Below are 105,802 nucleotides of genomic sequence, written 5' to 3'. Positions count from 1 at the left end.
GTGGTGGCCCAGCTCGGCACCAAGGGCTCGCTCGATCAAGGCCTTTTTGAACGCCATCGACGCATCCTGAATGGCTTCGGCACTCATCGGGCCGCTGACGAACTGGTCGATCAGCTCTTTTGGAATGGCTGGAAGGTCACGCTGGGCCCTGCGGGCCGGTTTCTTTGTGGTTGGCATACATGCACCTCTTCAACATGTTATGCCCGAACACAAAATTTATGACAGTCCCAATATAAGGGCGCCCATGGGCGCCCTTATGCTTACTCTCAGCCTTACGCCGCACTGAACAACTTATGCGGATCAATCACAAACTTCTTCGGCACGCCCGCATCAAACTCGCCGTACCCACGCGGCGCGTCATCCAGGCTGATGACTTCGACGCCGACGATATCGGCAATATGAATGCGGTCCCACATGATCGCCTGCATCAGCTGGCGGTTGTACTTCATCACCGGCGTCTGCCCGGTGTGGAAGCTGTGGGATTTAGCCCAGCCCAGACCAAAACGAATGCTCAGGCTGCCCATTTTCGCGGCGGCATCGACCGCGCCTGGGTCTTCGGTGACGTACAGGCCAGGAATACCGATTTTGCCTGCCACACGCACCACGCCCATCAGCGAGTTAAGCACGGTGGCCGGGGCTTCGGCCTTGGCGCCGTCATGCCCGTGGCCACGCGCTTCGAAGCCCACGCAGTCAACGGCGCAGTCCACTTCTGGCTCGCCCAGCAACGCGGCGATCTGTTCGTGCAGCGGGGTGTCGGTGGACAGGTCAACCACTTCAAACCCTTGCGCCTTGGCGTGGGCCAGGCGGATAGAATTGACGTCGCCGATGATCACCACCGCCGCACCGAGCAGGCGTGCGGACGCGGCAGCGGCCAGGCCGACCGGGCCAGCACCGGCAATGTAAACCGTGCTGCCTGGGCCAACGCCAGCGGTGACGGCGCCGTGGTAGCCGGTGGGCAGGATGTCGGAGAGGCAGGTCAGGTCGCGGATTTTCTCCATAGCCTTGTCGCGGTCCGGCAGTTTCAGCAGGTTGAAGTCGGCGTACGGCACCAGTACGTATTCGGCCTGGCCACCGGTCCAGTCGCCCATGTCGACATAGCCATAAGCACCACCGGCACGCGCCGGGTTAACGGTCAGGCACACGCCGGTGTGTTGTTCTTTGCAGGAGCGGCAGCGGCCGCACGCGACGTTGAACGGCACCGAGACCAAGTCGCCGATTTTCAGGTTCTCTACGTCGCTGCCCTTCTCGATCACTTCGCCGGTGATTTCGTGACCGAGCACCAGGCCGGTCTGGGCAGTGGTGCGGCCGCGCACCATGTGTTGATCGGAGCCGCAGATGTTGGTGGAGACCACGCGCAGGATGACGCCGTGTTCAATCTTCCTGCCACGGGGGTCCTGCATTTTGGGATAGTCGATTTTCTGTACTTCGACCTTGCCGTTGCCGAGATACACGACACCACGATTACCAGACATGCTTTCACCTCGCTGTTGTTTTTATGGAACCGCGTTGCCCAGGCAGGCCGCGCGTAAAATGCTCGGGTACAGATGCTGTTTGTGCGTTGTTGCTGATGGCCTCATCGCGGGCAAGCCCACTCCCACCTTTTGATTTGTGAACACATTCAAATGTGGGAGCTAGCTTGCCTGCGATAGCGATCTAAAGAACGACCGTGCGATTGGCGTTCAAAAACACCCGCCGCTCAATGTGATACCCCACCGCCCGGGCCAATGTCAGCCCTTCGATATCCCGGCCCTTGGCAATCAAATCCTCGGGATAGTGGCTGTGATCGACCACCTCCACGCCCTGGGCGATGATCGGGCCTTCGTCCAGGTCGTTGTTGATGTAATGCGCGGTGGCGCCGACCAACTTCACACCCTTGTTGTACGCCTGGTGGTAGGGCTTGGCGCCCTTGAACCCCGGCAGCAACGAGTGGTGGATATTGATGGCCTTGCCATCGAGCTTGCGGCACAGCTCCGGCGACAGCACTTGCATGTAGCGCGCAAGAATCACCAGTTCGGCGCCGGTGTTTTCAATCACTTGCCACACCTGACGCTCCTGGGACGGTTTGTCGTTGGGGTCAAGGGGGAAATGGTAGTAGGGAATCTGGTGCCAGTCGGCCAACGGCTTGAGATCCGGGTGGTTGGACACCACCGCAACCACGTCCATCGACAGCTGACCAATGCGCTGGCGGTACAGCAGGTCGTTGAGGCAGTGATCGGCCTTGGAAACCATGATCACCACTTTTGGCCGGTAGTTCGGCGCCGTCAGCTCGAAGATCATGCCGAAGGCTTCGCCGCGCGTGGCCAGGCCATCGCGAAACGCCTGCTCGTCGAAACCATCGGGCTGACGGAATTCCACGCGGATAAAAAAGCGGCCCGAGAGGCGATCATCGAACGAGTGGTGTTCGGTGACGTAGCAGCCCTGCTCGAACAGGTAGCGGGTGACCGCGTCCACTGTGCCGAGCACGCTGGGGCAGTCGGCGGTCAAAATCCATGTATCAGGTGCGCGGCTCATAGTGAATCCTCAGGCCTTCGTTGATCGTTCCCACGCTCTGCGTGGGAACGATCGTTATGCGACGACATTCAGGCCGAACTCGGCCGAGGCGTCCTGCAACCACAACCACCAGTAATCCGAAAAGCTGCGACGGATCACCAGTTCCCAGGTGTCTTCAGCGGTATGGCGGATCACCAGTTGCGACTTGGCGAACACCGTGCCCACCGCCTTGCCCACCGGGAAGTTATTGGGGTGCACGTCGTAGCTGGTGGACTTCATCAGCACATCACGTACGTTCGGGCCGCTGAGTTCAAGGATCTGCTGGCCGCCGCTGACGTTGACGATCTGGATATGCAGGTCGCCCAGGGCGGCACGCAGGTTTTGTTCGGCGGCGAATTCTTCACCGCTTGGCACGATCAATAGCCACTCGTCCGGGCCGAGCCATTGCAGGCTGGTTTCGCCGTTGACGATGACTTGCAGGGCGCCAGGCAGTTCGATGCCCAGGGCTTTGTGCACGCCGGCAGCGAAGGCCGCGTCATGGCCATCGCCACGAATCGTCAGGTGGCCGAGGAGTTTCTTTTCGCGCACGGTCACGCCGGCGTTTTTGCGGCCCTTGCCGACCAGGCTGGCGAGGTCGGCGTGGTGCAGCGACGACTCGGCCTTGGCGCCGGTGGTGGGGCGTTGTTGGTATACGTTGGCTGCTGTCATAAAGCACCTTTCCTAATTTGATCGTTCCCACGCTCTGCGTGGGAATGCCGCCATGGACGCTCTGCGTCCGCTCTTGGGACGCAGAGCGTCCCGGGATGCATTCCCACACGGAGCATGGGAACGATCAGGTGTCAGATGTTCTGCCGCTCACCTTTCGGATCAAAGAACACCGAAGACACAATCTGCGCCTCGATCACGCTGCCATCCGCCTGGGGCGAGAACACGCGCTCGCCGATGCGCTTCAAGCCGCCCTTGACCACCGCCATCGCAAACGAATAGCCGAGGGAGTTGTGGGCATAGCTGGAAGTGACATGGCCGACCATCTTCATCGGGATCGTCTGCTTCGGATCGAACACCAACTGCGCGCCTTCCGGCAGCCATACGTTCGGATCAATCGGCTTGAGCCCGACAAGCTGCTTACGCTCTTCGCGCACGCAGTCTTCACGGTTCATGCCGCGCCAGCCGATCCACGAGAACGGTTTGGTGCGCCCTACACACCAACCCATGTTCAAGTCGTCCGGGGTCATCGAGCCGTCGGTGTCTTGGCCGACGATGATGAAGCCCTTCTCGGCCCGCAGTACGTGCATGGTTTCGGTGCCGTACGGGGTCAGGTTGTACTTCTTGCCGGCCTCGACAATCTGTTCCAGAACGCCCATGGCGTAGTCGGCCTGCACGTTGACTTCGTACGACAGCTCACCGGTAAACGAGATACGGAACACCCGCGCCGGTACGCCGCCGACCAAGCCTTCTTTCCAGGTCATGAACGGGAAGCCGTCCTTGTCCAGGTCGATGTCAGTAACTTCGGCCAACAGCTTGCGGCTGTTGGGGCCGGACAAGGTCATGGTCGCCCAGTGGTCGGTGACCGAGGTGAAGTACACCTTGAGGTCCGGCCATTCGGTCTGTTGGTAGATTTCCAGCCACTGGAGTACACGCGCCGCGCCGCCGGTGGTGGTGGTCATCAGGAAGTGGTTGTCGGCGAGGCAGGCGGTAACGCCGTCGTCGAAGACCATGCCGTCTTCCTTGCACATCAGGCCGTAGCGCGCCTTGCCCACGTCGAGCTTGGTCCAGGCGTTGCTGTAGATGCGGTTGAGGAACTCACGGGCATCCGGGCCTTGAATGTCGATCTTGCCAAGGGTGGACGCATCCAGCAGGCCGACGCTGTCGCGCACGGCCAGGCATTCGCGTTTCACCGCGGCGTGCAGGTCTTCACCGTTGCGCGGGAAGTACCACGGGCGTTTCCACTGGCCGACGTCTTCAAACTCGGCGCCGTTTTTCACGTGCCAGGCTTGCAGCGCGGTGTAGCGCACCGGCTCGAAGATGTGCCCACAGTGCCGGCCCGCTACCGCGCCGAAGGTCACCGGCGTGTAGTTGGGGCGGAACATGGTGGTGCCCATCTGCGGGATGGTCACGTTCAGCGAGCGGGCCGCGATGGCCAGGCCGTTGACGTTACCGAGCTTGCCCTGGTCGGTGCCGAAGCCCAACGCGGTGTAACGTTTGACGTGTTCGACCGACTCGAAACCTTCGCGGGTCGCCAGTTCGATGGCGGCGGCGGTCACGTCGTTTTGCAGGTCGACAAATTGCTTCGGCGCCCGTGCGGTCGCTTTCTCGTGAGGCACTTGGAACAGCGCCAACGTCGGCTCTTCCAGACGGCTCAAGGCTTTGGGCAGCGTACCTTCCACCGGCGTGAAACCAGCTTCGCTGGCCGCGCGCACGCCGCCTTCAAAACCATCCGCCAGGGAATCGCCAAGGCCGTAGACGCCGTTGATACCACCGACGCACACGCGTTTCTGCGGTGCTTCGCCCGGTACGAAACCGAGGATGTCTTCACGCCAGGTCGGCTTGCCGCCCAAGTGCGAAGCCAAGTGAACCACCGGGCTGTAGCCGCCGGAGCTGGCGACCAAGTCGCACTCCAGCCACTCGCCGGGGCTGGTGACTTTATGCGCGTTGACGTCGATGGCCGCCACGCGGGCGCCGGTCACGTGCTTGCTGCCACGGGCTTCGATCACGGCGCTGCCGGTGAGGATACGAATGCCTTTGGCGCGCGCTTCTTCCACCAGCGCGCCACGTGGGTTGTGGCGCGCATCGGCCACAGCGACCACGCTGAGGCCAGCGTCGAACCAGTCCAGCGCCACGCGGTAGGCGTGGTCGTTGTTGGTCGACAGCACCAGCTTTTTGCCCGGCGCCACGCCGTAGCGGCGCACGTAAGTGGAAACTGCACCGGCCAGCATATTGCCCGGCACGTCGTTGTTGCCGTACACCAGCGGGCGCTCGCACGCACCGGTCGCCAGCACCACACGCTTGGCGCGTACACGGTGAATACGCTGACGCACCACGCCAATCGGCGCACGGTCACCGAGGTGATCGGTGAGGCGCTCGTGAATGGTCAGGAAGTTATGGTCGTGGTAACCGTTGACGGTGGCGCGGGGCAGCAGCACCACGTCCGGCAGGGCGTTGAGTTCAGCGATCACACTGGCGACCCATTCGGTGGCCGGTTTGCCGTCGAGGCTTTCGCGGGAATCCAGCAAAGAGCCGCCGAATTCTTCCTGCTCGTCCGCGATGATCACCCGCGCGCCGCTACGCGCAGCGGCCAAGGCCGCCGACAGCCCGGCAGGGCCGGCGCCGACGATCAGCACGTCGCAGTGACGGTTGAAGTTGTCGTAGGTGTCCGGGTCGTTCTCGGTCGGCGAGCGGCCAAGGCCTGCGGCCTTACGGATGTACTTCTCGTAGGTCATCCAGAACGATTGCGGGTACATGAAGGTTTTGTAGTAGAAACCCGGCGGCATCAGCTTGCCGCCGACCTTGCCGAGAATGCCCATCATGTCGTTGTTCACGCTCGGCCAGCCGTTGGTGCTGGTGGCGACCAAGCCTTGGTATAGCGCCTGTTGCGTGGCGCGCACGTTGGGAATCTGGGTGGCTTCGGTGGCGCCGATCTGCAGCACCGCGTTCGGCTCTTCGGCACCGGCGGCAAAGATGCCGCGTGGGCGCGAATACTTGAAGCTACGGCCGATGATGTCGACGCCGTTGGCCAGCAAGGCAGCGGCAAGCGTGTCGCCCTCAAAGCCTTTGTAGCTCTGGCCGTTGAAGGTAAACGTCAGGGCTTTATTACGGTCGATGCGGCCACCGTTGGACAGGCGATTGATCTGGCTCATACCTTCTCTCCAGAAGCCTTGGCGGTGAATTGCGGCTTGGTGCCTATCTTGTAGGTTTCAAGAATTTCGTAGGTCAGTGTGTCGCGGGTCGCATTGAAGTACTGACGGCAACCGGCGGCGTGAATCCACAGCTCGTGGTGCAGGCCGCGTGGGTTATCGCGAAAGAACATATAGTCGCCCCACTGTTCGTCGGTGCAGGCGTTTGGGTCCAACGGGCGCGGGATATGCGCTTGGCCGGACGCGTGGAATTCCTCTTCGGAGCGCAGTTCGCCACAGTGAGGACAGAAGATATGCAACATGAGGTGTTTCTCCTGTTAGTGGGCGACGGCCGCAGCGCCGTGTTCGTCGATCAGCGCACCGTTGTGGAAACGGTCGATGGAGAAAGGTGCAGCCAACGGGTGCATTTCACCCTTGGCGAGGCTGGCGGCAAACACGTTGCCTGAGCCTGGCGTGGCCTTGAAGCCACCGGTCCCCCAGCCGCAGTTGAAGAACATGTTCGGCACCGGGGTTTTGGAGATGATCGGGCAGGCGTCCGGCGTGGTGTCGACGATGCCGCCCCACTGGCGGTTCATGCGCACGCGCGACAGCACCGGGAACATCTCGACGATGGCCTGAATGGTGTGCTCGATTACCGGGTACGAGCCGCGCTGGCCGTAGCCGTTGTAACCGTCGATACCGGCACCGATCACCAGGTCGCCCTTGTCGGACTGGCTGATGTAGCCGTGCACGGCGTTGGACATGATCACGCTGTCGATGATTGGCTTGATCGGCTCCGACACCAACGCTTGCAGCGGGTGGGATTCAATCGGCAGGCGGAAACCGGCCAGCGAAGCCATGTGGCCGGAGTTACCCGCCGTCACCACACCGACGCGCTTGGCGCCGATAAAGCCTTTGTTGGTTTCGACGCCGATGCACACGCCGTTTTCTTTGCGAAAGCCGATCACTTCGGTCTGCTGGATCAAGTCCACACCGAGTGCGTCAGCCGCGCGGGCAAAGCCCCAGGCCACGGCATCGTGACGGGCCACGCCGCCGCGCCGTTGCACGGTGGCGCCGAGCACCGGGTAACGGGTGTTTTTCGAGCAGTCGAGGTACGGGATCTCGTCGGCCACTTGTTTGGCGTTGAGCAGTTCACCGTCCACGCCGTTGAGGCGGTTGGCGCTGACGCGGCGCTCGGAGTCACGGATGTCTTGCAGGGTGTGGCACAGGTTGTAGACGCCACGCTGAGAGAACATCACGTTGTAGTTCAGGTCCTGGGACAGGCCTTCCCACAGTTTCATCGCGTGTTCATACAGGTGCGCCGACTCGTCCCACAGGTAGTTGGAGCGCACGATGGTGGTGTTGCGCGCGGTGTTACCGCCGCCCAGCCAGCCTTTCTCGACCACGGCCACGTTGGTGATGCCGTGCTCTTTGGCCAGGTAATAGGCGGTCGCCAGACCATGCCCGCCGCCGCCGACGATGACCACGTCGTAGACCTTTTTCGGGGTCGGCGTGCGCCACATCTTCTGCCAGTTTTCGTGGTGGCTGAGTGAGTGCTTGAAGAGGCCGAAGCCCGAGTAGCGTTGCATAGTCATTACTCCAAAACCGCGCTCAGCGATAAACCGGGAAATCAGCGCACAGGGCAGACACGTGCTTGGCCACGTTGGCCTCGACATCGGCGTCGCCGAGGTTGTCGAGGATGTCGCAGATCCAGCCCGCCAGCTCAATGCACTGCGGTACTTTGAAGCCACGCGTGGTCACCGCCGGGGTGCCGATGCGCAGGCCCGAGGTCACGAACGGCGACTGCGGGTCATTCGGCACGGCATTCTTGTTGACGGTGATGTGGGCGCGACCGAGGGCGGCGTCCGCCTCTTTGCCGGTGAGTCCTTGGCGAATCAGGCTGACCAGGAACAGGTGGTTATCGGTGCCGCCGGACACTACATCGTAGCCGCGCTTGATAAACACGCTGGCCATGGCCTGGGCGTTGTCGATCACTTGTTGCTGGTAGACCTTGAAACCTGGCTCCGCCGCTTCCTTGAAGCACACGGCCTTGCCGGCGATCACGTGCATCAGCGGGCCGCCCTGAGCACCGGGGAATACCGCAGAGTTGAGTTTCTTTTCAATTTCTTCGTTGGCCTTGGCCAGGATCAAACCGCCACGTGGACCGCGCAGGGTCTTGTGGGTGGTGGTGGTGACCACATCAGCGTAAGGCAGCGGGTTCGGGTACAAACCAGCAGCCACCAGGCCGGCGACGTGGGCCATGTCGACGAACAGCAGCGCGCCGACCTTGTCGGCAATTGCGCGAAACCTTGGAAAGTCCAGGGTTTTGGAGTAAGCGGAGAAACCGGCCACGACCATCTTTGGCTTGTGCTCCACCGCCAGGCGCTCGACTTCGTCGTAGTCGATCAGGCCGGTGTCGGTGTTGATGCCGTATTGCACCGCGTTGTACAGCTTGCCCGAGGACGACACTTTGGCGCCGTGGGTCAGGTGGCCACCGTGGGCCAGGCTCATGCCGAGGATGGTGTCGCCGGCATTGATCAGCGCCAGGTACACCGCGCTGTTGGCGGACGAACCGGAGTGTGGCTGCACGTTGGCGTAATCGGCACCGAACAGCTGCTTGGCGCGTTCGATGGCCAGGGCTTCAACCTTGTCCACGTGCTCGCAGCCACCGTAGTAGCGCTTGCCCGGGTAGCCTTCGGCGTATTTGTTGGTCAGGCCACTGCCTTGGGCTTCCATCACGCGTTTGCTGGTGTAGTTCTCTGACGCGATCAGCTCGATATGATCTTCTTGACGCTGCTCCTCGGCATTCATCGCCGCCAGCAAGGCGTCGTCATATCCCTGGATCTGGTCTTTTTTGCTGAACATCGCGTCTCTCCCAGCCTTTCGTATTGTTAAGGCCCGTGCAGGGCCCTTTGATGCGATGGTAGGGCTGGCGCAGACAGGTCAAATGCCTACGGACGCCACGCAAAGGTGCGTTTACGACATGGCCTGACGCTCCGGCAAATAAAGCACTGAGATTGCTCGCGTCACACGGGCAGCGGGAAACCAAAAACGCGGCCCTGGGGCACAAAACAGCAAAAGGTTGCGACGCTTGCCCCTATCTCGACCAAATACGTATCAAACTGACCGAGACTTTTACCCACTTGGTCTGGCCGAACGTTATCTTGCGCCAGCACGGTATTAAACCTTGGCAACGCGTTTAGGGAGATCAAGGCCAGACTCAATGAATAAGTATGACGTCATCATCCTAGGCGCCGGCCCGGCGGGTTGCGCGGCCGCGATTGCTTGCGCTCAACAGGGCCTGAAAGTGGCCCTTGTCGAGCGCCTGTTGTTTCCACGCCAGCGCCCAGGTGAAACATTGCACCCAGGTATAGAACCACTGCTCCAGCAACTGGGCGTGGCTGAAAAAGTGCGCGGCGATGCCTTCATCCGCCCCACCGGAACGTGGGTGAAGTGGGATAAAGACCGACACTTTGTGCCCTTCGGGAAAGATACCAATGGGCCTTGGCGTGGGTTTCAGATTCCACGGGCAACGCTTGATGGGTTTCTGCTGGATAGAGCGATCGCGCTGGGCGTCCATGCCCTGCAACCCTGCCAGGCAAAAGAGGTGCTGGTAGAAAAGGATCGCGTCGTTGGCATTCGAACCCAGACAGGGTCGTTGTTTTGCCACCACCTGGTTGATGCCAGTGGTGCTCATGCTTGGCTGGCACGCCAACTGGGGCTGATGACGCATCGCTACTCGCCGCCACTGACGGCTGCGTACGGCTATAAGCGCGGAACGGTCGACGAAAGTGCCCTGGGGATCTTTGCAGAAGAGCCGGGCTGGTACTGGACGGCTCACATAGGTCAGGGGCTTTATCACTGGACGCGGCTGCGCTTTGACCAAGAGAAAGGCGCCAAGGCCTCGGCGATTCCCGCTTGCTTCGAACACCTGACATGCGAGGGCGCAATCCAGGGTGCCGATGTCACCTGGAGAATCTGCGCACACGCGGCCGGTAATGGGTACTTCATCATAGGCGACGCGGCTGCCGTGCTGGACCCGGGGGCTTCTCACGGGGTACTCAAGGCCTTGATGTCGGGAATGATGGCCGCGCGCTGCATTGTCGATGAACATGCCACCCCAGCGCATAGGCAGGCTATCTCACTGCAATATTGCCAATGGCTACGGGAATGGTTCGAACGCGACGTACAAAAAATGCGCGCGTTTTACGCGGCTCACCCGTTTCCTCCTCGCTGGCTTCACGCGTGCTCAGCCAATGGCTTTGCGCACCCACAACAGCAGTAAAAAATGCAGCGGGTACAGCGCATAGGCCCAGCGGTGCATGGCGGGTGCAGAGGCGTGTTTGGCGTGTCGCAAAAGCAGCAATCCCGCCAATGGCGCAATCAGGCAAGCCGCCAGCCCAAGTATCGCGACCAGCGTGCCGCTATTGAGCAGAATCTGCCATTGGTTGGCAGCCACACAGACCAAACCCGGCAACACGCTGAAATACCATCGGCGGCTGAACACCAGCAGCATGGCCAGCGGCAGCAAGACGCCGAAAAAACCGAACATCAGGTGCGTGGAAAAAACCCCCGCGACAATGAGGGCGATCAGCGCCGATCCTCGATCAACAAGCGCTTTATGCTGCCATCCTCGGGCAACCAGCAAGCCCAGCGCCAAGGTCGGTAACACGTTCAACGTATCGGCATCGTCGATGAACATCCGGTACGGCACTTCACTGATCACACTGAACAGCAGCAACCAGCCCAGGTATCGCCATTCGCCGGTTACGGGCGCATGCCTGACTCGGTGCAAATTGGCCGCAATCGCCAGGCAAAACCAGGGAAACGCCAGGCGGCCGGGTACGTACAGGCCATCAAGGCTCAAACCGACATAACGCAAATGGTCGAGCACCATGCTCAACAGCGCCAGCCACTTGAGCAAATCCAGGGCGCCATCGCGGACGCGTCCGACAGGCAACGTTTGTGTACCGTGCATAATGCCCCAGTGACTTTGCATTTACAGTGCGTGCGCACCTCAGACAATCTTGGGTACAGTGCGCACCAACATCGACCACAGGAATGGGCCATGACCGACAAGAGCCAACAATTCGCCAGCGACAATTATTCCGGCATCTGCCCGGAAGCCTGGGCCGCCATGGAACTCGCCAACCAAGGCCATCAACGCGCCTACGGCGATGATGAATGGACCCACCGCGCCGCCGACGGTTTCCGTAACCTGTTCGAAACCGACTGCGAAGTGTTCTTCGCCTTCAACGGCACCGCCGCCAACTCCTTGGCATTGTCCTCGCTGTGCCAGAGCTACCATAGCGTGATTTGCTCGGAAACCGCCCACGTCGAAACCGACGAATGTGGCGCACCGGAGTTTTTCTCCAACGGTTCCAAGCTGCTCACCGCGCGCACCGAAAACGGCAAGTTGACCCCGGAGTCGATCCGCGAGATCGCCCTCAAGCGCCAAGACATTCACTACCCCAAACCACGCGTGGTCACCCTGACCCAAGCCACCGAAGTCGGCAGCGTGTACACCCCAGAAGAAATCCGCGCGATCAGCGTCACCTGCAAGGAACTGGGGCTGAACCTGCACATGGACGGCGCGCGCTTCTCCAACGCCTGCGCGTTCCTCGGCTGCTCCCCAGCCGACCTGACCTGGAAAGCCGGCGTGGACGTGCTGTGCTTCGGCGGCACCAAAAACGGCATGGCGGTGGGTGAAGCGATCCTGTTCTTCAACCACAAACTGGCCGAAGACTTCGACTACCGCTGTAAACAGGCCGGCCAGCTGGCGTCGAAAATGCGCTTTCTCTCGGCGCCGTGGGTGGGCTTGCTGGAAAACGACGCCTGGCTCAAACACGCCCGCCACGCCAACCATTGCGCACAACTGCTCAGCAGCCTGGTGGCGGATATTCCCGGCGTGGAATTAATGTTCCCGGTACAGGCCAACGGCGTGTTCCTGCAGCTCTCGGAAGCGGCCATCGAGGCACTGACGGCCAAGGGCTGGCGCTTCTACACCTTCATCGGCAAGGGTGGCGCGCGGTTCATGTGCGCGTGGGATACAGAGGAAGAGCGTGTAAGAGAACTAGCCGCGGATATTCGGACAGTGATGGGCGTCTAGGCGAGACGAATACTGGCGGATTGCCGAGACTGTCATTTGATATTTCTGACAGTAACGTTCTGCGCTTTCATTGACTAGCCTCTTGGAACCCGGAAGGAAAAGGCCGCTGCAGCGGCCACCTTTCGGGCACAACTGCCTGCCGAATAATCGGCCGGAAACGGAAATCCAGCAGAGGGTTAGACCATGGAAAATCAATGCTACGCCATGAACGCACGACAAGACGGCAGCCTGAGCGACACGTTCGTAAGTTGGGACGAGTTCAGGAAACTGGCGAAAGTCGGTGACACCATCAGGGAGCCATCGAGAACCCTGACCATCTATGAAAAAGCCTTCGAATTGACAGCTTCCGGCGATCAATTCTCCATCCAGATCTACACCCGCTAACGACGACCCCAAGTGATCGTTCCCACGCTCCGCGTGGGAACGATCTTTCAACGATCTTTCAGAATTCGATGCGCACGTCGCCCTTCGGCACGCTGCAGCACGACAGGATGTAGCCTTCGGCCTCGTCTTCTTCCGTAATCCCGCCGTTGTGCTCCATCTCCACCTCGCCACCCAGTTTCATCACCTTACACGTCCCGCAGATGCCCATGCCGCAGGCCTTGGGGATCAGCAGGCCAAGCTTGGCCGCAGCGGCGTGGACGGTTTCGCCCGGGGCCACACGGATGCTTTTGCCCGAGGCAATGAATTCCACTTGGTGCAGGTCCGCCAGGTCGATTTCAGGTGCGTCGGCGGCTTGCTCGGCTTGCTCCACCGCGTCTGCACGCGCTTCGGGAGGCGTGGCGCCGAAGGATTCCTCGTGATACCGCGCCATGTCGAAGCCCGCCGCTTCCAGCAGGCGCTTCACCGCGTTCATGTACGGCGTAGGGCCGCAGCAGAACACTTCGCGCTCCAGAAAGTCCGGCACCATCAATTCGAGCATCTTGTGGTTCAGGTAACCGCGATAACCGGCCCACGGCTCGCCCAAGCCGTGTTTTTCGCAGATCAAGTGCAGGCTGAAGTTATCGATCCGCGACGCCATGTGTTCCAGCTCGCGGTGATAAATGATGTCTTTGGGCGAGCGGGCGCTGTGGATAAACGTCATGTCGACATTGGCGTTAGTGTCGTAATACCAACGCGCCATGGACATGACGGGCGTGATGCCGACACCGCCACTGAGGTAAAGCACTTTGGTATTGCTGAAGTCGATCGCATTAAACAGCCCCACCGGCCCGTGCACGGCCAACTCCTGCCCTTCATGCAGCGTGTCGTGCAGCCAGTTGGAGACCTTGCCGCCCGGCACACGCTTGATCGTCACCGAAAAGCTGTACGGCACCGACGGTGAGCTGGAAATGGTGTAGGAGCGCATGATCGGCTGGCCGTCGATTTCCAGCTCCAGGGTGACGAATTGCCCCGGCTTGAAAAAGAACAGAATCGGCTGGTCGGCCATAAAGCAGAAGGTGCGCACGTCCCAGGTTTCCTGGATGACTTTGACGCAACGGACGATGTGACGACCATTGGCCCAGGTCTGGGTAGTGACCGGATTCAGGAAGCTGTTGGACATGCTGTTCTCCGTAGCCGTATGTCGGCCTGATGATGGCGATTCTGCGTAACGCGAGAACCTCCCATTTACCTATCTGCGACATTCACATACTTATCGCGACCAGCCCCCATACCACGGGGGTTGCGCGTCGGGATCAGAGTGGGCCATGTCGCTAATGGACAAGGTTCTGGCCTTTGCCGGGCCCACACTCGCTTCCAACAAAGACGCTTTCTTTACGCCTTGCAAAGTACCAACCGTAGCCACTATTCGCCGGCCACACAGAATGGCCCTGAGGACACACACGATGGACGTCACCGCAACTTTAAGCTTGGGCGATCCGCTGGAACCCGCACGCAAGGCCACCGCGCACATGCTGCAAGAGCGCGAGCGCACCTTTTCGCTGCCGCAGCCGTTTTACTCTGACGAGCGGCTGTTTGACATCGACATGCAGGAGATCTTCCAGAAAGAGTGGTTGATCGCCGGCATGACCTGCGAGATCCCCGCCAAGGGCAACTACCTGACCCTGCAAGTGGGCAAAAACCCGATCATCGTGATCCGCGGCGCCGAGGGCGTGGTGCATGCGTTCCATAACGTGTGCCGCCACCGGGGTTCGCGCTTGTGCACCAGCGACAAGGGCAAGGTCGCCAAACTCGTGTGCCATTACCACCAATGGACCTACGAGCTGGACGGACGTCTGCTGTTCGCCGGCACCGAGATGGGCGCTGACTTCGACATGAAGCAGTACGGCCTCAAACCCGTGAACGTGAAGACCGCCGGCGGCTACATCTTCATCAGCCTGGCCGAGAACCCGCCAGCCATCGATGACTTCCTGTCGACACTGACCCACTACATGGAACCCTACGACATGGAAAACACCAAGGTGGCGATCCAGACCACCTTGTTTGAAAAAGCCAACTGGAAACTGGTGCTGGAAAACAACCGCGAGTGCTACCACTGCAATGCGTCGCACCCGGAACTGTTGAAAACCCTGCTGGAATGGGACGACGTCACCGACCCGCGCGCCGACCAGGCCTTCAAGGACCACGTCGCGGCGTCGGCCGCCGCCTGGGACGCGGAAAAAATCCCTTACGCCCACGCCAGCTTCGGCCTGCGTAACCGTATCGTGCGCATGCCGCTGCTCAAGGGCACCGTGTCGATGACCCTCGACGGCAAGCAAGGCTGCAACAAGCTGATGGGCCGTATCAAGAATCCGGACCTGGGCTCGATGCGCATCCTGCACCTGCCGCACTCCTGGAACCACTGCATGGGCGATCACATCATCGTGTTCACCGTGTGGCCGATCAGCGCCCAGGAGACCATGGTCACCACCAAGTGGATCGTGCACAAGGATGCCGTCGAAGGCGTGGACTATGACGTGGAGCGCATGCGCAAAGTGTGGGATGCCACCAACGACCAGGACCGTCGCCTGGCCGAAGAAAACCAGCGAGGGATCAACTCCACCGCTTACCAGCCAGGGCCGTACTCCAAGACGTATGAGTTTGGTGTGGTGAATTTTGTGGATTGGTACAGCGAACGGATGCTGAGCAATTTGGGCGCGGCGCCAGCGCCGTATCTCAAGGGTGTGGCCGTACACGAGTAACCCCCACCCCCATCAAAATGTGGGAATGAGCCAGTTCCCACATGGTCTATCACCATTGTTCAAATTTTGATCAAACCTTTTACAGCCCCCTAACAACCTGGCCTCCAGCCTTCGCCCAACAACTTATCCACAAAGCCACCCACAGTAATTGTGGGCAAGTACACCTTCCTGCCGAAATTAAATGAAGAAAATCCGTGACTTATTCAAAGCTTACGGCTTTTACTGCGACTGTTCATTTATTAACCAAGTCTCTGAAAGCCTCTATTCACGTGTCCTGTAGCAGTACACAAACACCTTATCCACAGAAGCACCAACAGACTTTGGGGGCAACTTTGCCAACGCTGTGGAAAACCGCGTCAACGCTTCATAAATCGGGGCATTCAGGGTTTTTCTTCGGCAAACAAGACGAATTGATCATATTTTGATCAAACCAGTGAAAGCCTTTATTTATAGGAGCTGCAGACGATAGCGAACATCTTATCCACAGAAGCGCCAACAGACTTTGGGGGCAAGTCTGAACGCGGAGATGGCTTGGGATGTGGAAAAACCCAAGCAAAAACCGTCAGTTAGCCTGGTTGTTTTTCGTACAGAGGGCTGCAGGGCTTGATTTACCGGGGTTGTGGACAACCGCGAACAGGTTATCCACAGACGGGTCAACAGGGATTGTGGGTAAGCCTACACGCGCGCCGCAAAAACAGTCTGGCTGCGGGCTTTCCTGTGGGAGCTGGCCTCCTCCCACCTTGGGTTAGCGCACCACACCTTCTTCGATGAGCAGCTTAAGGATTGCTTCGGCGCCCGCCTCGGGGCTGAGGCCCTTGAGCACTTGCCCACCGCCGCCGCTGGCCTTGGCCGTGGCGGCCTTCATGCGGTCGGCACCGCTCTTGGCCTTGATTACCTTGAGACGCTTGGGCCGTGGCTTGGCGGGTTGCAGCAGCGCACCTGTGAATAACTCGTCTTGCTCAATCTCGACCTCATGGGCGGCCAGCTCGCCTCGTTGCGCAGGGCCGTAGGCGCTTTGACGTGGCTTGGGCGCGGCGTTATCCACCGTAGCCAGAAACGGCAAGCGCACCTTCAAGCGCCGCCGCTGCCCGCGTGGCAAGGCTTGCAGCACGTGGGCCACACCGCCTTCGATAGACTCCACCTGCGCCAGCCCGACAACCAGCGGCCAGCCCAGTTGCTCGGCCAGCAGGAACGGCAACATGCCCGAGCCCTCGCCGGTTTCCGCCTGGCTACCGGTGAGCACCACCTGGGCGCCAGCGTCCCGCAGGTATTCACTGAGCACCGGCAAGGCGTCAGAACCTGCCGGCTGCTCCAGCACGTGCAACTGCGTCAAGCCCATGCCCAGGTAGCTGCGTAGCGTAGGCTCGTGAATGTTGCCGGCATGCAGCACCTGCAACTTATCCCCAGCCATTTGCAGGCCCAACTCGACAGCGCGAGCATCTTGCTCGGCGCGGCGTGGGCGGCCTGAAGTCGGGTGGGCGCCGATGGACACCAAGCTGATTACATGTGTCGTCATGGTCATGTCCTTAAGCCGCATCGCGCTTGGCGCCGTTGCGGTGGGCCTCGACCGCAGCGATCAAGGCTTGCAGTATCGCGGCGCTGTCGCCGATCACCGACAGGTCGGCACGTTTGATCATGTCGCAGCCCGGGTCGAGGTTGATTGCCACCACTTTGTCGCAGGCACCGATGCCTTGCAGGTGCTGGATCGCCCCGGAAATCCCCACGGCCATGTAAACCCGCGCCGTGACCCAGGTGCCGCTGGCGCCAACCTGGCGATCACGCGCCATAAAGCCATCATCCACCGCCACCCGCGAGGCGCCTTCGGTGGCGCCCAGGGCCGCGGCGGTCTGATGGAACAGGGCCCAGTCCTTCACGCCGTTGCCGCCGGAGAAAATAAACTCCGCCTCGGCCATCGGAATGGCGCCTGGGTCCACGGCCACCGCGCCGAGGTCTTCGATACGCGGCAAGCTGCGCGCCAACGCTGTGGATAACTCCACGGGCAATACTTCATGGCGTGTTTCGCTGACCGGTTCGGCGCATTCCACTGCCGCCAGGATCAGGCGCGGTAATGGCCGGGCCAAGTCTTCCTGGCCCGCACCGGCACGGCCGATGCACGCTTCACCCTTGATCTGCCAGACCCGCGTGGCCGGGCGCTCCTTGAGGCTCGCGGCAAAACGCCGACCCAACTCGCCACCACCGCTGCGGCTGTCGGGCAGCAGCCAATGGCGCGGGTTGAACTGGTTATCCACAGCCCGCAGGCCTTGCACGCGTTGCTCCGGTGAATAACCGTCGAATTCATGGCCTTCCAACACCAGCAGGCGATCAACGCCCGCCGTGGCAAACGTAATTTCTTTGTGTTCGCCAAACACCACCGCCAACACCGCGCCGTCGCTGCCGGCGAGTTGCCGCGCCAAACCGAGCAAGTCGCGGTCGTGGCTGCTCAGGCGGCCGCCGACCATGTCCGGCACCACGTTGATGTAGAACGCCGGCGCAGGCACCTGATGCAGCGGCAACTGCACGTGCACCGCCGCTGTGCGTTTGGCCGCGCCGCCCTGCTGGGCGCCGCTGCGGTCGATACGCTTGATGCCGTTGGGGCCGATAAAACCGACGCCATGCACGTTTTTGCGAATGATGCCGTTCGGTCCCATCCAGCTGTGGAGCGCCGGTTGCATCGCCGCATGCAGCGGGTGCAGGCGGTTACGGGCGATCCATTCGGCCCGTGGGTCGCGGCGAATAATGTCGCTCATTACTGCACCTCCGCAGGTTCACGCGTGACTGGAGCTTTCACGGGCGTGGCGTCTTCAAGCAAAGCGTCAGCCACCAGTTCGGCGATGTCTTTGATCAATGGGCGCGGTTCAACCACACCCTCAAGCATCGCTGTGCACTGTGGACAACCCACAGCCACCAGCTCGGCGCCGGTTTCGCGGATGTCTTCCATGCGCATATCGGGAATACGTTGCTTGCCGGGCATGTCAGTGATCGGCGCACCGCCACCGCCACCGCAGCAGCGAGAACGGAAGCCCGAGCGTTGCATCTCCTTGACCTCGATGCCCAGCGCGCGCAGCACTTGGCGCGGGGCCTCGTACTCGCCGTTGTAGCGGCCGAGGTAACAAGGGTCGTGATAGGTCACGCTATTGCCTTTGTGCTGGCCCAGGTTCAGCGCGCCATCGCCGATCAGCTCGGCCATAAAGGTGCTGTGGTGCTGCACCAGGTAGTTGCCGTTGAAGGCGCTGTACTCGTTTTTCAGTACGTGGAAGCTGTGCGGGTCGCAGGTGACGATGCGCTTGAAGCTGTACTTGGCCAACGTCTGGATATTGCGCGTGGCCAGCAGTTGGAACGTGGCTTCATCGCCCAATCGGCGTGCGACGTCGCCGCTGTCGCGCTCTTCCAGGCCAAGTACGGCAAAGTCGACCTTGGCAGCCTTCAGCACTTTGACGAAGGCGCGCAGGGTGCGCTGGTTGCGCATGTCGAAGGCGCCGTCGCCGACCCAGAACAGCACATCGGCGCTGCTTTTTTCACTCAACAACGGCAGGTTCAAATCCGCCGCCCAGTTCAGGCGACCGCCCGGTGCGAAGCCGCCAGGGTTGTCGGTGGCGATCAGGTTTTCCAGGACTTCGGCGCCCTTGTTCGGGGTCGCGCCTTTTTCCAGGGTGAGGTAGCGGCGCATGTCGACGATGGCGTCAACGTGCTCAATCATCATCGGGCACTCTTCCACGCAGGCGCGGCAGGTGGTGCACGACCACAGGGTGTCGGCGTCCACCAGGCCGTTGACGATGGGTTGGTGCGGGTTGCCGCTGTGTTCGCCAATCGGCTTGCCTGGATACGGGCTGCCGGCAAAGTTGGCATCGGTGCCGCCAGCCAGGCCGACCACCATGTCCTGGATCAGCTTTTTCGGGTTCAGCGGCTGGCCGGCGGCGAACGCCGGGCACGCGGCTTCGCACTTGCCACACTGCACGCAGGCGTCAAAGCCGAGCAGTTGGTTCCAGGTGAAATCCTTGGGTTTTTCCACGCCCAGCGGCGCGTTTTTATCGCTCAAGTCCAGCGGCTTCAACCCGGTGGAACGGCCGCCACCAAAGCGTTCGGCGCGGCGGTGCCACGCCAGGTGCAGGGCACCGGCGAAGGCGTGTTTCATCGGGCCGCCCCAGGTCATGCCGAAGAACATTTCCGACACGCCCCACAGCACGCCCAGGCTCAACAAGGCGGCCAGCAGCCAGCCGCCGAAGTCGGCTGGCAGAACTCCGGCCACCGGCAAGGTCACCAGCAAGAAACTCACCGAGAACGCCATCAGGCTTTTCGGCAGGCGCATCCACGGGCCTTTCGACAGACGTGACGGCGGGTTACGCCGCCGCAGGTAAACGAACGTGGCGCCGACAAACATCAGCACCGAGGCCAGCAGCAAGGCATAGCCGAGGACGCGGTTCTGCAGGCCGAAACCGTGCACTAGAATCGCCAGCACGGCCGACAGCACAAAACCCAGCGCGGTGGCGACGTGGGTGTTGGCGATGTATTTGTCGCGGGCGACCACGTGGTGCAAATCGACCATGTAGCGCTTGGGCATGGCCAGCAGGCCGCCAAGCAGGTCGACGTTGGAAGCGCGGCCACGGCGCCACATGTTCACCCGGCGCAGGGCGCCGAGGACGGCAAGGCCCAGGGCGGCAAACAAGAGAATAGGCAGCAAGGTGTTCAACATGGTGAAGCTCCCGAAGACCACACAGGTCTTGCATGGGAATCGGTTCAATGTGAGAGCTGGCTTGTGTGGGAGCTGGCTTGCCTGCGATGGCATCAACGCGGTCTTCCTATAGACCGAGTTGCCTGCATCGCGGGCAAGCCCGGCTCCCACAGAAAAGCTGGCTCCCACATTGATCGCGTTCCTGTTGGGTCAGAAATCCTTGCACAGGCGCAGGGCGTCATAGATGGCGGCGTGGGTATTACGTTGCGCCACACAGTCACCAATGCGGAACAGCAAGTACCCCTCACCCGGCTCGCTCAGGCACGGCTGTGGCTTGATTGCGAACAGGGCTTCGATGTCCATCTGGCCCTTGTTACGCGAACCAGGCTTGAGGGCGTAGTAGATCTCTTCGTCCGGACGCACACCGTTTTCCACCACCACCTGGTCCACCACCCGCTCCTCTTTGGCGCCGGTGTATTCGTTCTCCAGCACCGCCACCAGCTTGTCGCCTTCGCGGTAGACCTTTTCCAGCATCATGTCGCCGGTCATGATCACTTCCTTGGGGTACATGCTGCGGTAGTAGGTCGGGAACGACGTACCGCCGACGGCCACACCCGGCTTGATATCGTCGGTGACGATTTCAACCTGGCTGCCCTTGTCCGCAAGGAAATCCGCCACCGACATGCCGGTGAATTCGCAGATGGTGTCGTACACCAGCACGTTCTTGCCCGGCGCGACTTTGCCGTCGAGCACGTCCCAACTGCTGACCACCAGGCCTTCGGCCGCGCCCCAGTGTTCGTTCTGCTCCAGGAATGGATGCCCGCCGACGGCCAGCACCACGACATCCGGGCGCAAGTCGAGGATCGCTTCGGCATTCGCCGCCACGCCCAGGCGCAAGTCGACGTTCAAGCGCGCCAGTTCCAGCTGGAACCAGCGCGTGATGCCGGCGATCTGGTCACGCTGCGGGGCTTTGGACGCGGTGGTGATTTGCCCACCGATAAAGTCTTTCTTCTCGAACAGTGTCACGTCATGGCCACGCTCGGCGGCGACGCGCGCCGCTTCCATCCCGGCGGGGCCTGCACCGACCACCACGACTTTGCGTTTGGGCCCGGTGGACTTTTCGATGATGTGCGGCACGCCCATGTATTCACGCGAGGTCGCGGCGTTCTGGATGCACAACACGTCCAGCCCTTGGTATTGGCGGTCGATGCAGTAGTTGGCACCCACGCACTGCTTGATCTGGTCGATCTGGCCCATCTTGATCTTGGCGATCAGGTGCGGGTCGGCAATGTGCGCACGGGTCATGCCGACCATGTCCACGTAGCCGCCTTCCAGAATGCGCGTGGCCTGGTTCGGGTCCTTGATGTTCTGCGCGTGCAGCACCGGCGCCTTGACCACTTCCTTGATACCGGCGGCCAAGTGCAGGAACGGCTCCGGTGGGTAACTCATGTTCGGGATCACGTTGGCCAGGGTGTTGTGGGTGTCGCAACCCGAGCCCACCACGCCGATAAAGTCCAACATGCCGGTGTCGTCGTAATATTTGGCGATCTGTTTCATGTCCTCGTGGGACAAACCGTCCGGGTGAAATTCATCGCCGCACAGGCGGATGCCGACGCAGAAATCCGGGCCGACTTCCTTGCGCACAGCCTTTAACACTTCCAGGCCGAAACGCATGCGGTTTTCAAAGCTGCCGCCCCATTCGTCGGTGCGTTTATTGACGCGTGGGCTCCAGAACTGGTCGATCATGTGCTGGTGCACCGCCGACAGTTCCACGCCATCCAGGCCACCGGCTTTGGCCCGCGCGGCGGCGCTGGCGTAGTTGCCGATCACGCGCCAGATTTCTTCCGGCTCGATGGTTTTGCAGGTCGCACGGTGCACCGGCTCACGGATGCCCGACGGCGACAGCAGGGTCGGCCAATGCTCGCCGTCCCAGCGCGAGCGACGGCCCATGTGGGTAATCTGGATCATGATCTTGGCGCCATGCTTGTGCATGGCATCGGCCAGGTTCTGGAAGTGCGGGATGATCCGGTCGTCGGCCAGGTTCACCGATTTCCACCAGCCTTGCGGGCTGTCGATGGCCACACTGGAAGACCCGCCGCAGATCGCCAGGCCGATCCCGCCCTTGGCTTTCTCTTCGTAGTACTTCACATAGCGGTCGGTGGTCATGCCGCCGTCGGTGGCATACACCTCGGCGTGGGCGGTACTGAGCACGCGGTTGCGGATGGTCAGTTTGCCGATCTGGATCGGCGCAAACATTGCTTCGAAAGCCATGGCAGGGTCCTCGACTTACAACGGCTTGACGGTGAACAGGCCATCGTCGTGGCCTTCTTCGGAGCCGCCGTAGACTTGCTCGGCCACCGTGCGGATCTTGCTGCCACGCGCCTGCAGAATCTGGTCCATGGCGCCGGCAAACCAGCCGGTGAACATGTAGTCGACCTTGCGCCCGACCTTGCCGTACACGTAGACAAACGCCGAGTGTTCGAGCTTGACGCTGGCGGTGCCTTTGTCGAGGTCGATGTCCTGGATCTTGAACAGGCCCCAGCCGCGCTGCGACAGGCGCTTCATGTAGTGCTCGAACACCGCAACGCCTTCCAGGCCGTGGCATTCAGCTTCTTTTTCACACCAGTGCCAGGCGGATTTATAGCCAGCCTTGTAGAGGATTTCGGCGTAGGCCTCGGCGCCCAATACTTCTTCAATCCCCATGTGGTTGTTGACGAAGAAATGGCGCGGCACGTACAGCATCGGCAGGGCGTCGGAGGTCCAGACACCGGTTTCGCTGTCGACTTCGATTGGCAATTGCGGGGCGATCTTGGCCATGGAAACTTAACTCCAGAAAATTCGTGTTGATGCCCCCGGCACGGATGGCCGGAGGAAAAGAGAGGTTGGCTTATTCGCCCCAGACGTCTTTCAGGACATTGACCCAGTTTTCACCCATGATTTTGCGCACCACGCGCTCGCTGTGGCCGCGCTTGAGCAGGGTCTCGGTGAGGTTGGGGAACTCGCCCACGGTGCGGATGCCCAGCGGGTTGATGATCTTGCCGAAGCTGGTCAGGCGGCGGGCATAACCCTTGTCGTGGGTCAGCATTTCGAAGAAATCCTGGCCATGGCCCTGGGTGAAGTCGGTGCCGATGCCGATGGCGTCTTCGCCAACGATGTTCATGGTGTATTCAATGGCTTCGGCGTAGTCGTCGATGGTCGAATCAATGCCCTTGGCCAGGAACGGCGCGAACATGGTCACGCCGACAAAACCGCCGTGGTCGGCAATGAACTTCAGTTCTTCATCGGACTTGTTGCGCGGATGCTCTTTAAGGCCTGAAGGCAGGCAGTGGGAGTAGCACACCGGCTTTTTCGATTCGAGGATGACTTCTTCGCTGGTCTTGGAGCCGACGTGGGACAGGTCGCACATGATGCCGACGCGGTTCATCTCACCGACGACTTCACGGCCAAAGCCCGACAGGCCGCCGTCACGCTCGTAGCAACCGGTGCCGACCAGGTTCTGGGTGTTGTAGCACATCTGCACCACGCCCACGCCGAGCTGCTTGAAGATCTCGACGTAGCCCAGCTGGTCTTCAAACGCATGGGCGTTCTGGAAGCCGAAGATAATGCCGGTCTTGCCCTGCTCCTTGGCTTTGCGGATGTCGGCGGTGGTTTTCACCGGGATCACCAGGTCGCTGTTCTCACGGATCAGGGTCTGGCTGGCCACGATGTTATTGATCGTGGCCTGGAACCCTTCCCACACCGACACAGTGCAGTTGGCAGCGGTGAGGCCGCCTTTGCGCATGTCCTCGAACAGCTCGCGGTTCCACTTGGCAATGATCAGCCCGTCGATAACGATGCTGTCGGCGTGCAATTGCGCTGGGCTCATCAGGCGCCCCCCTTATTGGCGATTCATGCGCCGAATCGTCTGCCGGCGCTTTGGGGCCAGCATATGCCCAGGGGCTGAACGAACCGGGTGCAAAAACGACAGGGGAATTGCCGAAAGCGTCAATCCGCGACAAAGGCCTACAGGACACGTCTGACTGACGACTGTTCTTTGTCTTACGCTTGAGCCAGAATTCCACATCACCTGATATGAGACGGCGCAATGAAATCGATTTTCCTGGCTTTGGCACTCATCGCAACCGGCGTCCACGCGGCCGAAGACACTGATAACACCCCATGCGATGGCATCGAGAACGACAAGCAAACCCTGGAATGCGCCACTTACAACAAAACCACCGCCGAGCAATTGCTCAAGGATAACTACCAAAGCCTGCTGGAACGCATGGGTTCGACCTATGCCAGCAACAAGTCGCAACTGGCCGACATTACCGCTCGTCTGAAGGATGCCCAGCAGAAGTGGGAAAAATTGCGCGACGCCGATTGCGCAGTGGACACCTTCCCGGCGGTGAACGGCAGCAAGGGCTATGCGATTCAACAGAATGACTGCCTGGCGCGGATGAGTGATGAGCGGTCGGAGTTTTTGGAGTCGATCGGGCAGGAATAAGCCAGATTCAAAGCTTCCAGGATTATTGAAAAGGAATTCACATGTATTACCCACGCGAAGCGCAGAGGGATTTCCTCTACACGCGCGCCGCCCTGCTGTTTTTGGCCATGCTGATACTGTCGCTGATGCTGAGCTTGTCAGTGAGCCGGGGTGCTCCTTTTGCACTGATAAAGGCGGCGCCCATCGAAACCACCGGGCACATCACCCAACTGGAAAGCCTCAGCGCCTGGGCCTCAAGCACCAACGTGTATTACGCCTTCGACCATGAAGGCCAACGCATCGAAGGCATGGTGAACAACAGCAGCTACATCGACGACCCTGGCTACGAAGTGGGCAGCCCGGTCCCCGTGGTGTACTCAAAATGGTTTCCAACGGTGCATAACATCAAGGCGAACCTTAAATCGAGTTCGCCTAACTTCTACATCATGAGCGTAAGCGTCGGCTTGATGATGGTGCTCGCGATACTGATGTTCTGGACGGCACATCAGATCTATCAACATCAAGAAGAAGACCGGCATTACTGATACTCGCCACTCAGCCTCCACTTTATTTAATAGGCCATTGCATGACTATCTGCGGCATCGAAATCAAAGGCAGCGAAGCCATCATCGCTGTCGCCTCGCTGGACAGCCAGGCGCTGGCCCACGTCGCCCTGGCCACCAAGAAAATCGCCTTGGAAGACGACGATGAGGCGGCCAACGTCAAAGCCTTCGCCGCCCAGGTAAAGGCTTTCGTACAGGCAAACGCCATCACCCGTATCGCGATCAAAAAGCGCAGCAAGAAAGGCGAGTTCGCCGGTGGCCCGACCACGTTCAAGATTGAAGGGGTGTTTCAGTTGCTGGAGGGGGTTGAGGTGACGTTGTTGTCGCCGCAGACCATTAATGCGCAGAGCAAGAAACACAACTTTGATTTGCCGGCCTCGCTGAACAAGTATCAGCATGAGGCCTACAAGGCGGCGTGTTCGGCCTTGGTAAAGAAATAAGCCACACCGAAGATCAATGTGGGAGCTGGCTTGCCTGCGATGGCATCAACTGTGTGTCACTGATACACCGAGGTGCCCGCATCGCAGGCAAGCCAGCTCCCACCTTTGAACCTTGTTGCCTTTAAATCCTTGTACGGCTTTTGTGCAGCAGCCAATCCCCGAAGGACTTGTCTTCCAAGGCATAGCCACCCCGGCTCGACTTCCACACCAGCTCTTTGTCGCGCAGGGCATCGATACAGGCCTGAATCGTTTGGGTGCCCGGCACCACGTCGCTGCCCATGTCCTCCAGCGCTTTGCTGACGGCCGTGAGGGTGCTGTCCGTGAACGGCGCGAAGGGCTCGTTGGCGCGCGATCGCTCCACCATCACTTCCAGCACGGCGCGTTGGGGAATGGTGAGATTGTTCCAGGCGCTTTCGAACTCAGTCCATATACCCGCACGCAATAGTTCGGCACGACTGTGCAGCAGTTGGCCCAAATTGCTGGCCTCGCCCAGTTCCAGCGCCACTTCACCGATGATGGTGCGCAGCATCTCGGGACGATGACCTGCCAACTCAAACGCCTCGTCAATGTCGGCAGCGCTGAATTGATTGGTTTCGGCCAGGTGCGCGTTGAGGTGTGCGGTATAAGCCTGGGTGAACGCTTTGCCGAGCAAGGGGAACGGCGTGATGCTGGAGCCGAAAAACGGCTGACTTTTGCCCAACACCAAATGCGCGAGCTTGTCGCGGTTGGAACCGGTGAACACCAGGTGCAAGCCACTGCCCTCCTCGTCACGACCTTGGTTGAGCTGATCCCGGGCGGCCTTTAACGCAAACATCGCGTTGACACCTGGCTCGGTGGTTAAGGCGTGCTGCGCTTCGTCAATCACCAGCACGACGGTTTTTTCCGCCGCGCTGTGGAGCAATTCCAAGGCTTGGGTCAGCGTGGCGCCGACGGGCAATTGTGGCTTGGTAAAGTCCCAGGAGAGGGTACGCAGAAAGCTGAGTTTCTCGATTCCAATATTCTTGGCCAGTTTGCGAATGCCCTTTTCATAAGGCACCAGCGCCGCGGCAATAGCGCTGGCGATCAACTCAGCCGGATCTTTCTCTTTGTCGGCCCAAAGATCCACGTACACCGCCAGCCACCCCCGCAGCTGACACTCCGGGATAAGGTCTTCGCGCAAAAAGGTGCTTTTGCCGGTACGACGCGGCGCCGCGAGAAACAGGCCAGAGGTAAAATCCTGAATACCAGCCCCCACCAAACCGTCAGCAATGCTGCTTGCCAGGGCGGGGCGGCGGAATACGAAGCCGCTGTTCTTCGACATGCTTTTATACTCAATTATTGAAAGGACTATAAATTATAGTGACGAGTATAATTGACTATAATTGCCCGTCACACCACCTCTCGTCGCCGATCCTCCCTCGGACATTTCGCAAACCGCACCCGATAGCTGCGTGTGAAATACGACGGCGACTCAAACCCGCACGCAATACTGACTTCCAGCACGCTCATGTCGCTCTGGCGCAATAACTGCCGGGCTTTTTCCAGGCGCAGGCCGAGGTAGAAGTTGCTCGGTGTGTCGTTCAAGTGCAGGCGAAACAGCCGTTCCAGCTGGCGCCGGGTGACTTTGATTGCATCGGCCAATGCCAAGGTGCTCAGCGGCGGCTCGGTGTGTTGCTCCATTTCACCGATCACCTGCACCAACTTCTTGTTGTTGATGCCGTAGCGCGTGGCGATCTGCATGCGCTGGTGGTCTTTGCGCGGGCGGATGCGCCCGAGTACGAATTGCTCGGAAACCTGGATCGCCAAGTCCGGGCCGTGGGCCTGGGCGATCAGGTCGAGCATCAGGTCGATGCAAGCCGTGCCGCCGGCGCAGGTGATGCGCCGGCGGTCGATCTCGAACAGCTCTTGGGTCACGGTGAGCTGTGGATAAGACTCCTTAAACGCGTCGATGGCTTCCCAGTGCAACGTCAGGCGGTGGCCGTCGAGCAGGCCTGCTTCGGCGAGCACGCAGGCGCCGGTGTCGATGGCGCCCAACGTCACGCCGTCATGATCGAGACGGCGCAACCAGTGTTCCAGCGCAGGCGTGGCGAACTGCAAGGGTTCGAAACCGGCGACCACCATCAGCGTCGCGCCTTTTTTCAGCGGCTCCAATGCGGCGTCGGCGTTGACCGACATGCCGTTGCTCGCCAGCACCGCACCGCCATCGGTGCTAAGTACATGCCAGCGGTACAGCTCGCCGCGAAAGCGATTGGCCACGCGCAGCGGTTCCAGCGCGGAGATAAAGCCGATGGCCGAGAAACCCGGCATCAGCAGAAAGTAGAAATCCTGGGACATGGTGGCGCTCTCGTAGGACGGGCAGCGTGGTCACTGTGATACGCCAGTTCAACCGGCCATTCAAGAGCACAGGTCGCTGTAGTGCAAGAGCGGGTCGCCGCCGTGCGCTTTGCCGCCGGTCAAGCTGCGTACCTTGATCCCACGGCGCACAAAGACGCCGGCCCCCACAATAACGACCTGCCGAGGGATCCACCATGAACCGACTGATCAGCCGCTGTGTGCTTGCACTCAGCGCCAGCGCCATTTTGAGCACCCACGTGATGGCAGCCGATGCGGCGTCTTGCCAAAACGTGCGCATGGGCGTGGTGAACTGGACCGACGTGATCGCCACCAGCGCCATGACCCAAGTGTTGCTCGACGGCCTCGGCTACAAGACCAAACAAACCAGCGCCTCCCAGCAAATCATCTTCGCTGGCATCCGTGACCAGCGCCTGGACCTGTTCCTGGGTTACTGGAACCCGCTGATGACCCAGACCATCACCCCCTTTGTTAACGCCAAACAGCTGAAGGTCCTTGAGAAACCGAGCCTGGAAGACGCGCGCGCGACCCTCGCCGTGCCGACTTACCTGGCGGACAAGGGCCTGAAAACCTTCGCCGACATCGCCAAGTTCGAGAAAGAACTGGGCGGCAAGATCTACGGCATCGAGCCGGGCTCGGGTGCCAACACCCAGATCAAGGCGATGATTGCCAAGAACCAGTTCGGCCTGGGCAAGTTCCAGCTGGTGGAGTCCAGTGAAGCCGGCATGCTCGCCGCCGTGGACCGCGCCGTGCGCCGCAAGGAAGCCGTGGTGTTCTTCGGCTGGGCGCCGCACCCGATGAACGTCAACGTCGCGATGACTTACCTCACCGGCAGCGACGATGCCCTGGGCCCGAACGAAGGCATGGCCACGGTGTGGAGCGTCACCTCGCCGACCTACGCCGAACAATGCCCGAACGTGCACAAGCTGCTGACCAACCTGACCTTCACCGCCGCCGACGAGAGCCGAATGATGCAGCCGTTGCTGGATCACAAAGACGCGCTCGAGTCCGCCAAGCAGTGGCTCAAGGACCACCCGCAAGACCAGCAGCGCTGGCTTGAAGGCGTGACCACCTTCGACGGCAAACCGGCCGCGGCCAACCTGCAATTGACCAGCAAATAACCGATCCGAATCACCGTGTCGCAGCCGTTTTTGGCTGCGCGCGGCATCACTACGCCCGCCTGTAAGGAACCGACTCATGAACCACGACGTCATCATCACCTGCGCACTCACCGGTGCTGGCGACACGACCGGCAGAAGCCCACACGTGCCGGTCACTCCCAAACAAATCGCCGCTGCCGCCGTGGAAGCCGCCAAGGCTGGCGCAACCGTGGTGCACTGCCACGTGCGTGACCCCGAAACCGGCAAGTTCAGCCGCGACGTTGCGTTGTACCGCGAAGTGATGGAGCGCATCCGCGAGGCCGACATCGACATCATCGTCAACCTCACCGCTGGCATGGGTGGCGACCTGGAAATCGGCGCTGGGGAGAACCCGATGGAGTTCGGCCCCAACACCGACCTGGTCGGCCCGCTGACCCGCCTGGCCCACGTGGAAGCGCTGCTGCCGGAAATCTGCACACTGGACTGCGGCACCCTGAACTTCGGCGATGGCGACACCATTTACGTGTCCACCCCAGCCCAACTGCGCGCTGGCGCCAAGCGCATTCAAGAGTTGGGCGTTAAGGCCGAGCTGGAAATTTTCGACACCGGCCACCTGTGGTTCGCCAAGCAGATGATCAAGGAGGGCCTGCTCGACAACCCGTTGTTCCAACTGTGCCTGGGCATCCCATGGGGCGCACCGGCTGACACCACCACCATGAAAGCCATGGTCGACAACCTGCCCGCCGATGCGGTGTGGGCCGGCTTCGGTATTGGTCGCATGCAAATGCCGATGGCCGCCCAAGCGGTGCTGCTGGGCGGCAACGTGCGGGTCGGCCTGGAAGACAACCTGTGGCTGGACAAAGGTGTGCTCGCCACCAACGGTCAACTGGTGGAGCGAGCGAGTGAAATCCTCAGCCGCCTGGGCGCGCGGGTCATGACCCCGGCGGAAGGTCGAATCAAGATGGGCCTGACCAAGCGCGGCTAACGCCCTGCCGAAACCGAATTAAAAATGTGGGAGCGGGCTTGCTCGCGAATGCGATGAATCAGTCACCGAATGCATCAACTGACATACCGCATTCGCGAGCAAGCCCGCTCCCACATTTTGCACCGGTTGCCAACACAGAATTTGCGAATACTTTAGGAATTTGCCATGCGCTTTATCACCGAAATCAAAACCTTCGCCGCCCTCGGCAGCGGCGTCATCGGCAGCGGCTGGGTATCCCGCGCCCTGGCCCACGGCCTGGATGTAGTCGCCTGGGACCCGGCGCCCGGCGCCGAAGCGGCCCTGCGCAAACGCGTCGCCAATGCCTGGGGCGCGTTGGAAAAACAAGGCTTGGCACCGGGAGCCTCCCAGGACCGCCTGCGCTTTGTCGCCACGATCGAAGCGTGCGTGAAAGACGCCGACTTCATCCAGGAAAGCGCCCCGGAACGCCTGGAGCTGAAACTGGAGTTGCACAGCAAGATCAGCGCGGCGGCCAAGCCGAATGCGCTGATTGGTTCGAGTACCTCGGGCCTGTTGCCAAGCGAGTTCTACGAGGGTTCCATCCACCCGGAACGCTGCGTGGTCGGCCACCCGTTTAACCCGGTTTACCTGTTGCCGCTGGTGGAAGTGGTGGGCGGCAAAAATACCGCGCCGGAGGCTGTTCAGGCGGCGATCAAGGTGTATGAATCACTCGGCATGCGCCCGTTGCATGTGCGTAAGGAAGTGCCGGGGTTTATCGCAGACCGCCTGCTTGAAGCGCTGTGGCGTGAGGCGCTGCACTTGGTTAACGACGGCGTGGCGACCACCGGCGAGATCGACGACGCCATCCGTTTTGGCGCCGGCTTGCGCTGGTCGTTCATGGGCACCTTCCTGACTTACACCCTGGCCGGCGGTGATGCCGGAATGCGGCATTTCATGGCGCAGTTCGGCCCGGCGCTGCAGTTGCCGTGGACGTACCTGCCGGCGCCGGAATTGACTGACAAGTTGATTGATGATGTGGTCGATGGCACCAGCGAGCAGTTGGGCAAGCACAGCATTTCGGCGCTGGAGCGCTATCGTGATGATTGCCTGTTGGCGGTGCTGGAGGCGGTGAAAACCACCAAAGCCAAACACGGTATGAGCTTCGCCGAATAGCCGCTGTTGATCTCTGTGGGAGCTGGCTTGCCTGCTCCCACAGTTGACCGAGTAATGACCCGGAACCCCAGACATGCCTGCACTGACGACTTACAGCACAAAAATCCTCCCCGACTGGGTGGATTACAACGGCCACCTGCGCGATGCGTTCTACCTGCTGATCTTCAGTTACGCCACCGACGCGCTGATGGACACGCTGGGCCTGGACAGCGACAACCGCGAAGCCAGCGGCACTTCACTGTTCACCCTGGAACTGCACCTCAACTACCTGCACGAAGTGAAGCTGGGCGCCGACGTCGAAGTGCACACCCAACTCATCGCCCACGACCGCAAGCGCCTGCACCTCTATCACAGCCTGCACCTGGTGGGCGACGAAAAGGAGCTGGCCGGCAACGAGCAAATGTTGCTCCACGTCGACCTCGCCGGCCCGCATTCGGCGCCGTTCACCGAGGCCGTGCTGGGCAAGCTTGCACGCATCAGCGCCGAACAAACCGACCTGCCGAAGCCCGCCCTGCTCGGCCGCGTGATTGGACTGCCACCCCAAAAATAGGGAATCGCCATGCAAACCGCCGCTGCTGTTGCCGACTTCCGTACCTACCCACTGATCAGCGACCTTGCCAATGTGCAGGTGCACAGCGATCAACTCAGCGTGCAGTGGGCTGATGGGCGGGTGAGCCCGTTTCATCATCAGTGGCTGCGGGACAACTGCCCCTGCGCGCAGTGCGTATACAGCGTGACCCGCGAGCAGGTGTTGGAGATTGTCGATGTGGACGATAATCTCACCGCCGTCAGCGCAGGTATTGATCAGGGTTTTCTGAGCGTGGAATGGCGCGGCGGCCATCACAGCCAGTACGACCCGGGCTGGTTGCGGGCCCATGCCTACGACGATGAGTCACGCGCCGAACGCCGTGCAGCCAAGCCAAAATCGCGGCTATGGAACAGCGACTTCGAGCTGCCCGTATTCGACTACGCAGCCGTGATGCAAGAGCCGAATATTCTGCTGCAATGGTTGCTGGCCTTGCGTGACGGCGGCCTCACGCAAATCCGTGGCGTACCCACTGAACCTGGCTCCCTGGCGCTGATCGCCAAGCGCATTTCGTTTATCCGCGAGAGCAACTTCGGCGTGCTGTTCAACGTGCAGTCCAAGGCCGATGCCGACAGTAATGCCTACACCGCTTTCAACCTGCCGTTGCACAGCGATTTGCCGACGCGAGAGCTGCAGCCAGGGCTGCAATTTCTGCATTGCCTGGTGAACGATGCCACCGGCGGCGAGAGCATTTTTGTCGATGGGTTTGCCATCGCCCATGCGCTGCGCAGCGAAGACCCCGAGGCATTTCAGGCGCTGTGTGAAATCCCCGTGGAGTTTCGCAACAAGGACCGTCACAGCGACTATCGCCGCCTCGCGCCGATCATTGCGCTGGATGCTTGGGGTGACGTGGCGGAGATTCGCATGGCCAACTTTTTGCGCGGGCCGTTCGAGGCGCCGGTGGCGCAGATGCCGTTGTTGTATCGCGCGTATCGGCGCTTTATTGCGATGACGCGGGAGGAGCGGTTTCGGTTGGTCAAGCGTTTGAATCCGGGCGAGTTGTGGTGCTTTGATAACCGCCGTACGTTGCATGCGCGCAATGCGTTTGACCCGGTTTCCGGAGCGCGGCACTTTCAGGGTTGTTACATCGACCGGGATGAGTTGCTCTCACGGATTCTGGTGTTGCAGCGGCAGACCGCAGCGCGCCCCTCGCAGGCAAGCCAGCTCGCATATTTGACCGCGTTCACAAGTCAAAATGTGGGCGCTGGCTTGCCTGCGAGGGGGCCTGTGAACTCACCACACATTCCAGGTAAAAAAAGCCCCGATCCAGCCGTGACTGGATCGGGGCGCAGTGCTTGGTGTGAGCGTGACATCCCGAGGGTGACCAAACCTTCAAGGTGCGTGCCTGGCGTTCAGTGTGCCTATTACTTGTGTCGGTAAATGACCCGAAAACGACCTGTTCATAGCCATCTGAGCCATTCTTCAATTCTGCCCTTGCCGACCGGCCGGGGGCCTACCAGAATCCAAGTCAGTCCCCGCTCCCTACACCAGGATGAACGTCATGATGCACGCGGATTTGATTGACCAGGATGACCTGCTGGGGCAACTGCGCTCACTGGGTTTTGAAGTGTCCAGCGGTGCTACCGCCGAGCAGGCTTGCGAGTGTGCGGTACGCGGTTTGAGCGCCGCGCGGGCCAAGGCGCTCAAGGGCATGGTGGAACAGATGTACACCGGCAGTGCGACGATCCTGCCGGCTGTACGCCAGGCGATCGACAAGCAGTTGTTGCCGGCGTTGGGGCAGTTCAAGCAGAACTCTGGCGTCTGATAGATCGCTATCGCAGGCAAGCCAGCTTCCACATTTGAATGTATTCACAGATCAAAATGTGAGAGCTGGCTTGCCTGCGATGAAGTACCTTCGGTCTAGAGCCTTACACTCGCGAAAGTCGACTCGTTCCGCGCCTGACTCAACGCCGACATTGGCCCCGCCAGCGGTGACAACACCAGCGCCTGCGGAATCGGCATCATCGCCACTTGCTGGGTGGTGTTGGAGCCTACACGCTCATCGCGCGGCGGAATGCCGAAGTACTCGCGATAGCACTTAGAGAAGTGCGGCGTGGACACAAACCCGCACACCGAGGCCACTTCGATGATCGACATCGGCGTTTGCTTGAGCAATTGCCGCGCACGAATCAGACGCAGCTTCAGGTAATAACGCGATGGCGAGCAGTGCAGGTATTTCTGGAACAGCCGCTCCAACTGGCGACGCGACACGGCGACGTACACCGCCAGCTCGTCCAGGTCGATGGGCTCTTCGAGGTTGGCTTCCATTAGCGCGACGATTTCCTGCAGCTTCGGCTGGTTGGTGCCGAGCATGTGCTTGAGCGGCACGCGCTGGTGATCCTGTTCGTTGCGGATGCGTTCGTAGACAAACATTTCGGAGATGGCGGCTGACAACTCACGGCCGTGGTCGCGGCTGATCAGGTGCAGCATCATGTCCAGCGGCGCAGTGCCGCCCGAACTGGTGAAGCGGTTGCGGTCGAGGGTGAACAGGCGTGTGCTCATGGCCACGCGCGGGAACGCTTCCTGCATCGACGCCAGGCATTCCCAGTGCACGCTGCAATCAAAGCCGTCGAGCAAACCGGCGCAGGCCAGGGCCCAACTGCCAGTGCACACGGCGCCAAGGCGACGCGACTGGCGCGCCTGGCTTTGCAGCCACGACACGTGTTCACGGGTAACGGTGCGCTGGATACCCACGCCGCCGCACACAATCACAGTGTCCAGGGCCGGGGCTTTGTGCATGGAAGCATCGGGGGTGATTTGCAGACCATCGCTGGCCCACACTTGGTTGCCGTCGACACTCAGGGTTGTCCAGCGATACAGCTCGCGACCGGACAGCTGGTTGGCCATGCGCAGGGGCTCCACTGCGGACGCCAGGGAAATCAGCGTGAAATTGTCCAGCAGCAAAAAGCCGATGGATTGAGGCGCACGGTTCTGGGGTTGAGCCCCTGAGTTGAACGACGTCATCGCGGTATCTCCTCACACAAAGCGGGTGATGGCCTCAGGCGAGGCTCTTGTTATTGCGCCCTGCTCTTGTGCAGAGAGAGGCTTTGAATTGATAGAGCAAATGCCATGCCTAAAATTGAATGGGCATTCAATAACTCCTGAAAACGACCTGATGATGCGTCTATATAAGCCCGCGTAAGGAGTGCGGGATATGACCCGAAAAGGACGTTGAAGTAAGCCTGCTCACGGGGTGTGAGCAGATCGGTAGCACTTGTGGGAAGGCGCTTTGAGGGCGTGGGAAAAGTCTGTCACCGCACGCACGGGTGACAGGTGGTCGAGCGGAAAATCGTTCTGGAGCTACTTATCTGTTTGCGACGCGCTAAAAGGTGGCGCTTTTGAATCCGGGTGTTCACTTTTTGAGCAGAGTTGCCAATCAATTGTGGCGAGCGGGCTTGCCACAACACGCCGCTCACCAGAAGAAAGCGGTCAACACTCCACCGCACTCACCGCCAACCCACCGCGCGAGGTTTCCTTGTATTTGTCATGCATGTCCGCGCCGGTATCGCGCATGGTGCGGATCACACGGTCCAACGAGATAAAGTGCTGGCCATCGCCACGCAGCGCCATTTGCGCCGCGTTGATCGCTTTCACCGCCGCAATCGCATTGCGCTCGATACACGGCACTTGCACCAGCCCACCCACCGGGTCGCAGGTCAGGCCGAGGTTATGCTCCAGGCCAATTTCGGCGGCGTTGCACACTTGCTCCGGCGTGGCGCCGAGGATCTCGGCCAGCCCGGCAGCGGCCATGGCGCACGCCGAACCCACCTCGCCCTGGCAGCCAACTTCGGCGCCGGAGATCGAGGCGTTCTTTTTACACAGAATCCCCACTGCCGCCGCGCCGAGCAGGTAATCAACGACGTTGGCTTCAGTGACCTCTTCGCTGAACTTCATAAAGTAGTGCAACACCGCCGGGATGATCCCCGCCGCGCCATTAGTCGGTGCGGTGACCATGCGCCCGCCAGCGGCGTTTTCCTCATTCACCGCCAGGGCGAACAGGTTGACCCACTCCATCGCGCTCAAGGTCGAGCCGATCACATTCGGCTTGCCCAGCTCCTGCAAGCTGCGGTGCAACTTGGCAGCGCGGCGACGCACGTTCAAACCGCCGGGCAGGATGCCCTCATGCTTGAGACCCTGCTCCACGCAATCCTGCATGGCCCGCCAAAGTTTCATCAGCCCAGTGCGGATTTCTTCTTCGGAGCGCCAGACCTTTTCGTTAGCCAGCATCAACTCGGCCACGCGCAGGTTGTGGGTTTTGCACAGCTGCAACAGCTCCACCGCGCTGGAAAAGTCATACGGCAGTTCGGTGCGGTCCATATCGGCCACACCGCTTTGCGCCTGGGCTTGATCCACCACAAAACCGCCACCGACTGAATAGTAAGTATCGCGGTGCAGCTCGCCGTCTTCACCGAACACCACCAGCGTCATGCCGTTGGGGTGGAACGGTAGGTTTTCGTCGAGCAGGCGCATGTCGCGCGCCCATATGAAAGGCACCGGCAAATACCCGTCGAGCAACAGCGTGTCGGTCTCGCGCAGGGTATGAATACGCTGGCCAATTTGCGCCGGGTCGATCGCGTCCGGCCACTCGCCCATCAGGCCCATGATGGTGGCGGTGTCGCTGCCGTGGCCGATGCCGGTGGCCGACAATGAACCATACAGCTGAACTTCGACGTGCCTGACTTGTTCCAACAGTTCACGTTCACGCAATGCTTGGACGAACAACGCCGCGGCGCGCATGGGGCCGACGGTGTGAGAACTCGAAGGCCCGATGCCGATCTTGAACAGGTCGAAAACGCTGATAGCCATTGCCGTGAAACTCCTCGGTGAGCAGGCTAGGCATGAACAAGCTGCTACGCTCAGATCGCCCAGATGGCGGCATCATCAAGCTTTTATCCGCCCTCACGGCGTCTCACACCGACGTAACCATGCTCACCAACGCCGCCCTCGTGCGATCAGGCGTTTTGGCCGTTTTTAGCGGTGCAGATCGGTAAAAACTGCGGTTTTGCCACTGGAAAAATCTGTAAGCGACGTTACCGACACTGGATGCGACCATCCCTGTACTGGATACGACGCCCCCTGTAGGCGTCAGATTTTCGCTGGTACATGATCAGTCTCGACTCGTTTGCAAGGCACCGTGCCTGCGCTTCATCGCACGCCCCAACCGCAACACTTATAAAGCGCGGCAAATGCCGCCAGAAAAAAGACACAGGAGTCTACCCCGATGAAAGGTTCACCCTCGTTGTTGTTGGCCGCCATGCTGAGTCTGCCAGTCTTGGCGAACGCTGCAGAACCGGAACAGTGCAAGACCGTTAACTTCTCCGATGTCGGCTGGACCGACATTACCGTCACCACCGCGACCACCAGCGAAATCCTCAAGGGCCTGGGCTACAAGCCGCGCACCACGATGATTTCGGTACCGGTGACTTACAAGTCGCTGGCCGATGGCAAGAACATGGACATCTTCCTCGGCAACTGGATGCCGACCATGGAAAACGACATCAAGCAGTACCGTGATGCCGGCACCGTGGAAACCGTGCGCGCCAACCTGGAAAACGCCAAGTACACCCTGGCGGTCCCCGAAGCGCTGTACAACAAGGGCCTTAAAGACTTCGCCGACATCGTCAAATTCAAGGATGAACTGGGCGGCAAGATCTACGGTATTGAGCCAGGTAACGATGGCAACCGCACCATCCAGACGCTCATCGACAAAGACGCCTTCGGCCTGAAAACCGCGGGTTTCAAAGTGGTTGAGTCCAGTGAAGCCGGAATGCTCTCGCAAGTGGAACGCGCCACCAGGCGGGACCAGGCCATCGTGTTCCTTGGCTGGGAACCGCACCCGATGAACACCCGCTTCAAGATGAAGTACCTGACTGGCGGTGACGATTCGTTCGGCCCCAACTACGGCCAGGCCACCATCTATACCAACGTGCGCAAGGGCTACACCCAGGAATGCAGCAACGTTGGCCAATTGCTGAAGAACCTGTCGTTCACCTTGAACATGGAAAGCACCCTGATGGGTAACGTGCTGGACGACAAGATGAAGCCTGACGCCGCGGCCAAAGCCTGGCTGAAGAAGAACCCGCAAGTGCTCGACACCTGGCTCGCCGGTGTGACCACGGTTGATGGCAAACCAGGCCTGGAGGCCGTCAAGGAATACCTCGCCAAGTAAGTGCTGACCCCGGGGCGGTGCGCTGCCCCGGGATGTTTTCCCCTTCGCATGTGGACATTCACTACCATGCTGACTGAACATAAAATCCCACTAGGCCAGTACATCGCTGCCTTCGTCGATTGGTTGACCCAACACGGTGCCAACTACTTCGACGCAATCGCATCGACCCTGGAAACGATGATCCACGGCGTGACGTTTGCGCTAACCTGGTTCAATCCACTGGCATTGATCGGTCTGGTTGCGCTACTCGCTCACTTTATTCAACGCAAATGGGGCCTGACGGTGTTTGTCATTGCCTCCTTCCTGCTGATCCTGAACCTGGGGTACTGGCAGGAAACCATGGAAACCCTCGCACAGGTGTTGTTCGCCACCCTGGTCTGCGTGGTTATTGGTGTGCCGCTGGGCATTGTTGCCGCGCACAAACCCATGTTCTACACCCTGATGCGACCGGTACTCGATCTGATGCAGACCGTACCGACCTTCGTCTACCTCATCCCTACCCTGACCCTCTTCGGGCTGGGTGTTGTGCCTGGTCTGATCTCCACGGTGGTGTTCGCGATCGCTGCGCCTATCCGTCTGACCTACCTGGGTATCCGTGATGTGCCGCAAGAGTTGATGGACGCCGGCAAGGCCTTTGGTTGCTCGCGTCGCCAGTTGCTCTCACGCATTGAACTGCCCCACGCCATGCCGAGCATTGCCGCCGGCATTACCCAATGCATCATGCTGTCGTTGTCGATGGTGGTGATTGCGGCCTTGGTGGGCGCCGACGGCCTCGGCAAACCGGTGGTCAACGCACTCAACACCGCCGACATCGCCCTGGGCTTTGAAGCTGGCCTGGCAATCGTATTGCTGGCGATCATGCTCGACCGCATCTGCAAACAACCCGACGCTAAAGTAGGGGGTGATGCATGAGCATTATCCGATTCGACAATGTCGACGTGATCTTCTCCAAAGACCCGCGCGAAGCACTCAAGCTGCTCGATCAAGGCATGCACCGCAATGAGATCCTGAAAAAGACCGGGCAGATTGTCGGCGTTGAAAAAGCCAGCCTGGACGTTGAGAAAGGCGAGATCTGCGTACTGATGGGCCTGTCGGGCTCCGGCAAGTCGAGCTTGCTGCGCTGCATCAACGGCCTTAACACCGTGAGCCGTGGCCAGCTGTTTGTGGAGCATGAAGGACGCCAGATCGACATCGCGTCCTGCACCCCTGCGGAGCTGAAAATGATGCGCACCAAGCGCATCGCCATGGTGTTCCAGAAGTTCGCCCTGATGCCCTGGCTGACGGTACGCGAGAACATCAGCTTTGGTCTTGAAATGCAGGGCCGCCCGGAAAAAGAACGGCGCGCGCTGGTGGATGAAAAACTCGAACTGGTGGGCTTGGCCCAGTGGCGCAACAAGAAGCCCGATGAGCTGTCGGGCGGCATGCAGCAGCGCGTCGGCCTGGCCCGCGCGCTGGCGATGGACGCCGATATCCTGCTGATGGATGAACCGTTCTCCGCCCTCGACCCGCTGATCCGCCAAGGCCTGCAAGATGAACTGCTGGAGCTGCAACGCAAGCTGAGCAAGACCATTGTGTTTGTGAGCCACGACCTGGATGAAGCGCTCAAATTAGGCAGCCGCATCGCGATCATGAAGGACGGCAAGATCGTCCAGTACAGCGTGCCGGAAGAGATCGTGCTGAACCCGGCGGACGACTATGTGCGCACCTTCGTCGCCCACACCAACCCGCTGAACGTACTGTGCGGTCGCAGCCTGATGCGCACCCTGGACGACTGCAAACGCATCAACGGTTCTGTGTGTTTGGACCCGGGCGACGATTCGTGGCTGGACCTGGCTGAAGGCAACACCATCAAGGGTGCCCGCCAGAATGGCGCGGTGATGAACCTGCAGAACTGGGCACCAGGGCAACCGGTAGAAGGTTTGGGCCGTGTGCCGACGTTGGTGGACTCCAATATCGGCATGCGCGATGCGCTGCAGATTCGTTATCACACCGGGAATAAGTTGGTGTTGCATGACAGCAATCACCAGGTGGTGGGGATCTTGGGGGACAGTGAGCTTTACCATGCCTTGCTGGGCAAGAACCTGGGCTAGTCGGCACCGCAAAACAAATGTGGGAGCGGGCTTGCTCGCGAATGCGGTGTGTCAGTCAGCACATCTGTCACTGATACACCGCATTCGCGAGCAAGCCCGCTCCCACATTTTGCTCTGTTTACACATAAAAAAAGCGGCACCCGTGAGGGCACCGCTCGGCTCAAGCATCAGCTATAGACACGGCCAAGGAGCTGCCGATGGCTTTCAAACTGATCGAGCACGTCCCGGGTAATCTGTTCCTGGGCAAAGCCCATCAGGTCGTATTCCTGAGGTCCGTTGTGCAGGTAGACCTCGGCCCGGTAGTAACGCCTGCGCTCTTCTTCGGGCACCTCGCTCGGTGCCGCCGAATAAGCATCCAGGCTCACTTCATAGACAAACGGGTTGCCCTCTTCCATCTCGATGCGCACACCAATGCAACGCTTGGATTTGCCCAACAAGGTCTGCACTTCCAGCCCTTGATCACGCAACGCAACCGCCGCTTCTTCCAGCGCCGGCGTGACGTGCTTGTCCATAAAGCGTTGCACAGTGCCCTGGCTTGGTTGCAGGTCCAGCGCGGTCAAACGCTCGCTGAATCCACGGCGGCCACGCTCGGCCAATTGCGCCTGCTCCTGTTCGACGGCCACGTCCTGGCGCATCGCCTTGTGCAAACCGAACATGAACAGAATCAGCACCACCGAGAACGGCAGCCCCGCCAACACCACCATGGTTTGCATGGCTTCAAAGTTGCCGGCAAACAGCAGGCCGATGGTCACCAGGGTGATCACGACCGACCAGAAGATTCGCAGCCAATGCGGCGCATCTTCGTCCACGTTGCCGCCTTTGCACGACAGGTTGGCCATCATCACCGCGCCGGAATCCGCCGGGGTCAGGAACAACACAAAGCCCACGAAGATCGACACGCCGATGACGATTTTCGACGCCGGGTAATGCTCCAGCAATTGGTAGATGGCCATCGACGGTTGTTCCAGCGCCGTCTTGCCCAACTCGACGGCACCGTGGTTGAGCACCAGGTCCAGCGCCGAGTTACCGAAGATCGACAGCCACGCCAAGGTAAAGCCCAGCGGGATCAGCAGCACGCCAGCCACCAGTTCACGCACGGTGCGGCCACGGGAAATACGCGCGATGAACATGCCTACGAATGGCGCCCAGGAAATCCACCAGGCCCAGTAGAACAGGGTCCACAGGCCCATCCAGCGCTCGGTCTTGTCGGCGTCGCCTTCGTACACGTACAGGTCGAAAGTCTTCAGCACGATGCCGTTGAGATAATCACCCGTGTTCTGCACCAAGCCATTGAGCAGGTGCAGGGTCGGGCCGAACAGCAGCACGAAAATCAGCAAGCCGCTGAACAACACGATGTTGAGGTTAGACAGGCGGCGAATGCCGTTTTCCACACCCGACACGGCGGCAATGGTCGCCACGGTGCTCATCACGATGATCACGATCAGCAGGTTGGTGTTGTTGTGCTCCATGCCGAACAGGTTTTCCAACCCGGACGACACTTGCATCGCACCAATCCCCAGGTTCGTCACCAGGCCCAGCAAGGTCACGAACATGCCGAAACCGTCCACCGCGTGGCCGGCCGCGCCTTTCACCCAACGCTCGCCTACCAGCGGGTACAGCGCCGAACGCAAGGCCAGCGGTTGGTTATGACGGTAGGCGAAATACGCCACAGCCAAGCCAACCAAGGCATAGATCGCCCAGCCGTGCAGGCCCCAGTGCAGGAAGGTCAGCTGCAACGCCTGGCGTGCCGCACCATTGCTGGCAGCCGCGCCTTCGGGCGGGTTGAAGTAGTGGTCCAACGGCTCGGAAGCACCGAAGTACAGCAGCGAGATGCCGATGCCCGACGAGAACAACATGCCGGCCCAGGCGCCGTAGCTGAAGTCCGGGGTGTCGTCCTTGTTGCCCAGTTTCAACTTGCCGTAGGACGAAAACGCCAGGCCGACCACAAACACCAGGTAAGCGGCGATGACCACCATGTAGTACCAGCCGAAGCTTTTCGACAGCCAGGCCTGTGCTACGCCGAGCATGCGCCCGGCCTCCTGCGGGGCGATGATCAGAATGACGGTCAACAACAGAATGAGCGCGGTGGAGGTGTAAAACACCCAACCGTTGACCCGTACCTTTTCCGGTGGGGTCTTTATAAGAGAGGCAGAACTCATGGCGCAGATGCTCCGGGCAGTGCGAGAGAGAAACACAAGGCAACGGTTATCCCGGGACATCGATTTTTCGGCAGTCGACGGACGGGTGTTATAAAGACACCCCGAAAATCCTTGAGCCCCGCCGACGCGGTGGCAGGCCCTGATATGGCCGGTTTCAAGGATTTATGCAGGTGTCAGAGGCTGCTGCTCACAGGTAGGAAATATCTGTAGGGAGCGACCATTTGTCGCAGATCTTATTCTTTGTTGATTGAACGTTCAATCAAAACAAAATAGACTGGCCTTCAAGCCGACGGACGTTTATCGCCCCTCGGCAGGCCTAAGGAGAGGTGCTACATGCCCAAGGTCGGTATGCAACCCATACGCCGCCAGCAGTTGATCGAAGCCACCTTGACGGCCATCGATCAGGTTGGGATGGGAGATGCCAGCATTGCGCTGATCGCCCGTTTGGCCGGTGTCTCGAACGGCATCATCAGTCACTACTTTCAGGACAAGAACGGCCTGATCGCCGCAACGATGCGGTACTTGATGAATGTGCTGATCGAGAACGTCCACGAACGCAGGCTTGCGCTGAAGGACGACAGCCCACGGGCGCACCTTCGGGTGATCATCGAGGGCAACTTCGACGCCAGCCAGGTCAACGGACCGGCAATGAAAACCTGGCTGGCCTTCTGGGCCACCAGCATGCATCACCCGTCATTGCACAGGTTGCAGCGGATCAACGATCAACGTCTGTATTCCAACCTGTGCTGCCAGTTCCGCCGAGTGCTACCGCTGCCGCACGCACGCAAAGCAGCCAGAGGCCTGGCGGCCCTGATCGACGGTTTGTGGTTGCGCGGCGCCCTGTCGGGAGATGCTTTCGACACGGAGCAGGCGCAACGGATCGCTTACGAATACATGGACTTCCAATTGGCCAAGCAGGTGAGTTAGAGCACACATAAACGCTCAACCCCTGAACGTCTGCCGCTCAGTGTTGCCAGAACACCATGGCCCACTGGCGGCGGGTAACGCCAACCACTTATGCACTTGCGAGGACTTTATGGCCCGTTTCGAACTGCAAAAACTCTACATTGACGGCGGCTACAGCGACGCTGGCAGCGATGCCACCTTCGAAGCCATCAACCCGGCTAACGGTGAAGTTCTCGCCCAAGTGCAACGCGCCACGAAGGAAGACGTTGAACGTGCCGTAGTCAGCGCTGAAAAAGGCCAGAAAATCTGGGCTGCGATGACCGCCATGGAGCGTTCGCGCATCCTGCGCCGTGCCGTCGACATCCTGCGCGAGCGCAACGACGAGCTGGCCGCGCTGGAGACCCTGGACACCGGTAAAGCCTTCTCCGAAACCCAATACGTCGACATCGTCACCGGTGCCGACGTGCTGGAATACTACGCAGGCCTGGTGCCGGCCATCGAAGGCGAGCAGATCCCACTGCGCGACACTTCGTTCGTCTACACCCGCCGCGAGCCGCTGGGCGTGGTTGCCGGTATCGGCGCGTGGAACTACCCAATCCAGATCGCCCTGTGGAAATCCGCACCGGCCCTGGCTGCCGGTAACGCGATGATCTTCAAGCCGAGCGAAGTCACCTCGCTGACCACCCTGAAACTGGCTGAAATCTACACCGCAGCCGGCGTTCCGGATGGTGTGTTCAACGTATTGACCGGCAGCGGCCGTGAAGTCGGCACTTGGCTGACCGAGCACCCGCGCATCGAGAAAGTCTCGTTCACCGGCGGCACCGACACCGGCAAGAAAGTCATGGCCAGCGCTTCGAGCTCTTCGCTCAAAGAAGTGACCATGGAACTGGGCGGCAAGTCGCCGCTGATCGTGTTCGAAGACGCAGACCTGGATCGTGCGGCCGACATCGCGATGATGGCCAACTTCTACAGCTCCGGTCAGGTTTGCACCAACGGCACTCGCGTATTCGTGCCTAAGCACCTGCAGGCGGCTTTCGAAGCCAAGATCGTTGAGCGTGTTGCGCGCATCCGCGTTGGCGACCCGCAAGACGAGAACACTAACTTCGGCCCGCTGGTCAGCTTCGCCCACATGGAAAGCGTGCTCGGCTACATCGCTAAAGGTAAAGAAGAAGGCGCTCGCATCCTGTGCGGCGGCGACCGTCTGACCGACGGTGCATTCGCCAAAGGCGCCTACGTGGCCCCGACCGTGTTCACCGATTGCACCGACGAGATGACCATCGTCCGTGAAGAAATCTTCGGCCCAGTGATGAGCATCCTCACTTACGAAACCGAAGAAGAAGTGATCCGCCGCGCCAACGATACAGACTTCGGCCTGGCCGCTGGCCTTGTGACCAAAGACCTGAACCGCGCTCACCGCGTGATTCATCAGCTGGAAGCGGGTATCTGCTGGATCAACGCCTGGGGCGAATCCGACGCCAAAATGCCGGTCGGTGGCTACAAGCAATCCGGTGTGGGCCGTGAGAACGGCATCAGCTCGCTGAACAACTTCACCCGCATCAAATCGGTACAGGTAGAGCTGGGCGACTACGCCTCGGTGTTCTAACCCCGAGCGTTGTATTGCCTGCGAGGCCGCCATCGCGGCGGTGCGACGATTCGACAAGCCCGGCTCCCACGTTTTGACCGTGTGAACCCGATCAAATGTGGGAGCTGGCTTGCCTGCGATGAGTGCGAAGCACTCGCCTGACCTGACCATCTCCAAAGAGGGCGCATTATGTCCCAAGAATACGATTACATCATTGTGGGTGCCGGCTCCGCCGGTAACACCCTGGCGACCCGTCTGACCGAAGACGAAGGCGTCACCGTTTTGCTGCTGGAAGCCGGTGGCCCAGACTACCGCTTCGACTTCCGTACCCAAATGCCGGCCGCGCTGGCGTTCCCGCTGCAAGGCCGCCGCTACAACTGGGCCTACGAAACCGATCCAGAGCCACATATGGACGGCCGCCGGATGGAATGCGGTCGCGGCAAGGGCCTCGGCGGTTCCTCGCTGATCAACGGCATGTGCTACATCCGTGGCAACGCGATGGACTACGACAACTGGTCGAAACTGCCAGGCCTGGAAAACTGGTCCTACCTCGACTGCCTGCCGTATTTCCGTAAGGCCGAAACCCGCGACATCGGCCCCAACGACTACCACGGTGGCGACGGCCCGGTCAGCGTGACCACGCCTAAAGCCGGCAACAACCCGCTGTTCCACGCGATGGTTGAAGCTGGCGTACAAGCCGGTTACCCGCGCACCGACGACTTGAACGGCTACCAGCAAGAAGGCTTCGGCCCGATGGACCGTACCGTCACGCCTAAAGGCCGTCGCGCCAGCACCGCTCGCGGTTACCTGGACACGGCTAAAAAGCGTTCGACCCTGACCATCGTCACCCACGCCCTGACCGACAAAGTGCTGTTCGAAGGCAAGCGTGCCGTTGGCGTGCGCTACCTGATCGGCGCCGCCGAAGAGCGCGTTGAAGCCCGTGCGCGTAAAGAAGTGCTGGTGTGCAGCGGCGCAATCGCCTCGCCGCAACTGCTGCAACGCTCCGGTGTGGGCCCGGCCAAACTGCTGGAAAGCCTCGATATCCCGGTGGTCCACGACCTGCCGGGCGTCGGCGAGAACCTGCAGGACCACCTTGAGTTGTACCTGCAATACGCCTGCACCCAGCCAGTGTCGCTGTACCCGTCGCTGCTCTGGTACAACCAACCGGCGATTGGTGCCGAATGGCTGTTCAACGGCACCGGCATCGGCGCCAGCAACCAGTTCGAAGCGGGCGGTTTTATCCGTACCCGTGAAGAATTCGATTGGCCGAACATTCAGTACCACTTCCTGCCGGTGGCAATTAACTACAACGGCAGCAACGGTGTGAAAGAGCACGGTTTCCAGGCGCACATGGGTTCCATGCGTTCGCCAAGCCGTGGCCGCGTGCAATTGAAGTCGAAGAACCCACGGGACTACCCGAGCATCCTCTTCAACTACATGGCCACCGAGCAAGACTGGCAGGAGTTTCGCGACGGCATCCGCCTGACCCGCGAAATCATGCAGCAGCCGGCACTGGACCAATACCGTGGCCGCGAGATCAGCCCGGGTATTGAAGTGCAAACCGATGAGCAACTCGACACGTTCATCCGCGAGCACGCCGAAACCGCGTTCCACCCGTCCTGCTCGTGCAAGATGGGCACCGACGAAATGGCGGTAGTGGATGGCGAAGGCCGTGTGCATGGCATGCAGGGTCTGCGTGTGGTTGATGCGTCGATCATGCCGATCATCACCACCGGCAACCTCAACGCGCCGACGATCATGATCGCCGAGAAAATCGCCGACAAGATCCGTGGCCGCCAGCCGCTGCCGCGCAGCACCGCCGACTACTACGTAGCAGGCGATGCGCCGGTGCGTGGCAAGCCGATGCGTGAAGTAGGCCCTACCGCGCAGTAACTGATACACCGCGGAGCCCCATTCGCGAGCAAGCCCGCTCCCACATTTTGACCGTGTTAACCCGATCAAGTGTGGGAGCGGGCTTGCTCCCGAAGAGGCCCGAACAAGCGCTGTAAATCCCCCGCCTACACTTTCCTTGATCAGCTCCCCGCCCCAGGCCTACTCTGTTGCCTGCCCGCGATGAGCCGCCCACAAGGAAGGCCCCATGTTCGACCACCACGCCACACTCAAAAAGCACTTCAGTGCCCTGCGCACCACTGCTGAATTTTTCTCGCTGCGTTACGTCCGCGAATCCGGCCAATACCTGTCGGTACGCAAGAACGTCGCCGAGCCGCCCTACCTGAACCACGACGAGGGCGCCATGCTCACCGTGCGTCTCAATGGCGTGGAAGCCTACGCCGCCACCCACGACATTTCCCTTGCTGGCCTGCAAGCCGCCCTTGAGCGTGCCGAACAGCAAGCCCGCCGAATATTGCCCCACGCCCTGCTCGACCTGCACACGCAGCAGGTCTCCAGCGACGTCGCCGACTACCTCTCACCCGACCTCGACCAGCCCTTCCCGTCCTTAAGCGACTGCTACCAACTGCTGGGCGATGAATCCGCCAGCGTGCCCAAGGACGAACGCCTGGCCAGTTGGGAAGTTAGCCTGGGCACCACACGGGTTGAACAGACCTACCTCAACAGTGCTGGCGCCGAATTGCGCCAGGCCCAGCGCTTTGTCTACCCAGGCTTGAGCGTCACCGCGTTCGACGGCAACGACAGCCAGACCCGTACACTGGGCGGCACCAACTTCGGCCAGCAAGGCAGTGCGAACGTGATTCACCGCTTCGGCCTGGCCGGCGCCGCCTGCCAAGTCGCCGACGAAGCCCTGCAACTGCTGCTCGCGCCAAACACGCCAAACGGCCCGCGTGATCTGCTGCTGATGCCCGAGCAGATGATTCTGCAGATCCACGAGTCCATCGGCCACCCGCTGGAACTGGACCGCATCCTCGGTGATGAGCGCAATTACGCGGGCACCAGCTTTGTGAAGGCCAGCGACTTCGGCCACCTGCAATACGGCTCGCCCTTGCTCAACGTGACATTCGACCCCGACATTCCTGAGCAGCTCGCCAGCTACAGCCATGACGACGACGGCACCCGCGCCACCAAGCAGTTCCTGATCCGCGATGGCCTGCTGCTCAAACCGTTGGGCGGTGCGCTGTCGCAATTTCGCTCGGGGCTGAGCGGCGTCGCCAACAGCCGCGCGTGCAGCTGGAACCGTGCACCGATTGACCGCATGGCCAACCTGAACATCGAGGCCGGCGACAAAACCCAGGCCGAGCTGATCAGCGGCATCGAGCACGGCATCCTGATGAACACCAACCGCTCTTGGTCCATTGATGACGCGCGCAATAAATTCCAGTTCGGCTGCGAGTGGGGCCAACTGATCGAAAACGGCGAGCTCAAAGGCGTGGTCAAAAACCCCAACTACCGCGCCATTTCCGCGCAATTCTGGCGCAAGCTCAGCGCCGTCGGCGATGCCAGCACCTTTAAGGTCTTGGGCACGCCGAACTGCGGCAAAGGCGAACCTAACCAAGTGATCCGCGTGGGTCACGCGTCACCTGCGTGTGTATTCAGTGATGTCGACGTATTTGGGGGAGATGCCTGATGAACAACTTTAAGGCACTGGTGCAATGGCTCAAGCAGGCCGTCACCGACAAGGAACAATTTCACTTGGGTTATGCGGACGAATCCTCCGAGTTCGTGCGCTTCAATCACGCGCAAGTGCGCCAGGCGGGGCACGTAAAACAGGCCAGCCTGAACCTCAAGCTGATCAACGACGGCCGCCACGCCGATCTCAGCATTACCCTCGCAGGTGAGCCTGAGCTTGATCGCGAACGCCTCGCCGATGGCCTGCAACAATTGCGTGAAACCTTGCCTTTGCTGCCGCCAGATCCGTATTTGCTGCTTAATCACAACGCCTGGCAAAGCCACAACGAACAGCTTCGGCCCTTGCCGGAACTGGCCCAAGTGCTGGAAGACATCAGCCAGGCAGCTGTAGGCGTGGACTTGGTCGGCTTCTATGCCGCAGGCCCGATCAGCCGTGGTTTCGCCAGTTCCGACGGTGCGTTTGGCTGGCATCAGGCCAACAGCTTCAACTTCGATTTCAGCCTGTTCCACGCCAATGGCGAAGCGGTCAAAGCCAGCTACGCCGGGCACACCTGGAGCAGCGCCGAGTTTGCCGCACGCTTGCAGCAAGTGCGCGAACAGTTGGAATTTCTGGGTCGCCCTTTGCACAACCTGGCCCCCGGCCAATACCGCGCCTACCTCGCCCCGGCGGCGTTGGAAGAAATCATCGGCATCATTACCTGGGGCGGGTTTTCCGCCCAGGCCATCGCCAGCAAAGGCAGCTCGCTACAAAAGCTGTATGCCGGTGAGCAATCGTTGAGCCCATTGGTAAAAGTCGATGAGCAGATCAGCGGCTCGCTGAGCCAGGCGTTTTCCACCGAAGGCTACCCGCGCGGTGATGTCACGCTGATCAGCGCGGGCAAGGCCTGCGGCCAGTTGATCAACTCGCGCAGCGCCGCCGAATACGGCCTGAGCACCAACGGCGCCAGCAGCGACGAGTCGCCCAGCGCCTTGCAGATGGCGGCAGGCAGCCTGGCCCAGGCTGATATCCTCAAACAATTGGGCACTGGGCTGTACATCAGCAACCTGTGGTATTTGAACTACTCGGACTTGCCCGCAGCACGCCTGACCGGCATGACGCGCTTCGCCACGTTCTGGGTCGAAGACGGTGAGATAAAGGCGCCGGTGAGCACCATGCGTTTTGATGACAGCGTCTATAGCCTGCTCGGTTCGCAGCTTGAAGCGCTGACCGCTGAGCGGGAGCTGTTGTTGTCGGCGAGTACGTACAGCCAGCGCAATACCGCGTCCAATCTGTTGCCGGGCGCGTTGGTAAAACGCCTGACCCTCACCCTGTAAACACAAAACCCAATGTGGCAACTGGCTTATGTGGGAGCTGGCTTGCCTGCGATGCAGACACCTCGGTGTGTCAGTAGGACCGCAGTGATGCCATCGCGGGCAGCCAGCTCCCACACTGTTCTATGTTCGTTTCTGACCCCCCTCTTCACCCCTTCCTACCGCAAAATCTCATCTCACACTTCTCCCCGTACGGCCGGTTGTCGCCCGCAAAAAACCTCGTTATAACGGTTAGTGGCATCCCGCCACCAACCCCACGTGCTCGCACGTGATGCATGACCTTGCCTGGATTGGGCAAGCTGGAGCGTTGACATGGACCATGGAAGTTTTGTCATTGAAAAGCTTTACAAGCACTACAACGTGCACGTAGAGCAGCTAGGTAAGCATTCACAAGAGCATCCGGAAAAAAAAACAGTGCTGATGGTCAACGGCGCGCTGTCCACCACCCGCTCCTTCGCCCGCACCAGCAAATGCCTGGCGGAACACTTCAATGTGCTGCTGTTCGACCTGCCCTTCTCTGGCTATTCGCGTGCGCACAACACCGACCTTGACCTGGTCACCAAAGACGATGAGGTGCAAATCCTGCGCGCCCTGGTGGAGCGCTTCGAAGTCAACCATTTGGTGTCGGCCTCCTGGGGCGGCATCTCCACACTGCTGACCTTGGCCCACAACCCGCCCTCCATCGAAAGCTCGGTGGTGATGGCCCTGGCGCCCAACCTCAACCAAGCCATGCTCGAATACGTGGAGCGCGTACGCGTGCTGATCGAGGCCGATGACAAGTCCGCGGTTGGCCATTTGCTCAACGAGACGGTTGGCAAATACCTCTCGCCCCGCCTCAAGCGCAATAACCACCGGCACCTGTCGAGCATGGCCACCACCGAGTACCGCCAGGCACGCTTTCATATCCACCAAGTGCTGGGCCTGGGCGATGGCAACTACCTGCCGGCGCTCACGCAGATTGAAACACCAGTGCATTTCCTCAACGGCGCGTTGGATGAGTACACCCCGGCAGGCGAGGCCCAACTGTTCAAAAAATACGTAGGCCGTAGCAGCTTCGCCGTCGCTGAACACACCGGCCACTTGCTTGACCTTGAGTCCCGCGAGGCGGCGTTGGCGGTGCACCGAGCGCTGTTGGATTTCCTCGTCGGAGAGCACGCGGCATTGTCAGATTTAGACGAACAGCCAGTGGGAAAAGGAGCAATGGATGGCGCATAATTGCCGACACATAGCCTGCTAACAAAAAGGTAGCTCATGCCCAACCGCGCCCCTCTCGATGCCAAGACCGCTCGCTGGCTCCCTTGGGTGGTGGCGATTGCCTTTTTCATGCAGTCGCTGGATGGGACGATTCTCAACACAGCACTGCCGGCCATGGCCCGGGACCTCGCGGAAAACCCGCTGCGCATGCAAGGGGTGGTGATTGCCTACATGCTCACCGTCGCCTTGCTGATCCCGGCCTCGGGCTGGATCGCCGACCGCTTCGGCACCAAAAAAATCTTCTTCGGCGCAATCATGCTGTTCAGCATTGGTTCGCTGCTGTGCGCACTGTCGAGCAGCTTGACCATGCTGGTGGGCGCGCGGGTGATCCAGGGCTTGGGCGGCGCGCTGATGCTGCCGGTCGGGCGGCTCGTCGTGCTACGCGCCTACCCGCGCTCCGAACTGGTGCGGATCATGGGCTTCATTACCATCCCCGGCCTGCTTGGCCCGTTGCTCGGCCCCACCCTGGGCGGCTGGATGGTGCAATACCTGACTTGGCACTGGATCTTCCTGATCAACCTGCCGGTGGGCATGGTTGGTTGCTACGCCGTGTGGAAACTGATTCCCGACCTGCGCGGCAGCGAGCGCACGCGTTTCGACAGCCTGGGTTTTCTACTGTTCGGCGCAGCGATGGTGCTGATCACCATCGCCATGGAAGGCCTGGGCGAACTGCACCTGCCGCATTTGCGCGTGATGTTGCTGCTGTTCGGCGGGCTGGCGTGCCTGGCGGCGTATTGGCTGCGCGCCGGGAATATCGATAACCCGCTGTTCTCGCCAGTGCTGTTCAAGACCCGCACCTTTGCCGTGGGCATCCTCGGCAACCTGTTTGCGCGACTGGGCAGCGGCGCCCTGCCGTTCCTGGTACCGCTGCTGTTGCAAGTGGCATTGGGTTACTCGCCGTCGGAAGCCGGGATGAGCATGCTACCGCTGGCGGCGGCAGCGATGTTTGCCAAGTCCATCGCCCGGCCGTTGATCGAGCGTTTGGGATACCGCATCGTGCTGACCGGCAACACGTTGGCGCTGGGCATGATGCTGGCAAGCATGGGCCTGGTCAGCGAACAGACGCCTTATCCCCTTCTACTGGGGATGCTGGCAGTACTGGGGGCGATCAACTCCTTGCAGTTCACCGCGATGAACACCGTCACCCTGATCGACCTCGACGACGCCCAGGCCAGCAGCGGCAACAGTTTGCTCTCGGTGGTGGCGCAATTGTCCCTGAGCCTTGGCGTAGCCTGCGCCGGTGCGTTGCTCGGCGGCTTTACCGCCGAAACGGGTAACGATGGCGTGGAAAGCGTGCTCGGCGCGTTCCAGCTGACCTTCCTCACCGTGGGCATTATGGCCATGCTGGCGGCGGCGATCTTCTTGCAACTGTCGCCTACCGACGGCAAACGCGTGGTCAGCCGCGAGCACGACATCGAGCATTAACAGGCTTCTCGTCTAGAACTTGCAGGGAAATTCCCACGGGACTGGTACACTGCGCGACATTTTGTTTTGCAGAGCCAGTCCCGTGACTACCATCGCCACCGCTTTTAATACTTTGCCGCTCTCCGCCGCCATGCTGGCTAACCTCGACTCGCTGGGTTATGCCGAGATGACGCAGATCCAGGCGCAAAGCTTGCCGGTGATCCTCAAGGGGCTGGACCTGATTGCCCAGGCCAAGACCGGCAGCGGCAAGACCGCCGCCTTCGGTATCGGCCTGTTGAACCCGATCAACCCGCGCTACTTCGGCTGCCAAGCCCTGGTAATGTGCCCGACGCGCGAGTTGGCCGACCAGGTCGCCAAGGAAATCCGTCGCCTGGCGCGTGCCGAAGACAACATCAAGGTGCTGACCCTGTGTGGCGGCGTGTCCCTCGGCCCGCAGATCGCCTCGCTGGAACACGGCGCCCACGTCATCGTCGGCACCCCGGGCCGCATCCAGCAACACCTGCGCAAAGGTTCGCTGGTGCTGGACGGTTTGAACACGCTGATCCTCGACGAAGCCGACCGCATGCTCGACATGGGCTTCTACGACGCCATCGAAGACATCATCAGCAAGACCCCGGCGCGCCGCCAGACCCTGCTGTTCTCGGCCACCTACCCGGTGAGCATCAAGCAGCTGGCCTCCAAATTCATGCGCGCGCCACAGCAAGTGAAGGCCGAAGCGTTCCACTCCGACGACCAGATCGAGCAGCGCTTCTACGAGATTTCTCCGGAAGAACGCATGGACGCCGTGACCAAGGTACTGGCGCATTTCCGCCCGGCCTCTTGCGTGGCGTTCTGCTTCACCAAGCAGCAAGTGCAGGAAACTGTGGATCACCTGACGTCCAAGGGCATTTGCGCCGTCGGCCTGCATGGCGACCTGGAACAGCGCGACCGCGACCAGGTACTGGCGATGTTCGCCAACCGCAGTACCTCGGTGCTGGTTGCCACCGACGTGGCCGCCCGTGGCTTGGACATTGACTCACTGGACATGGTGATCAACGTCGAACTGGCCCGTGACTCGGAAATCCACATTCACCGTGTAGGCCGTACTGGCCGCGCCGGTGAGACCGGCCTCGCCATCAGCTTGGTGGCGCCGTCCGAAGCGCACCGCGCCCAGGCCATCGAGCAGCTGCAGAAATCGCCGTTGAACTGGGACCAGCTGGACAACCTCAAGCCTCAGAGCGGCGGCCCGTTGCTGCCGGTGATGAGCACCCTGTGCATTGCGGCCGGCCGTAAAGACAAGGTTCGCCCGGGCGACATCCTCGGCGCGTTGACCGGTGACGCTGGCATCCCCGGTGCCCAGGTCGGCAAGATCGCGATCTTTGACTTCCAGGCCTTCGTGGCCGTGGAGCGCGGGATCGCCAAGCAAGCGCTGCAGCGTTTGAATGACGGCAAGATCAAAGGCCGTTCGTTGCGCGTGCGGATCCTGTAAAGATCTCAAGCTATACAGAGATCTAAATGTGGGAGCGGGCTTGCTCGCGAATGCGGTGGATCAGTCAGCCTATTCGGTGGCTGACAGACCGCATTCGCGAGCAAGCCCGCTCCCACATTTAACTGTATTCCAATTCAGAATTTGTATGAGGACACCGTTTTGCGCTCGACCGAAGTTGTGATCATTGGCGCCGGCGCCGCAGGTTTGATGTGCGCGCTGACCGCCGCCGGGCGTGGGCGCAAGGTGATGTTGATCGACCACGCGAACAAGGCCGGCAAAAAGATCCTGATGTCCGGCGGTGGCCGCTGCAATTTCACCAATATGTACACCGAGCCTGCCAACTTCCTCTCGCACAACGCGCACTTCTGCAAGTCCGCCTTGGCGCGCTACACCCAGTGGGACTTCATCGGGCTGGTGGCCAAGCACGGCGTGCCGTACCACGAGAAGAAGCTCGGCCAGCTGTTCTGCGATAACAAGTCCAGCGACATCCTCGGCATGCTGCTGGATGAATGCATTCAAGTCGGCGTGAGCATGCACTTGGAAACATCGGTCCAGGAGATTGCCAAGCTGGAAACCGGTTATCAGTTGCAAACCACGCTGGGTGAGCTGCACTGCGAATCCCTGGTAATCGCCACGGGCGGCCTGTCGATTCCGACCTTGGGCGCTACCGGGTTTGGTTATCAAGTGGCCAAGCAGTTCGGTCATGAATTGCTACCGACCCGCGCAGGATTGGTGCCGTTCACCATCACCGACCAGCTCAAGGACCTGTGTGGCGAACTGTCCGGCACCTCAGTGGACTGCCTGGTCAGCTGCAATGACCAGAGTTTTCGCGAGAACATTCTGTTTACCCACCGTGGCCTGAGCGGGCCGGCGATTTTGCAGATCTCCTCGTACTGGGAAACCGGCGACACCGTAGAAATCAACCTGCTGCCCGACCACGACGCGCAGACCTGGCTGCAACAGCAACAGGTCGAGCGCCCCAACAGCGAGTTGAAAACCCTGCTGGGTGAGATCTTCACCAAGAAGATGGCCAACCTGCTGGCTGAAACCTGGTTTGTGTCAAAGCCGATGAAGCAGTACACCCACGCCGAAATCGCCGATATCGCGCAAAAGCTCGGCAGCTGGCAACTGGTACCGGCGGGCACAGAAGGCTATCGCACAGCCGAAGTGACGTTGGGTGGCGTGGATACGCGTGAAGTGTCCTCCAAGACCATGGAATCGCTGAAAAGCCCGGGCTTGTACTTTATCGGCGAAGTGCTGGATGTGACCGGTCACTTGGGCGGGTTCAATTTTCAGTGGGCGTGGGCTTCGGGTTATGCGGCAGCGCAATACGCCTGACGACATGTACTCCCACATTGGTTTTGTGGTGTGCCTGGAAGTTATTTTGCGCAATTGATGTGATCGCCACGCTTGCCGTGGCGTCCTTGATAGCTCAATTTAGCGGCATCGTCCCGGAAGACACCAGACTTCATGTCATCGACCTCGTTCAAGCAGTCCATGCGGCGCCTGTGGGCGCTGGATAAATTCAGTTACAGCGTACGGGTATTCATTGCCCTCACCGGCAGCATGGCGCTGTGCTGGTATCAGGATGAAATGGCGCTGCTGATCCCGCTGTTCCTGGGGATTATCGCCAGCGCCCTGGCCGAGACCGACGACAGTTGGCAAGGCCGGCTCAATGCCTTGGCTGTAACGCTGGTGTGTTTCAGCATCGCCGCACTGTCGGTGGAGCTGCTGTTTCCCTATCCGTGGATCTTCGCCATCGCCCTGGCCCTGGCCAGTTTCTGCCTGACGATGCTCGGGGCGCTGGGCGAACGCTATGGCGCGATTGCTTCGGCGACGCTAATTTTGTCGGTCTACACCATGATTGGCGTGGACCAGCGCGGCGGTGCCGTCTCTGACTTCTGGCACGAACCGCTGCTGCTGGTGGCCGGTGCCGCGTGGTATGGCGTGCTGTCGGTACTGTGGCAGGCGCTGTTTTCCAACCAGCCGGTGCAGCAAAGCCTGGCGCGGCTGTTTCGCGAGCTGGGGCGTTACCTCAAGCTCAAATCATCGCTGTTCGAACCGATCCGTCAACTGGACGTAGAAGCGCGCCGCCTGGAACTGGCCCAGCAAAACGGGCGCGTCGTTGCGGCGCTCAATGCCGCGAAGGAAATAATCCTGCACCGCGTAGGCAATGGTCGGCCGGGTTCGAAAGTCAGCCGCTACTTGAAGCTCTACTTCCTGGCCCAAGACATCCACGAGCGCGCAAGCTCCTCCCACTACCCGTATAACGCCCTGGCCGACGCCTTCTTCCACAGCGACGTGCTGTTTCGCTGTCAGCGCCTGCTGCGCCAGCAAGGCAAAGCCTGCCAGACACTGGGCGAGTCGATCCAACTGCGTCAGCCCTTCATTTATGACGACAGTTTCGCCGAAGCGCTGGGTGACTTGAATGCCTCGCTGGAGCACCTGCGCATCCAGAGCAACCCCGCATGGCGTGGCCTGTTGCGCTCGTTGCGGGCCTTGGCGGCCAACTTGTCCACGCTCGACCGCCTGTTGGGCGACGCCAGCAACCCCGACTCCCTCGCGGATGCCACCGACAGCAACCTGCTGGACCGTGCCCCGCGCAACCTGAAAGAGATGTGGACGCGCCTGCGCACGCAACTGACGCCGACGTCGTTGCTGTTTCGCCATGCCTTGCGCCTCGCCCTGGCATTGACCATTGGCTACGGCACTCTGCATGCGATTCACGCCTCCCAGGGCTACTGGATCATCCTCACCACCCTGTTCGTCTGCCAGCCCAACTACGGCGCTACCCGGCGCAAGCTCGGCCAGCGGATTATCGGCACCGCCATTGGCCTGACCGTGGCCTGGGCGCTGTTCGACCTGTTCCCCAGCCCGCTGGTGCAATCGCTGTTCGCCATTGCTGCAGGCCTGGTGTTCTTTATCAACCGCACCACGCGCTACACCCTGGCCACGGCGGCGATCACGCTGATGGTGTTGTTCTGCTTCAACCAAGTCGGCGATGGTTACGGGCTGTTCCTGCCACGGCTGTTCGATACGCTGATTGGCAGCCTGATCGCGGGCCTGGCCGTCTTCCTGTTCCTGCCGGACTGGCAAGGCCGGCGCCTGAACAAGGTGCTGGCCAACACCCTGACCTGCAACAGCATCTACCTGCGCCAGATCATGCAGCAATACGCCGCAGGCAAAAGCGACGACCTGGCCTACCGACTGGCCCGGCGCAACGCGCACAACGCCGATGCGGCGCTGTCGACCACGCTGGCGAACATGCTGATGGAGCCGGGGCACTTTCGCAAAGAGGCTGACGTAGGCTTCCGCTTCCTGGTGCTGTCGCACACCTTGCTCAGCTACCTCTCAGGGCTGGGTGCCCATCGCGAGACGCAACTACCGGCCGAAGTGCGTGAGCACTTGATCGACGGCGCTGGTAAAAGCCTGGCGGCGAGCATCGACGAAATCGCCACGGGGCTGGCCAACAAGCAGCCGGTTGCGATTCAGAGCGATGCCGAAGAAGCGTTGGCAGCAGAGCTGGAGCAGATGCCGGAGGAGATCGATGAAGGGCAGCGGTTGGTGCAGACGCAGTTGGCGTTGATCTGCCGGCAGCTGGGGCCGTTGCGGACGTTGGCGGCGCACCTGATCAAAGACACTCGCGCGGCCTAAATCGCTATCGCAGGCAAGCCCACATTGGAATGCGGTTACCTGTGGGCGCCGGGCTTGCCCGCGATGGAGCCCTCAAGCACCCTACATCCCATGCGCCTTCATCAACCGAGCATAACTGCCATCAACCTTCATCTTGGCAATCTCCCGGTCAAAACTGGCGACGATCTGCTCATGCTCAGGGTTCTTCAGGCTGACCAGGATATGCAGGCTGTTTTCACTCAGCGGCTTGGGTAAAAACTCCACCGCATTGCGCACCCGGGGCGATTCACGCGCCAAGTAATAGCGCGCAACATATTCATCTTCCAGCGTCAGGTTTACGCGCTGAGCAGCGAGCATGCGCACGGCCATGGCGAAGTTATGCACAGGCACTTTGTGCAGCTGCGCATCCTGATCGAAGGCCGCCGAATAGGCATAACCGCGCACTACAGCGATAGGCTGATCGTGCAGTTGTTCCAGGCTCTGATAATCAACGGGGTCGTCGCGGCGCTTGATAAAGCGCACACGGTTCAACAAGTATTCAGCGGAAAACTGCCCCAGTTGCGTCCGCGCATCATCGTACCAGGCATTGATCAGCACGTCATAGCGGCCATCGCCTACGCCCATCAATGCCCGCGCCCAAGGCACTTGTTCAAAATCACTCGCGTAGCCGGCGCGAGCCAAGGCGGTGCTGACGATATCGGTAGCCAACCCGCCGTTGATCAAGGTGGCGTCCGTAAAAGGCGGCCAGGCATCCGCTACCAGGCGCAGACGTTGTGCGGCCGCAGGCTGGGCCAGCAGCAACACTCCTATCAAAGCAACGGCACGAGCAAATCGCGGCATGCTTAAAGTCCTTGGCGGGCAGGCAGTAGCCTGATAACAGTAGCTCATCAATAAGCCTGTATTGCAGATTACACAAAGAACTCAGCGGCGATCGCACTGAATGATGGCAAATTGACGCCATTCACAAAAATGCCGAATTTAGACAGCAGTGCACGTCGCGCTTACTATCGGCCACAGCCATTAATTAAGAGAGCACACCATGACGGTTGATTGGGTTTGCAAACACCACGATGACTTGGGCAAGGAGCAGCTGTACGCCATTTTGCGTCTGCGCAGCGAGGTCTTTGTCGTCGAACAGCAGTGCGTTTATCCGGACCTCGACGGGCAGGATCTTGCGGGTGATACCCACCACCTGATGGCCTGGAAAGATGACGCGTTGGTGGCTTACCTGCGCCTGCTGGACCCGGAGACCCAGGGCGGTGATGTGGTGATCGGCCGGGTGATCGTCGCGCCAGTGGCACGCGGCACCGGGCTGGGCCATCAGATGATGGAAGAGGCCCTCAAGCGCATTGAAGATATCTGGCCTGAGACGCCGATCTTTCTGTCAGCCCAGGCGCATTTGCAGGGGTATTACGCGCGGTATGGGTTTGTGGTGGAGGGTGAGGAATATTTGGAAGATGATATTCCACATATTGGTATGCGGCGCGCTTGATGCCCTCTTCGCGAGCAAGCCCGCTCCCACATTTAACCGTGTACACCCTTTGAAACGCGGTCGAATGTGGGAGCGGGCTTGCTCGCGAAAGCGTCAGCCCAATCACCGCCTCACTCAGGGATAACCCAACACCTGCTTGATCCCCGCCAGGTTCGCCTCGATCCACCCGCGATCAATCGCCCCCCAGCTACGAATCCGATAGTGCCCGGCATGATTGCGCGCGCCGTCTGCCTGCTCGAACTCGCACACGATATCCAGGTCGGCCAGCGCTGCAATCGTGTCCTGCGCTGTGCGCCGCGGCATGCCGGTGGCGTCGGTCAACGCCGGGACGCTGCTGGCCTGCCCGCTGTCGATCAGGTACGCCACATACAGGCGGCGGTAGAAACTGCTTTTGGTCTTGCTCACGTCCATGGTGGGTCGCCTGGTGAGGTTAGGGCTTGCCCTGTAAGTCGCGATACGTGAGGTACACCCGCAGGTCGAATTCCACCTGATGATAGCCGGGCATCATGTAGTCGCAGAGTTTGTAGAACGCCTTGTTGTGGTCTGACTCTTTGAAGTGCGCCAGCTCGTGCACCACGATCATGCGCAGAAATTGCGGCGCGGCCTCTTTGAACAGCGAGGCAATGCGAATCTCTTTCTTGGATTTGAGGTTGCCACCCTGCACCCGTGAAATCGTGGTGTGCAGGCCCAACGCGCGGTGGGTCAGGTCGAGGCGGTTGTCGAACAGCACTTTGTCGATGGCCGGCGCGTTACGCAGGTGTTCCTGCTTCAAGGCCAAGGCGTAGCTGTACAGCGCCTTGTCACTCTGCACCGCATGGCGCTCGGGGTAACGCTGCTCCAGGTAGGCACCCAACTGGTCCTTGGCGATCAGTTGGCGCACTTGCTCCTGGAGAGCTGCGGGGTAGGCCTGGAGGTACTTCAGCGCGATCATGGGGTCTGCAACAGGGAACGAATGGGCGCCAGTGTAGCGAATTCAAAGCAGACGCGCGTGGGACCAGTCAGCCATTTCCTCGGGCCTCAGCGGCTGCGCGGCCCAGGGCCCCTGAATCAACGAACAACCGTTGGCCTTGAGCCACTGGGACTGTTCAAAGGTTTCCACGCCCTCGGCGATCACCAACACATCAAAATGCCCGCACAACTGAATGATGCTGCGGGCCATCGCTGCATCACGCACCGAGCCCGGCAGGCGCGCCACCAATTGCGGGTCCAGCTTGAGCGTATCGAACTCCAGATCACGCAAGTGGGCCAGCGAACACTGACCCAACCCGAAGTCATCCAAGGCGATACGCACCCCGATCTGACGCAATAACTTTAGCTGCTTGTTGGTTTCTTCAAGGTTACTCATCAGGCTGTCTTCACTGATTTCCACCTCCAACTGCCGCCCCTGCAACCCATGTCGCTCAAGTATCTGCTGCAGTTGGCTGGCCAGATTGGGCATATTGAACTGGCTGCTGCTCAAGCTCACGCTCAGCACCAACGCTTCATCGAAGCTGGTCTGCCAGGCCTGGCGCTGGGCGGCGACTTGCTGGTAGATCCAGGCGCTCAACTGGCTGATCAGCCGCGCTTCTTCCAGCAACGGTAAAAACAGACCCGGCGGCACGTCACCGACGCTTGGGTGCTGCCAGCGCAACAGCGCCTCGACGCCGCGCAAACGACCGTCTTCCAGCGACACCTGGGGCTGGTACACCAAGGTGAAGTCTTTGTTCTGGATGGCCGTTCGCACGCTGTCTTCGAGCATCAGGCGCGAGCGTGCCCGACCGTTCATTTCCTGATCGTAATAGCGATATTGCTGACGCCCCGAGCGCTTGGCTTCGTACATCGCGATATCCGCCGCGCGCAGCAGGCCGTTCAAGTCCGAGCCACAGTCCGGGAACGTCGCAATGCCAATGCTGACGCCGAGCATCACATCCAAACCATCGACCTGTTGGCACACGGACACACGCTCGATCAACTTTTCCGAAATCTTTGCCGCCTGCTCCGGGAGTTCCAGTTCCAGCAACGCGGTGAACTCGTCCCCTCCCATGCGAGCGAGAATGTCATAAGGCCGCAAACACGCCTGCATCTGCTGTGAAACCCAGCGCAGCACCCGGTCCCCCGCATCGTGGCCCAACGAGTCGTTGACGCGTTTGAAGCCGTCGAGGTCCAAGTACAGCAACACCAGCGACAGCTCGTTACGTTCGCTGCGCAGCAACGTGTTTTCCACCGCCTGGTAAAAACCTCGCCGGTTCAGCAACCCGGTCAACGGGTCGGTAACAGCCTGAAACTCCAATTGCTGATGCAGATGGCGCACCTCGGACATGTCCAGCACCGTCACCACCATGGCCTTCTGCTCGGCGGGCAACGGCGCGCAGGACAAGGCCACTGGCACCTGCTGCCCGCGACCCGTGCGCAAAATGGCGTCGTGCTGGCGCCACGTCTCGCCTTTGCGATACGCCTCGTACATCGCAAAGCCCAGCCAGGCGGGCACGTGGGGTTTTTGCAGAAAGCTCAAGAAGCTCTCGCCCTGCAACTCGGCCATCGTGGCATTCAGCAGCCTCGAAATGGCCGGATTGGCGTACTGGATCACACTGCCCTCGCCCACCACCAGGATGCCTTCGGCGGCGTTGTCGAGTACCGAGGCATTAAAGGCGCGCGCGGACTCCAAGTCATGACTCAGGCGCTGCAACGCCCGGCGTTTGCGCTGGTGCTCCAGCAAGGCCTGCACCTTGGGCTTGAGAATATGCGGGTCAAACGGCTTGAACAGATAATCGATGGCGCCGCTGGCATAGCCTTCCAGAACAGAGGCTGGTGACTGGGCGTGGGCGGTCAGAAAGATGATCGGTGTCATGCGCGTACGCTGGCTGCCACGCATCAGACGCGCAACTTCAAAGCCATCCATGCCAGGCATGCGCACATCCAGCAACACCAAGTCGACTTCGTGCGTGAGCAGCAACTCCAAGGCTTCCAGCCCAGACGCGGCGGTCATCACGTGCCAGTCTTCACGCTGCAAAAGCGCACGCATGCTGACGAGGTTCTCCGGGTAGTCATCGACCACCAAGAGTACCGAACTGCCATCGCCTGAGTGTGGAGCGCAATCCATTCTACGTCTCTTCCTTGAGGAGCTGCACCGGTCACTTCTGATATAAAAACCGGACAAACACTGAGGTCTCACTCTAGCCCCGGTTCTAAAAAAGCAGAAGTGACGTGGGTGCCATCATTGCGCCAAAGCCCAGGAAGCCGACTAACGGTCAAGCCCTACAGGCCACGCCTCATGGGAAACATGGCTTTTTGGCATTCATCTGACGCCAATAAATTGCCAGCAATTGTTTAACAACCAGACGATCACCGCCTATAAAGAACCTGCAAGGCCCCCGGGCCAAAGCCGTCACCCTCTGTAAAAGGCCAACACCATGATCGACCTTTCCACCTGGAACCTGAGCATTCCGGTCGGCTCGCCGCCCGCGACCATCGACACGCCGAAACTGCTGAGCGGCTTCAAGGACCAATATTTCCAGGCCGAAGGCAGCGACGTGCAATTCTGGACACCGGTCACCGGCACTCGCACCGAAAACGCCGTTTACCCGCGCAGCGAATTGCGTGAAACCTACGCTGATGGGCGTTTGCGCAACTGGACGTATACCGACGCCGACAACTTTCTGCGTGCCACGCTGGCCGTCAACCAAGTGCCCTCCAGCGGCAAAGTGGTCATTGGCCAAATTCACGCCTATGACAGCCAAAAACCGCTGATCAAGCTCGAGTATCAATTCAAGGAAAAGACCCAGACCGGCAACATCGTCGCCAAAGTGCGCATGCGCCCGGATGAAGATGAAGGCCGCGTGATTACCGTGGCCTCCAATGTGCCGCTGGAGAAGCGCTTTACCTATGTGATCAACCTCAATAAAGCCGGGTTGTTGAGTGTCGAGGCGGCTGATGGGCAATGGAATGAGCGAATTGGGGCGGCATGGGGCGCCAAGCCGTTGTACTTCAAGGCGGGGGCGTATGTGCAAGACAACAGTGGGGACAGTAAAGAAGGCGCACGGGTGACGTTTGCAAAGTTGGATATTGATCACGAGTGAAACTTCAAAGACGCCCCGCTAATAACGGGGCTTCTTAGTTACATTATTTTATTCAACACACATCAACATGAAACCCATCGACGAATCACCTGCAGGTTTGTCATCACCGACCTTGAGCGTCAAGACGTTAACGTAATTGATCGCCGGAACACTGCCCAACTTGGCATGCCCATAGAAAATGTGTTCATTGGAACTGACATCCGTGACCGAGACCGTACAGAAACGTGGCATTTTTTTAAACACGCCTGGGACGAATCGGACCTTGTACTCTGAAAAGTAATCGGGCTGCGCGGTCAGCTTTACCTCTTTCACCCAGGTGGGCGACTGCGCCGTGACCTGCCCCTTATCGTCAATAGAGGCGGTCAATATCCGGCTATCCGCATAAGCAATCGAGCCTGTCGCGGCCAACGCCAGAACAGCGCCAGCGGCTTTAATAAAACCCATCATCAATTCTCCGTCATTGAACATCATCAAGGCTCAACCTTAAATGATCCAAGGCCGATAAAAGCGCACTTTCAATGACCTACCAATAAAACAAAAAGGCTGTAGCGCCGCCGGAACATCAACTTATTAGTATTCAGGACAGTTCCGACTGCAAACAACTCAGGAGCGTTTCGGTTCGTAGGTAATATCTGACAAACCTAAGGACAATTCATGGAGTAGTCCAACCCCTTAAACACACCGCCAGTCCCTGTGGGAGCCGGGCTTGCCCGCGATGGCGGTGGATCAGCCACTCTTTGCGGCGGCTGACCCACCGCCATCGCGGGCAAGCCCGGCTCCCACAGTTGCTCCGCATTGGTTGAGGGTTAAGTGCTCGTCCTACACGACCGTTGCGGCCAGCCAGATCGGCGCTTATAGTTCGCCCCGTCGCTGGCATTGGCCGGTGATAGGGTTTCGCAGCCCTAACGATACGTGTGTAACCAAGCATCATGAATGCAACGACGACGCCTCGGCGCCCGACGTTTATTTTATGGTGGCTGTGTGTGGGAGACCTTCGGGTCTGCCGGGTTCCTCGTATCCTCGGTCTGCGAACCCGCACACAGCTACCACCCATTCGTTTCGCAGCGAACGGCGGTAGTCCTTTTTAGACACGAGGAATATTTGCCATGACGCCACAACTGCCACCCCGCCGTTTCACGCCTTGCACCGAAACCGCCACCGATTACCCCGTGCTGCTAATCGACAGCGACGCTCCACTGCTGGACCTCCACGCCTGCCTGCGCGAACGTCTCAACGCAGCGCTAGAACACCTCAACCTGATCGCCTGCTCCAGCCTGCCGGACTTCGCCGAGCGCGACCTGAACAACGCGGCCAACACCGCGCGCATTCTGGTGCAGGACGTGAGCGACGTGTTCCGGGTCATTGAACACCGTGGTTTCGATAAACCTGACGCGGCCTGATCAAATCAGCCACAAAAAAGCCCGCATCGCTGCGGGCTTCTTTTTAAACGCCTAAGGCTCAGTTCACCTTAGCGTTCAACTCACCCTTCAGGTAACGCTGGTACATCGCTTCCAACGAGATCGGCTTGATCTTCGACGCATTACCGGCCGTACCGAACGCTTCATAACGCGCGATACACACATCACGCATGGCGGTCACGGTGGCGAGGGTAAACGCCAGATACAGGTCAATATCAACGTAGGCATTCCATACGCCGCGTTGGGTGTCCTCGACTAAACGCCTCTAGCGTTGAGCGCCCGCGAAGAAAAATATGTGTACCACACCGACAACGTAACCCTCGGCTTATATGCAACAGGATATTGCAGCCTTGTATATGAGTCAGTATTTTTATAAATCAACGGTGGAGCGAAATGTAGGAAATGCCAATCAGAACGATCCGATAAACTCCTGAAAAAACACGAAGGCCCAATTGAAAAACAGTACTACTCAAGAAACTGAAATTGACATTCACAATAAGCCCTCATACGGTTTAAGCACATCGCTACTCTGCTAAGGCAATAACTATGAAACGTGCAATTATAGAACCTAGAGTGAGCGACCTGTATCGATTCACCAGTGCACATAAACTCGACGGCTTCGTATTTGAAGACAGACTTTTTCTCAGTTCAGATCGGCATGATGAAAATATCAAGTAAGCTTATTTACGTGCAAGCGCTATCCAGCCTCTCACTGTGGCTTGATATTTTTTTGATCTTCACGGTTCCGGTTTATCTATGGCATGCCTCTCCTACATCGATAGCGTTCCTGGCTTTTTGCCTGGGTGCTCCAATGTTGTTTCTTGGTCCTATCGTTGGAACGCTGATAGATCGACATGACGTAAGGAAAACACTCGTATTTGGCGCCTTACTCCGCACGCTATCTACCGTAGCGCTAGCCGTGTCTCCAGATCTTCAGAGTTTTCTGTTTTTTGTTATCGTCAAAGGCGTGTCAACCCTATTTTACTTCCCTTCGATAACCATTATGGTTCGGCAACTGATACGTGCTGAAGAGCGCAAATCTTTTTTCAGCCACGTCAGTGTATTTGATCAATTCTCTAAAATTTTTGCGCCGTTACTTGCAGGCGTGTCAACGGCAGTATTATCGCCTAAGGGTTTATTCTTTTTGTCGGCTGCCGCCGTTTTATTAACCTTCCCGTTCCTAAGGTCTATTTGCCTGGCATTTCAACCGCAAATGAATGATTTATCGACGAAGAGCCTTCCACTCTATCGCGACATAACAAGAGGACTTTCTATATTCAATGCCTTGCCCTTTCAACTACGCATAGGCTTTTTGTACTCCCTGTTTACATCGCTGGCGTTAGGAATTTACGACCCGCATTTGGCGTCCTTTCTAGCCTATGAAGGTTTACCTCCAGTTAATTTTTCAGTAATTGTCTCGGCAACAGCCGGAGGCGCAATATGTGCAGCACTGCTGGTGAAGTTCAAGCTGGGCAATATTGATGAGATTCTACTTCGGTCACATGCATTAGTTATTTTCTCTGCCGCATTAATCCTGACCGTAATCTTAGTACTTTTCCAAGTACCGGGAAGAGCCTATCTCTATCCGTTGGTTTGGTTTGTGAACGGCTTCGGCTATGAGATGCTGATAATATCTTCAAATATAATCCTTCAACAATTATGCCCTTCTGACAACATTGGAAGAGTCTCCATGTCTTTCAGGAGCATCCAAATACTCTGCGTTATAACAGGACCTTCTTTAGGAACAGTGCTCATCATCGCAGGCGGTCGCCCAGCGCCTTTTGTCGTGGCTGCAGGCATGGCATTTTTAACTGCATCAGTGTCAATTGCGGTCTATTTATATTGGAATAGAAAACAAGCGCACACACCTGTCAGTTAGTGCAGAATCAAACGATCACTTGGCGAACCTCGTGTCACTCAAGCTTACCTAGTCAAATCCCACCCACAAAAAAGCCCGCATCGCTGCGGGCTTCTTTTTAAACGCCTAAGGCTCAGTTCACCTTAGCGTTCAACTCACCTTTCAGGTAACGCTGGTACATCGCTTCCAACGAGATCGGCTTGATCTTCGACGCATTACCGGCCGTACCGAACGCTTCATAACGTGCGATACACACATCACGCATGGCGGTCACGGTGGCACCGAAGAATTTACGTGGGTCAAATTCGCTCGGGTTGGTGGCCATCAGGCGACGCATTGCGCCGGTGGACGCCAGGCGCAGGTCGGTGTCGATGTTGACCTTGCGCACGCCGTATTTGATGCCTTCGACGATTTCTTCAACCGGCACGCCGTAGGTTTCTTTGATGTCGCCGCCGTACTGGTTGATGATCGCCAGCCACTCTTGCGGTACCGAGGAGGAGCCGTGCATCACCAGGTGGGTGTTAGGGATGCGTTTGTGGATTTCCTTGATGCGGTCGATGGCCAATACGTCGCCGGTAGGTGGCTTGGTGAATTTGTAAGCGCCGTGGCTGGTGCCGATGGCGATGGCCAGGGCGTCCACTTGGGTCTTCTTCACGAAGTCAGCAGCTTCTTCCGGGTCGGTCAGCATCTGGCTGTGATCCAGCACGCCTTCGGCGCCGATGCCGTCTTCTTCACCGGCCATACCGGTTTCCAACGAACCCAGGCAGCCCAGCTCGCCTTCAACCGATACACCGCAGGCGTGAGCCATGGCCACGGTTTGTTGGGTGACGCGTACGTTGTACTCGTAGTCGGTTGGGGTCTTGCCGTCTTCGCCGAGGGAGCCGTCCATCATCACCGAGCTGAAGCCCAGTTGGATGGAGCGCTGGCACACGTCAGGGCTGGTGCCGTGGTCCTGGTGCATGCACACCGGGATGTGTGGGAATTCTTCGATCGCGGCGAGGATCAGGTGACGCAGGAAAGGCGCGCCGGCGTATTTGCGCGCACCGGCCGAAGCCTGGACGATCACGGGGGAGTCGGTCTTGTCAGCGGCTTCCATGATGGCGCGCATCTGCTCAAGGTTGTTGACGTTAAAGGCTGGGACGCCGTAGCCGAACTCGGCTGCGTGGTCCAGCATTTGACGCATGCTGATAAGTGCCATTGTGTTGTCTCTCCCGGTCGAGGGTCGTTAATCGTGCAAGCCTGCCGTAGCGGCGGCTGCTATTCAAGTTATTGCAGGTCAGGGTTTGCATGCCTGGCGTGCTGAATCGTTATTGCAGTGTCCGATTCAAAATTCATGTCACTTTGGAACCGGATCTACTGTGGGAGCGGGCTTGCTCGCGAAGGCGGTTTAATACTCACCGAATTCGTCAGCTGGACCACCGCATTCGCGAGCAAGCCCGCTCCCACATTTGGATCTCGTTAAATTTGAGATCGTGTTCTCACTGAGCCTTGCAGCCACGCCCAATCAAATCGTCGGTGGCGACCCAGTAAATCAGGCCTTCCTCACCTTTTGTGTGAAACGCCAACTGGTCGTTGCTGTACAGCACGCCCGAAGCGGCAACGTCTTGTTTAAGACGGTAGACCTGGTCCGAGCCGCCGAGGCGTACATCCACCTCAGAACGGGCCTGGTTGGCAAAGCGCCAGTTGACCTCGGCCTTGCTGTCGCAGGTCCAGGTGGTCCACGTGTCGGCAGGCTCTGCCTTGTTGAACATGTTCATGCTGCTGCAACCGGCCAATAAGGCCAGGGCTGCCAGGGCGAAAACGCCTTTCATTGCCAATCCTCGAACGACGGCCCCAGGGCCGCCACTGCTGTCGGTTAGTTGATCAGACCCGTCAGGGGCAACCCTGTTCCTGACCGTTGGGCGCGACGTCGTATTTCTCCAGCCGTTCGTTGCCGATACGCTTGTTGATCACCGGCATGGTTTCGGCTTGCCAGTCAGCCTGGTAGCAGCTCTTTTTCTGCCCCGGCGCAGGCTCAGCGCCAGCCGGTTTAGCGCTTGGCGTGCTGCCGCAGCCGGCCAACAGGCCCGCTGCGATCACCAGTGCCAACGACTTGATCATGGGAATACTCCTTTTCCGGATCACCAGCCTCAGCCTTTGGCTCGGGTTTCCAGCACTTCAACGGCCGGCAGGACTTTGCCTTCGACGAACTCGAGGAAAGCGCCGCCACCGGTAGAAATGTAGGAGATTTGGTCAGCAACGCCATATTTATCGATGGCCGCCAGGGTGTCGCCACCCCCGGCGATGGAGAACGCCGAGCTTTCAGCGATGGCGTGGGCCAGAACTTTAGTGCCGTTACCGAATTGATCAAACTCGAACACGCCAACCGGGCCGTTCCACAAAATGGTCTTGGACGACTTCAGCAGTTCAGCGAAATTGGCTGCTGTTTGCGGGCCGATGTCCAGGATCATGTCGTCGGCTGCCACGTCAGCGATAAGCTTGACGGTGGCCTCAGCGCTCTCGGCAAATTCCTTGGCGACAACCACGTCCACCGGCAGCGGCACGCTCACTTTTGCGGCGATGGCGCGGGCGGTGTCGAGCAGGTCCGGTTCGTACAGCGACTTGCCCACCGGGTGGCCGGCAGCCGCCAGGAAGGTGTTGGCAATGCCGCCGCCGACGATCAGCTGGTTGCAGATCTGGCTGAGGCTATTAAGCACATCGAGCTTGGTGGAGACTTTGGAACCGGCAACGATGGCGGCCATGGGCTGGGCCGGAGCGCCCAGGGCTTTGCCCAGTGCATCCAGTTCAGCGGCCAGCAGTGGGCCAGCAGCGGCGACTTTGGCGAACTTGGCCACGCCGTGGGTCGAACCTTCGGCGCGGTGAGCGGTGCCAAACGCGTCCATCACGAACACGTCGCACAGGGCCGCGTATTGCTGGGCCAGTTCGTCGCTGTTGTTTTTCTCGCCTTTGTTGAAGCGCACGTTTTCGAACAATACGATGTCGCCAGGCTTGACGTCGACGCCGCCCAAGTAGTCAGCCACCAGCGGCACATCGCGGCCCAGGGCCTTGCTCAGGTAGTCGGCAACAGGCTTAAGGCTGTTTTCGGCGGAAAACTCACCTTCGGTCGGGCGACCCAAGTGGGAGCAGACCATCACGGCCGCACCTTTTTCCAGGGCCAGCTTGATGGTCGGCAGCGAGGCCAGGATTCGCGCATCGCTGGTGACCACACCGTCCTTGACTGGGACGTTGAGGTCTTCGCGAATCAGTACGCGCTTACCTTGCAGATCGAGGTCGGTCATCTTCAACACGGTCATGGGTCGCAGTTCCTGAGTTACTGTTGAGGTTGTTTAGAGGCGATGTGCAGATAATGTTCCGCAACATCCAGCATTCGGTTGGCAAACCCCCATTCGTTGTCGAACCAGGCCAGGATGTTCACCAGCCTCGGGCCGGAGACGCGGGTCTGGCTGGCATCGACAATCGCCGAATGCGGGTCATGGTTGAAATCACAACTGGCGTGCGGCAACTCGGTGTAGGCCAGCAAGCCTTTGAGCGGGCCGCTGGTGGCGGCGTCGCGCAGTATCCGGTTGACCTCAGTCGCATCGGTGTCGCTGACGGTTTGCATGGTGATGTCCAGGCAGGACACGTTCACCGTCGGCACCCGTACGGCTTTGGCCTGGATTCGCCCGGCAAGTTCCGGCAGCAGTCGTTCGATGCCGCGGGCCAGGCCGGTAGACACCGGAATCACTGACTGAAAGGCCGAACGTGTGCGACGCAGGTCTTCATGGTGGTAGGCGTCAATCACTGGCTGGTCGTTCATCGCTGAGTGAATCGTGGTGATCGACACATAGTCCAGACCGATCGCCTGATCCAGCAGGCGCAACAACGGCACGCTGCAGTTGGTGGTGCAGGAGGCGTTGGACACCAGCAGTTCATTGCCGGTCAGGCAACCCTGGTTGATGCCGTAGACGATGGTGGCGTCGACATCCGCCTCGCTGGCCATCGGCTGGGAAAACAGCACACGCGGTGCGCCGGCGTCGAGAAAACGCTGACCATCGGCACGGGTGTTATAGGCACCGGAGCATTCCAACACCAGGTCGACGCCCAGCGCCGCCCAGTCGATGCCTTCGGGGGTGGCACTGCGCAGAACCTTCACGCAGTTGCCATTAATATGCAGACAATCGTCCTCGACCCGCACTTCGCCGGGGAACCGGCCGTGGGTGGAGTCAAAGCGTGTCAGGTATTCGATGCTGGCCATGTCGGCCAAATCGTTGATCGCAACAATTTCAAACCCGGCAGCCGCCCCTCGCTCGAACAGAGCACGCAAGACGCAACGACCAATGCGGCCGTAGCCGTTGAGTGCAACTTTGTAGGGACGCGGTTGGGGCATGGGGTTCTCGATTACCTTGGGTAATAGGGTGGCTGTTAGATCGCTTTCGCGAGCAAGCCCGCTCCCACACTTGAATGGGTTCACAATTCCAACTGTGTGAACCCGATCAAATGTGGGAGCGGGCTTGCTCGCGAAGGCGTCAGTACAGCCACCTCAATCTACAGCCTTAGTCTTCCAGCAGCTCTTCAGCCTGACCCAAGATGTTTTCCAGGGTGAAACCGAACTCTTCGAACAACGCTGGCGCCGGCGCCGACTCACCGTAGGTGGTCATGCCGATCACGCGGCCTTCCAGGCCCACGTACTTGTACCAGTAGTCGGCGTGAGCCGCTTCGATGGCAATACGCGCGCTGACCTGCAACGGCAGAACCGATTGCTTGTAATCGGCGTCCTGGGCCTCGAACAGGCTGGTGCACGGCATGGACACAACGCGCACGTTACGGCCCTGGGCAGTCAGCTTGTCGTACGCCTGAACAGTCAGGCCCACTTCGGAACCGGTGGAGATCAGGATCAGCTCCGGCTCGCCAACGCAGTCCTTGAGCACGTAGCCACCACGGCTGATCGCCGCGATCTGCGCGTCGGTACGCACTTGGTGCTGCAGGTTCTGGCGCGAGAAGATCAGCGCCGAAGGGCCGTCCTTACGCTCGATGGCGTGCTTCCAGGCCACGGCGGATTCGACCGCGTCGGCTGGGCGCCAGCAATCCAGGTTCGGCGTGGTACGCAGGCTGGTCAGTTGCTCGACCGGCTGGTGCGTGGGGCCGTCTTCGCCCAGGCCGATGGAGTCGTGGGTGTACACATGGATCACACGCTTCTTCATCAGCGCGGCCATACGCACAGCGTTGCGCGCGTATTCCATGAACATCAGGAAGGTTGCACCGTAAGGCACCAGGCCGCCGTGCAGGGACACGCCGTTCATGATGGCGCTCATGCCGAATTCGCGCACGCCGTAGTACATGTAGTTGCCGCTGGCGTCTTCAGCCGAGACACCTTTGCAACCTTTCCACAGGGTCAGGTTGGAACCGGCCAGGTCAGCCGAACCGCCGAGAATTTCCGGCAGCAGCGGGCCGAAAGCATTCAAGGTGTTCTGGCTGGCTTTACGGCTGGCGATGGTCTCGCCTTTGGCCGCGACTTCGGCGATGTAGGCCGAGGCTTTTTCCGAGAAGTCGGCAGGCAGGTCACCGGCCAGGCGGCGCACCAGTTCGTTGGCCAGTTCCGGGAATTCGGCGGAGTAGGCCGCAAAACGCTGGTCCCACTCGGCTTCGCTCGCCAGGCCTTTTTCCTTGGCGCTCCACTCGGCGTAGATGTCGGCCGGGATTTCGAACGGGCCGTGGTTCCACTTCAGTGCTTCGCGGGTCAGGGCGATTTCCGCGTCACCCAGTGGGGCGCCGTGGCAGTCTTCTTTACCTTGCTTGTTCGGCGAACCAAAGCCGATGGTGGTCTTGCAGCAGATCAGGGTCGGCTGCTCGCTCTTGCGCGCGGTGTCGATGGCGGTCTTGATCTCTTCCGGATCGTGGCCGTCGACGTTGCGGATCACCTGCCAGTTGTAGGCTTCGAAACGCTTCGGGGTGTCGTCGGTGAACCAGCCTTCGACTTCGCCGTCGATGGAGATGCCGTTGTCATCGTAGAAAGCGATCAGCTTGCCCAGGCCCAGGGTACCGGCCAGGGAAGCGACTTCGTGGGAAATGCCTTCCATCATGCAGCCATCACCCAGGAACACGTAGGTGTGGTGGTCGACGATGTTGTGGCCAGGGCGGTTGAACTGCGCGCCCAGCACTTTTTCAGCCAGCGCGAAGCCCACAGCGTTAGCCAGGCCTTGGCCCAGGGGACCGGTAGTGGTCTCGACGCCTGGGGTGTAGCCGAATTCCGGATGGCCCGGGGTACGGCTGTGCAGCTGGCGGAAGCTCTTGAGGTCATCAATGGTGACGTCGTAGCCGGTCAGGTGCAGCAGCGAATAGATCAGCATCGAGCCGTGGCCGTTGGACAGCACGAAGCGGTCGCGGTCGGCGAACGACGGGTTGCTCGGGTTGTGTTTCAGGTAGTCACGCCAAAGTACCTCGGCGATATCCGCCATGCCCATCGGGGCACCGGGATGGCCGCTGTTGGCTTTTTGCACGGCATCCATGCTGAGGGCACGAATGGCGTTGGCACGCTCACGACGGCTGGGCATCGCTGATCTCCTGGGGGTTTGAATATAGAAACCGAAAAAAGGACCGGCATTTTCCCTCAGCCACCGCCTGCGGGCAATGACAGATAGTCACTTGACGGTGTTTTTCCTGTGGTTTGCCCGGCAATCGCTTGCAGAAAAGCGCCACTGCTTCGTTTAGGGGTTATAGCGACCGCTTATGACCACCGACTATCGACCAATATCAAAACTTTTTGATATTGGCCTTGCGGGGACTTCCACCCGTCACTAGACTGCTGGCCTTATGAATCTATCCGTGCCCTCCCTGCGTCCTGACGACGGCGATGAACTGGCAGCCTTGTGTAAGGCCGCTGGTGATCCGCTACGCCTGAACGTATTGCGTGCGCTGTCCAACGATTCCTTCGGCGTACTGGAGCTGGCGCAGATCTTCGCGATCGGCCAATCCGGCATGAGCCACCACCTCAAGGTATTGGCCCAGGCTGACCTGGTAGCCACTCGCCGTGAAGGCAATGCGATATTTTACCGCCGCGCCCTGCCCCACACTGAACTGCTCGGCGGCAAGCTGCACACCGCCCTGCTCGAAGAAGTGGACAGTTTGAGCCTGCCGACTGAGGTGCAGTCGCGCATCAGCACAGTCCACGGGCAACGCGCCGCCGCCAGCCAAGATTTTTTCGCACGGGTTGCCGAAAAGTTTCGCGCCCAGCAGGACCTGATCGCAGGGTTACCGCAGTACCGCGAAAGCGTACTGGCGATGTTGGACAAGCTGAGCTTCAGTGATGAGGCGACGGCGTTGGAAGTTGGCCCTGGCGACGGCGGTTTCCTGCCGGAACTGGCGCGCCGTTTTACGCAGGTGACAGCGCTGGACAACAGCCCGGCGATGCTTGAGTTGGCGCGCCAGCTCTGTGAGCGTGAAGCATTGTGTAACGTCAACCTGCAGTTGGCGGACGCGTTGAATGACACCAGCCTGCGGGCCGATTGCGTGGTGCTGAACATGGTCTTGCACCATTTCGCCGCCCCTGCCGACGCCCTCAAGCAGATGGCGAATTTGCTGCAACCCGGCGGTAGCCTGCTGGTGACAGATTTATGCAGCCATAACCAGAGTTGGGCCAAGGAGGCCTGCGGTGATCTCTGGTTGGGTTTTGAACAGGACGATCTGGCCCGTTGGGCCACCGCTGCGGGACTCGTTCCCGGGGAAAGCCTCTATGTAGGTTTACGTAATGGTTTCCAGATTCAGGTCCGCCATTTTCAGCGGCCGGCTGGCGACACTCACCATCGGTAAATATCAGGAAAACATCGAGATGAGCGAATACTCCCTTTTCACCTCCGAGTCCGTGTCTGAAGGGCATCCGGACAAAATCGCCGACCAGATTTCTGACGCGGTGCTGGACGCCATCATTGCTGAAGACAAGTTCGCCCGTGTGGCGTGCGAGACTCTGGTGAAAACGGGCGTGGCGATCATCGCCGGCGAAGTCACCACCACCGCCTGGGTCGACCTGGAACAGATCGTCCGTGACGTGATCACTGACATTGGCTACAACAGCTCCGACGTCGGCTTCGACGGCGCGACCTGCGGCGTGATGAACATCATCGGCAAGCAGTCGCCCGACATCAACCAAGGCGTGGACCGTGCCAAGCCTGAAGATCAGGGTGCCGGCGACCAGGGCCTGATGTTCGGCTACGCCAGCAACGAAACTGATGTACTGATGCCGGCGCCGATCACCTTCTCGCACCAGCTGGTGCAGCGCCAAGCCGAAGCGCGTAAATCCGGCCTGCTGCCATGGCTGCGCCCGGACGCCAAGTCCCAAGTAACCTGCCGTTACGAAGGCGGCAAAGTCGTGGGTATCGACGCGGTTGTGCTGTCGACCCAGCACAACCCCGATGTTTCCTACGCCGACCTGCGCGAAGGCGTCATGGAGCTGATCGTCAAGCACGTACTGCCTGCCGAACTGCTGAGCAAAGACACCCAGTTCCACATCAACCCGACCGGCCAGTTCATCATCGGCGGCCCAGTGGGCGACTGCGGCTTGACCGGTCGCAAAATCATCGTCGACAGCTACGGCGGCATGGCCCGTCACGGCGGTGGCGCGTTCTCGGGTAAAGACCCGTCCAAGGTTGACCGTTCCGCTGCCTACGCCGGTCGTTACGTGGCCAAGAACATCGTCGCGGCCGGCCTGGCCGAGCGTTGCGAAATCCAGGTTTCCTACGCCATCGGTGTGGCTCAGCCTACTTCGATCTCGCTGAATACCTTCGGTACAGGCAAGATCAGCGATGACAAGATCGTCAAACTGGTGCGTGAGATCTTCGACCTGCGCCCTTACGCGATCACCACCATGCTCGACCTGCTGCACCCGATGTACCAGGAAACCGCAGCCTACGGCCACTTCGGCCGTACCCCTGCGCAGAAGACGGTCGGCGACGACACCTTCACCACGTTCACCTGGGAAAAAACCGACCGCGCCAACGACCTGCGCACAGCTGCCGGTTTGTAATCGCTCGCGGTACACAAAGCCCCGCCGGGTTTCCCGGCGGGGCTTTTTATTGCCGGGTGATTAACCGACGACGCTCATATTTTTGGATCCAATGCTTGCAGGCCAAATAATGGCCCTCTAGAATCCGCGCCCTCTCGGGCCCTTCACCTTACTTGGATATTGCCCTGCGCCAGCCCGGGACAGATAAACGCGCAGGCAATCGAACATTGAGGTTTTCATGCGCATTTCCACGCTCATCCCTGCCGCCCTTCTGCTCAGCCTGTTCACCCTGCCGGCGCATGCCGCCGACCTGAGCGCACTGAGTGGCGCCCTGGGCGGCAAATCCGGCGACTGCCAGCAACAAGCCAAAGACCTGCAGACCAAGATTGATGCCGCAGAGGCCGCGAACGAAACCTTGAAAGTGAAGGCTTTTAAAGCCGCGCAGGATCAAGTCAACAAAGGTTGCAACAAACTGGCTGAATCCCAGGCCAAAGTTGACGCCAAGCAGCAAACACAGGAAGCCAAGGCGGATAAGAACGATCCAGTCAAAGCGTTGGGCGGTCTGTTCAAGTAAGCAGAAACACCCGGTAAAAAGCCCCGCACTGCCGGGGCTTTTTTGTGCCGGTGTGGATCATTTAGGCTGGGGCCCCTTTCCGAGCAAGGATGCTCATGATGCGCTTACTGATTGCTCTTCTACTCAGCGCCCTGCCTTTTCTGGCGTGGGCTGAAGATTGCCCTGAGGACGCTCGATCACAGGTCCGCACCCTGGCTGAACAGATCAAGCTGTGGGATGACAGTTATCATCGCCTCGGGCAATCCCCTGTCAGCGATGAGCTCTACGATCAGGCCCGCCTGCGCCTGGCTCACTGGCGACAATGCTTAGCCCCAACCGCGCTAACGGTCGACAACCCACTGGCGACCTCAAGGGGTACGCAACCTCACCCGGTCGCTCATACCGGCCTGGAGAAGCTGCTGGATGAGCGGGCTGTCGATGGCTGGCTCAGGACCCGACAAGACGTGTGGGTTCAACCCAAGGTCGACGGCGTTGCGGTGACATTGGTGTACCGCAAGGGTCGGTTGAGCCAACTCATCAGTCGCGGCAACGGCCTGCTCGGCCAGGACTGGTCAGCTGCCGCGCGCCAGATCCCCGGCATCATCCAGCAACTGCCCGACCCCATCGACCTGGTGCTGCAAGGCGAACTCTATTGGCGCCTCGACGATCATGTGCAGTCAGCCCATGGCGGGCTGAATGCGCGCAGCAAAGTGGCCGGGCTGATGAACCGCCGACAGCTGAACGACACCGAGGCTGCAGGCATCGGCTTATTCATCTGGGCTTGGCCTGACGGCCCACCAGACTTTACCAAGCGCCTGGCCAGCCTGGCGCAGTGGGGCTTTACCGACAGCAGCCGCTATAGCCAACCCGTTCAAGGCATCGGTGATGCCGCACACTGGCGTACTTACTGGTACAACCATCCGTTGCCCTTCGCCAGCGATGGCGTGGTGTTACACCAGGCCGCGCGCCCACCCGCCAAACGCTGGCAAGCCAGCGCGCCTTACTGGGCAGTTGCCTGGAAGTATCCGGCCGCCAAGGCACTGGCGCTGGTACGCAAAGTTCGGTTCAAGATCGGGCGCACCGGGCGCATTACTCCCATCCTGGAGCTGGAGCCGGTGCGACTGGATGACCGGCAAATCAACCGCGTCAGCGTCGGCTCCCTGAAACGCTGGCAAGCACTGGACATCCGGCCCGGTGATCAGGTGTCCATCAGCCTTGCTGGCCAAGTGATTCCTCGGCTGGACCAAGTGATTCTGCGCAACGAGACACGGGTGCCGGTGCAAGCGCCCAACCCGCGAGACTTTCACGCCCTAAGCTGTTGGCAACTGGACACAGGGTGCGAAGAGCAAATGCTCGCGCGCCTGACCTGGCTGAGCGGTAACCAGGGTTTGTCCTTGCCACACTTGGGGCGCGAAACCTGGAACGTATTGATACAAGCCGGTCTAATCGCAGGCATTCTCGATTGGTTAACCCTGGATGCGACAGAGCTTGCTAACATTGATGGCTTCGGTGATCGCCGCCGTGCGCGCTTGCTCGACAGCATTCAAAGCGCGCGGCAACGGCCCTTTGCACAATGGCTCAAAGCCTTGGGCGTACCCCCGTCGGCACGCAACGACCTGGAGGGCGGCTGGCAGACTCTGGCCGCCAGAGACACCCAGGCCTGGCTGGCGACCGACGGCATAGGCCCGGGCCGTGCAGCGCAACTGAGCGCTTTTTTTCGCGACCCGCAGGTACAAGCGTTGGCCGAAACATTACGCGTGGCCGGGATTGACGGGTTTTGAACCCGGCCCTGCCACCTTTTAACTTACGGCAGAATTCACCCTGCCATTTGATTGCGACCCTGGAGCCTCACATGAAATTCCTAGCCCCGCTTGCCTTGCTTACCGTCGCAAGCTTCATGGCCACGCCACTGCTGGCCGCCGAAGACGCGCAACCCCTGACAGGCTGCGCCGCCAAGCGCCAAGCCATCAGCACCCAGATCGAGCAAGCCAAGGCTCATGGCAACAGCGATCAACAGGCGGGCCTGGAAAAAGCCCTGAGCGAAGTCACCGCCCACTGCACCGATGCGTCCTTGCGCAAAGAGCGTGAAAACAAGGTGCTCGACGCCAAGCACGAAGTCAGCCGCCGTCAGGCCGACCTCGACAAAGCAATGAAAAAGGGCGACGCAGACAAGATCAACAAGCGCAAAGACAAGCTCGCCCAGTCGCGCAAAGAACTGCAGGACGCCGTCGAAGAACTCGACCAGTAAAACCGGTCAGTGGTCTCGAAACTGCTTATGGCAGGCCGTGCAGGCGTCTTCAACTTTCTGCACTGCTGGCCCCAAGTTACTGGCCTTGTAGGGCTGCACCTGGCTTGCGATCACCAACTCACCGGTGGCCGCTTCAAGGTTTCGGGCCAACGCCTGGAAGCGGGCCTGTTGCTGCCACACGTTATCCTTGGCGCTGGTGTGATCTTCTTCGCGCACGCTCGGGAAATGTTTCCACGGTTCATGGGACAGCGCATCAAGCTTGACCGCGCCCTCTGCGAACTTCGCGCCGTCGAACGGAATACGCCCGCGCAGCATGCCGCCCAGGTCTTCGCCGGTCTTGAGCATCTGTTTGAAAATCGCCTTGCGCTGACCCAGGGGCGAGTTCGGATCAACACCACCGCAGGCGGACAAGGTCAGGCAGGCCAGCAATACCAGGGTCATTTTTTTAAAGGTCATCATGGCTTCAAGGTCACGGAAAACGGCGGCCAGTATCCTCGCCCCGCCCGCAAAGACCAATAGCCCTATTAATAATAAGGTTGCACGCCGCCGTTGCAGCGCGGGCAATCGCTTCAGGAATTACGTGTATGAATGTCACCTTGAAACCTTGGAGTCGTCGCCTGGCGTGGGCTCTACCGATGATCGCGTTGCTGGCCGGCTGCGATGCTGGCAAAGACGCCGCCAACGACGCTCACAAAGCTGAAGAAGCAAAGCCCCATCCCGTGGCCACGTATGTGAACGTACCGTGGGAAGCGCTCCCGGCAGTCTCCGAAGCCGACCTGTTGGCGGGGTTTGACTCTTGGCGCAGCGCCTGCCAACGGCTCAAGGCAGACCCGGTGTGGGGCGCGACCTGCGCAGCAGCAACCGACGTGCCGCGCAGTGCCGGGGCGGTTCGGGGCTTTCTCAAGGCGCGACTGGATGTGTTCGGCCTGCGCTCAGCTGACAACTCACCCAACGGCTTGATCACCGGCTACTACGAACCGATCTACCCCGGCAGCCTGACCGAAACCGCCAACGCCCACGTACCGGTGTACGGCGTGCCGGATGACCTGATTATCGTCAACCTGGAAAGCATCTACCCCGAACTCAAAGGCAAGCGCCTGCGTGGTCGCCTCGAAGGCCGCGTACTCAAGCCTTATGACGATGCCAGCACCATCAACAGCCAGGGTTCCAGCGCCAAGCCCATTGCCTGGCTGACCAACCCCATGGACCTGCAATTTCTGCAGATCCAGGGTTCAGCCCGAATTAAAGTGGCGGGCGGGCGTCAGTTACGCGTTGGTTATGCCGACCAGAACGGCTACCCCTACCGCCCTATCGGCCGCTGGCTGGTGGAACAAGGCGAACTGAAAAAAGACGAGGTGAGCATGGGCACCATCAGTGCCTGGGCCAAGGCACACCCGGAACGTATTCCAGAGCTGTTGGCGAGCAACCCCAGCTACGTATTTTTCAGCACCCGCCCGGACAGCAATGAAGGCCCGCGCGGCTCGTTGAATGTGCCGTTGACTGCCGGCTACAGCGTGGCAGTGGATCGCAAGGTAATTCCGCTGGGCAGCCTGCTATGGCTGTCGACCACCAAACCTGACGGTTCGCCGATTGCCCGGCCTGTGGCAGCCCAAGACACCGGTGGTGCGATCACCGGCGAAGTACGCGCGGACTTGTTCTGGGGCACGGGTGACGCGGCGGGTGAGTTGGCGGGAAATATGAAGCAGCAGGGGCAGATCTGGATGTTGTGGCCTAAAGGCGCTGCATTGCCTCAAGTGCCGGATGCACCCGCCGGGAGCTGAAGACCACATGTGAGAGCGGGCTGGTTTTGTGGCGAGCAGGCTTGCCACGACAAGCCCACTCGCTGCGTTAAGCCTTAGATCGATACAAAAAAGAAACTCGCAATCAACGCCATGCCCACCGCCCACACCAACGAGCGCAGCATCGCCCAGTCCGCCAGGTAGCAAATGATGTACAGCAGGCGGCTGGTGATAAACAACACCGCCAGCACATTGATAGTCACCAGCGACGCCGTGCCGGCCAAGTGCGCAATAATCACCGCCGCTGCAAACGCCGGTGTGACTTCAAAACTGTTGAGCTGCGCACTGTGGGCGCGCTTGGCGAACCCGTCGAGGGTGTCCAGGAAACCCCGAGGGTCGTGGTTCTGGCGTGGCCCGAACTTGCCTCCGCTGAACTTGGCCACACCCGTGCACAGGTAAGGCAGGAAAATTGCGATCAACACACACCAGAAAGCCACCGTCATCACTGATTCCTTTTGTAGTTTTAGCCCGCGGTTAGCGTTTTAGCACTAAAAATGCCAAACCGCACTTAACCGCTATGAACTGTGCCACTGCCAAAGGTGCTACTGGCCTTTTGCTCTATGGCTTGCAACCTCCCGCGACTGCTGCGGTCCATCCCCCCATTAACCAACCCTCACTCCACCCTCCAAGGTCCCCGGATGCTTGAACTTGTCGCCGCCTTCATTTGCCTTACTACCCTACTCACCTATGTGAACTTCCGTTTTATCGGCCTGCCGCCCACCATCGGTGTGATGGTTACGGCCTTGCTGTTCTCGTTGATCCTGCAAGGCCTGAGCTTTATCGGCTACCCAGGCCTGGAAGAACGTATCCAGCAGTTGATCGGCCAAATCGACTTCGGCGACTTGCTGATGAATTGGATGCTGTCGTTCCTGCTGTTCGCCGGCGCCTTGCACGTCAACTTGAACGACCTGCGCAGTTACCGCTGGCCCATCGGCCTGCTGGCGACCTTCGGTGTGTTGATTGCCACCGTGGTAATCGGCAGCCTGGCGTACTACATCTTTGCCCTGTTTGGCTGGCACGTGAGCTTCCTCTACTGCCTGCTGTTCGGCGCGCTGATTTCGCCCACCGACCCGATTGCGGTGTTGGGTGTGCTGCGAACCGCCAACGCGTCGAAACCGCTGAAAACTACCATCGTCGGCGAGTCACTGTTCAACGACGGTACGGCCGTGGTGGTGTTTACCGTACTGCTGGGCATCGCGCAGTTAGGCGAAACACCGACCGTGGGCGCCACCGCCATGCTGTTCGCCCATGAGGCGATTGGCGGCGTGGTGTTCGGCGGGCTGATCGGCTACCTGGTGTACTTGATGATCAAGAGCATCGAGCAATACCAGATCGAAGTCATGCTGACCCTTGCCCTGGTGATCGGTGGTTCGGCAATGGCCACCGAACTGCACGTCTCGGCGCCGATTGCGATGGTGGTCGCCGGGCTGATTATTGGCAACTTGGGCCGTAAGCTGGCGATGAACGACATGACCCGGCGCTACCTGGACGGCTTCTGGGAATTGCTCGATGACATGCTCAACGCCCTGCTGTTCGCGCTGATCGGCATGGAGCTGTTGCTGCTGCCGTTCAACTGGCTGCACGTCTTGGCCGCCAGTTTGCTGGCCGTGGCGATCCTGCTCTCACGCCTACTGACCGTGGCCCCGGCGATCCTGCTGCTGCGCCGCTGGCGCACGGTGCCGCGCGGCACCATCCGCATCCTCACCTGGGGCGGCTTGCGCGGCGGGGTTTCGGTGGCGCTGGCACTGGCCTTGCCGCTGGGCCCGGAACGCGACTTGCTGCTGAGCATCACCTACATCGTGGTGCTGTCGTCGATCCTGTTGCAGGGTTTGACGATTGGCCGAGTCGTACGCCGCGTGGCAGAGCCGCAGTAAGCACGGCACCAGCCCAAGCATGCTCGTGAGGATTTGCCTGCTACGCAGCAGGCTTGCTCACAGGCGTGCCGCACAGCGTTTCCAGCAGGTGCCGCATGCACAGTGGGCGCCGTGGCGCCGCCCCATGCATGACGACCAGCTCCCGCGCATAGCGCTGCTCGTTGTCAACCGGCAACACGCATAGTTTGCTGCGAGACATTCCCGTCCACTGCGGCACCAACGATACTCCCATGCCTTGAGCGACCAGTATCACGATGGTTTCCAAAGCATCCAGTTCACATAGCACGTGCGGATCAAAGGACTGCTCATCAAGGAACCGCTGAGCGATCTGACCACCCCACGAACGAGCGTCGTAGCGGATAAATGAGCGCTCGCGCAACAAGGTTTCAAACGTCTGCGCCTCACACGCTGAGGGCGCAATCAGAACCAATGGTTCGGCACGCAACAATGCCGTGACCAAAGCTTTGGGCGGTTGAAACGGTGGCCTGACGAGTATCGCCACGTCCAACTCCTGGGTCAGTAATCTCTCGTAGAGGCTTCTGGAATCGCCCGGCGTGATCTTAAGTCTCAGCTTCGGCGCCGAGCGCGCCAGCCGCTCGATCACCCCCGGCAAGACCCCGGTCAACGCCGTTGAAATGGCACCGATCTTAATCTCTCCAGATAAGCCGTCCTGGCTCAAGTCTTCCTGCAACGCGCGCGCCTGTTCAATGACTGCCTGAATTTTTGGTAACAACAGCAGGCAATGGTCCGAGGGTAGCGCGGCATGTGCCGTACGCGTGAGCAACGTGCAGCCCAGCGTTCGCTCAAGCGTCTTGATGCGTTGGCTGATCGCCGCGGCGGTACGGTTTTCACGTCGCGCAGCCGCGGCAATGGAGCCGGTTTCAATAACGGCGACCAGGCTTCGCAGGAAGCGAACATCCATAAGTTTTCCTTTCGCTCAGAACAAGGCGAACCCGTTTTATCCGGATACACAGCCTGTTTAATCTGAGGACTCACCCATTCGGAGATCCAGCCATGAACAGACCCTTTCACGCTGCATACCATGTTTGTGACTTAAACGAGGCGCGCATTTTTTATCGAGATGTTTTGGGATGCACAGAAGGCCGTTGCACTGACACTTGGATCGACTTCGATTTTTTCGGCAACCAGCTTTCACTGCACCTGGGCACACCCTTTTCCACAACACGTACCGGCCGGGTAGGTGAACACCACGTACTGATGCCGCACCTCGGCGTGGTGTTGCCACTTGATGAGTGGCTGACGCTTGCCGAACGCCTTACCCATCTGGGGATGCACTTCGAGATTCCGCCAGTGACTCGCTTTGCTGGCGAACCTGGCGAGCAGCGCACGATGTTTTTTCTCGACCCCAGCGGTAACCCAATCGAAGTGAAAGGCTTCAAGGACTTCGCCGGGCTGTTCGCTCAATAAATCCCTGACAATCACAACAATAAGGGGCACCCCATGACTGCCAGTAAATCAACCAGCCTTGTCACCCGCATCATGATCGGCCTGGCTGCCGGGATAATCGTCGGCATCCTCCTCAACCAATTTCCCGAACAAAAGACGTGGTTCATCGACAACCTGCTGCAACCGGCGGGCGACCTGTTCATCAAGCTGATGAAAATGATCGTCGTCCCTCTGGTCTTTGCCTGCATGACGGTCGGCATTGCCGGCATGGGCAACCCTGCCGCCCTGGGACGCGTCGGCGTAAAGACGTTCGTGTACTTCTTCACCATCACCAGTATCGCAATCGTCTTCGGTCTGATAGTCGGCAATGTCATTGAGCCCGGTGCGGGTGCCGAATTCGCCAGCACCCTGCGTACACCGGTAACAGGCCTGACCGGCAATGGCACCACGCAGAATCTGGGCCAAACGCTGCTGGCGATCGTACCGGACAACATCGTGTTGGCCATGTCGCAGGGCAAACTGCTCTCGGTGTTGTTTTTCGCCATCTTGTTCGGCTGCGCCTTATCGCTGCTACCCGAGCAGCGCAAGGCCCCCCTGATAAGCGTGATGCAGGGCGTCTCGGACACCATGTTCAAAGTCACTCAATTGGTCATGCATTACTCGCCGATAGGTATTTTCGGACTGATTGCAGTCACCGTCGCCAGCTTTGGCCTGAGCGCCTTGCTGCCGTTGGCCAAATTGATTGGCACGACCTATATCGCGGTGCTGCTATTTGCACTGTGTGTCTTGGGCGCCGTTGCGCGGTTGGCGGGCGTAGGCTTTTTCCACCTGCTGCGGGAAATACGCAGCGAACTATTGCTGGCCTATTGCAGTGCCGCTTCGGCGACGGTGATGCCTCAATTGATCGAGAAGATGGAGCGCTATGGCGCACCACGCCCCATTACCAGCATGGTTATCCCACTGGGTTACTCGTTCAACCTGGATGGCGCATCGCTGTTTGCCGCGCTGGGCACGCTGTTCATCGCCCAAGCGTATGGCATCGACCTGAGCCTGGCGGATCAGGGAATGCTGGTCTTGATCATGGTGCTGACGTCAAAGGGCGCGGCGGGTGTACCAGGGTTCATGTTTATTATCCTGACCGCCACCTTGACTACGGCAGGGCTACCTGTGGAAGGCGTGGCGATCATCGCAGGCGTCTATCGACTGATGGATATGCCGGTCACGGCATTGAATGTGCTGGGCAACGCACTGGCGCCTTTGGTGATTGCTCGGTGGGAAGGTCAGCTCACCGCGCCTGATAGCACGCCTGCCATCAAACCAGCCGACGCGCCGTTCAACGCCTGAAACCTCCCCGCAAAGGCACGCCATCAACCTTTGCGGGCGATATCACCTTGTTTCTTTATCGTGCGGATGACGCGGATCTGCCGGCTCACCCGACAAGCTGCTTTCGCTGCGAATCTGCGCATGGCTGATCAGCGCAAAGATAAAACTGCCGCCGATGATATTGCCCGCCAGGGTCGGCCCGGCGAACACTAGCCAGAAGTCCTTCCACGGCAGTTCGCCGGCAAACACCAGGTAGGAGACTTCTGCCGAGCCGACGACGATGTGGGTGAAATCCCCCAGCGCCATCAGGTAGGTGATCAGGACGATGATGAACATTTTTGCGCTTTCCATGGACGGGATCATCCACACCATGGTGGCGATCATCCAACCGGAAATGATGCCCTTGGCGAACATCTGGCCGGGGTCGTTTTCCATGACTTTTCGGCCGATTTCGAGGAAGGCCATGTCGGTCTTGGTGTCGAAGATCGGCAAATGCAGCATCACATACGCCACCAGCAAGGTGCCGCACAGGTTGCCCACCAGCACCACGGTCCACAACCGCAGCAATCGCCCGGCATTGCTCAGGGTCGGCTTGCTCATTACCGGCAGCACTGCCGTCAGGGTGTTTTCGGTAAACAACTGCTGACGGGCGAGGATCACCGCCAGGAAACCCGCGCAGTAACCGAAGCTGGCGATCACTTTGAACCCTTCGCCGTCCGGTAGCCGCGAATTGAGCAGGCCCATGCCCATCAACGACAGGCCCATGGTCAGCCCGGCGGCCAGCGCCGACCACCATAACGCCGCTACGGTGCGCTCCAGTTCCTGATCACCCTGGGTGCGGATAATTTCATGCAGCACTGCCGCGCGAGGCGGCTGGTTCTTGTCGACGTCGTGTTGCTCTTCCTGCGACAAGTTGGGGGTCTTGCCATCTTCTTGCGTGGCCATGGGGCATACCTGAACGGGGGTGTTGTTCAGGTACGACCTGTCGCCCATCAAGAGCGTTCACTGGCCCGCCACACGATTAGTCTTTGATGCCGTCTTCTTGAAACTGGTCTTTCACGTACTTGATCTCGGTACGGCCGTGGGGCGCTGGCAAGCCGTCATCACCGAGGTTGACGAAGACCATCTTTTCCACGGTCAGGATGCTTTTGCGGGTGATCTTGTTGCGCACTTCACAGGTCAGTGTGATCGAGGTGCGGCCGAACTCGGTAGCGGTGATGCCCAGCTCGATGATATCGCCCTGGCGCGAGGCGCTGACGAAGTTGATTTCAGAGATGTACTTGGTGACCACACGCTGGTTGCCCAATTGAACAATCGCGTAGATGGCCGCTTCTTCATCGATCCAGCGCAGCAAGCTGCCGCCGAACAGGGTGCCGTTGGGGTTGAGGTCTTCGGGCTTTACCCATTTGCGGGTGTGGAAGTTCATGGTCACTCCAAAGCGTGTTGCGAAATGATGGGCAACATCATGGCAGAGCCCAGGCCCAAGCTCTATGAGCCATTGCCTATCAAACCCATGAGCGATCTTCATATGCCCGACAGAAAGGCTTGGGAAGTCTGGCGCACACGGCTATAATCGCCCTCGCTTCAAAACGGTCATCTTCAGTTGATACCGTTCTCCCGCCACCTGTCCGAGGGGCGCTGCAGCAGGTTCAACCTGTCAGGCTCGGATGGGGCGTTGTCCAGCCTGGTTACCGGCTGGATACTAAACGCACAACGGCGCCCATTCGCACACTACGAATGGAGGCTCTTCATGAGCGCTGTAATTACGCCTGCTGGTTTTACCGACTACAAAGTCGCCGACATGTCCCTCGCTGCCTGGGGCCGTCGCGAAACCTTTATCGCCGAATCCGAAATGCCTGCCTTGATGGGCCTGCGCCGCAAGTACGCCGCAGAGCTTCCGCTCAAAGGCGCTAAGATTCTCGGCTGCATCCACATGACTATCCAGACTGCCGTACTGATCGAAACCTTGGTTGCCCTGGGTGCCGAAGTGCGTTGGTCCTCGTGCAACATCTTCTCGACTCAAGACCAGGCCGCTGCCGCTATCGCGGCTGCCGGTATCGCCGTGTATGCCTGGAAAGGCGAGACCGAAGAAGAGTACGAGTGGTGCCTGGAGCAAACCATCTTGAAAGATGGCAAGCCATGGGACGCCAACATGATCCTCGACGACGGCGGCGACCTGACCGAGCTGCTGCACAAGAAGTACCCGCAGATCCTCGACCGCGTCCACGGCGTGACCGAAGAAACCACCACTGGCGTGCACCGCCTGCTGGACATGCTGGCCAAGGGCGAGCTGAAAATCCCGGCCATCAACGTCAACGACTCGGTGACCAAGAGCAAGAACGACAACAAGTACGGCTGCCGTCACAGCCTCAACGATGCGATCAAGCGCGGCACTGACCACCTGCTGTCGGGCAAACAAGCCCTGGTGATCGGCTACGGTGACGTGGGCAAGGGTTCGTCCCAGTCCCTGCGTCAGGAAGGCATGATCGTTAAGGTCTCCGAAGTAGACCCGATCTGCGCCATGCAAGCCTGCATGGACGGCTTCGAAGTGGTTTCGCCGTTCATCGACGGCCAGAACGACGGCACCGAAGCGAGCATCGACAAGGCCCTGCTGGGCAAAATCGACCTGATCGTGACCACCACCGGTAACGTGAATGTTTGCGACGCCAACATGCTCAAAGCCCTGAAAAAGCGCGCTGTGGTCTGCAACATCGGTCACTTTGACAATGAAATCGACACCGCTTTCATGCGCAAGAACTGGGCATGGGAAGAAGTGAAGCCGCAGGTACACAAGGTTCACCGTACCGGCGCGGTTAATTTCGACCCGCAGAACGACGACTACCTGATCCTGCTGGCTGAAGGCCGTCTGGTTAACCTAGGTAATGCCACTGGCCACCCAAGCCGCATCATGGACGGCTCGTTCGCCAACCAGGTTCTGGCGCAGATCTTCCTGTTCGAGCAGAAGTACGCCGACCTGTCGCCCGCCCAGAAAGCCGAGCGCCTGACCGTTGAAGTACTGCCGAAGAAACTCGACGAAGAAGTGGCCCTGGAAATGGTCCGCGGCTTCGGCGGCGTGGTAACTCAACTGACCAAGACCCAGGCCGACTACATCGGCGTGACGGTCGAAGGTCCGTTCAAGCCGCACGCTTACCGCTACTGATATGCCTGCTGCCCGCTCTCTCTGTGGGAGCGGGCTTTTGTGGCATTGACGGTGTACATCTTCTGGCTTGATGAGTTTCCATAGGTACGACCATGTCCCAAGACCGTCGCTACAGCTTCGAGTTCTTCCCGACCAAGACCGATGCTGGGCATGAAAAACTGATGGCGACAGCCAAGCAGTTGGCCAGCTACAACCCCGACTTCTTCTCGTGCACCTACGGCGCCGGCGGCTCGACCCGTGACCGCACGATCAACACCGTGTTGCAGCTGGAAAGCGAAGTCAAAGTTCCCGCCGCTCCGCACCTGTCGTGCGTGGGCGACAGCAAGGCTGACCTGCGCAGCCTGCTGACCCAATACAAACAAGCCGGCATCAAGCGCATCGTCGCCCTGCGCGGTGACCTGCCGTCCGGCATGGGCATGGCCAGCGGTGAGCTGCGCTACGCCAATGACCTGGTGAGCTTCATCCGTGAAGAAAGCGGCGATCACTTCCATATCGAGGTGGCGGCTTACCCGGAGATGCACCCTCAGGCACGTAATTTCGAAGACGATCTGCAAAACTTCGTGCGCAAGGCTAACGCCGGTGCCGACAGCGCGATCACCCAGTACTTCTTCAACGCCGACAGCTACTTCTACTTTGTCGAGCGTGTACGGGCGATGGGCGTCAACATCCCGATCGTGCCGGGCATCATGCCGATCACCAACTACAGCAAGCTGGCGCGTTTCTCTGACGCTTGCGGCGCTGAAATCCCACGCTGGGTGCGCAAGCAACTGGAAGCCTATGGCGATGACGTCAAGAGCATCCAGGCATTCGGCGAGCAGGTTATCAGCCAGATGTGTGAACAACTGCTGCAAGGTGGCGCGCCAGGGTTGCACTTCTACACCCTGAACCAGGCCGAGCCTAGCCTGGCCATCTGGAACAACCTCAAGCTGCCACGCTAAGGCTTGCTCCGTTACTCAAAGGCCTTCGTTAATACGAAGGCCTTTTGGTTTTATATGCGCCACATCAACTCGCCCGCAAATGCTCGCGCCAGAGCTTCTCTTTAGCGCACGAGCGTCGTAACCTCAGGGTATGCCCGTCATTCTCAAGCTGTTGACCGCTGTGTTTTTTACTTGCCTGAGCCTCACCGCTTACGGCGAGAAACTGCGCATTGTCACCGAGCCCTGGGCACCTTATGTATACGACGATAACGGCAGCATGCGCGGTCTGGATTATGAAACCACGGTGATCGTGTTCCAGCGCCTGGGCGTGGACGTAGAATGGCAATTCCTGCCCTGGAAACGCTGCCTGGCCATGCTTGAGCAAGGCCACGCCGATGGCGCGCTGGACATTTTCCACAGCCATGAGCGCGACGCCCTGCTGCTTTACCCCAGCGAGCCGCTGTCGAACGTCGAGTTCGTACTGTTCTACGCCAACGACCGCCCTCACCCGGCCGAAACCCTCGACGACCTGCGCGGGCTGACCGTCGGCAATTCGCCGGGCTACCTCTACGGCGACACCTTCAGCGACTCCACCCTGTTCAACCGCGAGCCGGCGCCCAGCCATGAGGCCAACTTCGGCAAACTGTCGCTGGGGCGTGTCGATCTGGTGATCACAGACCGCCGGGTCGGCCAGCATGTGATCAAGGCCATGGGCCTGGAAGGCAAGGTCAGCCAGGCGCCAATCGTGATCAGCCGCCAGCCGCAATTTCTCGCCGTACGCCGTGGCGCCGGCATGGACCTGCTGGTGCAGCGCTTCGCCGCCGAGCTCAAGCGCTTCAAACAAGAGCCGGCGTATGCCGCCTTGAGCGCCAAATACGGTGGAATCCAGGCTATTACGGCTTCTGAACACACCGTTGAGCAGCAGGAAAGCAGCGCGCCGTGATTGCTCTGTTATACTCCGGCCTTTCCGCCAGGCTCACGCCCGGCCGCTGAGGTCTTGAAAAAGGCACCCAACCTAGCTACTGCGCAGCTTTCAGCCCCGCGCGAGCCAGTGGAGTGCCCGCCAGACGCAGCAGGACCGGACGGGGTTGCGCTCCCCTAAGCGCCATTCACGCCCGGCAAGATTATCCCTTTGGGCCAAGCCCTAACTAAAACAGGATTACTCATGTCCTTTGCTTCCCTCGGTCTCTCCGAGGCTTTAGTCCGCGCCATCGAGGCAGCGGGCTATACCGAGCCTACTCCGGTGCAACAGCGGGCCATTCCCGCCGTGTTGCAAGGTCGCGACCTGATGGTTGCGGCTCAGACAGGTACTGGTAAAACCGGTGGTTTCGCCCTCCCGATTCTGGAGCGGTTGTTCCCCAACGGTCACCCGGACAAATCCCAGCGTCACGGCCCGCGCCAACCGCGCGTACTGGTCCTGACCCCAACCCGCGAACTCGCCGCCCAAGTGCACGACAGCTTCAAGCTGTATGCCCGCGACTTGAAGTTCGTCAGCGCCTGCATCTTCGGCGGCGTCGGCATGAACCCACAGGTTCAGGCCATGTCCCGCGGTGTTGACGTGCTGGTCGCCTGCCCGGGTCGTTTGCTCGATCTGTGTGGCCAAGGCAGCGTTGACTTGTCCCACGTGGAAATCCTCGTGCTGGACGAAGCCGACCGCATGCTCGACATGGGCTTTGTCCATGACGTGAAGAAGGTCCTCGCGCGCCTGCCGGCCAAACGCCAGAACCTGCTGTTCTCGGCTACGTTCTCCAACGACATCACCGCGTTGGCGGGCAAGTTGTTGCACAACCCGGAACGCATTGAAGTCACGCCGCCGAACACCACGGTTGAGCGTATCGAGCAGCGTGTATTCCGCCTGGCCGCCAGCCACAAGCGTTCGCTGCTGGCGCACCTGATCACCGCCGGCGCGTGGGAACAGGTGCTGGTGTTCACCCGTACCAAGCACGGCGCCAACCGCCTGGCCGAGTACCTGGACAAGCACGGCCTCACCGCCGTCGCCATCCACGGCAACAAGAGCCAGAACGCGCGCACTAAAGCCCTGGCCGATTTCAAGGCCGGTGAAGTGCGCATCCTGGTCGCCACCGATATCGCCGCCCGCGGCCTGGATATCGACCAACTGCCGCACGTGGTCAACTTCGAGCTGCCAAACGTCGACGAAGACTATGTGCACCGTATCGGCCGTACCGGCCGGGCCGGTCGTTCGGGCGAGGCCATTTCCCTGGTCGCTCCGGATGAAGAAAAACTGCTGAAAAGCATCGAGCGCATGACCAAGCAGAAAATCGCTGACGGCGACCTGATGGGCTTCGACTCAAGCGCCGTTGAGGCAGAGAAGCCTGAAGTGCGCGAGCGTCCGGATGTGCGCAACCCACGCAACCCACGCGGTCCGAAGGGCGATGGCCCGAACGGCGGCGGTGGCGGCGGTGGTCGTCGCGATAAGGGCAAAGACAAAGGCGGCAAGGAAAAAGCGCCTACCAATGGCCGTGGCGAACGCCCAGCCCGTGAGCAAAAGCCCCGTGAAGGCACCCCGGCCCGCGAACAGCGCCAGCCGAGCCAGCCACCACGCGCCGCCGCCGACCGTGCACCGGACGAGTTCCTCGACGACGACGTGGATAACTTCGGTAACCGCGTTGACTACGTGCCCCAGGCCAAACCGGCCCAGGGCCGTGGCCGTCGCCCAGGTGCTCCGTCACAGGGCGCAGGCGCCGGTAGCAGCGCGCCACGTGGCGGCCAGCCACAGGGCGGTCGTCAGAACGGCCCGCGCAACAGCAGCGGCGGCACCACCGGCACGCCACCGGCCAAACGCAGCGGCCCGCGCAATGGCGCACCGCGTGACGGCCAGGCGCGTCGCGAAGACTCGCGCAGCAACAACAACCGCCGCCCGGCCCGTGACGATCAGCCACGCTCGTCCGAGCCCGCCGTGCAAAACCCGCGCGGAGGCCCTGCGCCGAAGATCATCCACAAGGAGTCGAAAGCTGACCGCTTTCCGACACCTGAGCAGCTGGATCAGTTGCCAGGCCGCCCTCGTGGTGAAAAACCAGCGCTGCTGACCCGCAACCGCTGAGTTTTAAACGGTAAAAAAAAACGCCCCGACTGTTCGGGGCGTTTTTGCATCTGGCGCCTGGCACATTGTTACGACACTTCACCGGCCTTGTGAAAGAGTTTGGCGAAGATCATCCAGCGACCCTCGACTTTCATCAGATTCAAATAATCGACCATTACATTATTAAACAAGCGCAACCGCACTTTCACGATGGCCATTTCCGAGGACATCACGTCAATCATCAGCACTTCATCAAGTTGTGGAAAACCGCCTTCCTGGGGCGATTTTCGGCCTTGAACCATGGTCCGATACTCGGCGAAAGGTCGAACCACCACGTCCGCATTCTGCGCGCTATACAGGACACAGCCACGGTGAAAGACTTGGTCGAACTTGTTTAAGTCCTGCGTTTGCAACACATTAAAGTAGTCTTTCAGAAACGCTTGAATTTCGTCTATCACGACTCACAACTCCCGACTGTTCAGCATGGCGTTATTTAACTAAATAACGGGTCGCTCATTATCAGTAGCGCACTCATTTCACGTATAGCGGCTATTATTAGTCTTTTTTGTGAAAGGAATTCACATTGAAACTCCCTCCTCTCGCCGCATTACGTGCCTTCGAAGCACTGGCCCGGCTGGGCAAGGTGAACCTGGCCGCCCTGGAATTGCACGTCACCCACAGTGCCGTCAGCCACCAGATTCGGGCACTTGAAGAGTATTTGGGCATCGCGTTGGTGATGCGCAACAAACGCTCCTTGATGCTGACCGATGAGGGCCGTGTGTATGCCTATCAGATCCGGCAGGCCCTGGGCGAGATGGCAAGCGTCACGGAAAAACTCATGGCGAAAACCAAGCACCCGCAACTCACCGTTTCGGTGCTGCCCTCCTATGCCATGCACTGGTTACTGCCGCGCTTGCATGATTTCAGGCGCGACCATCCGGAGCTGCACCTGAGATTGGAGTCGAGCATGGAGTTCGCCAGCTTCGAGCAGGGCGCGCTCGATTGCGCTATCCGTTTCGGCCATGGCCAATGGCCCGATGTGCATTGCGAAACGCTGATGGGCGACTCATTACTGGTGGTTGCCGCACGCGATTTCAATCACGGCGTTCTGCCCGACACGCCGCAAGCTATCCTGGAGCAGCCGCTGCTGCACGCCAGTGAAAGCTGGCCGATCTGGCTCGGCGCAGCGGGCGTGGAAGAACAACGCCCTCAAGCCTCGCTGGAGTTCACCGACTCGACGTTGATGCTCGAAGCCGTCAGGCTGGGGTATGGCGTCGCGCTGACCCGTCGCTCGATTGCCCACTCGCTGATCCAACGTGGGGACTTGGTCAAACTCACCGACATCGAGCCGACTCACTCTTCACGCTACTTTCTGGTCTGGCCGGCCGGCAGTAAACACTCAGCGCAACTCACCTCGTTGCACAGCTGGCTCAAAGCGCAAGTCGTGATCTATCAGGACAGCTTATAAACCGGCAGACAGCAAAACGCCGACCCTGAGGCCGGCGTCTTGATTTGAAGCGCGAAATAATTACTTCGCTTTCACACCTTCAAACGTCACGTACAGCTCAACCGTGTTGGACGCTGGGCCCAGGTCCATCTGCTTGCCGAAGTCCTGGCGGTTGAAGCTCGTGGTGCCTTCAAAGCCAGCACGGTAACCGCCCCATGGGTCCTTGCCTTCACCCAGGAAGGTGGCCTTAACGACGATCGGCTTGGTCACACCGTGAAAGGTCAGGTCGCCGGTCACGTCGGCAGTGACTTGGCCAGCAGCATTTTTACCGGTGGTTTTAACACTGGTGGAGACGAACTTGGCATCGGCAAACTTGCCAACATCCAGGAAATCTTTGCTGGCGATATGTTTGTCACGTTCGGCGTGGTTGGTGAACACGCTGGCGGTACGGACGTTGAATTCGATCTTGCTGTCTTCAGGCTTGGCAGCGTCGAAGCTGAACTTGCCGTCCAGGTCCTTGAAAGTACCGGTGATGAAGCTATAGCCCAAGTGGCTGATCTTGAAGTCAACGAAGGCGTGCTGACCTTCTTTGTCGACAACATAATCAGCGGCCATCGCTGAACCTGCGGACAGCAGAGCAGAACCGATTGCAAGAGCGGCGAGCGTCTTTTTCAACATGCTTTGTATTCCTTGTGAGTCGAGGTTGAACATCAGGCTTTGCGCCCCAGCATTCGCGTCAGGGTCACATCACGATCGATAAAGTGGTGTTTCAGCGCAGCCACGCCGTGCAAACCGGCGAAGACCACCAACACCCAGGCGAGGTACAGGTGCACCACACCGGCGGTGTCTGCCTGGTCCGGTAGCCCGGAAACCACGGCAGGAATCTCAAACAGGCCAAACACCGGGATACCAACACCGTCTGCGGTGGAAATCAGGTAACCGGCAATCATCACGGCAAACAGCCCTAGATAAAGGAAAGCGTGGCCAAACGCAGCCCCCATACGGGTCAAGCGGCTGTAACTGGCCAGCGGTGGCGGCGGCGGGCTGACCAGGCGCCAGACAATGCGCACCAGCATGATGGCGAACAGCGTGATGCCGATGCTCTTGTGCAAGTCAGGCGCGTCTTTGCGCCAGGCGCTGTAATAGTCGAGACCGACCATCCACAGGCCCAACGCGAACAAACCGAACACCACCAGGGCAACACCCCAGTGCAAAACCATACTGACCCAACCATAGCGAGCCGGTGAATTACGTAGCTGCATGTCCCAAATCCCGTAAGAACTGTGCCCAAGACTAGCGATTTACCTATCGAATTAAAGCGGAAAATTTCGCTTTGAAATATCGAGAAATACGATCAAGAGGTTATGCACAGTACGTTAACAATGGATTAAGGACTATTGCTAAGAAACGTGACAGACCGTCCCGCGTTTACTGCCAATTCGTCCGTAATGGGTTGTGACACAGCCTGGCATTGCATAGGCTTGCGCGATTGTTACGCCTGCGCTGGCCGCAGGACCGCTTCGAGGAGATAACCGATGGGCTTGAATAACCAGTGGATGCAACGCGACCTCGCGGTGCTGTGGCATCCCTGCACCCAGATGAAAGACCACCAGCAACTGCCGCTGATCCCGATCAAGCGCGGTGAAGGCGTGTGGCTGGAAGACTTCGAAGGCAAGCGCTACCTCGACGCCGTCAGTTCCTGGTGGGTCAACGTGTTCGGCCACGCCAACCCGCGCATCAACCAGCGCATCAAAGACCAGGTCGACCAGCTGGAACACGTGATCCTCGCCGGTTTCAGCCACCAGCCGGTGATTGAGCTGTCCGAGCGACTGGTCAAAATGACGCCTGAAGGTTTGACCCGCTGCTTCTATGCCGATAACGGTTCGTCGTGCATCGAAGTCGCACTGAAGATGAGCTTTCACTATTGGCTCAACCGCGGCCTGCCGAACAAAAAGCGCTTCGTGACCCTGACCAACAGCTACCACGGCGAAACCATCGCCGCGATGTCGGTGGGCGATGTGCCGTTGTTTACCGAGACCTACAAGGCGTTGCTGCTCGATACCATCAAGGTGCCTAGCCCTGATTGCTACCTGCGCCCCGAAGGCATGAGCTGGGAAGAACACTCGCGCAACCTGTTCCTGGCCATGGAACAGACCCTGGCCGAAAACCACGACAGCGTCGCCGCCGTCATCGTCGAGCCGCTGATCCAAGGTGCCGGCGGCATGCGCATGTACCACCCGGTGTACCTCCAGCTGTTGCGCGAAGCCTGCGACCGCTACGGCGTGCACTTGATCCACGACGAAATCGCCGTGGGTTTTGGCCGCACCGGCACGATGTTCGCCTGTGAACAAGCCGGCATCCGCCCGGATTTCCTGTGTTTGTCCAAGGCCCTGACCGGCGGCTACTTGCCGTTGGCGGCGGTGGTCACCACTGACGATGTCTACGACGCTTTCTACGACGACTACCCGACCCTGCGCGCCTTCCTGCACTCCCACAGCTACACCGGCAACCCGCTGGCGTGCGCGGCGGCCCTGGCGACGCTGGATATTTTCGAAGAAGACAACGTTATCGAAAATAACAAGGCCCTGGCCCAGCGCATGGCCACGGCCACCGCACACCTGGTGGACCACCCGCACGTGTCGGACGTGCGCCAGACCGGCATGGTGCTGGCCATCGAGATGGTCCAGGACAAAGCCACCAAGACCGCCTACCCATGGCAAGAACGCCGTGGCCTGAAGGTGTTCGAGCACGCCCTGGAACGCGGCGCACTGTTGCGGCCGTTGGGCAGCGTGGTGTATTTCCTGCCGCCGTATGTGATCACGCCGGAGCAGATCGACTTTCTGGCCGACGTGGCCAGTGAAGGCATCGATATTGCGACCAACAGTAAAGTCAGCGTGGCAGTGCCAAAGGACTTCCACCCAGGCTTCCGAGATCCAGGTTGATTGAATTCACTCAACTGATCGGGTGTCAGGGCTACCGTCATCGCGGGCAAGCCTGGCGCCCACAGGTTTTGTATTTTTCCAGAGAACAGAAATGAGACTGTCCCGCTTTTTTACCGACACCCCGCTGAGCCTCGGCGAGCACGAATTGCCCGAAGCCCAGGCGCACTACATCAGCCGCGTGTTGCGCATGGGCGATGGTGATGCCGTGCAACTCTTTGACGGCTCCGGCCATGAGTTTCTGGGCACGTTGCTGGAGGTCGGTAAAAAGCGCGTCACCGTGCAACTCACGGAACGCTTCGCGGGCCAGACCGAGTCCCCGCTGCACATCCACCTCGGCCAGGGCCTGTCCCGGGGCGAGCGCATGGATTGGGCGATTCAGAAAGCCACCGAACTGGGGGTGAATGAAATCACGCCGATTTTCAGCGACCGCTGCGAAGTACGCCTCAAGGACGAGCGTGCCGACAAACGCCTGCTGCACTGGCGCCAAGTGGCGATCAGCGCCTGCGAGCAATGCGGGCGGTCGACGGTGCCGGTGATTCACCCACCGCTGCTGCTGGCGGACTGGTTAAAGCAGGCCGAGGCGGAGTTGAAACTGGTGCTGCACCCGGTGGCCGAGCCGATGATCAGCCATGCCAGGCCTGCCAGCCTGGCCTTCCTGATCGGGCCTGAAGGTGGGTTGACCGACGCAGAAGTCGAAGCCGCCCAAAGCGCCGACTACCACGCCGCCCGCCTCGGCCCGCGCGTGCTGCGCACCGAGACCGCGCCCGTGGTGGCACTGGCCGTGGCCCAGCAATTATGGGGCGACTTCTAACCCAGCCCTGCAAACCCAATTCAACTGTGGGAGCGGGCTTGCTCGCGAATGCGGTGGATCAGTTAGCCTATTTATCAACTGACACACTGCCTTCGCGAGCAAGCCCGCTCCCACAGTTGGATAGGGTTATCACTCCACCGGATCACTGACCGGCTTGGCAATGATCGCCTTTAACTCGGCTGTCATCGGAAACTCCAGGTTCAAGCCCTTGGGTGGAATCGGCTGTTCAAACCAGCGCTGGTAAATCCCGTTGATTTCCCCCGAGCGGTACAGGTCGCCGAGTGTTTCGTTGACCACTGCGAGAAACTGCGGGTCGTCCTTGCGCACCATGCAGCTGTAGATTTCCCGCGATTGCTCCTTACCCACCACCGCCCAGTGGTGCGGGTCCTTGGCCTTGGCACGCTCGCCGTAGAGCAGCGCGTCATCCATGTAAAACGCCACCGCACGGCCGGTCTCGAGCATCTTGAACGCTTCACCGTGGTCCTTGGCGCTGACCACAAACATATTGGCCTTGTGTTCGGCGTTATAGCTCTTCAGAAAGCGTTCATTAGTGGTGCCGGCGGTGGTCACCACATTCTTGCCTTTGAGGTCGTCAAATCCTTGGATGCCGCTGTCCTTGGCGGTCAGCAACTGGCCTTTCACGTAGATAAACCCGTAGGAAAACGCCACCTGCTTCTGCCGCTCGGCGGTGACGCCGGTGGAACCGCATTCCAGGTCCACGGTGCCGTTCTGCACCAGCGGGATACGGGTTTGGGAGGTCACCAGGTTGTACTTCACATTGAGGTTCTCCACCCCGGTTTTCTGCTGGATGCGCTCAACGATCTTGTTCGCCAACTCCACCGAATAGCCCATGGGCTTGCCGCTACTATCGCCCACGTAGGAAAACGGCACCGACGCATCGCGATAACCCAAGGTGATGGACCTGGCACTGGCGATCTTGCTCAACGTGCCGTCCAGCGGGGTTTCCGTCGCCTGAACCTGGGCGCCAAACAAAAGCCCCAGGGTGCAGCCGGTCAACAGGATTTTTTTCATTGTTATTCTCCGTTGGTCTTGCGGTTATTTACGGATAGCGATCACGCTGATTTCCACCAGCACAGTCGGGCGCGCCAGTTCTGCCTGCACGGTGGTGCGCGTCGGCGCCATGCCCGGCGACAGCCACGCGGCCCACACTGCATTCATCGGCGCAAAACCGTCACCGATGTTTTTCAGGTAAATCGTTGCGTTGAGCAGGTGATCCTTATTACTGCCGGCTTGCGCCAGCAATGCATCGATCTTGGCCAATACTTCGCGGGTTTGCGTGGCCACATCCTGGCCCTCACCCGGCACCTGGCCTGAGAGAAACACCAGGTCCTTGAAGGTGACGGCGCCGGATAGGCGCTCATTGCTGCTGATTCGGTTGATGGTCATGGCTGCATCCTCAAGCGGCGCGGGGCGTCAGGCCCTGCATATCAATGGAAGGAACGCGCTGGTCGATCAACTCGGCCAGCAGTTGGCCGCTGCCGCAGGCCAGGGTAAAGCCGAGTGCGCCGTGGCCCAGGTTCAGCCACAGGTTGCGATAAGCACTGGCGCCTATCAGCGGCACCCCGGTTGGCGTGGCGGGGCGCATGCCGGCCCATTCGACAGCGTTGGCGTAGTCGCCGGCATGGGGAAACGTCTCCAGCGCCTGGCGTTTGATCAGCGCCAGGCGCTTGGGCTCAAGGCTCGCGTCAAAGCCGACGATATCGACCATGGCGGCCACACGCAGCTGCTCGCCAATCCGTGCATAAACAATCTTGCGGTCATAGTCGGTGATGCTCATGCTCGGCGCCTGGTGCTGCGCCCCAATCGGCACGCTCAGGCTGTAGCCCTTGAGCGGATACAGCGGCAGCGACAGGCCAGGTAACCCCAACTGCGCACTGCGATGCCCGGCCGCCAGTACCACGTGTTCCACCGGCAGCACTTCATCGCCGAGCACGATGGCCTGCACCGCACCGTCGGCGTGGCGGATTTGCGTGACCTTGCGCCCCAGCAAAAAGGTGCAAAGCCCCGAGGCCTCAAGCCGCGCGGCCAGCCGCTGGCAGAAGGCATGACAGTCCGCGACTTCTTCATTGGGCGTGTAGATGCCACCGACAAAATCACCGCCCGCTAACGCCGGTTCCAGGCGCGCGCAGTCGGCGGCCAACAGCACCTGCTGCTGCACAATATCGGTGACCTTGCTGCGTGCCTTGTCGAAAGTACCAACGCTGCGAAAGGTCACCAGCTTGCCGTTGCGCCGCCAGTCGAAGTCGCCCAGGCGGTCATCCTCGCGCCACTGTTGCAAGGTGGCCTGGCTCAAGGACGCCAGGCGCAGCAGGTGAGCGGCATTACGCTGGTTCACCGAGCCACGGCAGGCGCCCAGAAACGCCGCCATCCAACGCCATTGCTGCGGGTCGAGGCGCGGGCGCAGCTTCAGCGGCGAGTCACCACGCAGCAGCCAGCCAAGGGCTTGCAGCGGCACGCCTTTATCGGCCAGCGGCGCGACGTAGCGGTAGGACAATTGCCCACCGTTGGCGAAACTGGTCTCGCTGCCCAGGCTGTCGCGCGCCTCGACCACCGTTACCGCATGCCCGGCACGCACCAGCGCGTAGGCAGTCGCCAAGCCGATGACGCCACCGCCGATGATGCAAATACGCTTGGCCATGCCCGCCACCTACCGTTGAATGAATAGACCTCAAGCGTAGGGCCAGGTGACAGGCCCGCGACAATGAATAAAGATGGGTCACCTATAAACAAAGGTTATGGACGTGCCATGCGCTTACGTCATATCGAAATCTTCCAGGCCATCCGCCAAACCGGCTCGATCAGCGCCGCCGCGCAGTTGCTGCACGTCTCGCAACCGGCGGTGACTAAAGTGTTGCAGCACGCCGAGCTGCAATTGGGTTTCCCGCTGTTTCTGCGCGTGCGCGGCAAGTTGCAGCCCACCCCGGAAGCCCTGGCGCTGGAAAGCGAAGTCGAGAAAGTCACCCAGAGCCTGCAAGGTGTGCGGCGCCTGGCCAAGAGCTTGCGCCGCGAGCCAGGCCAGAGCGTGCGCATAGGCGCCATTCCAGCGCTGGCCCTGTCGCTGCTGCCGCCGGCGATTCTGGGGTGGACGCGCGACTACCCGGACATCGCCTGCGAGCTGTCCAGCGACCACAGTCGCGAGTTGGTACAGAAACTGTTGATGCGTGAGATCGACCTGGCACTGACCCTCAACTTCTCCGGCCACCCCGGCTTGACCACGCAAGTGTTGGCCAATGGGGTGTTGGTGGCGTTGGCTTCAAAAGGCTATTGGCCGCAGGCGCAATTGCACCAACCACTGCCACTGGCCGATCTGGCGGGGGCGCCGTTGATTGGCCTGTCCAGCGCCGACCCGTTGGCGGCCAAACTCGACAGTTACCTGGAAAATGTCCACCCGCCGCCGCGGGTGACCATTTCCGTACAGACCTATTCCCTGGCCCGGGCCATGGTGGAGTCCGGCGCCGGTTTGACCGTGATCGACCCGTTCACCGCCCTCGGCGCGTCGACGGCCACTACCTGTATCCGTACGCTTACCCCGCCGCTGCCGATCACCCTGTACGCGCTGACCCGCGCCGATGAACCGCCGCCGCATATGCTGGCAAACCTGCTGCAGATCTTTGGCGCTCAAGCGCGTGAACTGCTGGAACGCTTGTGAGAACACCACAAAACTAATGTGGGAGCGGGCTTGCTCGCGAATGCGGCGTGTCAGCCACTTGATCCGTCACTGATACACCGCATTCGCGAGCAAGCCCGCTCCCACATTTTTTAACCGCGTTGCCTGTTACAGCACGTAATGCATGATCGCCACAAAATGCAGCACGCTGCCGCCGATCACAAACAAGTGCCAGATGCCGTGGGAATGGCGCAGGCGATCTTCCAGGGCGAAAAAGATAATGCCGACGGTGTACAACACCCCGCCCGAGGCCAGCCACACAAACCCGGCCGTGCCCAACGCAGCAAGCAGCGGTTTGACTGCCACCAACACGATCCAACCCATCACCGCGTAGATCACGATTGACAGGATGCGCGCCTCGGAGCGCGGCTTGATCTCTTGCAGGATGCCAATCACCGCCAGCCCCCACACGATCCCGAACAGCGTCCACCCCCACGGCCCGCGCAGCGTCACCAGGCAAAACGGCGTGTAGCTGCCGGCGATCAGCAGGTAGATCGAAAAGTGGTCGACCTTCTGCATGATCGCTTTTCTTCGCCCGCGCACGCTGTGGTACACGGTGGACGCGCTGTACAGCACCAGCAGCGTAAAGCCATAAATCGCCACGCTGACGATCTTCCAGGGGCTGCCGTCCAGGCTTGCCACCACCAACATCCACACTGCGCCCACAAAAGCTGCAACGGCCCCGGCCAAATGGCTCCAAGCGTTGAATCGTTCCCCGTGATACATGTGTCACTCACCTCGAATAACGGTTACCACTTGGTTGTGCTACCTGCATTCTGACGCGCTGCGCGGCTCGGCAGGTAACAACCTTTTCTTCATTTTCCCAAACGCATACGCCGAGAGATGATTCGCTTCATGCCTGGGCCCCCACTTCGTCAACGTCGGCATTCTCTTCGGCCGACGCCTGCTTAGCTTGGCGGGTGCGGTTGTGACCGTGTGCAGGCGGTACCTGTTCCCCTCATTGATCACCGCGTGCGCAGGTTTGGCCTATGCCAAGTGGCGGTGCAGTGCATGGCTGGGAGTGAACGGGTTTTAGAGGCACAATCGACCGCATTCGAATAAGAGCCACGGCCATGCTGATCGACGAAGAATTCACCCTCAAGAAGCTCGAGATCTTCCTGGCGTTCATGCGCACCGGCAACCTGGCCCGTGCCGCCGCCGAGCTGCAAACCAGCAATGTCAGCGTGCACCGCGCCATCCACTCGCTGGAAAACGCGCTGCGCTGCCCGTTGTTCAAACACGAAGGGCGCAACCTCACCCCGCTGGAAAGCGCTTACGTGTTGGAGGAACGCGCGCAGAAGCTGGTGGCCGAGGTGGTCGACAGCGTGCGCCTGACCCGCGAAGCCGCGGGCTTTTCAGCTGAGCGCTTCAAGCTCGGCTCGCTGTATTCGCTGACGGTCAAAACTGTACCGCAGTTGATCATGGGCCTGAAAATCCGCCGCAGCGAACTCAATATCGACCTGATCCTGGGCTCCAACTTCGACCTGCTCTACAAGCTCAAGAACATGGAAGTCGACGCGATCCTGATCTCCCTCGACGAACACGCCAACGACCCCGACTGCGAGCAGATCGCGCTGTTCTCCGACGACATCTTTCTCGCCACCCCGGCCGACTCACCGTTCGACCGCGAGCAGGAAATCGACCTGGCCGACGTGCGCGACGCCACCTTCATCACCCTCACCCAAGGCTTCGCCACGCATCAGGATGGCAACCGGGTGTTCAAGCAAGCGGGGTTCGAGCCGAAGGTGGCCATGCAGGTCAATGACATCTTCACCTTGTTGAGCATGGTCAGCTCTGGCGTGGGTTATGCGCTGCTGCCGGGGCGGATTGCGGCGGTGTATGAGAACCGCGTAAAGCTCATACCGCTGCAACCCAGGTATCGGTTGCAGCAGCATATTGGCGTGATGTTTCTGAGGGCCAAGGAGCGCGATCCGAACTTGCTCGCCTTGCTGGCAGAATGTCGGATGTACGCCAATCGGGGCGGCTAACCCACCAATCCACGCATGATCAGGAACAACAACGACGGCCCCAACAAACACCCCAGCGCCGTATAAAACGCTGCGGTGAGGCAGCCATACGGCACCAGTTTCGGATCGGTTGCCGCCAACCCGCCGGCCACGCCGCTGGAGGTGCCCATCAAGCCTCCGAAAATCACTGCGCTGCGAGGGTTGTTAAGGCCGATCAACGGTGCCACGAACGGCGTCATGACCATCACCAGAATCGCCTTGATCAACCCAGCAGCAATGGACAGCGCCATCACTTCGGAGCTGGCGCCAATCGCCGCACCGGTGACCGGCCCGACAATATAGGTCACGGCGCCAGCGCCGATCGTGGTCAGACTCACCGCATCGGTATAACCGAACGCCATGGCCACGCCGACCCCGGCGATAAACGATGAACCCACGCCGACAAACAGTGCCAGCACACCGGCATAGCCGGCGCGTTTGAGCTCATCGACACTCACCCCAAACGCCGTGGCGACAATCGCAAAGTCCCGCAGCATCGCACCGCCCAACAGGCCGATGCCCGACAACAACGGAATATCCACCACCCCTTTGGAGCCACCGGTAAATGCGCCACCGACATAAGACAGCGTCAGCCCAAGCAAAATAGCGATGGCCGAGCCGTGCAGACGGCCCTTGGTAAGGTTATTGGAGATCCAGTAGGACACCCACATGGTCAGGCCGATCACGGCAAACCCACTGATCAGGCCGTAGCCGGTGATCACTTTCATCATCGATTCGTACATGACGATCACCCGGCTTCTTTGGTGGGAACAACTGCGCGCGGCTCACGGTTGCCGATGCGTGACAGCACCGGCACTAAGGCAAAGCCCAACACCACGGCGAGCGTGCCAGCCAGAATCGCCATAGGGCCGCCCTTGATCGCGCCGTAGACGTTTTGCTGCGCCGCCATGGCGACCACAATAGGAATGTAAATCGCCGCCCAGAACGTCAGGCCCTGCTCGGACTTGCCGACAAACAAACCGCGTTTTTGCAAATAACTGCCCAGTCCGATCAGCAACAACATGGCGATACCCACGCCACCAACGTTGGCGGGGATGCCCAGTAACTTACCCAGCACCTCGCCCACAAACAGCCCCACCAGCGTACAAAACGCTAGAAACGCTACACCGTAAATAATCATCTCGTTTTTCCTCAAAGTGCTTCATCGAAATTGTTGTTTTTGTGCTTCGAAAGCCTTGGGTAATGCTTTATCGGTGGCGGCGTTCCTCCTCTTGCAGCAGGGCCTGCAAGGTGTCCAGGCGTGCGCCTTCGCAGGCGATCACCGTGCCTTGTTCAAATATGCGCCGTGACAGACCGGTGAGCACCGCGCCCGGCGGCAGTTCGATTTGCAGGCGCACGCCGCGCTCGTAGGCGCTTTGCACGGTGCCGCGCCAATCGACAACGCGGCACATGTTGAAGGCCAGGTCGTCGCGCAGCTGTTCAGGGTTGTGGATCGGCCGCGCGCGGGTACTGCTCAGGTAGGTAATGCGCGGCGCTTTGAGCGTAACGAACGCTTGGGCCAGTGCCTGGGCAGGCGCCTCCAGCAGCGCGCAGTGGGACGGCACGCTGACGGCCAGGCGCTTGGCGATGCCGTTGCCTTTGATGCGTGCTGCGACGCGCTTCATTGCCTCGTCGCTGCCGGCAATCACGGTTTGGTTGTCGGCGTTGATGTTGGCCAGGTACACCGGGGTTTGCGCACTGTGGATATCTGCCAGCAAGGTTTCGACGGTGGATAACTCAGGGCCGATGAGCGCGGTCATACCGTAGCCCTGTGGATAAGCGTTTTGCATCAGCTCGCCACGCAGGCTGACCAGTTTTATCGCGTCGGCAAAATCCAGGGCTCCGGCGATCACCGCCGCCGGGTAGGCGCCGATGGACAGGCCCGCCACATAATCCGGCGTGTGTTGCAGTTGGCGGGCATGGGCGACGCCGACGATCAGCAGGCATAGCTGAACGGCACGCGTGCTTGCCAAGGCTTGCGCCGAATCGAGCGTGCGAACGTCTTCACCCAACGCGTCACTGGCTTCTTCCAAGACGTCGGCCGGCAGCGCCTGGAGCATGCCCGTGCGCTGGGCGCCCTGCCCCGGAAACACCAGAAGGCTGCTCATGCCACGGCCTGCCACGGGTCAACCACCAAGTGCGCGCCGCTAACGGTTTTCAGCAGCACCCGCCGTGATCCGCCCGCCCATTCGCGCAAAGCGACGGCGCCAAACGGGGTTTGCAGTTGCAGGTCCACGGCGCATGGCGCGGTGTCCAGAATAGCCAGTAGATCCTCGGCATCACCGCGCTCCAAGCGCTCGTGCGTACGCAGGATCAAATCCAGATCGCTGTGTTCATGCAGCGCTTGAACGCCGCTGGCCAACTCAAAACCCGCACTGCCGGTGATGCCCCACGCCTCCTGCGCCAACACCGGCCGCAGTAGATCAAGCGCGCGCAACGCCGGTAAATCGCGCGATGACGTCACCCCGCGCAGCGCCTCGGGCACTACTCGCCGCTGCACCGCCGCGAGGGGCATCACCGTCGCAAAACGCTGCTCACGCAACCGCCCGCGCACGCCGACCGCCACCTGGCCAGGCTCGGCGATGGCGCGACGCACCACCACCGGGTGGCCGGCGTTGATAGCCTCCAACACCCAAGCCGGAGCGTCGGAAGGCAGCTGCCCCGAGGTCATGCCCCAGAGCAAATCGTGGGCGTTCACCATTGCTCCCGCAGCAGTTGGCGCACGTGGCTGGAGGCACCACGGTTGGTGGCACCCAAGCGGCCGCTCAAATCACGACCGTCGATATTTTTGATCGCACTGACCAGGCAATCACTGACCCGCACCACGTCGTCCGCCGTGGGTTGCTCAATCTGGCTGACCGACAAGGTCTCCCAGAGCAGACCGAGGCTGGCATAACTGTCGATGTCGTAGGCCATGGGCGGCACGCTGGCGGCCAGGGCTTCCAGCTCTTCGACGCTGCGCAGCGTCACCCGCGCCGCCGAAGCCTTGCCCATGGCGTGCACCATCACGCCGGGGTCACGCAGGGCGATCAAACGGTTGGCCTGATAGCCATGGGCGAGGAACGCCCCGGACATGGCCTTGCCCACCAGCAGCGCGATCACCGGGTGCCCGGCCAACCGAGCGCGGGCGTAGCTGTCGGCAGCGGCGGCCAGCGCCTGATGGATGCCGAGGGCTTCTTCGCGACGGCCGTAGGCTTGGCTGGGCACATCGACGATGGCGATGATCGGGCGCTTGTCACCACGGGCGATGGCGTCGTCCACGGCCTTGGCCAAGCCCCAGCCTTCAAGCAGGCCGACTTCGCCGTTGCGCGCCCGCGCGAAGCGGTTGTGTGCGTCGGTGACCACGGCGATAAAGCGCACGGCGTGGTCGCCTAATACGCCATCGGCGACTTTCAGCGAAGCCGGCAAACCGTCAACCGGTGTGGC

95 protein-coding genes, 3 pseudogenes and 1 riboswitch (1 of these 99 running past the window's edge) are annotated in these 105,802 nt (G+C 60.0%); of the genes and pseudogenes, 48 read left to right on the top strand and 50 right to left on the bottom strand.

Features of this window, described 5'->3' with window-relative positions; genetic code table 11:
- From E0F99_RS06130 to glyA, 8 genes and pseudogenes are all read right to left on the bottom strand, one after another.
- A pseudogene (locus E0F99_RS06130) lies at positions 1 to 177 on the bottom strand (IS256 family transposase); the annotation flags it as partial.
- Positions 178 to 272: 95 nt separating this feature from the next.
- Entirely contained in the window at positions 273 to 1,472 is a 1,200-nt protein-coding gene (gene fdhA / locus E0F99_RS06125) for a formaldehyde dehydrogenase, glutathione-independent (protein ID WP_048722231.1), read from the bottom strand.
- Positions 1,473 to 1,653: 181 nt separating this feature from the next.
- On the bottom strand, positions 1,654 to 2,511 hold the full coding sequence (gene purU / locus E0F99_RS06120) for a formyltetrahydrofolate deformylase (protein WP_083356407.1): 858 nt from the start codon (positions 2,509 to 2,511) through the stop codon (positions 1,654 to 1,656).
- A gap of 54 nt (positions 2,512 to 2,565) precedes the next feature.
- Positions 2,566 to 3,198 (bottom strand): sarcosine oxidase subunit gamma, encoded by a 633-nt coding sequence (locus E0F99_RS06115; RefSeq protein ID WP_083356406.1) that lies wholly within the window; start codon positions 3,196 to 3,198, stop codon positions 2,566 to 2,568.
- 131 nt (positions 3,199 to 3,329) lie between these two features.
- Entirely contained in the window at positions 3,330 to 6,347 is a 3,018-nt protein-coding gene (locus E0F99_RS06110; protein ID WP_083356405.1) for a sarcosine oxidase subunit alpha, read from the bottom strand.
- Positions 6,344 to 6,646: a sarcosine oxidase subunit delta gene (locus E0F99_RS06105; protein WP_083356404.1), complete on the bottom strand. Its 303-nt coding sequence runs from the start codon at positions 6,644 to 6,646 to the stop codon at positions 6,344 to 6,346. The genes E0F99_RS06110 and E0F99_RS06105 overlap by 4 nt, the downstream gene beginning before the upstream one ends.
- Before the next feature lie 15 nt (positions 6,647 to 6,661).
- Positions 6,662 to 7,912 (bottom strand): sarcosine oxidase subunit beta, encoded by a 1,251-nt coding sequence (locus tag E0F99_RS06100; RefSeq protein ID WP_010207084.1) that lies wholly within the window; start codon positions 7,910 to 7,912, stop codon positions 6,662 to 6,664.
- A gap of 22 nt (positions 7,913 to 7,934) precedes the next feature.
- Positions 7,935 to 9,188 carry a serine hydroxymethyltransferase gene (glyA, locus tag E0F99_RS06095; protein WP_083356403.1) on the bottom strand — a complete coding sequence of 418 codons (1,254 nt, stop codon included), beginning with the start codon at positions 9,186 to 9,188 and terminating at the stop codon, positions 7,935 to 7,937.
- A 358-nt stretch (positions 9,189 to 9,546) separates the two neighbouring features.
- Here glyA and E0F99_RS06090 point away from each other — a divergent pair, with 358 nt between their 5' ends.
- Positions 9,547 to 10,608 (top strand): NAD(P)/FAD-dependent oxidoreductase, encoded by a 1,062-nt coding sequence (locus tag E0F99_RS06090; protein ID WP_083356402.1) that lies wholly within the window; start codon positions 9,547 to 9,549, stop codon positions 10,606 to 10,608.
- Here E0F99_RS06090 and E0F99_RS06085 read toward each other — a convergent pair.
- Positions 10,573 to 11,301, bottom strand: coding sequence for a TraX family protein (locus E0F99_RS06085; protein WP_083360354.1), 729 nt, complete (start codon positions 11,299 to 11,301; stop codon positions 10,573 to 10,575). The two genes, E0F99_RS06090 and E0F99_RS06085, sit on opposite strands and share 36 nt — an antisense overlap.
- A gap of 90 nt (positions 11,302 to 11,391) precedes the next feature.
- On the opposite strand from E0F99_RS06085, the gene E0F99_RS06080 reads away from it, so the two are divergent.
- On the top strand, positions 11,392 to 12,432 hold the full coding sequence (locus E0F99_RS06080) for a threonine aldolase family protein (RefSeq protein WP_083356401.1): 1,041 nt from the start codon (positions 11,392 to 11,394) through the stop codon (positions 12,430 to 12,432).
- Between the two features lie 204 nt (positions 12,433 to 12,636).
- Positions 12,637 to 12,816: a hypothetical protein gene (locus E0F99_RS06075; RefSeq protein WP_456239024.1), complete on the top strand. Its 180-nt coding sequence runs from the start codon at positions 12,637 to 12,639 to the stop codon at positions 12,814 to 12,816.
- Between the two features lie 58 nt (positions 12,817 to 12,874).
- On the opposite strand, the gene gbcB is transcribed toward E0F99_RS06075, so the two are convergent.
- On the bottom strand, positions 12,875 to 13,975 hold the full coding sequence (gene gbcB / locus E0F99_RS06070; RefSeq protein ID WP_083356399.1) for a glycine-betaine demethylase subunit GbcB: 1,101 nt from the start codon (positions 13,973 to 13,975) through the stop codon (positions 12,875 to 12,877).
- A 283-nt stretch (positions 13,976 to 14,258) separates the two neighbouring features.
- Between gbcB and gbcA the strand changes: the two genes are divergently transcribed.
- A complete protein-coding gene (gene gbcA / locus E0F99_RS06060; protein WP_083356398.1) occupies positions 14,259 to 15,554 on the top strand; it encodes a glycine-betaine demethylase subunit GbcA in 1,296 nt (431 codons plus the stop codon).
- A 745-nt stretch (positions 15,555 to 16,299) separates the two neighbouring features.
- Here gbcA and etfB read toward each other — a convergent pair.
- From etfB to E0F99_RS06030, 6 genes are all read right to left on the bottom strand, one after another.
- Positions 16,300 to 17,070: an electron transfer flavoprotein subunit beta gene (gene etfB / locus E0F99_RS06055; RefSeq protein ID WP_083356397.1), complete on the bottom strand. Its 771-nt coding sequence runs from the start codon at positions 17,068 to 17,070 to the stop codon at positions 16,300 to 16,302.
- A 10-nt stretch (positions 17,071 to 17,080) separates the two neighbouring features.
- Positions 17,081 to 18,301: an electron transfer flavoprotein subunit alpha gene (gene etfA, locus E0F99_RS06050; protein ID WP_083356396.1), complete on the bottom strand. Its 1,221-nt coding sequence runs from the start codon at positions 18,299 to 18,301 to the stop codon at positions 17,081 to 17,083.
- A complete protein-coding gene (dgcB, locus tag E0F99_RS06045) occupies positions 18,301 to 20,244 on the bottom strand; it encodes a dimethylglycine demethylation protein DgcB (protein WP_130908727.1) in 1,944 nt (647 codons plus the stop codon). The genes etfA and dgcB overlap by 1 nt, the downstream gene beginning before the upstream one ends.
- Positions 20,245 to 20,433: 189 nt before the next feature.
- On the bottom strand, positions 20,434 to 22,494 hold the full coding sequence (gene dgcA, locus E0F99_RS06040) for a dimethylglycine demethylation protein DgcA (RefSeq protein ID WP_083356394.1): 2,061 nt from the start codon (positions 22,492 to 22,494) through the stop codon (positions 20,434 to 20,436).
- 15 nt (positions 22,495 to 22,509) lie between these two features.
- Positions 22,510 to 23,040, bottom strand: coding sequence for a DUF5943 domain-containing protein (locus E0F99_RS06035; RefSeq protein WP_007947752.1), 531 nt, complete (start codon positions 23,038 to 23,040; stop codon positions 22,510 to 22,512).
- Between the two features lie 70 nt (positions 23,041 to 23,110).
- Positions 23,111 to 24,088: a dipeptidase gene (locus E0F99_RS06030; protein ID WP_083356393.1), complete on the bottom strand. Its 978-nt coding sequence runs from the start codon at positions 24,086 to 24,088 to the stop codon at positions 23,111 to 23,113.
- A 219-nt stretch (positions 24,089 to 24,307) separates the two neighbouring features.
- Here E0F99_RS06030 and E0F99_RS06025 point away from each other — a divergent pair, with 219 nt between their 5' ends.
- The 3 genes from E0F99_RS06025 to E0F99_RS06015 are packed head-to-tail and all read left to right on the top strand — an operon-like array spanning position 24,308 to position 25,691.
- Entirely contained in the window at positions 24,308 to 24,709 is a 402-nt protein-coding gene (locus tag E0F99_RS06025) for a lysozyme inhibitor LprI family protein (RefSeq protein ID WP_083356392.1), read from the top strand.
- Positions 24,710 to 24,750: 41 nt separating this feature from the next.
- The gene (locus E0F99_RS06020; RefSeq protein ID WP_083356391.1) at positions 24,751 to 25,233 is read left to right on the top strand and encodes a DUF3592 domain-containing protein; all 483 of its coding nucleotides are present in this window, start codon (positions 24,751 to 24,753) and stop codon (positions 25,231 to 25,233) included.
- Positions 25,234 to 25,274: 41 nt separating this feature from the next.
- Positions 25,275 to 25,691 carry a DUF3010 family protein gene (locus E0F99_RS06015; protein WP_083356390.1) on the top strand — a complete coding sequence of 139 codons (417 nt, stop codon included), beginning with the start codon at positions 25,275 to 25,277 and terminating at the stop codon, positions 25,689 to 25,691.
- 121 nt (positions 25,692 to 25,812) lie between these two features.
- On the opposite strand, the gene E0F99_RS06010 is transcribed toward E0F99_RS06015, so the two are convergent.
- Both E0F99_RS06010 and E0F99_RS06005 read right to left on the bottom strand, forming a co-directional pair.
- Positions 25,813 to 26,991, bottom strand: a complete 1,179-nt coding sequence (locus E0F99_RS06010; protein ID WP_083356389.1) for an AAA family ATPase — start codon at positions 26,989 to 26,991, stop codon at positions 25,813 to 25,815.
- Between the two features lie 68 nt (positions 26,992 to 27,059).
- On the bottom strand, positions 27,060 to 28,004 hold the full coding sequence (locus E0F99_RS06005) for a GlxA family transcriptional regulator (protein ID WP_083356388.1): 945 nt from the start codon (positions 28,002 to 28,004) through the stop codon (positions 27,060 to 27,062).
- A gap of 194 nt (positions 28,005 to 28,198) precedes the next feature.
- On the opposite strand from E0F99_RS06005, the gene E0F99_RS06000 reads away from it, so the two are divergent.
- From E0F99_RS06000 to E0F99_RS05975, 6 genes and pseudogenes are all read left to right on the top strand, one after another.
- Positions 28,199 to 29,143, top strand: coding sequence for a choline ABC transporter substrate-binding protein (locus tag E0F99_RS06000; RefSeq protein ID WP_083356387.1), 945 nt, complete (start codon positions 28,199 to 28,201; stop codon positions 29,141 to 29,143).
- Positions 29,144 to 29,219: 76 nt separating this feature from the next.
- Positions 29,220 to 30,107: a 3-dehydrocarnitine:acetyl-CoA trimethylamine transferase CdhC gene (gene cdhC / locus E0F99_RS05995; protein ID WP_083356386.1), complete on the top strand. Its 888-nt coding sequence runs from the start codon at positions 29,220 to 29,222 to the stop codon at positions 30,105 to 30,107.
- 165 nt (positions 30,108 to 30,272) lie between these two features.
- A complete protein-coding gene (locus E0F99_RS05990; protein ID WP_083356385.1) occupies positions 30,273 to 31,238 on the top strand; it encodes an L-carnitine dehydrogenase in 966 nt (321 codons plus the stop codon).
- Positions 31,239 to 31,311: 73 nt separating this feature from the next.
- Positions 31,312 to 31,788 (top strand): thioesterase family protein, encoded by a 477-nt coding sequence (locus E0F99_RS05985; protein WP_083356384.1) that lies wholly within the window; start codon positions 31,312 to 31,314, stop codon positions 31,786 to 31,788.
- 9 nt (positions 31,789 to 31,797) lie between these two features.
- Positions 31,798 to 32,955: pseudogene (locus E0F99_RS05980) on the top strand (gamma-butyrobetaine dioxygenase); the annotation flags it as partial.
- 370 nt (positions 32,956 to 33,325) lie between these two features.
- Positions 33,326 to 33,589, top strand: a complete 264-nt coding sequence (locus E0F99_RS05975) for a hypothetical protein (protein WP_083356383.1) — start codon at positions 33,326 to 33,328, stop codon at positions 33,587 to 33,589.
- A gap of 95 nt (positions 33,590 to 33,684) precedes the next feature.
- Here E0F99_RS05975 and gbdR read toward each other — a convergent pair whose 3' ends face one another.
- Both gbdR and E0F99_RS05965 read right to left on the bottom strand, forming a co-directional pair.
- Entirely contained in the window at positions 33,685 to 34,788 is a 1,104-nt protein-coding gene (gbdR, locus tag E0F99_RS05970; protein ID WP_032884022.1) for a choline metabolism transcriptional regulator GbdR, read from the bottom strand.
- 465 nt (positions 34,789 to 35,253) lie between these two features.
- Positions 35,254 to 36,630 (bottom strand): L-serine ammonia-lyase, encoded by a 1,377-nt coding sequence (locus tag E0F99_RS05965; protein WP_083356382.1) that lies wholly within the window; start codon positions 36,628 to 36,630, stop codon positions 35,254 to 35,256.
- 415 nt (positions 36,631 to 37,045) lie between these two features.
- On the opposite strand from E0F99_RS05965, the gene E0F99_RS05960 reads away from it, so the two are divergent.
- The 3 genes from E0F99_RS05960 to choV all read left to right on the top strand — a co-directional run bounded on the left by E0F99_RS05960 (position 37,046) and on the right by choV (position 40,083).
- Positions 37,046 to 37,993 carry a choline ABC transporter substrate-binding protein gene (locus E0F99_RS05960; RefSeq protein WP_083356381.1) on the top strand — a complete coding sequence of 316 codons (948 nt, stop codon included), beginning with the start codon at positions 37,046 to 37,048 and terminating at the stop codon, positions 37,991 to 37,993.
- Between the two features lie 66 nt (positions 37,994 to 38,059).
- Positions 38,060 to 38,905 (top strand): choline ABC transporter permease subunit, encoded by an 846-nt coding sequence (gene choW / locus E0F99_RS05955; RefSeq protein ID WP_083356380.1) that lies wholly within the window; start codon positions 38,060 to 38,062, stop codon positions 38,903 to 38,905.
- Positions 38,902 to 40,083 carry a choline ABC transporter ATP-binding protein gene (gene choV, locus E0F99_RS05950; RefSeq protein ID WP_083356379.1) on the top strand — a complete coding sequence of 394 codons (1,182 nt, stop codon included), beginning with the start codon at positions 38,902 to 38,904 and terminating at the stop codon, positions 40,081 to 40,083. Before choW ends, choV begins: the two co-directional genes overlap by 4 nt.
- Before the next feature lie 167 nt (positions 40,084 to 40,250).
- Here the strand turns inward: choV and E0F99_RS05945 are convergent, their stop codons facing one another.
- Entirely contained in the window at positions 40,251 to 42,185 is a 1,935-nt protein-coding gene (locus E0F99_RS05945; protein WP_232000155.1) for a BCCT family transporter, read from the bottom strand.
- Positions 42,186 to 42,575: 390 nt separating this feature from the next.
- Between E0F99_RS05945 and betI the strand changes: the two genes are divergently transcribed.
- From betI to yccS, 10 genes are all read left to right on the top strand, one after another.
- Entirely contained in the window at positions 42,576 to 43,169 is a 594-nt protein-coding gene (gene betI / locus E0F99_RS05940; RefSeq protein WP_010207128.1) for a transcriptional regulator BetI, read from the top strand.
- Positions 43,170 to 43,278: 109 nt separating this feature from the next.
- Positions 43,279 to 44,751 carry a betaine-aldehyde dehydrogenase gene (gene betB, locus E0F99_RS05935; protein ID WP_083356377.1) on the top strand — a complete coding sequence of 491 codons (1,473 nt, stop codon included), beginning with the start codon at positions 43,279 to 43,281 and terminating at the stop codon, positions 44,749 to 44,751.
- A gap of 168 nt (positions 44,752 to 44,919) precedes the next feature.
- Positions 44,920 to 46,623 (top strand): choline dehydrogenase, encoded by a 1,704-nt coding sequence (gene betA / locus E0F99_RS05930; RefSeq protein WP_083356376.1) that lies wholly within the window; start codon positions 44,920 to 44,922, stop codon positions 46,621 to 46,623.
- Positions 46,624 to 46,828: 205 nt separating this feature from the next.
- Positions 46,829 to 48,271, top strand: coding sequence for a TldD/PmbA family protein (locus E0F99_RS05925; RefSeq protein ID WP_083356375.1), 1,443 nt, complete (start codon positions 46,829 to 46,831; stop codon positions 48,269 to 48,271).
- The gene (locus E0F99_RS05920; RefSeq protein WP_083356374.1) at positions 48,271 to 49,587 is read left to right on the top strand and encodes a TldD/PmbA family protein; all 1,317 of its coding nucleotides are present in this window, start codon (positions 48,271 to 48,273) and stop codon (positions 49,585 to 49,587) included. The genes E0F99_RS05925 and E0F99_RS05920 overlap by 1 nt, the downstream gene beginning before the upstream one ends.
- 309 nt (positions 49,588 to 49,896) lie before the next feature.
- On the top strand, positions 49,897 to 50,799 hold the full coding sequence (locus E0F99_RS05910; protein WP_083356373.1) for an alpha/beta fold hydrolase: 903 nt from the start codon (positions 49,897 to 49,899) through the stop codon (positions 50,797 to 50,799).
- Between the two features lie 36 nt (positions 50,800 to 50,835).
- Complete coding sequence (mdtD, locus tag E0F99_RS05905) at positions 50,836 to 52,263, top strand: multidrug transporter subunit MdtD (RefSeq protein WP_083356372.1); 1,428 nt, start codon at positions 50,836 to 50,838, stop codon at positions 52,261 to 52,263.
- A 130-nt stretch (positions 52,264 to 52,393) separates the two neighbouring features.
- On the top strand, positions 52,394 to 53,731 hold the full coding sequence (gene dbpA / locus E0F99_RS05900) for an ATP-dependent RNA helicase DbpA (protein WP_232000154.1): 1,338 nt from the start codon (positions 52,394 to 52,396) through the stop codon (positions 53,729 to 53,731).
- A 159-nt stretch (positions 53,732 to 53,890) separates the two neighbouring features.
- Positions 53,891 to 55,069 (top strand): BaiN/RdsA family NAD(P)/FAD-dependent oxidoreductase, encoded by a 1,179-nt coding sequence (locus tag E0F99_RS05895; RefSeq protein WP_083356370.1) that lies wholly within the window; start codon positions 53,891 to 53,893, stop codon positions 55,067 to 55,069.
- Between the two features lie 132 nt (positions 55,070 to 55,201).
- Positions 55,202 to 57,385 carry a YccS family putative transporter gene (gene yccS, locus E0F99_RS05890; RefSeq protein WP_083356369.1) on the top strand — a complete coding sequence of 728 codons (2,184 nt, stop codon included), beginning with the start codon at positions 55,202 to 55,204 and terminating at the stop codon, positions 57,383 to 57,385.
- An 81-nt stretch (positions 57,386 to 57,466) separates the two neighbouring features.
- Here the strand turns inward: yccS and E0F99_RS05885 are convergent, their stop codons facing one another.
- Positions 57,467 to 58,204: a substrate-binding periplasmic protein gene (locus E0F99_RS05885; RefSeq protein WP_083356368.1), complete on the bottom strand. Its 738-nt coding sequence runs from the start codon at positions 58,202 to 58,204 to the stop codon at positions 57,467 to 57,469.
- 199 nt (positions 58,205 to 58,403) lie between these two features.
- On the opposite strand from E0F99_RS05885, the gene E0F99_RS05880 reads away from it, so the two are divergent.
- On the top strand, positions 58,404 to 58,856 hold the full coding sequence (locus E0F99_RS05880) for a GNAT family N-acetyltransferase (RefSeq protein ID WP_083356367.1): 453 nt from the start codon (positions 58,404 to 58,406) through the stop codon (positions 58,854 to 58,856).
- Between the two features lie 114 nt (positions 58,857 to 58,970).
- Here the strand turns inward: E0F99_RS05880 and E0F99_RS05875 are convergent, their stop codons facing one another.
- The 3 genes from E0F99_RS05875 to E0F99_RS05865 are packed head-to-tail and all read right to left on the bottom strand — an operon-like array spanning position 58,971 to position 61,935.
- Positions 58,971 to 59,267, bottom strand: a complete 297-nt coding sequence (locus E0F99_RS05875; protein ID WP_083356366.1) for a winged helix-turn-helix domain-containing protein — start codon at positions 59,265 to 59,267, stop codon at positions 58,971 to 58,973.
- A 19-nt stretch (positions 59,268 to 59,286) separates the two neighbouring features.
- The gene (locus tag E0F99_RS05870; RefSeq protein ID WP_083356365.1) at positions 59,287 to 59,787 is read right to left on the bottom strand and encodes a M48 metallopeptidase family protein; all 501 of its coding nucleotides are present in this window, start codon (positions 59,785 to 59,787) and stop codon (positions 59,287 to 59,289) included.
- Between the two features lie 42 nt (positions 59,788 to 59,829).
- A complete protein-coding gene (locus E0F99_RS05865; protein ID WP_083356364.1) occupies positions 59,830 to 61,935 on the bottom strand; it encodes a putative bifunctional diguanylate cyclase/phosphodiesterase in 2,106 nt (701 codons plus the stop codon).
- A 310-nt stretch (positions 61,936 to 62,245) separates the two neighbouring features.
- On the opposite strand from E0F99_RS05865, the gene E0F99_RS05860 reads away from it, so the two are divergent.
- Entirely contained in the window at positions 62,246 to 62,911 is a 666-nt protein-coding gene (locus E0F99_RS05860) for a polysaccharide lyase family 7 protein (RefSeq protein WP_083356363.1), read from the top strand.
- 48 nt (positions 62,912 to 62,959) lie between these two features.
- Here E0F99_RS05860 and E0F99_RS05855 read toward each other — a convergent pair whose 3' ends face one another.
- Positions 62,960 to 63,382: a hypothetical protein gene (locus E0F99_RS05855; RefSeq protein WP_408003421.1), complete on the bottom strand. Its 423-nt coding sequence runs from the start codon at positions 63,380 to 63,382 to the stop codon at positions 62,960 to 62,962.
- Positions 63,383 to 64,017: 635 nt separating this feature from the next.
- On the opposite strand from E0F99_RS05855, the gene E0F99_RS05850 reads away from it, so the two are divergent.
- Positions 64,018 to 64,311, top strand: a complete 294-nt coding sequence (locus tag E0F99_RS05850) for a fructose-bisphosphate aldolase (RefSeq protein WP_083356362.1) — start codon at positions 64,018 to 64,020, stop codon at positions 64,309 to 64,311.
- Positions 64,312 to 64,369: 58 nt separating this feature from the next.
- On the opposite strand, the pseudogene E0F99_RS05845 reads toward E0F99_RS05850, so the two are convergent.
- A pseudogene (locus E0F99_RS05845) lies at positions 64,370 to 64,588 on the bottom strand (fructose-1,6-bisphosphate aldolase); the annotation flags it as partial.
- 366 nt (positions 64,589 to 64,954) lie between these two features.
- On the opposite strand from E0F99_RS05845, the gene E0F99_RS05840 reads away from it, so the two are divergent.
- Positions 64,955 to 66,208, top strand: coding sequence for an MFS transporter (locus E0F99_RS05840; protein WP_232000123.1), 1,254 nt, complete (start codon positions 64,955 to 64,957; stop codon positions 66,206 to 66,208).
- 112 nt (positions 66,209 to 66,320) lie between these two features.
- Here the strand turns inward: E0F99_RS05840 and fba are convergent, their stop codons facing one another.
- The 6 genes from fba to tkt all read right to left on the bottom strand — a co-directional run bounded on the left by fba (position 66,321) and on the right by tkt (position 72,717).
- Positions 66,321 to 67,385 (bottom strand): class II fructose-bisphosphate aldolase, encoded by a 1,065-nt coding sequence (gene fba, locus E0F99_RS05835; protein WP_003177554.1) that lies wholly within the window; start codon positions 67,383 to 67,385, stop codon positions 66,321 to 66,323.
- Between the two features lie 280 nt (positions 67,386 to 67,665).
- Entirely contained in the window at positions 67,666 to 67,998 is a 333-nt protein-coding gene (locus tag E0F99_RS05825; RefSeq protein WP_083356361.1) for an MliC family protein, read from the bottom strand.
- A 61-nt stretch (positions 67,999 to 68,059) separates the two neighbouring features.
- Positions 68,060 to 68,287, bottom strand: a complete 228-nt coding sequence (locus E0F99_RS05820) for a hypothetical protein (protein ID WP_083356360.1) — start codon at positions 68,285 to 68,287, stop codon at positions 68,060 to 68,062.
- Positions 68,288 to 68,316: 29 nt separating this feature from the next.
- Positions 68,317 to 69,480, bottom strand: coding sequence for a phosphoglycerate kinase (locus E0F99_RS05815; RefSeq protein WP_083356359.1), 1,164 nt, complete (start codon positions 69,478 to 69,480; stop codon positions 68,317 to 68,319).
- Between the two features lie 17 nt (positions 69,481 to 69,497).
- A complete protein-coding gene (gene epd / locus E0F99_RS05810; RefSeq protein WP_083356358.1) occupies positions 69,498 to 70,553 on the bottom strand; it encodes an erythrose-4-phosphate dehydrogenase in 1,056 nt (351 codons plus the stop codon).
- A 166-nt stretch (positions 70,554 to 70,719) separates the two neighbouring features.
- Complete coding sequence (tkt, locus tag E0F99_RS05805; RefSeq protein ID WP_083356357.1) at positions 70,720 to 72,717, bottom strand: transketolase; 1,998 nt, start codon at positions 72,715 to 72,717, stop codon at positions 70,720 to 70,722.
- A gap of 259 nt (positions 72,718 to 72,976) precedes the next feature.
- On the opposite strand from tkt, the gene E0F99_RS05800 reads away from it, so the two are divergent.
- The 5 genes from E0F99_RS05800 to E0F99_RS05780 all read left to right on the top strand — a co-directional run bounded on the left by E0F99_RS05800 (position 72,977) and on the right by E0F99_RS05780 (position 77,962).
- Entirely contained in the window at positions 72,977 to 73,972 is a 996-nt protein-coding gene (locus tag E0F99_RS05800; protein WP_083356356.1) for an ArsR/SmtB family transcription factor, read from the top strand.
- Between the two features lie 19 nt (positions 73,973 to 73,991).
- Positions 73,992 to 75,182: a methionine adenosyltransferase gene (metK, locus tag E0F99_RS05795; RefSeq protein WP_083356355.1), complete on the top strand. Its 1,191-nt coding sequence runs from the start codon at positions 73,992 to 73,994 to the stop codon at positions 75,180 to 75,182.
- Between the two features lie 217 nt (positions 75,183 to 75,399).
- Positions 75,400 to 75,735 (top strand): DUF1090 family protein, encoded by a 336-nt coding sequence (locus tag E0F99_RS05790; RefSeq protein ID WP_083356354.1) that lies wholly within the window; start codon positions 75,400 to 75,402, stop codon positions 75,733 to 75,735.
- Positions 75,736 to 75,830: 95 nt separating this feature from the next.
- Complete coding sequence (gene ligB, locus E0F99_RS05785; protein ID WP_083356353.1) at positions 75,831 to 77,495, top strand: NAD-dependent DNA ligase LigB; 1,665 nt, start codon at positions 75,831 to 75,833, stop codon at positions 77,493 to 77,495.
- 71 nt (positions 77,496 to 77,566) lie between these two features.
- Entirely contained in the window at positions 77,567 to 77,962 is a 396-nt protein-coding gene (locus E0F99_RS05780) for a DUF1090 domain-containing protein (protein ID WP_083356352.1), read from the top strand.
- 6 nt (positions 77,963 to 77,968) lie between these two features.
- On the opposite strand, the gene E0F99_RS05775 is transcribed toward E0F99_RS05780, so the two are convergent.
- A complete protein-coding gene (locus E0F99_RS05775; protein WP_083356351.1) occupies positions 77,969 to 78,418 on the bottom strand; it encodes a c-type cytochrome in 450 nt (149 codons plus the stop codon).
- A gap of 128 nt (positions 78,419 to 78,546) precedes the next feature.
- Here E0F99_RS05775 and mltA point away from each other — a divergent pair, with 128 nt between their 5' ends.
- The gene (gene mltA, locus E0F99_RS05770; protein ID WP_083356350.1) at positions 78,547 to 79,743 is read left to right on the top strand and encodes a murein transglycosylase A; all 1,197 of its coding nucleotides are present in this window, start codon (positions 78,547 to 78,549) and stop codon (positions 79,741 to 79,743) included.
- Positions 79,744 to 79,817: 74 nt separating this feature from the next.
- Here mltA and E0F99_RS05765 read toward each other — a convergent pair whose 3' ends face one another.
- On the bottom strand, positions 79,818 to 80,204 hold the full coding sequence (locus tag E0F99_RS05765; RefSeq protein WP_083356349.1) for an MAPEG family protein: 387 nt from the start codon (positions 80,202 to 80,204) through the stop codon (positions 79,818 to 79,820).
- 195 nt (positions 80,205 to 80,399) lie between these two features.
- Between E0F99_RS05765 and E0F99_RS05760 the strand changes: the two genes are divergently transcribed.
- Positions 80,400 to 81,635, top strand: coding sequence for a cation:proton antiporter (locus E0F99_RS05760; RefSeq protein WP_083356348.1), 1,236 nt, complete (start codon positions 80,400 to 80,402; stop codon positions 81,633 to 81,635).
- Between the two features lie 40 nt (positions 81,636 to 81,675).
- On the opposite strand, the gene E0F99_RS05755 is transcribed toward E0F99_RS05760, so the two are convergent.
- Complete coding sequence (locus E0F99_RS05755; RefSeq protein ID WP_083356347.1) at positions 81,676 to 82,557, bottom strand: LysR substrate-binding domain-containing protein; 882 nt, start codon at positions 82,555 to 82,557, stop codon at positions 81,676 to 81,678.
- Positions 82,558 to 82,649: 92 nt separating this feature from the next.
- Between E0F99_RS05755 and E0F99_RS05750 the strand changes: the two genes are divergently transcribed.
- Together E0F99_RS05750 and E0F99_RS05745 are read left to right on the top strand one after the other, a co-directional pair.
- Positions 82,650 to 83,063 carry a VOC family protein gene (locus E0F99_RS05750; RefSeq protein ID WP_083356346.1) on the top strand — a complete coding sequence of 138 codons (414 nt, stop codon included), beginning with the start codon at positions 82,650 to 82,652 and terminating at the stop codon, positions 83,061 to 83,063.
- 33 nt (positions 83,064 to 83,096) lie between these two features.
- On the top strand, positions 83,097 to 84,386 hold the full coding sequence (locus tag E0F99_RS05745) for a cation:dicarboxylate symporter family transporter (RefSeq protein WP_232000122.1): 1,290 nt from the start codon (positions 83,097 to 83,099) through the stop codon (positions 84,384 to 84,386).
- A 42-nt stretch (positions 84,387 to 84,428) separates the two neighbouring features.
- On the opposite strand, the gene E0F99_RS05740 is transcribed toward E0F99_RS05745, so the two are convergent.
- Both E0F99_RS05740 and E0F99_RS05735 read right to left on the bottom strand, forming a co-directional pair.
- Complete coding sequence (locus E0F99_RS05740; RefSeq protein ID WP_083356345.1) at positions 84,429 to 85,310, bottom strand: formate/nitrite transporter family protein; 882 nt, start codon at positions 85,308 to 85,310, stop codon at positions 84,429 to 84,431.
- 76 nt (positions 85,311 to 85,386) lie between these two features.
- Positions 85,387 to 85,791: an acyl-CoA thioesterase gene (locus E0F99_RS05735; protein WP_083356344.1), complete on the bottom strand. Its 405-nt coding sequence runs from the start codon at positions 85,789 to 85,791 to the stop codon at positions 85,387 to 85,389.
- Between the two features lie 198 nt (positions 85,792 to 85,989).
- Positions 85,990 to 86,094: riboswitch (S-adenosyl-L-homocysteine riboswitch) on the top strand.
- Between the two features lie 21 nt (positions 86,095 to 86,115).
- Here E0F99_RS05735 and ahcY point away from each other — a divergent pair.
- The 4 genes from ahcY (at position 86,116) to rhlE2 (ending at position 91,503) form a co-directional block, all read left to right on the top strand.
- Entirely contained in the window at positions 86,116 to 87,525 is a 1,410-nt protein-coding gene (gene ahcY, locus E0F99_RS05730) for an adenosylhomocysteinase (RefSeq protein ID WP_083356343.1), read from the top strand.
- A gap of 92 nt (positions 87,526 to 87,617) precedes the next feature.
- The gene (metF, locus tag E0F99_RS05725; RefSeq protein ID WP_083356342.1) at positions 87,618 to 88,463 is read left to right on the top strand and encodes a methylenetetrahydrofolate reductase [NAD(P)H]; all 846 of its coding nucleotides are present in this window, start codon (positions 87,618 to 87,620) and stop codon (positions 88,461 to 88,463) included.
- A gap of 130 nt (positions 88,464 to 88,593) precedes the next feature.
- Positions 88,594 to 89,385 carry a substrate-binding periplasmic protein gene (locus tag E0F99_RS05720; protein WP_083356341.1) on the top strand — a complete coding sequence of 264 codons (792 nt, stop codon included), beginning with the start codon at positions 88,594 to 88,596 and terminating at the stop codon, positions 89,383 to 89,385.
- Between the two features lie 222 nt (positions 89,386 to 89,607).
- Entirely contained in the window at positions 89,608 to 91,503 is a 1,896-nt protein-coding gene (rhlE2, locus tag E0F99_RS05715) for an RNA helicase RhlE2 (RefSeq protein WP_083356340.1), read from the top strand.
- A 68-nt stretch (positions 91,504 to 91,571) separates the two neighbouring features.
- On the opposite strand, the gene E0F99_RS05710 is transcribed toward rhlE2, so the two are convergent.
- The gene (locus E0F99_RS05710; protein ID WP_083356339.1) at positions 91,572 to 91,940 is read right to left on the bottom strand and encodes a nuclear transport factor 2 family protein; all 369 of its coding nucleotides are present in this window, start codon (positions 91,938 to 91,940) and stop codon (positions 91,572 to 91,574) included.
- A 125-nt stretch (positions 91,941 to 92,065) separates the two neighbouring features.
- Here E0F99_RS05710 and E0F99_RS05705 point away from each other — a divergent pair, with 125 nt between their 5' ends.
- Positions 92,066 to 92,950 (top strand): LysR substrate-binding domain-containing protein, encoded by an 885-nt coding sequence (locus tag E0F99_RS05705; RefSeq protein WP_083356338.1) that lies wholly within the window; start codon positions 92,066 to 92,068, stop codon positions 92,948 to 92,950.
- A 60-nt stretch (positions 92,951 to 93,010) separates the two neighbouring features.
- On the opposite strand, the gene E0F99_RS05700 is transcribed toward E0F99_RS05705, so the two are convergent.
- Together E0F99_RS05700 and E0F99_RS05695 are read right to left on the bottom strand one after the other, a co-directional pair.
- Positions 93,011 to 93,607 carry a YceI family protein gene (locus tag E0F99_RS05700; RefSeq protein ID WP_026013867.1) on the bottom strand — a complete coding sequence of 199 codons (597 nt, stop codon included), beginning with the start codon at positions 93,605 to 93,607 and terminating at the stop codon, positions 93,011 to 93,013.
- Positions 93,608 to 93,639: 32 nt separating this feature from the next.
- A complete protein-coding gene (locus E0F99_RS05695) occupies positions 93,640 to 94,191 on the bottom strand; it encodes a cytochrome b (protein WP_130908724.1) in 552 nt (183 codons plus the stop codon).
- Positions 94,192 to 94,464: 273 nt separating this feature from the next.
- Between E0F99_RS05695 and E0F99_RS05690 the strand changes: the two genes are divergently transcribed.
- Both E0F99_RS05690 and E0F99_RS05685 read left to right on the top strand, forming a co-directional pair.
- On the top strand, positions 94,465 to 95,871 hold the full coding sequence (locus tag E0F99_RS05690) for an adenosylmethionine--8-amino-7-oxononanoate transaminase (protein ID WP_083356336.1): 1,407 nt from the start codon (positions 94,465 to 94,467) through the stop codon (positions 95,869 to 95,871).
- A 91-nt stretch (positions 95,872 to 95,962) separates the two neighbouring features.
- Positions 95,963 to 96,682, top strand: a complete 720-nt coding sequence (locus tag E0F99_RS05685) for a 16S rRNA (uracil(1498)-N(3))-methyltransferase (protein ID WP_083356335.1) — start codon at positions 95,963 to 95,965, stop codon at positions 96,680 to 96,682.
- A gap of 129 nt (positions 96,683 to 96,811) precedes the next feature.
- Here E0F99_RS05685 and E0F99_RS05675 read toward each other — a convergent pair whose 3' ends face one another.
- From E0F99_RS05675 to E0F99_RS05665, 3 genes are read right to left on the bottom strand one after another with little or no spacing between them, the layout of a single operon-like run.
- Positions 96,812 to 97,714, bottom strand: a complete 903-nt coding sequence (locus E0F99_RS05675) for a transporter substrate-binding domain-containing protein (RefSeq protein WP_083356334.1) — start codon at positions 97,712 to 97,714, stop codon at positions 96,812 to 96,814.
- Between the two features lie 24 nt (positions 97,715 to 97,738).
- Positions 97,739 to 98,089 (bottom strand): RidA family protein, encoded by a 351-nt coding sequence (locus E0F99_RS05670; protein ID WP_083356333.1) that lies wholly within the window; start codon positions 98,087 to 98,089, stop codon positions 97,739 to 97,741.
- Positions 98,090 to 98,099: 10 nt separating this feature from the next.
- Positions 98,100 to 99,341, bottom strand: coding sequence for a D-amino acid dehydrogenase (locus tag E0F99_RS05665; protein WP_083356332.1), 1,242 nt, complete (start codon positions 99,339 to 99,341; stop codon positions 98,100 to 98,102).
- A gap of 108 nt (positions 99,342 to 99,449) precedes the next feature.
- Between E0F99_RS05665 and E0F99_RS05660 the strand changes: the two genes are divergently transcribed.
- The gene (locus E0F99_RS05660; RefSeq protein WP_083356331.1) at positions 99,450 to 100,352 is read left to right on the top strand and encodes a LysR family transcriptional regulator; all 903 of its coding nucleotides are present in this window, start codon (positions 99,450 to 99,452) and stop codon (positions 100,350 to 100,352) included.
- A gap of 126 nt (positions 100,353 to 100,478) precedes the next feature.
- Here the strand turns inward: E0F99_RS05660 and trhA are convergent, their stop codons facing one another.
- Complete coding sequence (gene trhA, locus E0F99_RS05655; protein WP_083356330.1) at positions 100,479 to 101,096, bottom strand: PAQR family membrane homeostasis protein TrhA; 618 nt, start codon at positions 101,094 to 101,096, stop codon at positions 100,479 to 100,481.
- Between the two features lie 347 nt (positions 101,097 to 101,443).
- Here trhA and E0F99_RS05645 point away from each other — a divergent pair, with 347 nt between their 5' ends.
- Complete coding sequence (locus E0F99_RS05645) at positions 101,444 to 102,358, top strand: LysR family transcriptional regulator (RefSeq protein WP_083356329.1); 915 nt, start codon at positions 101,444 to 101,446, stop codon at positions 102,356 to 102,358.
- On the opposite strand, the gene madM is transcribed toward E0F99_RS05645, so the two are convergent.
- From madM to mdcE, 5 genes are all read right to left on the bottom strand, one after another.
- Positions 102,355 to 103,119: a malonate transporter subunit MadM gene (gene madM, locus E0F99_RS05640; RefSeq protein ID WP_083360350.1), complete on the bottom strand. Its 765-nt coding sequence runs from the start codon at positions 103,117 to 103,119 to the stop codon at positions 102,355 to 102,357. The genes E0F99_RS05645 and madM overlap by 4 nt on opposite strands.
- Before the next feature lie 5 nt (positions 103,120 to 103,124).
- Entirely contained in the window at positions 103,125 to 103,517 is a 393-nt protein-coding gene (gene madL / locus E0F99_RS05635) for a malonate transporter subunit MadL (protein WP_083356328.1), read from the bottom strand.
- Between the two features lie 67 nt (positions 103,518 to 103,584).
- Entirely contained in the window at positions 103,585 to 104,484 is a 900-nt protein-coding gene (gene mdcH / locus E0F99_RS05630; RefSeq protein ID WP_083356327.1) for a malonate decarboxylase subunit epsilon, read from the bottom strand.
- On the bottom strand, positions 104,481 to 105,077 hold the full coding sequence (locus tag E0F99_RS05625) for a malonate decarboxylase holo-ACP synthase (RefSeq protein WP_083356326.1): 597 nt from the start codon (positions 105,075 to 105,077) through the stop codon (positions 104,481 to 104,483). Before E0F99_RS05625 ends, mdcH begins: the two co-directional genes overlap by 4 nt.
- On the bottom strand, positions 105,071 to 105,802 hold the 3' portion of the coding sequence (gene mdcE / locus E0F99_RS05620) for a biotin-independent malonate decarboxylase subunit gamma (RefSeq protein WP_083356325.1). 39 nt of this gene lie beyond the right edge of the window; 732 of the gene's 771 nt are visible here — the last part of the coding sequence; the start codon falls outside the window, past its right edge; the stop codon is at positions 105,071 to 105,073. The genes E0F99_RS05625 and mdcE overlap by 7 nt, the downstream gene beginning before the upstream one ends.

The organism is Pseudomonas antarctica, from assembly GCF_900624995.1.
GTDB lineage: Bacteria > Pseudomonadota > Gammaproteobacteria > Pseudomonadales > Pseudomonadaceae > Aquipseudomonas > Aquipseudomonas antarctica.
Note: the sequence above shows the minus strand (reverse complement) of the source record. Positions and strands in the feature narration are given on the sequence as shown.

Coding starts and splice junctions, on each gene's coding strand:
- E0F99_RS05870 (WP_083356365.1), bottom strand. CDS start 59,787: ATGATCGCGCTGAAGTACCTCCAGGCCTACCCCGCAGCTCTCCAGGAG.
- E0F99_RS05740 (WP_083356345.1), bottom strand. CDS start 85,310: ATGGCCACGCAAGAAGATGGCAAGACCCCCAACTTGTCGCAGGAAGAG.
- E0F99_RS05850 (WP_083356362.1), top strand. CDS start 64,018: ATGACGCCACAACTGCCACCCCGCCGTTTCACGCCTTGCACCGAAACC.
- trhA (WP_083356330.1), bottom strand. CDS start 101,096: ATGTATCACGGGGAACGATTCAACGCTTGGAGCCATTTGGCCGGGGCC.
- E0F99_RS05885 (WP_083356368.1), bottom strand. CDS start 58,204: ATGCCGCGATTTGCTCGTGCCGTTGCTTTGATAGGAGTGTTGCTGCTG.
- E0F99_RS05660 (WP_083356331.1), top strand. CDS start 99,450: ATGCGCTTACGTCATATCGAAATCTTCCAGGCCATCCGCCAAACCGGC.
- dgcA (WP_083356394.1), bottom strand. CDS start 22,494: ATGGCTTTCGAAGCAATGTTTGCGCCGATCCAGATCGGCAAACTGACC.
- E0F99_RS06015 (WP_083356390.1), top strand. CDS start 25,275: ATGACTATCTGCGGCATCGAAATCAAAGGCAGCGAAGCCATCATCGCT.
- fdhA (WP_048722231.1), bottom strand. CDS start 1,472: ATGTCTGGTAATCGTGGTGTCGTGTATCTCGGCAACGGCAAGGTCGAA.
- E0F99_RS05790 (WP_083356354.1), top strand. CDS start 75,400: ATGCGCATTTCCACGCTCATCCCTGCCGCCCTTCTGCTCAGCCTGTTC.
- dgcB (WP_130908727.1), bottom strand. CDS start 20,244: ATGTTGAACACCTTGCTGCCTATTCTCTTGTTTGCCGCCCTGGGCCTT.
- E0F99_RS06005 (WP_083356388.1), bottom strand. CDS start 28,004: ATGTCCCAGGATTTCTACTTTCTGCTGATGCCGGGTTTCTCGGCCATC.
- E0F99_RS05765 (WP_083356349.1), bottom strand. CDS start 80,204: ATGACGGTGGCTTTCTGGTGTGTGTTGATCGCAATTTTCCTGCCTTAC.
- E0F99_RS05745 (WP_232000122.1), top strand. CDS start 83,097: ATGACTGCCAGTAAATCAACCAGCCTTGTCACCCGCATCATGATCGGC.
- E0F99_RS05910 (WP_083356373.1), top strand. CDS start 49,897: ATGGACCATGGAAGTTTTGTCATTGAAAAGCTTTACAAGCACTACAAC.
- E0F99_RS05675 (WP_083356334.1), bottom strand. CDS start 97,714: ATGAAAAAAATCCTGTTGACCGGCTGCACCCTGGGGCTTTTGTTTGGC.
- E0F99_RS06020 (WP_083356391.1), top strand. CDS start 24,751: ATGTATTACCCACGCGAAGCGCAGAGGGATTTCCTCTACACGCGCGCC.
- E0F99_RS06025 (WP_083356392.1), top strand. CDS start 24,308: ATGAAATCGATTTTCCTGGCTTTGGCACTCATCGCAACCGGCGTCCAC.
- E0F99_RS05925 (WP_083356375.1), top strand. CDS start 46,829: ATGTTCGACCACCACGCCACACTCAAAAAGCACTTCAGTGCCCTGCGC.
- dbpA (WP_232000154.1), top strand. CDS start 52,394: ATGCTGGCTAACCTCGACTCGCTGGGTTATGCCGAGATGACGCAGATC.
- E0F99_RS05625 (WP_083356326.1), bottom strand. CDS start 105,077: ATGGTGAACGCCCACGATTTGCTCTGGGGCATGACCTCGGGGCAGCTG.
- E0F99_RS05875 (WP_083356366.1), bottom strand. CDS start 59,267: ATGGACGTGAGCAAGACCAAAAGCAGTTTCTACCGCCGCCTGTATGTG.
- E0F99_RS05965 (WP_083356382.1), bottom strand. CDS start 36,630: ATGGCTATCAGCGTTTTCGACCTGTTCAAGATCGGCATCGGGCCTTCG.
- gbdR (WP_032884022.1), bottom strand. CDS start 34,788: ATGACGTCGTTCAACTCAGGGGCTCAACCCCAGAACCGTGCGCCTCAA.
- mdcH (WP_083356327.1), bottom strand. CDS start 104,484: ATGAGCAGCCTTCTGGTGTTTCCGGGGCAGGGCGCCCAGCGCACGGGC.
- E0F99_RS05695 (WP_130908724.1), bottom strand. CDS start 94,191: ATGCAGCTACGTAATTCACCGGCTCGCTATGGTTGGGTCAGTATGGTT.
- ligB (WP_083356353.1), top strand. CDS start 75,831: ATGATGCGCTTACTGATTGCTCTTCTACTCAGCGCCCTGCCTTTTCTG.
- gbcB (WP_083356399.1), bottom strand. CDS start 13,975: ATGTCCAACAGCTTCCTGAATCCGGTCACTACCCAGACCTGGGCCAAT.
- E0F99_RS05775 (WP_083356351.1), bottom strand. CDS start 78,418: ATGACCTTTAAAAAAATGACCCTGGTATTGCTGGCCTGCCTGACCTTG.
- betB (WP_083356377.1), top strand. CDS start 43,279: ATGGCCCGTTTCGAACTGCAAAAACTCTACATTGACGGCGGCTACAGC.
- choV (WP_083356379.1), top strand. CDS start 38,902: ATGAGCATTATCCGATTCGACAATGTCGACGTGATCTTCTCCAAAGAC.
- E0F99_RS05700 (WP_026013867.1), bottom strand. CDS start 93,607: ATGTTGAAAAAGACGCTCGCCGCTCTTGCAATCGGTTCTGCTCTGCTG.
- E0F99_RS05800 (WP_083356356.1), top strand. CDS start 72,977: ATGAATCTATCCGTGCCCTCCCTGCGTCCTGACGACGGCGATGAACTG.
- epd (WP_083356358.1), bottom strand. CDS start 70,553: ATGCCCCAACCGCGTCCCTACAAAGTTGCACTCAACGGCTACGGCCGC.
- E0F99_RS05975 (WP_083356383.1), top strand. CDS start 33,326: ATGATGCACGCGGATTTGATTGACCAGGATGACCTGCTGGGGCAACTG.
- metK (WP_083356355.1), top strand. CDS start 73,992: ATGAGCGAATACTCCCTTTTCACCTCCGAGTCCGTGTCTGAAGGGCAT.
- rhlE2 (WP_083356340.1), top strand. CDS start 89,608: ATGTCCTTTGCTTCCCTCGGTCTCTCCGAGGCTTTAGTCCGCGCCATC.
- yccS (WP_083356369.1), top strand. CDS start 55,202: ATGTCATCGACCTCGTTCAAGCAGTCCATGCGGCGCCTGTGGGCGCTG.
- E0F99_RS06075 (WP_456239024.1), top strand. CDS start 12,637: ATGAACGCACGACAAGACGGCAGCCTGAGCGACACGTTCGTAAGTTGG.
- E0F99_RS06090 (WP_083356402.1), top strand. CDS start 9,547: ATGAATAAGTATGACGTCATCATCCTAGGCGCCGGCCCGGCGGGTTGC.
- E0F99_RS06010 (WP_083356389.1), bottom strand. CDS start 26,991: ATGTCGAAGAACAGCGGCTTCGTATTCCGCCGCCCCGCCCTGGCAAGC.
- madM (WP_083360350.1), bottom strand. CDS start 103,119: ATGTACGAATCGATGATGAAAGTGATCACCGGCTACGGCCTGATCAGT.
- E0F99_RS05880 (WP_083356367.1), top strand. CDS start 58,404: ATGACGGTTGATTGGGTTTGCAAACACCACGATGACTTGGGCAAGGAG.
- E0F99_RS05815 (WP_083356359.1), bottom strand. CDS start 69,480: ATGACCGTGTTGAAGATGACCGACCTCGATCTGCAAGGTAAGCGCGTA.
- E0F99_RS05960 (WP_083356381.1), top strand. CDS start 37,046: ATGAAAGGTTCACCCTCGTTGTTGTTGGCCGCCATGCTGAGTCTGCCA.
- etfA (WP_083356396.1), bottom strand. CDS start 18,301: ATGAGCGACATTATTCGCCGCGACCCACGGGCCGAATGGATCGCCCGT.
- metF (WP_083356342.1), top strand. CDS start 87,618: ATGTCCCAAGACCGTCGCTACAGCTTCGAGTTCTTCCCGACCAAGACC.
- E0F99_RS06105 (WP_083356404.1), bottom strand. CDS start 6,646: ATGTTGCATATCTTCTGTCCTCACTGTGGCGAACTGCGCTCCGAAGAG.
- E0F99_RS06115 (WP_083356406.1), bottom strand. CDS start 3,198: ATGACAGCAGCCAACGTATACCAACAACGCCCCACCACCGGCGCCAAG.
- glyA (WP_083356403.1), bottom strand. CDS start 9,188: ATGTTCAGCAAAAAAGACCAGATCCAGGGATATGACGACGCCTTGCTG.
- E0F99_RS06035 (WP_007947752.1), bottom strand. CDS start 23,040: ATGGCCAAGATCGCCCCGCAATTGCCAATCGAAGTCGACAGCGAAACC.
- mltA (WP_083356350.1), top strand. CDS start 78,547: ATGAATGTCACCTTGAAACCTTGGAGTCGTCGCCTGGCGTGGGCTCTA.
- E0F99_RS05690 (WP_083356336.1), top strand. CDS start 94,465: ATGGGCTTGAATAACCAGTGGATGCAACGCGACCTCGCGGTGCTGTGG.
- E0F99_RS05750 (WP_083356346.1), top strand. CDS start 82,650: ATGAACAGACCCTTTCACGCTGCATACCATGTTTGTGACTTAAACGAG.
- gbcA (WP_083356398.1), top strand. CDS start 14,259: ATGGACGTCACCGCAACTTTAAGCTTGGGCGATCCGCTGGAACCCGCA.
- E0F99_RS06080 (WP_083356401.1), top strand. CDS start 11,392: ATGACCGACAAGAGCCAACAATTCGCCAGCGACAATTATTCCGGCATC.
- E0F99_RS05670 (WP_083356333.1), bottom strand. CDS start 98,089: ATGACCATCAACCGAATCAGCAGCAATGAGCGCCTATCCGGCGCCGTC.
- cdhC (WP_083356386.1), top strand. CDS start 29,220: ATGAACCACGACGTCATCATCACCTGCGCACTCACCGGTGCTGGCGAC.
- E0F99_RS05855 (WP_408003421.1), bottom strand. CDS start 63,382: ATGATGTTCAATGACGGAGAATTGATGATGGGTTTTATTAAAGCCGCT.
- mdtD (WP_083356372.1), top strand. CDS start 50,836: ATGCCCAACCGCGCCCCTCTCGATGCCAAGACCGCTCGCTGGCTCCCT.
- E0F99_RS06100 (WP_010207084.1), bottom strand. CDS start 7,912: ATGCAACGCTACTCGGGCTTCGGCCTCTTCAAGCACTCACTCAGCCAC.
- E0F99_RS05985 (WP_083356384.1), top strand. CDS start 31,312: ATGCCTGCACTGACGACTTACAGCACAAAAATCCTCCCCGACTGGGTG.
- E0F99_RS05820 (WP_083356360.1), bottom strand. CDS start 68,287: ATGATCAAGTCGTTGGCACTGGTGATCGCAGCGGGCCTGTTGGCCGGC.
- etfB (WP_083356397.1), bottom strand. CDS start 17,070: ATGACGACACATGTAATCAGCTTGGTGTCCATCGGCGCCCACCCGACT.
- E0F99_RS05860 (WP_083356363.1), top strand. CDS start 62,246: ATGATCGACCTTTCCACCTGGAACCTGAGCATTCCGGTCGGCTCGCCG.
- E0F99_RS05920 (WP_083356374.1), top strand. CDS start 48,271: ATGAACAACTTTAAGGCACTGGTGCAATGGCTCAAGCAGGCCGTCACC.
- betA (WP_083356376.1), top strand. CDS start 44,920: ATGTCCCAAGAATACGATTACATCATTGTGGGTGCCGGCTCCGCCGGT.
- E0F99_RS05780 (WP_083356352.1), top strand. CDS start 77,567: ATGAAATTCCTAGCCCCGCTTGCCTTGCTTACCGTCGCAAGCTTCATG.
- E0F99_RS05735 (WP_083356344.1), bottom strand. CDS start 85,791: ATGAACTTCCACACCCGCAAATGGGTAAAGCCCGAAGACCTCAACCCC.
- E0F99_RS05865 (WP_083356364.1), bottom strand. CDS start 61,935: ATGGATTGCGCTCCACACTCAGGCGATGGCAGTTCGGTACTCTTGGTG.
- E0F99_RS05645 (WP_083356329.1), top strand. CDS start 101,444: ATGCTGATCGACGAAGAATTCACCCTCAAGAAGCTCGAGATCTTCCTG.
- E0F99_RS06085 (WP_083360354.1), bottom strand. CDS start 11,301: ATGCACGGTACACAAACGTTGCCTGTCGGACGCGTCCGCGATGGCGCC.
- E0F99_RS05685 (WP_083356335.1), top strand. CDS start 95,963: ATGAGACTGTCCCGCTTTTTTACCGACACCCCGCTGAGCCTCGGCGAG.
- choW (WP_083356380.1), top strand. CDS start 38,060: ATGCTGACTGAACATAAAATCCCACTAGGCCAGTACATCGCTGCCTTC.
- tkt (WP_083356357.1), bottom strand. CDS start 72,717: ATGCCCAGCCGTCGTGAGCGTGCCAACGCCATTCGTGCCCTCAGCATG.
- purU (WP_083356407.1), bottom strand. CDS start 2,511: ATGAGCCGCGCACCTGATACATGGATTTTGACCGCCGACTGCCCCAGC.
- madL (WP_083356328.1), bottom strand. CDS start 103,517: ATGATTATTTACGGTGTAGCGTTTCTAGCGTTTTGTACGCTGGTGGGG.
- ahcY (WP_083356343.1), top strand. CDS start 86,116: ATGAGCGCTGTAATTACGCCTGCTGGTTTTACCGACTACAAAGTCGCC.
- fba (WP_003177554.1), bottom strand. CDS start 67,385: ATGGCACTTATCAGCATGCGTCAAATGCTGGACCACGCAGCCGAGTTC.
- E0F99_RS05825 (WP_083356361.1), bottom strand. CDS start 67,998: ATGAAAGGCGTTTTCGCCCTGGCAGCCCTGGCCTTATTGGCCGGTTGC.
- E0F99_RS06030 (WP_083356393.1), bottom strand. CDS start 24,088: ATGAGCCCAGCGCAATTGCACGCCGACAGCATCGTTATCGACGGGCTG.
- E0F99_RS06000 (WP_083356387.1), top strand. CDS start 28,199: ATGAACCGACTGATCAGCCGCTGTGTGCTTGCACTCAGCGCCAGCGCC.
- E0F99_RS05760 (WP_083356348.1), top strand. CDS start 80,400: ATGCTTGAACTTGTCGCCGCCTTCATTTGCCTTACTACCCTACTCACC.
- E0F99_RS05665 (WP_083356332.1), bottom strand. CDS start 99,341: ATGGCCAAGCGTATTTGCATCATCGGCGGTGGCGTCATCGGCTTGGCG.
- E0F99_RS05990 (WP_083356385.1), top strand. CDS start 30,273: ATGCGCTTTATCACCGAAATCAAAACCTTCGCCGCCCTCGGCAGCGGC.
- E0F99_RS06110 (WP_083356405.1), bottom strand. CDS start 6,347: ATGAGCCAGATCAATCGCCTGTCCAACGGTGGCCGCATCGACCGTAAT.
- E0F99_RS05720 (WP_083356341.1), top strand. CDS start 88,594: ATGCCCGTCATTCTCAAGCTGTTGACCGCTGTGTTTTTTACTTGCCTG.
- betI (WP_010207128.1), top strand. CDS start 42,576: ATGCCCAAGGTCGGTATGCAACCCATACGCCGCCAGCAGTTGATCGAA.
- E0F99_RS05755 (WP_083356347.1), bottom strand. CDS start 82,557: ATGGATGTTCGCTTCCTGCGAAGCCTGGTCGCCGTTATTGAAACCGGC.